The sequence below is a fragment of the Hydrogenophaga sp. genome (assembly GCF_011772445.1).
Classification (GTDB): Bacteria; Pseudomonadota; Gammaproteobacteria; order Burkholderiales; family Burkholderiaceae_C; genus Hydrogenophaga.
In genome coordinates this window covers 60733-170986 of record NZ_WVZN01000048.1, presented here as the reverse complement: position 1 = coordinate 170986, position 110254 = coordinate 60733, and the positions used below count along the sequence as shown (strand labels likewise).

The 110254-nt window shown below is 69.8% G+C and carries 108 protein-coding genes, 1 tRNA gene and 2 pseudogenes; 88 read left to right on the top strand and 23 right to left on the bottom strand.

Annotation, left to right across the window (positions count from 1 at the left end; genetic code table 11):
• Positions 1–51: 51 nt before the first annotated feature.
• Positions 52–1317 carry a CaiB/BaiF CoA-transferase family protein gene (locus tag GTO19_RS21825; protein WP_291024923.1) on the bottom strand — a complete coding sequence of 422 codons (1266 nt, stop codon included), beginning with the start codon at positions 1315–1317 and terminating at the stop codon, positions 52–54.
• A 488-nt stretch (positions 1318–1805) separates the two neighbouring features.
• On the opposite strand from GTO19_RS21825, the gene GTO19_RS21820 reads away from it, so the two are divergent.
• Genes GTO19_RS21820 through ptsP form a run of 4 tightly spaced genes read left to right on the top strand, consistent with a single transcriptional unit; the run spans position 1806 to position 5541 of the window.
• On the top strand, positions 1806–3086 hold the full coding sequence (locus GTO19_RS21820) for an MFS transporter (RefSeq protein WP_291024921.1): 1281 nt from the start codon (positions 1806–1808) through the stop codon (positions 3084–3086).
• Positions 3083–3529 carry a PTS fructose transporter subunit IIA gene (locus GTO19_RS21815; RefSeq protein ID WP_291024919.1) on the top strand — a complete coding sequence of 149 codons (447 nt, stop codon included), beginning with the start codon at positions 3083–3085 and terminating at the stop codon, positions 3527–3529. Before GTO19_RS21820 ends, GTO19_RS21815 begins: the two co-directional genes overlap by 4 nt.
• Positions 3498–3767, top strand: a complete 270-nt coding sequence (locus tag GTO19_RS21810; protein ID WP_291024917.1) for an HPr family phosphocarrier protein — start codon at positions 3498–3500, stop codon at positions 3765–3767. Before GTO19_RS21815 ends, GTO19_RS21810 begins: the two co-directional genes overlap by 32 nt.
• 28 nt (positions 3768–3795) lie before the next feature.
• A complete protein-coding gene (gene ptsP / locus GTO19_RS21805) occupies positions 3796–5541 on the top strand; it encodes a phosphoenolpyruvate--protein phosphotransferase (protein WP_291024915.1) in 1746 nt (581 codons plus the stop codon).
• Between the two features lies 1 nt (position 5542).
• Here the strand turns inward: ptsP and GTO19_RS21800 are convergent, their stop codons facing one another.
• From GTO19_RS21800 to GTO19_RS21790, 3 genes are all read right to left on the bottom strand, one after another.
• Positions 5543–6385: a DMT family transporter gene (locus GTO19_RS21800; protein ID WP_291024913.1), complete on the bottom strand. Its 843-nt coding sequence runs from the start codon at positions 6383–6385 to the stop codon at positions 5543–5545.
• A gap of 71 nt (positions 6386–6456) precedes the next feature.
• Positions 6457–7146, bottom strand: coding sequence for an AraC family transcriptional regulator (locus GTO19_RS21795; protein ID WP_291024911.1), 690 nt, complete (start codon positions 7144–7146; stop codon positions 6457–6459).
• A 10-nt stretch (positions 7147–7156) separates the two neighbouring features.
• Entirely contained in the window at positions 7157–7891 is a 735-nt protein-coding gene (locus GTO19_RS21790; protein WP_291024909.1) for a GntR family transcriptional regulator, read from the bottom strand.
• Positions 7892–8164: 273 nt separating this feature from the next.
• On the opposite strand from GTO19_RS21790, the gene GTO19_RS21785 reads away from it, so the two are divergent.
• From GTO19_RS21785 to GTO19_RS21750, 8 genes are all read left to right on the top strand, one after another.
• A complete protein-coding gene (locus GTO19_RS21785) occupies positions 8165–9424 on the top strand; it encodes an FAD-dependent oxidoreductase (protein WP_291024907.1) in 1260 nt (419 codons plus the stop codon).
• A 43-nt stretch (positions 9425–9467) separates the two neighbouring features.
• Positions 9468–10661: an ABC transporter substrate-binding protein gene (locus GTO19_RS21780; protein ID WP_291024905.1), complete on the top strand. Its 1194-nt coding sequence runs from the start codon at positions 9468–9470 to the stop codon at positions 10659–10661.
• 7 nt (positions 10662–10668) lie between these two features.
• Positions 10669–11529, top strand: coding sequence for a branched-chain amino acid ABC transporter permease (locus GTO19_RS21775; protein ID WP_291024903.1), 861 nt, complete (start codon positions 10669–10671; stop codon positions 11527–11529).
• Positions 11526–12494 (top strand): branched-chain amino acid ABC transporter permease, encoded by a 969-nt coding sequence (locus tag GTO19_RS21770; RefSeq protein WP_291024901.1) that lies wholly within the window; start codon positions 11526–11528, stop codon positions 12492–12494. Before GTO19_RS21775 ends, GTO19_RS21770 begins: the two co-directional genes overlap by 4 nt.
• On the top strand, positions 12491–13282 hold the full coding sequence (locus GTO19_RS21765; RefSeq protein WP_291024899.1) for an ABC transporter ATP-binding protein: 792 nt from the start codon (positions 12491–12493) through the stop codon (positions 13280–13282). The genes GTO19_RS21770 and GTO19_RS21765 overlap by 4 nt, the downstream gene beginning before the upstream one ends.
• The gene (locus GTO19_RS21760) at positions 13275–13991 is read left to right on the top strand and encodes an ABC transporter ATP-binding protein (RefSeq protein WP_291024897.1); all 717 of its coding nucleotides are present in this window, start codon (positions 13275–13277) and stop codon (positions 13989–13991) included. The genes GTO19_RS21765 and GTO19_RS21760 overlap by 8 nt, the downstream gene beginning before the upstream one ends.
• Positions 13992–14057: 66 nt before the next feature.
• Entirely contained in the window at positions 14058–15224 is a 1167-nt protein-coding gene (locus tag GTO19_RS21755; protein WP_291024895.1) for an ABC transporter substrate-binding protein, read from the top strand.
• A complete protein-coding gene (locus tag GTO19_RS21750; RefSeq protein WP_291024893.1) occupies positions 15224–16579 on the top strand; it encodes an amidase family protein in 1356 nt (451 codons plus the stop codon). The genes GTO19_RS21755 and GTO19_RS21750 overlap by 1 nt, the downstream gene beginning before the upstream one ends.
• A 30-nt stretch (positions 16580–16609) precedes the next feature.
• Here GTO19_RS21750 and lipA read toward each other — a convergent pair whose 3' ends face one another.
• The 4 genes from lipA to GTO19_RS21730 are packed head-to-tail and all read right to left on the bottom strand — an operon-like array spanning position 16610 to position 19479.
• Positions 16610–17590: a lipoyl synthase gene (gene lipA / locus GTO19_RS21745; protein WP_291024891.1), complete on the bottom strand. Its 981-nt coding sequence runs from the start codon at positions 17588–17590 to the stop codon at positions 16610–16612.
• Positions 17591–17612: 22 nt separating this feature from the next.
• Positions 17613–18305: a lipoyl(octanoyl) transferase LipB gene (lipB, locus tag GTO19_RS21740; protein ID WP_291024889.1), complete on the bottom strand. Its 693-nt coding sequence runs from the start codon at positions 18303–18305 to the stop codon at positions 17613–17615.
• A gap of 4 nt (positions 18306–18309) precedes the next feature.
• Positions 18310–18594 carry a DUF493 family protein gene (locus GTO19_RS21735; RefSeq protein ID WP_291024887.1) on the bottom strand — a complete coding sequence of 95 codons (285 nt, stop codon included), beginning with the start codon at positions 18592–18594 and terminating at the stop codon, positions 18310–18312.
• 9 nt (positions 18595–18603) lie between these two features.
• Positions 18604–19479 carry a D-amino acid aminotransferase gene (locus GTO19_RS21730; RefSeq protein WP_291024885.1) on the bottom strand — a complete coding sequence of 292 codons (876 nt, stop codon included), beginning with the start codon at positions 19477–19479 and terminating at the stop codon, positions 18604–18606.
• A 168-nt stretch (positions 19480–19647) separates the two neighbouring features.
• On the opposite strand from GTO19_RS21730, the gene GTO19_RS21725 reads away from it, so the two are divergent.
• The 10 genes from GTO19_RS21725 (at position 19648) to GTO19_RS21680 (ending at position 27558) form a co-directional block, all read left to right on the top strand.
• Positions 19648–20127, top strand: coding sequence for an ATP synthase subunit I (locus GTO19_RS21725; RefSeq protein ID WP_291024883.1), 480 nt, complete (start codon positions 19648–19650; stop codon positions 20125–20127).
• A 24-nt stretch (positions 20128–20151) separates the two neighbouring features.
• Positions 20152–20997, top strand: coding sequence for a F0F1 ATP synthase subunit A (gene atpB, locus GTO19_RS21720; protein ID WP_291024881.1), 846 nt, complete (start codon positions 20152–20154; stop codon positions 20995–20997).
• Positions 20998–21074: 77 nt separating this feature from the next.
• Positions 21075–21320 carry a F0F1 ATP synthase subunit C gene (gene atpE / locus GTO19_RS21715; RefSeq protein ID WP_009519254.1) on the top strand — a complete coding sequence of 82 codons (246 nt, stop codon included), beginning with the start codon at positions 21075–21077 and terminating at the stop codon, positions 21318–21320.
• 126 nt (positions 21321–21446) lie between these two features.
• Positions 21447–21917: a F0F1 ATP synthase subunit B gene (locus GTO19_RS21710; protein WP_291024874.1), complete on the top strand. Its 471-nt coding sequence runs from the start codon at positions 21447–21449 to the stop codon at positions 21915–21917.
• Positions 21918–21940: 23 nt separating this feature from the next.
• A complete protein-coding gene (locus GTO19_RS21705) occupies positions 21941–22471 on the top strand; it encodes a F0F1 ATP synthase subunit delta (RefSeq protein ID WP_291024871.1) in 531 nt (176 codons plus the stop codon).
• A gap of 52 nt (positions 22472–22523) precedes the next feature.
• Positions 22524–24080, top strand: coding sequence for a F0F1 ATP synthase subunit alpha (gene atpA / locus GTO19_RS21700; protein WP_291024869.1), 1557 nt, complete (start codon positions 22524–22526; stop codon positions 24078–24080).
• A 27-nt stretch (positions 24081–24107) separates the two neighbouring features.
• Complete coding sequence (gene atpG, locus GTO19_RS21695; RefSeq protein WP_291024867.1) at positions 24108–24974, top strand: F0F1 ATP synthase subunit gamma; 867 nt, start codon at positions 24108–24110, stop codon at positions 24972–24974.
• A 44-nt stretch (positions 24975–25018) separates the two neighbouring features.
• Positions 25019–26431 (top strand): F0F1 ATP synthase subunit beta, encoded by a 1413-nt coding sequence (atpD, locus tag GTO19_RS21690; protein WP_291024865.1) that lies wholly within the window; start codon positions 25019–25021, stop codon positions 26429–26431.
• A 24-nt stretch (positions 26432–26455) separates the two neighbouring features.
• The gene (locus GTO19_RS21685; RefSeq protein ID WP_291024863.1) at positions 26456–26872 is read left to right on the top strand and encodes a F0F1 ATP synthase subunit epsilon; all 417 of its coding nucleotides are present in this window, start codon (positions 26456–26458) and stop codon (positions 26870–26872) included.
• A gap of 116 nt (positions 26873–26988) precedes the next feature.
• The gene (locus GTO19_RS21680) at positions 26989–27558 is read left to right on the top strand and encodes a cyclic nucleotide-binding domain-containing protein (RefSeq protein ID WP_291024860.1); all 570 of its coding nucleotides are present in this window, start codon (positions 26989–26991) and stop codon (positions 27556–27558) included.
• Positions 27559–27585: 27 nt separating this feature from the next.
• Here the strand turns inward: GTO19_RS21680 and GTO19_RS21675 are convergent, their stop codons facing one another.
• From GTO19_RS21675 to GTO19_RS21665, 3 genes are read right to left on the bottom strand one after another with little or no spacing between them, the layout of a single operon-like run.
• Positions 27586–28113, bottom strand: a complete 528-nt coding sequence (locus tag GTO19_RS21675; RefSeq protein ID WP_291024858.1) for a TPM domain-containing protein — start codon at positions 28111–28113, stop codon at positions 27586–27588.
• A 10-nt stretch (positions 28114–28123) separates the two neighbouring features.
• A complete protein-coding gene (locus tag GTO19_RS21670; protein ID WP_291024856.1) occupies positions 28124–29029 on the bottom strand; it encodes a TPM domain-containing protein in 906 nt (301 codons plus the stop codon).
• A 2-nt stretch (positions 29030–29031) separates the two neighbouring features.
• Positions 29032–29631, bottom strand: a complete 600-nt coding sequence (locus GTO19_RS21665; protein ID WP_291024853.1) for a LemA family protein — start codon at positions 29629–29631, stop codon at positions 29032–29034.
• Between the two features lie 71 nt (positions 29632–29702).
• Here GTO19_RS21665 and GTO19_RS21660 point away from each other — a divergent pair, with 71 nt between their 5' ends.
• From GTO19_RS21660 to GTO19_RS21650, 3 genes are read left to right on the top strand one after another with little or no spacing between them, the layout of a single operon-like run.
• Positions 29703–30140, top strand: a complete 438-nt coding sequence (locus GTO19_RS21660; protein WP_291024851.1) for a nuclear transport factor 2 family protein — start codon at positions 29703–29705, stop codon at positions 30138–30140.
• Between the two features lie 40 nt (positions 30141–30180).
• A complete protein-coding gene (locus GTO19_RS21655; protein WP_291024933.1) occupies positions 30181–31164 on the top strand; it encodes an alpha/beta fold hydrolase in 984 nt (327 codons plus the stop codon).
• 9 nt (positions 31165–31173) lie between these two features.
• On the top strand, positions 31174–31704 hold the full coding sequence (locus tag GTO19_RS21650; protein ID WP_291024849.1) for a DUF2946 family protein: 531 nt from the start codon (positions 31174–31176) through the stop codon (positions 31702–31704).
• 47 nt (positions 31705–31751) lie between these two features.
• Here GTO19_RS21650 and GTO19_RS21645 read toward each other — a convergent pair whose 3' ends face one another.
• A complete protein-coding gene (locus GTO19_RS21645; protein ID WP_291024846.1) occupies positions 31752–32594 on the bottom strand; it encodes a c-type cytochrome in 843 nt (280 codons plus the stop codon).
• Positions 32595–32737: 143 nt separating this feature from the next.
• On the opposite strand from GTO19_RS21645, the gene GTO19_RS21640 reads away from it, so the two are divergent.
• Positions 32738–32813, top strand: a tRNA-Arg gene (locus GTO19_RS21640).
• Positions 32814–32927: 114 nt separating this feature from the next.
• Here the strand turns inward: GTO19_RS21640 and GTO19_RS21635 are convergent.
• The gene (locus GTO19_RS21635; RefSeq protein WP_291024843.1) at positions 32928–33359 is read right to left on the bottom strand and encodes a hypothetical protein; all 432 of its coding nucleotides are present in this window, start codon (positions 33357–33359) and stop codon (positions 32928–32930) included.
• A gap of 199 nt (positions 33360–33558) precedes the next feature.
• On the bottom strand, positions 33559–34779 hold the full coding sequence (locus tag GTO19_RS21630; RefSeq protein WP_291024841.1) for an MFS transporter: 1221 nt from the start codon (positions 34777–34779) through the stop codon (positions 33559–33561).
• Positions 34780–34900: 121 nt separating this feature from the next.
• On the opposite strand from GTO19_RS21630, the gene GTO19_RS21625 reads away from it, so the two are divergent.
• From GTO19_RS21625 to GTO19_RS21570, 12 genes are all read left to right on the top strand, one after another.
• A complete protein-coding gene (locus GTO19_RS21625; protein ID WP_291024839.1) occupies positions 34901–35518 on the top strand; it encodes a TetR/AcrR family transcriptional regulator in 618 nt (205 codons plus the stop codon).
• Positions 35519–35575: 57 nt separating this feature from the next.
• Positions 35576–36043: an SRPBCC family protein gene (locus GTO19_RS21620; protein ID WP_291024835.1), complete on the top strand. Its 468-nt coding sequence runs from the start codon at positions 35576–35578 to the stop codon at positions 36041–36043.
• On the top strand, positions 36033–36380 hold the full coding sequence (locus GTO19_RS21615; RefSeq protein WP_291024833.1) for a helix-turn-helix transcriptional regulator: 348 nt from the start codon (positions 36033–36035) through the stop codon (positions 36378–36380). Before GTO19_RS21620 ends, GTO19_RS21615 begins: the two co-directional genes overlap by 11 nt.
• A 168-nt stretch (positions 36381–36548) precedes the next feature.
• Positions 36549–37856, top strand: a complete 1308-nt coding sequence (locus GTO19_RS21610) for a sugar ABC transporter substrate-binding protein (protein WP_291024831.1) — start codon at positions 36549–36551, stop codon at positions 37854–37856.
• A 33-nt stretch (positions 37857–37889) separates the two neighbouring features.
• Positions 37890–38747 (top strand): carbohydrate ABC transporter permease, encoded by an 858-nt coding sequence (locus GTO19_RS21605; RefSeq protein WP_291024828.1) that lies wholly within the window; start codon positions 37890–37892, stop codon positions 38745–38747.
• Between the two features lie 2 nt (positions 38748–38749).
• Positions 38750–39571, top strand: a complete 822-nt coding sequence (locus GTO19_RS21600) for a carbohydrate ABC transporter permease (protein ID WP_291024825.1) — start codon at positions 38750–38752, stop codon at positions 39569–39571.
• Positions 39572–39588: 17 nt separating this feature from the next.
• Entirely contained in the window at positions 39589–40635 is a 1047-nt protein-coding gene (locus GTO19_RS21595) for an ABC transporter ATP-binding protein (RefSeq protein WP_291024823.1), read from the top strand.
• A 56-nt stretch (positions 40636–40691) separates the two neighbouring features.
• Entirely contained in the window at positions 40692–42083 is a 1392-nt protein-coding gene (gene dalD / locus GTO19_RS21590) for a D-arabinitol 4-dehydrogenase (RefSeq protein WP_291024930.1), read from the top strand.
• A 22-nt stretch (positions 42084–42105) separates the two neighbouring features.
• On the top strand, positions 42106–43041 hold the full coding sequence (locus tag GTO19_RS21585) for an AraC family transcriptional regulator (RefSeq protein WP_291024821.1): 936 nt from the start codon (positions 42106–42108) through the stop codon (positions 43039–43041).
• 33 nt (positions 43042–43074) lie between these two features.
• Complete coding sequence (locus GTO19_RS21580) at positions 43075–44004, top strand: carbohydrate kinase (protein WP_291024819.1); 930 nt, start codon at positions 43075–43077, stop codon at positions 44002–44004.
• Positions 44005–44111: 107 nt separating this feature from the next.
• Positions 44112–44870 (top strand): NAD(P)H-dependent oxidoreductase, encoded by a 759-nt coding sequence (locus GTO19_RS21575; protein WP_291024817.1) that lies wholly within the window; start codon positions 44112–44114, stop codon positions 44868–44870.
• Positions 44867–45754 (top strand): acyl-CoA thioesterase II, encoded by an 888-nt coding sequence (locus GTO19_RS21570; protein ID WP_291024814.1) that lies wholly within the window; start codon positions 44867–44869, stop codon positions 45752–45754. Before GTO19_RS21575 ends, GTO19_RS21570 begins: the two co-directional genes overlap by 4 nt.
• A 14-nt stretch (positions 45755–45768) precedes the next feature.
• Here the strand turns inward: GTO19_RS21570 and GTO19_RS21565 are convergent.
• From GTO19_RS21565 to GTO19_RS21550, 4 genes and pseudogenes are all read right to left on the bottom strand, one after another.
• Positions 45769–46573: pseudogene (locus tag GTO19_RS21565) on the bottom strand (electron transfer flavoprotein subunit alpha/FixB family protein).
• 12 nt (positions 46574–46585) lie between these two features.
• Positions 46586–47273 (bottom strand): annotated as a pseudogene (locus GTO19_RS21560) (electron transfer flavoprotein subunit beta/FixA family protein).
• A complete protein-coding gene (locus GTO19_RS21555) occupies positions 47270–48115 on the bottom strand; it encodes a CoA ester lyase (RefSeq protein ID WP_291024812.1) in 846 nt (281 codons plus the stop codon). The pseudogene GTO19_RS21560 and the gene GTO19_RS21555 overlap by 4 nt, the downstream one beginning before the upstream one ends.
• The gene (locus GTO19_RS21550) at positions 48115–48435 is read right to left on the bottom strand and encodes a 2Fe-2S iron-sulfur cluster-binding protein (RefSeq protein WP_291024809.1); all 321 of its coding nucleotides are present in this window, start codon (positions 48433–48435) and stop codon (positions 48115–48117) included. The genes GTO19_RS21555 and GTO19_RS21550 overlap by 1 nt, the downstream gene beginning before the upstream one ends.
• A 124-nt stretch (positions 48436–48559) precedes the next feature.
• Between GTO19_RS21550 and GTO19_RS21545 the strand changes: the two genes are divergently transcribed.
• The 21 genes from GTO19_RS21545 (at position 48560) to GTO19_RS21445 (ending at position 71695) form a co-directional block, all read left to right on the top strand.
• On the top strand, positions 48560–49849 hold the full coding sequence (locus GTO19_RS21545) for an aromatic ring-hydroxylating dioxygenase subunit alpha (RefSeq protein ID WP_291024806.1): 1290 nt from the start codon (positions 48560–48562) through the stop codon (positions 49847–49849).
• Positions 49849–50340, top strand: coding sequence for an aromatic-ring-hydroxylating dioxygenase subunit beta (locus GTO19_RS21540; RefSeq protein ID WP_291024804.1), 492 nt, complete (start codon positions 49849–49851; stop codon positions 50338–50340). Before GTO19_RS21545 ends, GTO19_RS21540 begins: the two co-directional genes overlap by 1 nt.
• Before the next feature lie 22 nt (positions 50341–50362).
• Positions 50363–51187, top strand: coding sequence for an enoyl-CoA hydratase-related protein (locus tag GTO19_RS21535; protein WP_291024802.1), 825 nt, complete (start codon positions 50363–50365; stop codon positions 51185–51187).
• Positions 51188–51928 carry an SDR family oxidoreductase gene (locus GTO19_RS21530; protein WP_291024799.1) on the top strand — a complete coding sequence of 247 codons (741 nt, stop codon included), beginning with the start codon at positions 51188–51190 and terminating at the stop codon, positions 51926–51928.
• The gene (locus GTO19_RS21525) at positions 51925–52845 is read left to right on the top strand and encodes an alpha/beta hydrolase (protein ID WP_291024796.1); all 921 of its coding nucleotides are present in this window, start codon (positions 51925–51927) and stop codon (positions 52843–52845) included. Before GTO19_RS21530 ends, GTO19_RS21525 begins: the two co-directional genes overlap by 4 nt.
• Positions 52842–54305 carry a 3-oxoacyl-[acyl-carrier-protein] synthase III C-terminal domain-containing protein gene (locus tag GTO19_RS21520; RefSeq protein WP_291024793.1) on the top strand — a complete coding sequence of 488 codons (1464 nt, stop codon included), beginning with the start codon at positions 52842–52844 and terminating at the stop codon, positions 54303–54305. The genes GTO19_RS21525 and GTO19_RS21520 overlap by 4 nt, the downstream gene beginning before the upstream one ends.
• 10 nt (positions 54306–54315) lie before the next feature.
• Positions 54316–55518: an acetyl-CoA acetyltransferase gene (locus GTO19_RS21515; protein ID WP_291024791.1), complete on the top strand. Its 1203-nt coding sequence runs from the start codon at positions 54316–54318 to the stop codon at positions 55516–55518.
• 2 nt (positions 55519–55520) lie between these two features.
• Positions 55521–56315 (top strand): enoyl-CoA hydratase-related protein, encoded by a 795-nt coding sequence (locus GTO19_RS21510; protein WP_291024788.1) that lies wholly within the window; start codon positions 55521–55523, stop codon positions 56313–56315.
• A complete protein-coding gene (locus GTO19_RS21505; RefSeq protein WP_291024786.1) occupies positions 56312–57112 on the top strand; it encodes an enoyl-CoA hydratase-related protein in 801 nt (266 codons plus the stop codon). Before GTO19_RS21510 ends, GTO19_RS21505 begins: the two co-directional genes overlap by 4 nt.
• A gap of 24 nt (positions 57113–57136) precedes the next feature.
• Entirely contained in the window at positions 57137–58654 is a 1518-nt protein-coding gene (locus GTO19_RS21500; RefSeq protein ID WP_291024783.1) for a 3-hydroxyacyl-CoA dehydrogenase, read from the top strand.
• A complete protein-coding gene (locus GTO19_RS21495; RefSeq protein ID WP_291024781.1) occupies positions 58651–59505 on the top strand; it encodes a MaoC family dehydratase N-terminal domain-containing protein in 855 nt (284 codons plus the stop codon). Before GTO19_RS21500 ends, GTO19_RS21495 begins: the two co-directional genes overlap by 4 nt.
• A 36-nt stretch (positions 59506–59541) precedes the next feature.
• Positions 59542–60858 (top strand): FAD-dependent oxidoreductase, encoded by a 1317-nt coding sequence (locus GTO19_RS21490; RefSeq protein ID WP_291024778.1) that lies wholly within the window; start codon positions 59542–59544, stop codon positions 60856–60858.
• A gap of 20 nt (positions 60859–60878) precedes the next feature.
• A complete protein-coding gene (locus GTO19_RS21485) occupies positions 60879–62549 on the top strand; it encodes an acyl-CoA dehydrogenase family protein (protein WP_291025882.1) in 1671 nt (556 codons plus the stop codon).
• A 1-nt stretch (position 62550) separates the two neighbouring features.
• On the top strand, positions 62551–63774 hold the full coding sequence (locus GTO19_RS21480) for a CoA transferase (protein ID WP_291024772.1): 1224 nt from the start codon (positions 62551–62553) through the stop codon (positions 63772–63774).
• Between the two features lie 788 nt (positions 63775–64562).
• Positions 64563–65603 carry a TRAP transporter substrate-binding protein gene (locus GTO19_RS21475; protein ID WP_291024770.1) on the top strand — a complete coding sequence of 347 codons (1041 nt, stop codon included), beginning with the start codon at positions 64563–64565 and terminating at the stop codon, positions 65601–65603.
• A 3-nt stretch (positions 65604–65606) separates the two neighbouring features.
• On the top strand, positions 65607–66098 hold the full coding sequence (locus GTO19_RS21470) for a TRAP transporter small permease (protein WP_291024767.1): 492 nt from the start codon (positions 65607–65609) through the stop codon (positions 66096–66098).
• A gap of 1 nt (position 66099) precedes the next feature.
• The gene (locus tag GTO19_RS21465) at positions 66100–67407 is read left to right on the top strand and encodes a TRAP transporter large permease (protein WP_291024765.1); all 1308 of its coding nucleotides are present in this window, start codon (positions 66100–66102) and stop codon (positions 67405–67407) included.
• On the top strand, positions 67404–68480 hold the full coding sequence (locus tag GTO19_RS21460; protein ID WP_291024762.1) for a phosphotransferase family protein: 1077 nt from the start codon (positions 67404–67406) through the stop codon (positions 68478–68480). Before GTO19_RS21465 ends, GTO19_RS21460 begins: the two co-directional genes overlap by 4 nt.
• A 61-nt stretch (positions 68481–68541) precedes the next feature.
• Positions 68542–68997: a hypothetical protein gene (locus GTO19_RS21455; RefSeq protein ID WP_291024759.1), complete on the top strand. Its 456-nt coding sequence runs from the start codon at positions 68542–68544 to the stop codon at positions 68995–68997.
• Between the two features lie 5 nt (positions 68998–69002).
• Positions 69003–70118, top strand: a complete 1116-nt coding sequence (locus GTO19_RS21450; protein WP_291024757.1) for a hypothetical protein — start codon at positions 69003–69005, stop codon at positions 70116–70118.
• Positions 70119–70141: 23 nt separating this feature from the next.
• Positions 70142–71695, top strand: coding sequence for a long-chain fatty acid--CoA ligase (locus tag GTO19_RS21445; protein WP_291024755.1), 1554 nt, complete (start codon positions 70142–70144; stop codon positions 71693–71695).
• 377 nt (positions 71696–72072) lie between these two features.
• On the opposite strand, the gene GTO19_RS21440 is transcribed toward GTO19_RS21445, so the two are convergent.
• Positions 72073–72690, bottom strand: coding sequence for a TetR/AcrR family transcriptional regulator (locus tag GTO19_RS21440; RefSeq protein WP_291024752.1), 618 nt, complete (start codon positions 72688–72690; stop codon positions 72073–72075).
• Between the two features lie 94 nt (positions 72691–72784).
• Between GTO19_RS21440 and GTO19_RS21435 the strand changes: the two genes are divergently transcribed.
• The 7 genes from GTO19_RS21435 (at position 72785) to GTO19_RS21405 (ending at position 80782) form a co-directional block, all read left to right on the top strand.
• Positions 72785–74050 carry an FAD-dependent oxidoreductase gene (locus GTO19_RS21435; protein WP_291024749.1) on the top strand — a complete coding sequence of 422 codons (1266 nt, stop codon included), beginning with the start codon at positions 72785–72787 and terminating at the stop codon, positions 74048–74050.
• Between the two features lie 131 nt (positions 74051–74181).
• On the top strand, positions 74182–75012 hold the full coding sequence (locus tag GTO19_RS21430) for an ABC transporter ATP-binding protein (RefSeq protein ID WP_291024746.1): 831 nt from the start codon (positions 74182–74184) through the stop codon (positions 75010–75012).
• A complete protein-coding gene (locus tag GTO19_RS21425) occupies positions 75009–75800 on the top strand; it encodes an ABC transporter ATP-binding protein (protein WP_291024744.1) in 792 nt (263 codons plus the stop codon). Before GTO19_RS21430 ends, GTO19_RS21425 begins: the two co-directional genes overlap by 4 nt.
• Positions 75793–77658 carry a long-chain fatty acid--CoA ligase gene (locus tag GTO19_RS21420; RefSeq protein ID WP_291024741.1) on the top strand — a complete coding sequence of 622 codons (1866 nt, stop codon included), beginning with the start codon at positions 75793–75795 and terminating at the stop codon, positions 77656–77658. Before GTO19_RS21425 ends, GTO19_RS21420 begins: the two co-directional genes overlap by 8 nt.
• Positions 77655–78527 carry a branched-chain amino acid ABC transporter permease gene (locus GTO19_RS21415; protein WP_291024738.1) on the top strand — a complete coding sequence of 291 codons (873 nt, stop codon included), beginning with the start codon at positions 77655–77657 and terminating at the stop codon, positions 78525–78527. The genes GTO19_RS21420 and GTO19_RS21415 overlap by 4 nt, the downstream gene beginning before the upstream one ends.
• A gap of 1 nt (position 78528) precedes the next feature.
• A complete protein-coding gene (locus tag GTO19_RS21410; protein ID WP_291024736.1) occupies positions 78529–79575 on the top strand; it encodes a branched-chain amino acid ABC transporter permease in 1047 nt (348 codons plus the stop codon).
• Positions 79576–79624: 49 nt separating this feature from the next.
• Positions 79625–80782, top strand: coding sequence for an ABC transporter substrate-binding protein (locus GTO19_RS21405; protein ID WP_291024734.1), 1158 nt, complete (start codon positions 79625–79627; stop codon positions 80780–80782).
• A gap of 204 nt (positions 80783–80986) precedes the next feature.
• Here GTO19_RS21405 and GTO19_RS21400 read toward each other — a convergent pair whose 3' ends face one another.
• Positions 80987–81580: a TetR/AcrR family transcriptional regulator gene (locus GTO19_RS21400; RefSeq protein WP_291024732.1), complete on the bottom strand. Its 594-nt coding sequence runs from the start codon at positions 81578–81580 to the stop codon at positions 80987–80989.
• Positions 81581–81732: 152 nt separating this feature from the next.
• Here GTO19_RS21400 and GTO19_RS21395 point away from each other — a divergent pair, with 152 nt between their 5' ends.
• From GTO19_RS21395 to GTO19_RS21380, 4 genes are read left to right on the top strand one after another with little or no spacing between them, the layout of a single operon-like run.
• Positions 81733–82896 carry an acyl-CoA dehydrogenase family protein gene (locus GTO19_RS21395; protein WP_291024720.1) on the top strand — a complete coding sequence of 388 codons (1164 nt, stop codon included), beginning with the start codon at positions 81733–81735 and terminating at the stop codon, positions 82894–82896.
• A 5-nt stretch (positions 82897–82901) separates the two neighbouring features.
• On the top strand, positions 82902–84071 hold the full coding sequence (locus tag GTO19_RS21390) for a CaiB/BaiF CoA-transferase family protein (RefSeq protein ID WP_291024718.1): 1170 nt from the start codon (positions 82902–82904) through the stop codon (positions 84069–84071).
• The gene (locus GTO19_RS21385; RefSeq protein ID WP_291024715.1) at positions 84068–84607 is read left to right on the top strand and encodes a DUF2889 domain-containing protein; all 540 of its coding nucleotides are present in this window, start codon (positions 84068–84070) and stop codon (positions 84605–84607) included. The genes GTO19_RS21390 and GTO19_RS21385 overlap by 4 nt, the downstream gene beginning before the upstream one ends.
• Before the next feature lie 56 nt (positions 84608–84663).
• Positions 84664–85473: an enoyl-CoA hydratase-related protein gene (locus GTO19_RS21380; RefSeq protein WP_291024713.1), complete on the top strand. Its 810-nt coding sequence runs from the start codon at positions 84664–84666 to the stop codon at positions 85471–85473.
• 28 nt (positions 85474–85501) lie between these two features.
• On the opposite strand, the gene GTO19_RS21375 is transcribed toward GTO19_RS21380, so the two are convergent.
• Positions 85502–86500, bottom strand: a complete 999-nt coding sequence (locus GTO19_RS21375; protein ID WP_291024711.1) for a sodium-dependent bicarbonate transport family permease — start codon at positions 86498–86500, stop codon at positions 85502–85504.
• Between the two features lie 87 nt (positions 86501–86587).
• Here GTO19_RS21375 and GTO19_RS21370 point away from each other — a divergent pair, with 87 nt between their 5' ends.
• The 11 genes from GTO19_RS21370 (at position 86588) to GTO19_RS21320 (ending at position 102330) form a co-directional block, all read left to right on the top strand.
• A complete protein-coding gene (locus GTO19_RS21370; protein WP_291024708.1) occupies positions 86588–87475 on the top strand; it encodes a LysR family transcriptional regulator in 888 nt (295 codons plus the stop codon).
• Between the two features lie 139 nt (positions 87476–87614).
• Complete coding sequence (locus GTO19_RS21365; protein WP_291024706.1) at positions 87615–88829, top strand: efflux RND transporter periplasmic adaptor subunit; 1215 nt, start codon at positions 87615–87617, stop codon at positions 88827–88829.
• Between the two features lie 14 nt (positions 88830–88843).
• Positions 88844–91969, top strand: coding sequence for an efflux RND transporter permease subunit (locus GTO19_RS21360; RefSeq protein ID WP_291024704.1), 3126 nt, complete (start codon positions 88844–88846; stop codon positions 91967–91969).
• A 5-nt stretch (positions 91970–91974) separates the two neighbouring features.
• Positions 91975–95118 carry an efflux RND transporter permease subunit gene (locus tag GTO19_RS21355; protein ID WP_291024702.1) on the top strand — a complete coding sequence of 1048 codons (3144 nt, stop codon included), beginning with the start codon at positions 91975–91977 and terminating at the stop codon, positions 95116–95118.
• Positions 95119–95122: 4 nt separating this feature from the next.
• A complete protein-coding gene (locus tag GTO19_RS21350; RefSeq protein ID WP_291024700.1) occupies positions 95123–96544 on the top strand; it encodes an efflux transporter outer membrane subunit in 1422 nt (473 codons plus the stop codon).
• A gap of 19 nt (positions 96545–96563) precedes the next feature.
• On the top strand, positions 96564–97517 hold the full coding sequence (locus GTO19_RS21345) for a LysR substrate-binding domain-containing protein (protein WP_291024697.1): 954 nt from the start codon (positions 96564–96566) through the stop codon (positions 97515–97517).
• A 100-nt stretch (positions 97518–97617) separates the two neighbouring features.
• Positions 97618–99033 carry an FAD-dependent tricarballylate dehydrogenase TcuA gene (gene tcuA, locus GTO19_RS21340; RefSeq protein ID WP_291024694.1) on the top strand — a complete coding sequence of 472 codons (1416 nt, stop codon included), beginning with the start codon at positions 97618–97620 and terminating at the stop codon, positions 99031–99033.
• Positions 99020–100195 (top strand): tricarballylate utilization 4Fe-4S protein TcuB, encoded by a 1176-nt coding sequence (gene tcuB / locus GTO19_RS21335; protein ID WP_291024691.1) that lies wholly within the window; start codon positions 99020–99022, stop codon positions 100193–100195. The genes tcuA and tcuB overlap by 14 nt, the downstream gene beginning before the upstream one ends.
• 167 nt (positions 100196–100362) lie before the next feature.
• Positions 100363–101331, top strand: a complete 969-nt coding sequence (locus tag GTO19_RS21330) for an AraC family transcriptional regulator (protein ID WP_291024689.1) — start codon at positions 100363–100365, stop codon at positions 101329–101331.
• A 118-nt stretch (positions 101332–101449) separates the two neighbouring features.
• On the top strand, positions 101450–101947 hold the full coding sequence (locus tag GTO19_RS21325; RefSeq protein WP_291024688.1) for a carboxymuconolactone decarboxylase family protein: 498 nt from the start codon (positions 101450–101452) through the stop codon (positions 101945–101947).
• A complete protein-coding gene (locus GTO19_RS21320; RefSeq protein ID WP_291024686.1) occupies positions 101944–102330 on the top strand; it encodes an Atu4866 domain-containing protein in 387 nt (128 codons plus the stop codon). Before GTO19_RS21325 ends, GTO19_RS21320 begins: the two co-directional genes overlap by 4 nt.
• A gap of 44 nt (positions 102331–102374) precedes the next feature.
• Here the strand turns inward: GTO19_RS21320 and GTO19_RS21315 are convergent, their stop codons facing one another.
• Positions 102375–102803, bottom strand: a complete 429-nt coding sequence (locus tag GTO19_RS21315; RefSeq protein ID WP_291024684.1) for a hypothetical protein — start codon at positions 102801–102803, stop codon at positions 102375–102377.
• Positions 102804–103026: 223 nt separating this feature from the next.
• Between GTO19_RS21315 and GTO19_RS21310 the strand changes: the two genes are divergently transcribed.
• Together GTO19_RS21310 and GTO19_RS21305 are read left to right on the top strand one after the other, a co-directional pair.
• On the top strand, positions 103027–104694 hold the full coding sequence (locus GTO19_RS21310; protein ID WP_291024682.1) for a hypothetical protein: 1668 nt from the start codon (positions 103027–103029) through the stop codon (positions 104692–104694).
• Positions 104661–105455: an autotransporter outer membrane beta-barrel domain-containing protein gene (locus GTO19_RS21305; RefSeq protein WP_291024680.1), complete on the top strand. Its 795-nt coding sequence runs from the start codon at positions 104661–104663 to the stop codon at positions 105453–105455. The genes GTO19_RS21310 and GTO19_RS21305 overlap by 34 nt, the downstream gene beginning before the upstream one ends.
• A 45-nt stretch (positions 105456–105500) precedes the next feature.
• On the opposite strand, the gene GTO19_RS21300 is transcribed toward GTO19_RS21305, so the two are convergent.
• Positions 105501–106319, bottom strand: a complete 819-nt coding sequence (locus GTO19_RS21300) for an IclR family transcriptional regulator C-terminal domain-containing protein (RefSeq protein ID WP_291024678.1) — start codon at positions 106317–106319, stop codon at positions 105501–105503.
• A gap of 109 nt (positions 106320–106428) precedes the next feature.
• Here GTO19_RS21300 and GTO19_RS21295 point away from each other — a divergent pair, with 109 nt between their 5' ends.
• The 5 genes from GTO19_RS21295 to GTO19_RS21275 form a co-directional block, all read left to right on the top strand.
• Entirely contained in the window at positions 106429–107421 is a 993-nt protein-coding gene (locus GTO19_RS21295; protein WP_291024676.1) for a tripartite tricarboxylate transporter substrate binding protein, read from the top strand.
• 8 nt (positions 107422–107429) lie between these two features.
• Complete coding sequence (locus GTO19_RS21290; RefSeq protein ID WP_291024674.1) at positions 107430–108665, top strand: aromatic ring-hydroxylating dioxygenase subunit alpha; 1236 nt, start codon at positions 107430–107432, stop codon at positions 108663–108665.
• Positions 108662–109126 (top strand): nuclear transport factor 2 family protein, encoded by a 465-nt coding sequence (locus GTO19_RS21285; RefSeq protein ID WP_291024672.1) that lies wholly within the window; start codon positions 108662–108664, stop codon positions 109124–109126. Before GTO19_RS21290 ends, GTO19_RS21285 begins: the two co-directional genes overlap by 4 nt.
• Positions 109127–109142: 16 nt before the next feature.
• Positions 109143–110096 carry a 4-hydroxythreonine-4-phosphate dehydrogenase PdxA gene (locus GTO19_RS21280; RefSeq protein ID WP_291024670.1) on the top strand — a complete coding sequence of 318 codons (954 nt, stop codon included), beginning with the start codon at positions 109143–109145 and terminating at the stop codon, positions 110094–110096.
• 19 nt (positions 110097–110115) lie between these two features.
• The coding region (locus GTO19_RS21275; protein WP_291024928.1) for a 2Fe-2S iron-sulfur cluster-binding protein at positions 110116–110254 on the top strand (139 nt) is incomplete at its 3' end.

The following is a 110254-nucleotide window of genomic DNA, read 5'->3' as shown; positions in this document are numbered from 1 at the left end:
GCCGCGCGCAGGGACTTGGGGGTGGGCAGGGGTTGGTAGGCCATATCGGGTTCAGATCGCGCCGCTGGCACGGAGTTGCGCGAGCCGCGCGGCGTCCGCGCCCAGCCACTCGGCCAGCACCTCGTCGGTGTGCTCGCCCATCAGGGGCGGGGGGCGGTCGTTGCGCACGGGGGTGGCGCTCATCTTGATGGGGCTGGCCACCAGGTCCACTGCGTCGGCCAGCGGGTGGTGCCAGGTGTGGACCATGCCTCGTTCGCGCACCTGCGGGTCGGCGAAGACCTCGGCCAGGTCGTTGATGGGGCCGCAAGGTACCTTGGCGGCCTCCAGCGCGGCCAGCCAGTCGGCCTTGCCGCGTGTCTTCATCACGGCCTCGAGCATCGGCACCAGCACGCCGCGGTGGCGCACGCGGTTCTGGTTGCGCGCGAAGCGCTCGTCACTGGCCAGCTCGGGACGGCCGGCCACCTCGCAGAACTTGGTGAACTGGCCGTCGTTGCCCACCGCCAGGATGATGTGCTGGGCATGGCCGTCGGCGTCCGGCGCCACCTCGAAGACCTGGTAGGGCACGATGTTGGCGTGCGCGTTCCCCGCGCGCCCCGGCACCTTGCCGTCCTCCCGCCCGCGCACCAGGTAGTTGGCGCCCAGGTTGGCCAGCATCGCCACCTGGGTGTCCAGCAGGGCCATGTCGATGTGCTGGCCTTCGCCGGTGCGCTCGGCGTGGCGCAGCGCGGCCTGGATGGCCACCGTCGAGTACAGCCCGGTGAACAGATCGGCCACCGCCACGCCCACCTTTTGCGGTCCGCCGCCGGGCAGATCGTCGCGTTCACCGGTGAGGCTCATCAGGCCGCCCATGCCCTGCACCGCGTAGTCGTAACCGGCGCGGTCCTTGTAGGGACCGGTCTGTCCGAAGCCGGTGATGGAGCAATACACCAGGCGCGGGTTGATCGCGCGCAGCGCAGCGAAGTCCAGGCCGTAGCGCGCCATGTCACCCACCTTGTAGTTCTCCACGAACACGTCGGCCTTGGCGGCCAGCTCGCGGATCAGCGCCTGGCCCTCGGGCCGCGACAGGTCGCAGGTGATGGAGCGCTTGTTGCGGTTGGCGCCCAGGTAGTAGGCCGCCTCGGCGGTGTCCTGGCCGTCGCGCCCGCGCAGAAAGGGCGGGCCCCAGCCGCGCGTGTCGTCGCCCCCGGGGTGGTTCGGCCCGCGCGGGCGCTCCACCTTCACCACGTCGGCGCCCAGGTCGGCCAGGGTCTGGGTGCACCAGGGGCCGGCGAGCACCCGGGAGCAGTCGAGGATGCGGATACCATCCAGTGCATTCATCCGTGCATTGTGNNNNGCTCGCCCACCTTCAACTGGCGCACCGTGCGCGCCGACGGCGCGCCCGTGCAGGCGCTCATGCCCTGCAAGCCCGACCGCGCCGAGCGTGAGGTGCCGCTGGGCGCCCTGAATGCCACGCTGCACATGCTGAGCTGCGACACCGGCGGCCTGACCTTCGCCGTGGCCTGGCTCGAGGCCGGCGACGCCGCGCGCGCAGCGCTCGCGCTCGACGCCTGGCGCCGCGCCACACTGGTGGCCGTACACGCCGACCCGGCCCTCGCCGACGACCCCGCCGCGTCATGGCCCGCCGCCGTGCCCGGCACCGATCGCGCCCTGGGCCTGCAGGCCGACGGGCGCGATCCCCGCGGCGAGCCCGTCACCGTGCGCGCACTGCACGCCGCGCAGGGCGGCCGACTCGTGCACGCGGCGATCTATGGCCGCGCCATCGACCCCGAACTCGCCTCGACTTTCTTCGAGGGCCTGCGACTGCCATGACGGATCACCCTCACCCACCTCAGGACAAGGGCCTGCTGAGCCCGCGCCTGGCGGTAACGGTCTTCCTCGTCTTCGCCGGCACCTACTTCCTGTCGGCCCTGGTGCGCGCCATCACCGCCACGCTGTCGCCCACGCTCAGCGCCGAGCTCTCGCTGACGCCGGGCGACCTCGGTCTGCTCGCGGGCGGCTATTTCTTCGGCTTCGCGCTCACGCAGCTGCCCATGGGCCGCTGGCTGGACCGGCACGGCCCCAAGCGCGTCGTGCTCGCCTTTCTGGCCATGGCGGTGGCGGGCTGCGCGGCCTTCGCGCTGGCGAGCAGCTTTGGCGGCCTGCTGTTCGCGCGCGTGCTCACCGGCATGGGGCTCAGCGCCTGCCTCATGGCGCCACTCACGGGCTTTCGCCGCTGGCTCCGGCCCTCGGTCCAACTGCGCGCCAACTCGTGGATGCTGATGACCGGCTCCATGGGCATGGTGGCGTCCACGCTGCCGGTGCAGTGGCTGCTGCCGGTGATGGGTTGGCGCGGCCTGTTCTGGGCACTGGCCGGGCTCTTCGTGCTGGCGATCGCGGTGCTGGCCTGGTCGGTGCCCGCCTGGTCGCGCGAGGCGCACGCCGCGGCACCCGCCGAGGGCGCGGCCGGCAGTGGCTACGCGCACATCTGGCGCCACCCCTATTTCCGCACCATGGTGCCGGTGGGCTTCGTCAACTACGGCGGCATGGTCGCGGTGCAGGCGCTGTGGGCCGGCCCGTGGATGGTGAACGTGGCGGGCTACACGCCCGGACAGGCCGCCACCGGCCTGTTCGCCATCAACCTGAGCATGCTGCTGGCTTTCTGGACCTGGGGCGTGGTGAACCCGCACCTGGCGCGCCGTGGCATCCGGCCCGAGTCCCTCATCGGCTGGGGCCTGCCCCTCAGCCTCGCCGTGATCGTTTCCATCGCCTGGCTCGGCCCTCGAGCAGGCTGGGGACTGTGGGCGCTCTTCTGTGTCGGCTCCACCTTCGTCTCGCTGTCGCAGCCCGCCGTGGCGCTGGCGCTGCCGCCTCAGGCCGCGGGCCGTGCGCTGTCGGCCTACAACCTGGTCATCTTCGGCGGCGTGTTCGTCCTGCAATGGGGCATCGGCCTGGCCATCGACGCGCTGAGCGTCTTCGGCTGGAGCGAGCCCGACCGCTACCGCGGCGCGGTGGGCCTGTTCGCCCTGTGCTGCGTGGCGGCCTACGCGGTCTTCTGGCGCGGCTGGCGCCGGATCGAGCGGGACCGCGCCGCTACACTGCGCGCATGAACGGCATCCTGCTGATCGCGCACGCACCGCTGGCCTCTGCCTTGCGGCAGTGCGTGCTGCATGTGTTCCCTGACGCGCAGGACGCGGTGGTGGCGCTGGACGTGCAACCCAACGTACCGCCCGAGGAAACGCTGGCGCAGGCACGCGCACTCATGGCCCAGATGGCTCGGCCGCAGACGCTGGTCGTCACCGACGTGTTCGGCGCCACGCCCTGCAACGTGGCCCAGCGCCTGGTCGACGGCGTGCGCAGCAAGCTCGTCTGCGGCGTCAACCTGCCCATGCTCCTGCGCACCGTGAGCTACCGCCACGAGTCGCTCGACGCCCTGATCTCGCGCGCCATCATCGGCGCCACGCAGGGCGTGATGCAGGTTGCCGTCACCGCTCCGCAAAACCAGGCCCGACGATCCACGCATGATCAAGACCACCGCGACCATCAGCAATAAGCTGGGCCTGCATGCCCGCGCTTCGGCCAAGCTCACCAAGCTGGCCGGCTCCTTCATCAGCGACGTGTGGATGCAGCGTGGCGAGCGACGCGTCAACGCCAAGAGCATCATGGGCGTGATGATGCTGGCCGCCGGCCTGGGCAGCACGGTGGACATCGAGACCGACGGCAGCGACGAGCGCGCCGCGATGGACGCGCTGCTCGCCCTCATCAACGACAAATTCGGCGAAGGCGAATGATGCCCCCACGCGCGCGCGGAGCGCCAGCATGACATTCAGCGTTCACGGTCTGGCGGTGTCCCGAGGCGTGGCCATCGGGCGGGCCGTGATCGTCGCCTCCAGCCGCGTGGACGTGGCGCACCGGCTGGTGGCGCCGCACGAGATCGAGGGCGAGATCGAGCGCCTGCGCCAGGCGCGCAAGTCGGTGGCCGAGGAGATCCTGCGTGTGCAGCAGGGCCTCGTCGGCCTGGGACAGGTCGACGCGCACCCCGAGCTGGCCGCGCTGCTCGACGTGCACCTCATGCTGCTGCAGGACGAGCAGCTCACCGACGGCGTGAAGCACTGGGTGCAAGACCGCCACTACAACGCCGAGTGGGCGCTGACCACGCAACTGGAGGTCATCTCGCGCCAGTTCGACGAGATGGAAGACCTCTACCTGCGCGAGCGCAAGGCCGACCTCGAGCAGGTGGTCGACCGCATGCTGCGCGCGATGCGCGGCCAGGCCGCGCCCATCGCGGCGCCCGCCGTCGCGGCCGAACGGGCGAGCAAGGACGAGCCGCTGGTGCTGATCGCGCACGACCTGTCGCCGGCCGACATGCTGCAGTTCAAGCAGAGCGTGTTCGCCGGCTTCGTCACCGACGTGGGCGGCAAGACCAGCCACACCGCCATCGTGGCGCGCAGCATGGACATTCCCGCCGTGGTGGGCGCGCGTTCGGCCAGCCACCTCATCCGCCAGGACGACTGGGTGGTGATCGATGGCGACGCCGGCGTGGTGGTGGTCGACCCGTCGCCCATCGTGCTGGCCGAGTACGGCTACAAGCAGCGCCAGGGCGAGGTCGAGCGCGAGAAGCTCTCGCGCCTGAAGAACACGCCGGCGGTCACGCTCGACGGAGAGAAGATCGAGCTGCTGGCCAATATCGAGCAGCCCGACGACGCGGCCGCCGCGCTCAAGGCCGGCGCCGCTGGCGTGGGTCTGTTCCGAAGCGAGTTCCTGTTCATGGGGCGCAACGGACAGTTGCCCGACGAGGAAGAGCAGTACCAGGCCTACCGCCGCGCCGTTGAAGGCATGCAGGGCCTGCCGGTCACCATCCGCACCGTGGACGTGGGGGCCGACAAGCCGCTGGACCGCAGCGTGGCGCGCCTGGACGACCACCTCAACCCGGCCCTGGGCCTGCGCGCCATCCGCTGGAGCCTGGCCGATCCGGGCATGTTCCTCGCCCAGTTGCGCGCCATCCTGCGCGCGGCCGCGCACGGGCCGGTGAACCTGCTCATCCCCATGCTGGCGCACGCGAGCGAGATCCGCCAGACCCTGGCGCTGGTGGACCGCGCGCGCGAACAGCTCGAGGCGGCCGGTGTGCCGCACGGATCGGTGAAGCTCGGCGCCATGATCGAAGTGCCGGCCGCCGCGCTCACCATTCCCCTGTTCCTGCGCCACTTCGACTTCCTGTCGATCGGCACCAACGACCTGATCCAGTACACCCTGGCCATCGACCGGGCCGACGAGGCCGTGTCCCACCTGTACGACCCCTTGCACCCGGCGGTGCTGCAACTGGTGGCCGCCACCATCGCGCAGGCGCGCGCCCAGGGCAAGGGCGTGAGCGTGTGCGGCGAGATGGCGGGCGACGTCACCATGACGCGCCTGCTGCTGGGCCTGGGGCTGCGCAGCTTTTCCATGCACCCCTCGCGCATCCTCGCGGTCAAGCAGCAGATCCTGCGCAGCGACACCGTCAAGCTCGCCAACTGGGCCAAGACCGTGCTGGCGGCCGATGACCCGGCCGCGCTGCTGGTGGACTGAGTCAGCGCGTGCGGGCGGCCAGCACCGCGGCGCCCACGATCATGGCCGCGGCCACCAGCACCGAGGCGCTGGGCCACTCGCCGCGCACCGCCAGCAGCGTGAAGGTCGACAGCAGCGGCGTCAGGAAGCTCAGCACGCCGATCTGGCGCGGGTCGCCGCGCTTGAGCGCCGCGTCCCACAGGAAGAAGGCGCCCCCCAGCGGGCCCAGGCCGAGCAGCGCGATCAGCCAGCCGTCCCGCAGGGACAAGGCCACCGATGGCTCCAACAAGGCATGGCACAGCAGCGCCAGCGCGCCCGAGGCGGCCGCGAAGCCCCCGATGGCCGCGGTGGGAAAGGCCATGACGCGCTTGGTGAGCAGGGAATACGTGGCCCAGATGAAGGCCGAGCCCAGCGCCGGCAGGTAGCCCCAGGCCCAGGTGACCCCGGTGCCGCCGTCTGCGCGGCCCAGGATGGCGAGCGCAGCGCCCGCGAAGCCGATCAGTGCCGCGATCACGTGGCGTGCGGTCAGCGTCACGCCCGGCAGCAGCAGCGGCGCCAGCACCACGATACCCAGTGGCCACAGGTAATTGACCAGGTTGGCCTGCACGGGCGGCGCATGGCGCAGCGCGATGAACAGCAGAAAGTGAAAGCCGAACAGGCCATAGACGCCCAGAGCCAGCGTGCCCGCCGGCACGCGCCAACGCCGCAGGTCGAAGCGCGAAAGTGGCAGCGCGATCAGGCTGCCCACCAGCAGGCCCAGGCCGGTGAGCAGAAAGGGCGGCACGTGCGACAGGGCCACGCCCAGCGCGGCGAGCGAAGCCCACAGCGCGATCGCGCCCAGGGCCAGCAGGTTGGCGGTACTCATCCGCCGATCATCGCGCGCGTCACCATCGCACGGCGCGGGTCCGTCGTCGCGGGGCGCGGGTCACGCGCGGTTCAGGCCCGCCGGCGCAGCGCGGCCGTCAGCGCCGAGGGTGAGCGGTAGCCGCTGCGCCGCGCTGCCTCTGCCACCGGCAGGCCCTGCGCGCGCAGCCGGCGCGCCTGGTCGAGTTGCAGCCCGCGCAACCACTGCTGGGTGCTCACACCGAACGCCTCGCGGCAGCGTGCCGCGAATTGCGCCGGACTGAGGTGCACACGCGCCGCCAGTTCGGCCACTTCCACGCGCTCCTCGGTCCAGCGTCCACTGGCCCAATCGGCGAGCGCCGCCCAGTCGATCTCACGGCGCGCGCGCCGGGGTGCGGCGGGCGCGGGCAGCCAGCTTTCCAGCAGCAGCGCCGGGCCCATGGTCTGGGTCCGGGGGAGGCCGCGCGAGCAGGCCTCGGCAAGGTAGCTGGCGAGCGCCAGCGTGGCCGGCGTCGGCGCGGTGCCGGCCAGGGCCCAGGCGCTGTCGTGGCTGTCCAGCACCAGGCAGCGCGCGCCCTGGCGCGACTCGAAATCGTGGCGTTCGCCCGGCGGCACCACGCAGCCCTGGCCAGCGCCGATGCGACACCCGCGTCCCGCCACTTCGAGCTCGAGCGCACCTTCCAGCCCCACCAGGACCTGGAAGTGCCCGTGGTCGTGGCTGCCGCGCGAGGCGCCGTAGGTGCGCACGCTCAAGGGGCCATTGGGGTGCGCGATGCGGCCCACGGTGGTGCCCTCAGGCCTTGTTCTTGCCTGCCACCAGGCGCATGCCCGGCATCAGGCGCGCGGCCAGTTCGGGCCGCTCCAGCGCGTAGTCCAGGTTCATGCGCGCAATCTCCACGTGCTCCTCGCCCAGCGCCTGGGCGCGCGAGCCCTGGCCGCGCTCGATGGCCTGCACCATGGCGTGGTGCGTGCGCTGGGCCAGGCGCATCCACTGCTGGCCTTCCTCCATGGACGACTGCATGGGCAGCATGGAACTGGGCGAAGCGAAGGGCATGGCGTCCAGCATGTCCATGATCCGGCGCAGCACCGAGTTGCCGCAGCCGTCCATGATGAGTTGATGGAAGCGGTCGTTGGCCTCCACATAGGCCGTGTAGTCGTCCAGCTCCATGGTCGGCTTGTTCACCGTCTGATCGCCTTGCTCCAGGCACTCGTGCAGTTCACGCAGCAGCTGGCGCGGCGCGCCTTCCTCGGCCAGCAGGCGCGCGGCGAAACCCTCGATCAGGCCACGCACGCGGATCGCGTCGGCGATCTGCTGCGAGGTGAAGCGGCGCATCTGGTAGCCGCCGCCGGGTGACGGTTCGATCAGCCCCTCGTGCTCCAGGCTGGCCAGGGCCAGGCGCACCGGCGTGCGCGAGGCGCCCAGCTTTTCCGCCAGCGGGATTTCGGCCAGGCGTTCACCGGGCACGAACTCGCCTTTGAGGATCAGGTCGCGCAGCTGGATCAGCACGCGGGATTGTTGGGAGTCCATGCGGTTGAACGAGGGATGGGGGCGAGGAATTCTAGGAGAGCAGGCCGCGGGTGCACGCCGCGCCCGCCGATTGGCATGCAAACTGCATGCAAGCCACTCATGAACAGACCTGCTGACCAGAAACTGCACCAAATTGGCGCCGGCAATGTGCGGGTTAACCCTTTGTTTTGAATAGATTCTGCCCAGTCAACTCGCCATCTGTCCAATTGTGTTGGTTTGATGAATTCAATTGCATACAATGCGGCGCCTCATGACACCCCGAGGAGCTCAGCCATGACCCGCACCGGAATCAAAGCCCCCCTGGTCATCGTCGGCGCCTCCTACGCCGGTCTGCAACTCGCCAGCAGCGCGCGTGAGCTGGGCTTCGAGGAGGACATCGTCATCGTTGGCGACGAGCCGCACCCGCCCTACCAGCGCCCGCCCCTGTCCAAGGGCTTGCTGACGGGCAAGGCCACGGTGGACCAGCTCTGGCTGCGCTCGCCCGAGTTCTATGCGCAGAAGCGCATCGAGCTGTGCCTGGGCCGCCGCGTCACCGCCCTGGACCCCGGCGCGCGGCGCCTCACGCTGGACGACGGCACCGTGCTGGAGCACGGCTGGCTGGCGTTGACCACCGGCGCCCGAGCCCGCGCCCTGCCGCTGCCCGGCGCCGATCTGGACGGCGTGCTGCCCCTGCGCACCCTGGACGATGCCCTGCGCGTGGCCGAGGCCGCCGCGTCGGCGCGCTCGGTCTGCGTCATCGGGGGCGGCTTCATCGGCCTCGAGGTGGCCGCCGCGCTGCGCGCCCGCGGCACCGAGGTGAGCGTGGTCGAGACCCAATCGCGTCTGCTCGCGCGCAGCATGCCGGCGCTGATGTCGGCCTTTGTCGAGAGCGCGCACCGCCAGCGCGGCGTGCAGGTGCTCACCGGGCGCGGTGTGCGCGGACTCGTCGGTGCCCATGGCCGCGTGGCGGCCGTGGAACTCGCCGACGGGCAGCGCATTGACTGCGATCTCGTGGTGTTGGGGATCGGCGTATGGCCCAACATCGAACTTGCCCGCGACGCCGGCCTCGCCGTGGACAACGGCATCGTGACCGACCCGCTGGGCCGCACCTCGGCAGAGCGCGTGCTGGCCGCGGGGGATGTGGCGGCCGTGGCGTCCGCGCCCGGCGCGCCGCGCGTGCGGCACGAATCCATCCAGGCCGCCACCGATGGCGCGCGCGCCGCTGCCAGCCTGATGGTGGACAAGCCCAGGCCCAACACCGCCGTGCCCTGGTTCTGGAGCGACCAGTTCGAACTGAAGTTCCAGATGGCCGGCGTGGCGCAGGCCGATGACCAGGCCGTGGTCCGCGGCGAGCCCGACAGCGGGCGCTTCAGCGTCTTCTACCTGCGCGACGGCGCCGTCGCCGCCGCACACAGCGTCAACCGCCCCGGCGAGCACCTGCTCAGCCGCCAGCTCATCGCGGCCGGCGCGCGCCTCGCGCCCGAAACCCTGGCCGATCCCGACAGCGACCTCAAGGCCGCCCTGGCGGCGTTGGCGGTGCCGGCCGCCGCCTGAGCAAGCGACGTTCCCTTCCTTCCATGTCCCACGGAGCCACCCGATGACCTTCACCAAACGACAAGCCATCGCCGCACTCGGCCTGGCCGGCCTCGGCGCCTTCGGCGCGCTGGGCGCCGCGCAGGCCGCCGAGCCGCTGCGCATCGGCCTCATCGCCACCTACTCCGGCCCCTACGCCGACTACGGCCGCCAGTTCGACGCCGGCGTCGCGCTCTTCCTGAAGGAGCGCCAGGGCCAGATCGCCGGCCGCCCGGTGGAGATCGTCAAGAAGGACACCGCCGGCCCCGCGCCCGACGCGGCCAAGCGCTTCGCGCAGGAACTGGTGGTGCGCGACAAGGTGAGCTTCATCACCGGCCTGGACTTCAGCCCCAACGCCTACGCGGTGGCGCCCATCGCCACCCAGGCCAGGTTGCCGGTCATCGTGGCCAACGCCTCGTCCTCGGCCATCACCACCAGCTCGCCCTACATCGCGCGCGTGTCGTTCACGGTGCAGCAGGTGTCCGACCCGATGGCCCGCTGGCTGGTGAAGAACGGTGTGAACAGCGTCTACACCGTGGTGGCCGACTACGCCTCGGGCGTGGACGCCGAAACCGCGTTCAAGAAGGCCTTCACCGCCGCGGGCGGAAAGATCGCCGGCGAACTGCGCACGCCGATGAACAACCCCGACTTCTCGGCCTACGTGCAGCGCATCAAGGACGCCAAGCCGCAGGCGGTGTTCTTCTTCTTCCCTTCGGGCGTCATGCCGCCCGCCTTCCTCAAGGTCTGGAAGGAGCGCGGCATGGAAGCCGCCGGCATCAAGCTCTTCGCCACCGGCGAAGCCACGGACGACAGCTACCTGGACGCCACCGGCGACGTGGCCCTGGGCCTGGTCACCAGCCACCACTACTCCTACGCCCACCCCTCGGCCAAGAACCAGAAGTTCGTGAAGGACTTCGAGGCGCAGTTCGGCAAGGCCATGCGCCCCAGCTACTTCGCCGTCTCGGCCTACGACGCGCTGTCCGCCATCGAGGCCGCCCTGGCCAAGACCAAGGGCGACACCAGCGGCGAGAAAGTGATGGAAGCCCTCAAGGGCCTGCAATTCGAGAGCCCGCGCGGCCCGGTGGAGATCGACGCCGCCACGCGCGACATCGTGCAGACCGTCTACATCCGCAAGACCGAGCGCGTGAACGGCCAGCTCGTCAACGTGGAGTTCGACCGGTTCGAGCGCGTGAAGGATCCGGCCAAGGCCGCTCCCTGACTCCCCCATGGCGATCGTGCTTTTCGACGGAGTGGCCTACGGCATGCTCCTGTTCCTCATCGCGGTGGGCCTGTCCATCACGATGGGACTGATGAACTTCGTGAACCTGGCCCACGGCAGCTTCGCCATGGTGGGCGGGTACGCCGCGGCGGTGCTGATGAGCCGCTACGGCCTGGGCTTCTACCCGGCGCTTGGCGCGGCCTTCGTGGCCGCGGCCCTGGTGGGCGCGCTGTTCGAGTGCCTGCTCTACCGCCGGCTCTACAAGGCGCACCCGCTCGACCAGGTGCTGCTGTCCATCGGCATCGTGTTCGTGTCGGTGGCGTCCTTCACCTTCTTCTTCGGGCCCACCATGCAGCCCTTCACGCTGCCCGAGTCGCTCGATGGCCGGCTCTCGCTGCTCGGCCTGGAGGTCAGCCGCTACCGCCTGTTCCTCATCGTCTGCGGCCTGGTGGTGCTGGCGGCGCTGCTGCTGGGCCTGGGCCGCACGCGCTACGGCGCCATGGTGCGCGCCGCGGTGGACAACCAGCGCGTGGCGGCCGGCACCGGCATCCAGGTGCAGCGCCTGTTCTTCCTCACCTTTTCGCTGGGCTGCGGCCTGGCGGGCCTGGGTGGCGCGCTCAGCCTGGGCATGCTGGGGCTGGAGCCCAGCTTCCCGCTGAAGTACCTCGTGTACTTCCTCATCGTGGTCTGCGTCGGCGGCGCCGGCACCATCACCGGCCCCTTCGTGGCTGCGCTGCTGGTGGGCATCGTCGACATGGCGGGCAAGTACTACCTGCCCGAAGCGGGCGCCTTCCTCATCTACGTGGTCATGATCGTGATGCTGCTCGCGCGACCGAACGGGATCATCCCCCGAAAGGGCCTGGCATGACGCCCATCACCCTCACGCCCGCGCACACGCGCATTGCCGAGGCGCTCTTCTGGCTCGGCCTGGCCTCGTGCTACGTCCTCCTGCCCGAGCACCTGAGCCTGATGAGCCAGATCCTCATCTTCGGCCTGTTCGCCGTGTCGCTGGACATGGCGCTGGGCTACGCCGGCATCCTGACCGTGGGCCACGCCGCCTTCTTCGGCGCCGGCGCCTACGCGGCCGGCCTGCTGGCCAAACACGGCTGGGGCGAGCCCTTCTCGGGCGTGCTGATGGCGCTGGCGGTGTGCGTGCTGCTGGGCTATCTGCTCAGCGCCCTGGTGGTGCGCGGCACCGACCTGGCGCGGCTGATGATCACCATCGGCGTGTGCATGCTGCTGGCCGAGCTGGCCAACCGGCTCTCGGGCATCACCGGCGGCACCGACGGCCTGCAGGGCATGGTGGTCGAGCCGCTGTTCGGCCGCTTCGAGTTCGACCTCTTCGGCCAGACCGCCTTCCTCTACGCCTTCGCCATGGTGTTGCTGGTGTTCCTGGGCGTGCGGCTGATCCTGAAGTCGCCCTTCGGCCTCACGCTGCGCGGCATCCACGACAGCCGCAAGCGCATGCTGGCCATCGGCTCGCCGGTGGACGCGCGCCTGCGCCTGGCCTATGCGCTGTCGGCCGGCGTGGCCGGCATCGCAGGCGCCCTGCTCGCGCAGACCACGCAGTTCGTCGGCATCGAGTCGATCGGCTTCAACCGCTCGGCCGAGATCCTGATCATCCTGGTGCTGGGCGGCACGGGGCGCCTGTACGGTGGCCTCGTCGGCGCCATCGTCTACATGCTGGTACACGACTGGTTCGCCGACATGAACCCGCAGTACTGGCAGTTCTGGCTGGGCATCTTCCTCATCGCCGCGGTGCTGCTGGGCCGCGGCGGCATCATGGGCGCGCTCTCGCGCCTGTTCAGGACGCAAGAGGAGGCCGCGCGATGAGCACCGCTGCCCTGCAGACCCACGGACTGGGCATTTCCTTCGGCGCCTTCCACGCTGTCAGCGGCGTGAGCCTCTCGCTGGAGCCCGGCGCGCGCCAGGCCCTCATCGGCCCCAACGGCGCCGGCAAGACCACGCTGATCAACCTGCTCACGGGCATCTACAAGCCCTCGGCCGGGCGCGTGCTCATGAACGGCGAGGACGTGACCGCGCTGTCGGCCGACCGGCGCGCGCGCCGCGGCCTGGCCCGCACCTTCCAGATCAATACGCTGTTCCCCAGCCTCACGCCGCTGAGCTCGGTGGTGCTAGCGATCAGCGAGCGCGAAGGCCTGGGTGCCGTGTGGTGGCGCCCGCTCAAGCGCCACACCGCCGTCTACCACGAGGCGCACGAGCTGCTGGCCCGTCTGAAACTGAGCGCCCTGGCCAACGTGCCCGTGGCCGAGCTGCCCTACGGCAAGCAGCGCCTGCTGGAGATCGCGCTGGCCATGGCCGCGAAGCCGCGCATCCTGCTGCTCGACGAGCCCGCCGCCGGCGTGCCCGAGGACGAGAGTGGCGAGCTCTTCGAGGTCATCGATGCGCTGCCGGCGGACATCAGCGTCCTCTTCATCGAACACGACATGAAACTGGTTTTCCGCTTCGCGCGCCGCATCTCGGTGCTGGTCACCGGGCAGGTGCTCACCGAGGGCACGCCGGCCGAGATCGGCCGCGACCCGCGCGTGCGCGAGGTCTACCTGGGCCAGGCGCACACGCAGGCCGTGCAGGCGATTCCCGCGGAGGTGGCGCATGGCTGAGCTGCTGGCGTTCGACGGCGTGGTGGCCGGCTACGGCAACGCCGTCGTGTTGCACGAACTGGGCTTCGCGCTGGAGGAGGGCCAGAGCCTGGCCGTGCTGGGCCGCAACGGCGTGGGCAAGACCTCGCTGCTGGAAACCCTGATGGGCAACACCCGCGTGATGCGCGGTGCCGTGCGCTGGGCCGGGCAGGACATCACGCGCTGGCCCGCGCACCGGCGCGCCGCCGCCGGCCTGGGCTGGGTGCCGCAGGAGCGTGAGGTCTTTCCCTCGCTCACGGTGGAGGAGAACCTCACCGTCATCGCGCGCAAGGGGCCCTGGAACCTGCAGCGCGTGTACGAGCTGTTCCCGCGCCTGCGCGAACGTCGCGGCAACTACGGCAACCAGCTCTCGGGCGGCGAGCAGCAGATGCTGGCCATCGGCCGCGCGCTGATGACCAACCCGCGCCTGCTGCTGCTCGACGAGCCGATGGAGGGCCTGGCCCCCATCGTCGTGGAAGAGCTCGCGGTCTCGATCCGCCGGCTCTGCGAGCAGGAGGGCCTGGCCTCCATCGTGGTCGAGCAGCACCCCGTGCTGGCGCTGGAGATGACGCACCAGGCCATCGTGCTGGAGCGAGGCACCGTGGTGCACGCCGGGCCGAGCGCGGCGCTGGCGGACGACGCGGGCTTGCTCGAAGGCCTGCTGGGTGTCGGCATCGCCGAGACCGCCTGATTCCCCGGATCCCCTCCCGGGCGCCCCCGCGCACCCGGTGTTCAACCCCTCGATAGGAAACCCGACATGCCGTTCCCCTTCAAGCAAGTCCTTGGCGGCGCATTGGCCGCACTGAGCCTGGCCGCTTCGCCCTTCGCCTTCGCGCAGGACGTCGTGCGCGTCGGCGTCATCGCCGAGATGTCCGGCCCCTTCGCCGAATTCGGCAAGCAGATGCAGGCCGGCATCCAGGCCTACCAGAAGATGCACGGCGACAGCGTGGCCGGCAAGCGCGTGGAGGTGGTGATCAAGGACGTGGGCGGGCCCAACCCCGACGCGGCCAAGCGCATCGCCACCGAACTCGTGGTGCGCGAGAAGGTGAACGTGCTCGCGGGCTTCGGCTTCACGCCGAACGCGCTGGCCGTGGCGCCCATCGCCACCCAGGCCAAGGTGCCCATGATCGTGATGAACGCGGCCGCCGGCGGGCTCACCGCCAAGTCGCCGTACATGGTGCGCACGTCGTTCCACTATCCCGAGACCGTGCCGCCGATCGCGCAGTGGGCCATCAGGCAGGGCGCGAAGAAGGCCTACGTGATCGTGGCCGACTACTCGCCGGGCCACGACGCCGAGGCCGCCTTCATCGCCGCCTTCAAGAAGGCCGGCGGCGAGATCGTGGGCAATGTGCGCACGCCGCTGATGACGCTGGACTTCGCGCCCTACATCCAGCGCGTGAAGGACGCCAAGCCCGACGTGCTGTTCTCCTTCGTCAACGGCGGCGACGTCGCGCCGGCCTTCATCAAGGAGTTCCGCGACAAGGGCCTGGACGCGGCGGGCATCAAGCTCATCGGCACCGGCGACATCGTCGACGAAGCCTTGGTCGAAGCCATCGGCGAGCGCGGCGTGGGCATCACCACCGTGTACCCCTATTCCATGCACCACAAGTCCGATCTGAACGAACGCTTCGTGCGCGAGTTCAAGGCGCAGCGCGACCCGAAGTCGCGCCCCACCATCATGGGCGTGGCGGCCTACGACGGCATGGCCGCGCTGTACGCGGCCCTGGCCAAGACCGGTGGCAAGGCCGACGGGCCCACGCTGATCGCCGCGCTCGCCGGCCTGAAGATCGACAGCCCGCGCGGCAGCCTCACCATCGACAAGGACACGCGCGACGTGGTGCACGACCAGTACATCCGCCGCTTCGAAAAGCAGGGCGACACGTTCTACAACGTCGAGTTCGAAACCTTCAAGGCGCAGCCCTGATGGCCGGCGACGCCCTGTCACTGGACATTGCCGGGCTCACGGCGGCCTATCGCGACGGTCGGCTGCATCCCTCGGCGGTGGTGGAGCAGCTCTTCGCCGCCATCGCAGCCGACACGCGCGGCCTCAACGCCTTCTGCCTGCTCGACCGCGCGGCGGCCGAGCGCGAGGCCGAGGCCTCGGGCCGGCGATGGCGTGAAGGGCGCCCGCTGTCGGTGCTGGACGGCGTGCCCGTGTCCATCAAGGACCTGGTGAACGTGGCGGGCTGGCCCACGCGGCGCGGCTCGCTCGGCGGCAGCGAGGAGCCCGTGCCGCAGGACGCGCCCGGCGTGACGCCACTGCGCGCGGGGGGCGCGGTGCTGTTCGGCAAAACCACCACCACCGAATTCGGCTGGACCGTGGGTTCGTCGAACCCGCAGGCCGGCACCACGCGCAACCCCGCGGCGCCGGGGCGTGAGGTGGGCGGCTCCAGCAGCGGTGCGGCCGCGCAGGTGGCGGCCGCCTGGGGGCCGCTGGCCCTGGGCAGCGACGCCGGGGGCTCGGTGCGCCTGCCGGCGTCGTGGACTGGCACCGTGGGCTTCAAGCCCAGCTTTGGCGCCATTCCGCTCGCGCCGGCCAGCGCCTTCGCCGAGTTTGCGCACCTGGGCACGTTCACGCGATCGGTGGCGGATGCGGCTTTGGCCATGCAGGTGCTGTCGCGGGCCGATGCGCGCGACCCCTCGTCACTGTTCGTGCGCGGCGAGGCGCCTGCCGATCGGCCGCTGCGCATCGCATGGGCCCTCTCGCTCGGTTCGTCGCGGGCCGTGCAACCGGATGTGGCCGGGGCTGTGCGGGCGCTGGTGCGGCGCCTGGCCGACGCGGGGCACACGGTGATCGACTGGCCCGAGTCCACGAACGACCGCGCCGAGGACATGTGGCGCGTGTGGACCTCGCGCATCCACGAGTCCTTTGTCGACTGGAGCGACACGCAGCGCGCGCGACTGTCGCCGGGCCTGCAGGCGGCGTACGAGCAGGGCGCCACGCAATCGGCGGCCGAGCTGGCGCGTGCCCGCGCGCGGCTGCGCGCCATGGCGGACGCGCTGGCGCAGCGCTTCACCGACATCGACCTGCTGGTCACGCCCAGCACGCCGGGCGCCGCGCCGCCATTGGGCGAGGTGGGCGGTGGCGCCTGGTTCGAGGCCGTGGGCGGCTTCACCTACCCGTTCAATCTCTCGCAGCAGCCGGCGCTGAGCCTGCCGCTGGGCACCGACGCCGAGGGCGCGCCGTTCGGCGTGCAACTGGTGGGGCCGCGCTTTCACGACGCGGCGGTGCTGAGGGCCGGCGCGCGCGTCGAGGCGCTGCTGGCGCAGGGCCGCTGAGCGGCGCCGCGGCGGGCCGGGGCCGGCCGCTCAGCCCCGGTCGGCCTGCGCCGGCTCGGCCATCGCCTCCAGCACGCCGTGCGCCTGCTGGTCGGCGTGGTAGCTGCTGCGCACCATGGCGCCCACCGCGGCGTGGGTGAAGCCCATCTCGTAGGCCTTGGCCTCGAACATCTTGAAGGTGTCCGGGTGCACGTACCGGCGCACCGGCAGGTGGTGGGTGCTGGGCGAGAGGTACTGGCCGATGGTGAGCATGTCGATGTGGTGGTCGCGCATGTCCTGCATCACCTGCAGGATCTCTTCATCGGTCTCGCCCAGGCCGACCATGATGCCGCTCTTGGTGGGCACGTGCGGGAACAAGGCCTTGAACTTCTTGAGCAGGTTCAGGCTGAAGGCGTAGTCGGAGCCCGGGCGCGCTTCCTTGTACAGGCGCGGCGCGGTTTCCAGGTTGTGGTTCATCACGTCCGGCGGCGCGGCCTTCAGGATCTCCAGCGCACGGTCGTCGCGGCCGCGGAAGTCGGGCACCAGCACCTCGATGGTGGTCTCGGGCGAGCGTTCGCGGATCTGGCGGATGCACTCCACGAAATGGCCCGCGCCGCCGTCGCGCAGGTCGTCGCGGTCCACGCTGGTGATCACCACGTACTTGAGCTTGAGCTGGGCGATGGTCTTGGCCAGGTTCACCGGCTCGTCCGCATCCAGCGGGTCGGGGCGGCCATGGCCCACGTCGCAGAACGGGCAGCGGCGCGTGCACTTGTCGCCCATGATCATGAAGGTGGCCGTGCCCTTGCCGAAGCACTCGCCGATGTTGGGGCAGCTCGCTTCTTCGCACACCGTCACCAGCTTGTTGCTGCGCAGGATGTCCTTGATCTCGTAGAAGCGGGTGCTGGGGCTGCCCGCCTTCACGCGAATCCACTCCGGCTTCTTGAGCGTCTCGGCCGGCACGATCTTGATGGGGATGCGCGCGGTCTTGGCCTGGCTCTTCTGCTTGACGGTGGGGTCGTAGGTGGTGCTCATGGCGGTGGGGGCGGTGACGGGCTCAGGGGGCGAGCAGTGCGCCGAGCTTCTGGCTCAGGACCGGGGCCGCGTCGTCCCAGGTGACGGGGACGCCGATTGTAGAAAGGTCCACCGTTTCAAGCCCGGCGTAGCCGCACGGGTTGATACGCTGGAAGGGTTGCAGGTCCATGGCCACGTTCAGCGCCACGCCGTGGTAGGTGCAATGGCGGCTCACCTTGATGCCCAGCGCGGCGATCTTGCCCAGGCCTGTGAAGTCGGGCGAGGGTGGCGGGCTGCCGGGCTCGCGCCGCGCCGGTGCCTGCGGCAGGCGCGCGTGGCCGCGTGGGTCGTCCAGTCGCACATAGATGCCGGGGGCGCCGGCCACTCGGTGGCCGGTCACGCCGAAGTGGTCCAGCGTGCGGATCACCGCTTCCTCGATGCGGTAAACGTACTCCTTGACGAAGTAGCCCGCGCGCTGCAGGTCCATCAGTGGATAGGCCACCACCTGGCCAGGCCCGTGGTACGTGACCTGGCCGCCGCGGTTGGTGGGCACGACCTCGATGTCGCCGGGGGCGAGCAGGTGGTCCTGTTGGCCCGCCAGGCCTTGCGTGAACACGGGTAGGTGCTCGCAGATCCAGAGCTCGTCGGGCGTGCCGGTCGTGCGCGCGGCCGTGAAGGCCTGCATGGCCTCGTAGGTGGGGCGGTAGGCGACACGGCCCAGCGCGCGGATGTCCATGGCGTCAGAGAACCACTTTGACCATGGGATGCGTGGTCAGCGTGCGGTACACCTCGTCGAGCTGCTCGCGGCTGGTGACGAACACGGCGACGGTCAGGCCCATGTAGTTGCCGGCCTTGCTCGGGCGGCGCTCCAGCGTGGTGGCGTCGAAGGAGGGATCGAAGTTGCGCACGATCTCCACGATGGCCTCGGCGAAGCCCTCGACGTTCTCTCCCATCACCTTGATCGGGAAATGCGTGGGGTAGGTGATGAGCGACTGCTCGGGCGGGATCTCGGGTGGCGTGTCCATGGCGGGGTCTCAGGTGGATTGCTCGGCCACGGCGCGCTGGTAGGCCGCCAGCAGGCGTGCGCCCACGGGTCCGGGCTGGCCGTTGCCCACGGGGCGGCCGTCGAGCGTGGTGATCGGCAGCACCTCCTTGGTGGCCGAGGACAGCAGCAGCTCGTCGGCCGCGAGCACCTCGTCGCGCGAGACGCGGCGCAGCTCGAAGGGGATGCCGTTGTCGCGGCAGATCGATTCGATCAGGCCGTAGCGGATGCCCTCCAGCACCAGGTGGTCCTTGGGCGGACCCATCACGGTGCCGTTTTTCACCACCCAGACGTTGCTGGCCGCGGCTTCGCTCAGGAAGCCCTCGCGGAACATCACGGTCTCCAGCGCACCGGCGTCAGCGCTGATCTGGCGCGCGAACACCGCGCCCAGCAGGCTGGTGCTCTTGATGTGCGCCTTCTGCCAGCGAAAGTCGTCGGCCGTCACGCAGGCCACGCCGCGCGCGCGCTGCTCGGCCGTGGGCAGCTTCATCTCGCCGGCCATCACGAACACCGTGGGCGTCAGGTCGGGGATCATCACGTGGTCGCGTGGCGCCACGCCGCGCGTCACCTGCAGGTAAATCAACTGGTTCGCCACGCCCGCGGCCTGGCGGTCGGCGATCAGGCGGCGCGCGATCGCCAGCCATTGCTCGCGCGTGTGCGGGTTGGCGATGCGCAGCTCGCGCAGCGAGCGGTCCAGCCGGTCCATGTGCTCGGTGAAGCGGAAGACGCGCCCGCCGTAGGCCGGCAGCACCTCGTAGACGCCGTCACCGAAGATGAAGCCGCGGTCGAGCACGCTGATGCGCGCGTCGCGCAGGGGGCTGTACTCACCATTCAGGAAGCACAGCGAATCGGGCAGGGGAGGGTTCATGTCGGGATTATCCGGCCGGGTGTTTTCGCCCGCGTGCGACCGCCCCCGAGCCTTGACTGGCCCATCGGGTTTCTACGTATAATCAATGGCTTTGCGAACCTGACCGGTCCGTCATTCCTGCGTCATTTGCCTTGTCGACCCATGCTGCCAGCCAAGCCGACACCGCCCTTGAACGATGACGATCCAGATGGGGCGCAAGAACCCGAATTCAAGCCGTTGACGCGCGATGAAGCGCGGCAGTGGCGCGCCAACCAGCCGGGGTTTTCGCTCTGGCGGTTGGTGGGGGTGCAGTGGCTGGTGGGGCTGCTCGCCGCCGCGGTTGCCGCCTTGCTCACGCAGTCGGTCGCCGTCGCGGTGTCGGTCCTGTACGGCGCGGCAACGGTGGCGATTCCCTCGGCCCTCATGGCCTACGGATTGAGCTCCAGCGCCTTGTCCCGACTCGCGTCGGGCTTTGCGCAGGCCGCGCTGGTCGGTTTCCTGTTCTGGGAGGGCGTGAAGGTCCTGCTGTCGGTGGCCCTCCTGGCTGCGGCGGTCTGGATCCTGCCCGAGCCGAACTGGATCGGGCTGCTGATCGGGCTGGTGTTGGTTCTCAAGGTCTACTGGTTCGGGGCGCTGCTCCAGGCCCGCAGGCCGGTCACAAACGGTTGACGCTCCGCGTTTTGGTGCACACGAATGGCTGCTGAAGGCACTCTGACCCCTGGCGAATACATCCGCCACCACCTGGTTCACCTGACGAACCACAAGCAGTCGTCCATCGTCGATTTCTCCGTGATCAATGTGGACTCGGTGGTCGTCAGCAGCGTGCTGGGCCTGCTCATGTGCGTCGTGCTGTGGCTGGCCGCGCGCAAGTCCACCGCCGGCGTCCCGGGCCGTTTCCAGGCTGCCGTCGAGATCCTGGTGGAAATGGTGGACAACCAGGCCAAGGCCGTGATCCACAACGCCACCAGCCGCAAGCTCATCGCTCCTCTCGCCCTGGCCGTGTTCGTCTGGATCTTCCTGATGAACTTCATGGACATGATTCCGGTCGATCTGCTGCCCCAGATCTGGCANNTCAAGGACTACCTGCGCGTCGTGCCCACGGCCGACCTGTCCACCACCCTGGGCCTGTCCGTCTCCGTTCTGCTGCTTTGCCTGTTCTACAACATCAAGATCAAAGGCCTGGGCGGCTGGGCGCACGAATTGGTGTCCGCGCCCTTCGGCACCAGCAAGAACCCCCTGTGGGCGCTGTTGCTGGGCGTGGTCAACTTCCTGATGCAAATGATCGAGTTCGTGGCGAAGACCGTTTCGCACGGCATGCGGTTGTTTGGCAACATGTTCGCGGGTGAGCTGGTGTTCATGCTGATCGCGCTGCTGGGTGCCTATGCCACCCTCTCGCTCGGCGGTGGACTCTTCTTCGTCGGACACCTGATCGCCGGCACGGTGTGGACCTTGTTCCACATCCTGGTCATCACCTTGCAGGCGTTCATCTTCATGATGCTGGCCCTCATCTACCTGGGGCAGGCGCATGACGCTCACTGACGCGGCCGTCCTGGACGCGCTCGGGTAATTTCGTTCCTTTTCTCAATCAACAAACTTCCATCTCAACAGGAGTCAACATGGAAAACGTTCTGGGTCTCGTCGCGCTGGCTTGCGGCCTCATCGTCGGTCTGGGCGCCATTGGCGCTTCCATCGGTATCGCGCTGATGGGCGGCAAGTTCCTCGAGTCCTCGGCCCGTCAGCCCGAGCTGATGAACGACCTGCAGACCAAGATGTTCATTCTGGCCGGCCTGATCGACGCGGCCTTCCTGATCGGCGTGGCCATCGCCCTGCTGTTCGCCTTTGCCAACCCCTTCACCCTGTAATCGGTTGGTCGGTGCCCGCGCGGGTGCGGTCAACGTGGTGAGCGGACGCGTGCTCCGCCACCATGCCCAGCCGTCCGCCGGGTCGCCGGTGTGTTTCCCCCATAGTCCCCACAGAAAGGCGTTGCGATGAACATCAATGCAACCCTCTTTGCGCAGGCCATCGTCTTCGCGATCCTGATCTGGTTCACGATGAAGTTCATCTGGCCGCCGATCGCAAAGGCACTCGATGAGCGCGCGCTGAAGATTTCCGAAGGCCTCGCCGCCGCCGAAAAGGCCAAGACCGAACTCGCCGTCGCGAACAAGCGCGTCGAGGCCGAGCTCAGCCAGTCGCGCAACGAATCGGCCACCCGTCTGGCCGATGCCGAGCGCCGTGCCCAGGCCCTGATCGAAGAAGCCAAGGCCCGGGCCAACGACGAGGCCGCCAAGATCGTCGCCGCAGCCCGCCAGGAAGCCGAGCAGCAAGTGATCAAGGCCCGAGAGGCCTTGCGCGAGCAGGTGGCCGCGCTGGCCGTCAAGGGCGCCGAGCAGATCCTGCGCAAGGAAGTCAACGCCGGCGTTCACGCCGACCTGCTCAACCGCCTCAAGACCGAGCTCTGATCGAGCGCACAGGAACGACGACCATGGCCGAAATCGCCACCATTGCCCGTCCCTATGCGGAAGCGCTGTTCCAGGCGTGCGGCCAGGATGCCGCCGGTACGGCGCTCTGGCTCGACGGGCTGGCCGCCGTGGCTGCCGATGCGCAGCTGCTGCAGTACGCCGACAGCCCCAAGGTCACGCCGCAACAGGTGTTCGACCTGATCGCTGGCGTGCTCAAGAACCCGCTGCCGACCGCCGGCCAGAACTTCCTGCGCACGGTCATCGACAATGGCCGTCTGGCTGCCCTGCCCGAGATCGCTGCCCAATTCCGCGCGCTCAAGAACGCCCGGCAGGGCTCGTTCGACGCCACGGTCTACAGCGCGTTCGCCATCGAGCCGTCGGCACTCGCCGACCTGTCGGCCGTGCTGGAGAAGCGTTTTGCCCGCAAGCTCAACCTGCAGGTTCAACTGCAGCCCGAGCTCATCGGGGGCATCCGCGTGGTGGTGGGTGACGAGGTGCTGGACACCTCCGTCAAGGCCCGCCTGGAACAGATGAAAGTGGCCCTCACGGCCTGATGGCCCTGACCCGCCCGCGCCGCATACCAATCAACGAAAGAAGGAAAGAGTCATGCAACTCAATCCCGCCGAAATCTCCGAACTGATCAAGTCGCGCATCGAAGGTCTGGCCGCCAGCGCCGACGTGCGCAACCAGGGCACCGTGGTGTCGGTCACCGACGGCATCGTGCGCGTGCACGGCCTGTCCGACGTGATGCAGGGCGAAATGCTGGAATTCCCGGCCAACAAGGACGGCGTGCCTTCCTTCGGTCTGGCGCTCAACCTCGAGCGCGACTCCGTCGGCGCCGTGGTGCTGGGCGAGTACGAACACATCTCGGAAGGCGACACCGTCAAGTGCACGGGCCGCATCCTGGAAGTGCCCGTGGGCCCCGAGCTCGTGGGCCGCGTGGTGAACGCCCTCGGCCAGCCCATCGACGGCAAGGGCCCGGTCAACGCCAAGATGACCGACGTGATCGAGAAGGTCGCCCCGGGCGTGATCGCGCGTCAGTCGGTTGACCAGCCGGTGCAGACCGGCCTGAAGTCGATCGACTCGATGGTGCCCATCGGCCGCGGCCAGCGCGAGCTGATCATCGGCGACCGCCAGACCGGCAAGACCGCCGTCGCGATCGACACGATCATCAACCAGAAGGGTCAGAACGTGATCTGCATCTACGTCGCCATCGGCCAGAAGGCGTCGTCGATCAAGAACGTGGTGCGTGCCCTGGAGCAGGCGGGCGCGATGGACTACACCATCGTCGTCGCGGCCTCGGCCTCCGAATCGGCCGCCATGCAGTACCTCGCGCCCTACTCGGGCTGCACCATGGGCGAGTACTTCCGCGACCGCGGCCAGCACGCCCTGATCGTGTACGACGACCTGTCCAAGCAGGCCGTGGCCTACCGCCAGGTCTCGCTGCTGCTGCGCCGCCCGCCGGGCCGCGAGGCCTACCCGGGCGACGTGTTCTACCTGCACAGCCGCCTGCTCGAGCGCGCCGCGCGTGTCAACGCCGACTACGTCGAAGCCTTCACCAAGGGTGAAGTCAAGGGCAAGACCGGCTCGCTGACCGCACTGCCCATCATCGAAACGCAAGCCGGCGACGTGTCGGCCTTCGTGCCGACCAACGTGATTTCGATCACCGACGGCCAGATCTTCCTGGAGACCGGTCTGTTCAACGCCGGCATCCGTCCCGCCATCAACGCGGGTATCTCGGTGTCTCGCGTGGGTGGTGCGGCCCAGACCAAGCTGATCAAAGGCCTGTCCGGCGGTATCCGTACCGACCTGGCGCAGTACCGCGAACTCGCGGCCTTCGCCCAGTTCGCGTCCGACCTCGACGAAGCCACCCGCAAGCAGCTCGACCGCGGCGCCCGCGTCACCGAACTGCTCAAGCAGGCCCAGTACAGCCCGCAGTCCATCAGCCTGATGGCTTCCTCGCTGTTCGCCGTCAACAAGGGCTTCCTTGACGACGTGGACGTGAAGAAGGTGCTGGCCTTCGAATCGGGCATGCATGCCTTCCTGAAGGACAAACACGCCGCGCTGCTGAGCAAGCTGCAGAACGACAAGGCCATGGACAAGGACGCCGAAGCCCAGCTGTCGGCCGCCATCGCCGAGTTCAAGAAGACCGGCACGTACTGATCGCCCCAGGGCCAACCAGGAGCAGCGATGGCAGCAGGCAAGGAAATCCGCGGCAAGATCAAATCGGTGGAAAACACCAAGAAGATCACCAAGGCCATGGAGATGGTCGCCGCCTCCAAGATGCGCAAGGCGCAGGACCGCATGCGCGCGGCCCGGCCTTACGCCGAGAAGGTGCGCCAGATTGCGGGCAACCTGAGCAAGGCGAACCCGGAGTACACGCATCCCTTCATGGAGGCGAATGACGGCAAGACCGCCGGCTTCGTCGTCGTGACCACCGACAAGGGCCTCTGTGGTGGTCTCAACACCAACGTGTTGCGCGCCGCCACCAACGAGTTCAAGGCCTTGCAGGCCAGTGGCACCGGCATCGAGGTCGTGGCCATCGGCAACAAGGGACTGGGCTTCATGAACCGCGTCGGCGCCAAGGTGGCGTCCAGCGTGGTCGGCCTGGGTGACACGCCCCACCTCGAGAAACTCATCGGTCCCGTGAAGGTGCTGCTCGACGCGTACACCGAAGGTCGCGTCAAGAGCGTTCACCTGGTCTACACCCGCTTCATCAACACGATGAAGCAGGAGGCCGTGGTGCAGCAACTTCTGCCCCTGACGGCCGAAAACCTGCAGGAAGGCGCGGGCGGCCGCGACTGGGACTACATCTACGAACCCGACGCGGCCACCGTCATCGACGAGCTGCTGCTGCGCTACGTGGAAGCCCAGGTCTATCAGGCTGTGGCCGAGAACATGGCGTCCGAGCAGTCCGCGCGCATGGTGGCCATGAAGGCCGCGACCGACAACGCGGGCAACGTGATCAGCGAACTCAAGCTCGTCTACAACAAGACCCGCCAGGCCGGCATCACCAAAGAGCTGTCCGAGATCGTCGCCGGCGCCGCTGCCGTCTAAGGTCCGCGCCCCTCCGAATCCAGAGAAAACAGAAGGTAAACATCATGTCTCAAGTGCAAGGCAAGATCGTCCAGTGCATCGGCGCCGTCGTGGACGTGGAATTCCCGCGCGACCAGATGCCCCGCGTGTACGACGCGCTGAAGATGGAGGGCTCGGCCCTCACGCTGGAAGTCCAGCAGCAGCTCGGTGACGGCGTGGTGCGCACCATCGCCCTGGGCTCCTCCGACGGCCTGCGCCGCGGCATGCTGGTGAGCAACACCAATGCCCCCATTACCGTCCCCGTGGGCAAGGCCACGCTGGGCCGCATCATGGACGTGCTGGGCAACCCCATCGACGAGCGCGGCCCGGTCGACCAGGCCCTCACCGCCTCCATTCACCGCAAAGCCCCGGCCTACGACGAGCTGTCTCCCTCGCAGGAACTGCTCGAGACCGGCATCAAGGTGATCGACCTGATCTGCCCCTTCGCCAAAGGCGGCAAGGTGGGTCTGTTCGGTGGCGCCGGCGTGGGCAAGACCGTGAACATGATGGAGCTCATCAACAACATCGCCAAGGCGCACTCGGGTCTGTCCGTGTTCGCCGGCGTGGGGGAGCGCACCCGCGAGGGCAACGACTTCTATCACGAGATGGCCGACTCCGGCGTCGTGAAGCTGGACAACCTGGCCGAGTCGAAAGTGGCCATGGTGTACGGCCAGATGAACGAGCCCCCGGGCAACCGCCTGCGCGTCGCCCTGACCGGTCTGACCATGGCCGAATCGTTCCGCGACGAAGGCCGTGACGTGCTGTTCTTCGTGGACAACATCTACCGCTACACGCTGGCCGGTACCGAAGTGTCCGCTCTGCTGGGCCGCATGCCCTCCGCCGTGGGCTACCAGCCGACGCTGGCCGAAGAAATGGGCCGCCTGCAGGAGCGCATCACCTCCACCAAGGTCGGCTCGATCACCTCGATCCAGGCCGTGTACGTGCCCGCGGACGACCTGACCGACCCTTCGCCCGCCACGACCTTCGCTCACTTGGACTCCACCGTGGTGTTGAGCCGTGACATCGCGGCGCTGGGCATCTACCCCGCCGTGGACCCGCTGGATTCCACCAGCCGCCAGCTCGACCCGCTGGTCGTGGGCGAGGAGCACTACAGCACCGCCCGCGCCGTGCAGGGCACCCTGCAGCGCTACAAGGAACTGCGCGACATCATCGCCATCCTGGGCATGGACGAACTGTCCCCCGAGGACAAGCTGGCCGTGGCCCGCGCCCGCAAGATCCAGCGTTTCCTGTCGCAGCCCTTCCACGTGGCCGAGGTGTTCACCGGTTCGCCCGGCAAGTACGTGCCGCTGGCCGAAACCATCCGCGGCTTCAAGGTGATCATCGCGGGCGAATGCGACCACCTGCCCGAGCAGGCCTTCTACATGGTCGGCACCATCGACGAGGCCGTCGAGAAGGCCAAGAAGCTGGCGGCGGGCTGATCGGCGCCTGCCTGAGGACACGACATGAGCACCATCCACGTCGACGTGGTCAGCGCCGAGGAGTCCATCTTCTCGGGCGAGGCCAAATTCGTCGCCCTCCCGGGCGAGGCGGGTGAGCTCGGCATCCTGCCCGGCCACATCCCCCTGATCACCCGCATCAAGCCGGGTGCCGTGCGCATCGAGAAAGCCGATGGCGGCGAAGAGTTCGTCTTCGTGGCCGGCGGCATCCTCGAGGTGCAGCCCGACGCCATCACCGTCCTGTCCGACACCGCCATCCGCGGCAAGGACCTGGACGAGGCCAAGGCCACCACGGCGCGCCAGCAGGCCGAAGAGGCGGTGAAGAACGCCAAGAGCGACATCGACCTGGCCAAGGCCACGTCGGAACTGGCGGTCATGGCCGCCCAGATCGCGGCGCTGCGCAAGTTCCGCCAGAAAAAGTGAAGGACAGCCTTCCTGCACAAGAGACCGGCCCCGCGCCGGTCTTTTTTTGCGGGGCCGGCTGTTCAGCTTGCAAGGGCCTCACTATCATGGCCGCGTAACCAGCGCCCCTTTGCTGCATGTCATCGCTCTTCGACAGTCCGGAACTTGCCCCTGAAGAAGTCGCCGCCCGGCTGCTGGTCACGCCGACGGCGCTGGCCGATCTCACCATGGTGGATGCGATGAAGGTGGTCGGCTACATGCGGCCCAAGCTCATCAAGGCCGGTACCGTGATCATTCACGAAGGCGAGGTCCGCGGCAACGACTACATGCTGCTCGTGCTGGAAGGGGACATCGCCGTGGAAAGCGATCTGCCCGGTCTTCACGAGAGCATGGTGGTCAACGTCATGGGCCCGGGGCACTTGCTCGGCGAAATGGGCGTGCTCGACGGCGCACCACGATCGGCGACCTGCACGGCCAACACCGACATCGCGGCCGCCGTGCTGTCGCGCACTGCGCTGATGCGCCTGCTCAAGGACGACCCCCGGTTGGGCTCTCGCCTGCTGCTGGCCATTTCCAAGCGCCTGGCCGATCGTTTGCGCGATACCACGCGCAAGCTCAAGACCTTCGCTCAGATGAACAAGGCCTTGCAGCAGGAGCTGCAGGTCGTCATGAACAACCGCACCGGCCTGACCCAGCGACGCGGTTGAGCGCGTTGAGAACGCCCTGACGAGCGCTCACACGCGCAACACGGCGTCGGGCAATTCGTTCTCGCCAGGCGCGGCGTTGCCCGAGGGGAAATGCTGCACGAGCAGTGCCGACACCTCCTCCAGGGCCTGCGTCAATCCGTCCTCGAATCCACCCGCGCGCAATTGCGTGCCCAACCGGTCGACAATCGCCTGCCAGGTCCCGGGCGCCACCTGGCGCGCGAGGGCGCGATCGGCGACGAATTCGATCGCGTGCTCGGCGAGCAGCAGGTAGATGAGCACGCCGTTGTTGTGCTCGGTGTCCCACAAGCGCAGGCGGCCGAACCACGCGAGGGCGCGATCGCGCACGACGGCGGGCAGTGGCTCGTCGGTCCCGATGCGCAGCAGGTAGCTGGTGGGCAGCGCCGCCTCCACCACCAGCCGCACTTCCCCGGTATGGCGCGATTCGCTGGCCGTGATGCGCCGCGCGAGTCGTTCGGCCATGTCGTCCGGCACGGCGCGCGCGCTGTCGTGCCGGTCCATCCAGCGGTGTCGGAGCAGGCGCCACCAGCGGTTCATGCCACGGCCCTCACCAACTGCCGGAGGCGCCGCCGCCCCCGAAGTTTCCACCCCCACCGGAGCTGAAACCGCCGCCGCCGAAGCCGCCGCGCCCGCCGCCGCCCCAACCACCACCACCGCCCCAGCCGCCGCCCCAGTGATCGCCCCGGCCGCGGGACGAGGGCGCCGGCACGGGCATGAACCGCGCCAGCACCGCCACGAGCATGCCCAGCACCGCCGCGCCGGCCGATACCCAGAGCACCGAGGTGAGCAGCCAGGCGATCACCCCCGTGGCCGCGCCCGTGAGCGGAATGCCCAGGCCGCGACCAAAGGCGCGGCGCATGAACCCGGCGACCATGGGCACGGCGAACAGCAGGAACACCAGCGCGTCTGTCCAGGCGCCCGCGCCGCGCCCCGATGAGGGCTTCGGAGACGGCAAGGGCAGGGCCTCGCCGCGCACGGCCGCCATGATCTGCGTGAGCCCGGCGTCGATGCCGCCAGCGAAGTCGCCTTGGCGCAGCGAGGGAGCCACCGCCTGGTCGAGGATGCGGCGCGCCAGCAGGTCGGGGATCGCACCTTCGAGCGTCTTGGCCGGCGCGATGCGCATGCGCCGGTCGTCCTTGGCGATCACGAACAGCAGGCCGTCACCCACGTCGGGACGGCCGATCTTCCAGGCATCTCCCAGGCGCTGGGTGTAGTCGGCGATGTCCTCGGGTGCCGTGCTGGCCACCATCACCACCACGATCTGCGTGCCGCGCTCCCGCTCGAAGCCCGCCAGTCGCTCCTCGAGGCGCTGCAGCGTGGCGGCATCGAGGGTGCCGGTGGAGTCCATGACCCGGGCGCGCAGCTCGGGCACCGGCTGCAGGCCCTGAGCCCAGGCAAGCGCCGCCGCCAGCCCGAAGGCCAGCGACAGCAGCGTGCGCAGGGCAAACGCCATCGTCAGGGTTTCTGTGTGCCGAAATCCACCTTGGGCGGCTGGCTGATCGCGGCCTCGTCGGCCACGCTGAAGTTGGCCTTGGGTTGGTAGCCGAACACCATGGCCGTGAGGTTGCTGGGGAAGCTGCGCGCCAGCACGTTGTAGGCCTGCACCGCCTGGATGTAGCGGTTGCGCGCCACGGCGATGCGATTCTCGGTGCCTTCGAGTTGCACGCGCAGATCGGAGAACCCCTGGTTGGCCTTGAGGTTCGGGTACTGCTCCACCACCACCATCAGACGGCTGAGCGCACTGCCCAATTCACCCTGTGCCGCCTGGAATTTCTGCATCGCGGCCGGGTCGTTGAGCAATTCGGGCGTGGCCTGTATCGACGTGGCCTTGGCGCGCGCGTTGACCACCGCCTCCAGCGTGCCGCGCTCGAAGTTGGCCTCGCCTTGCACGGTCGCCACGATGTTCGGGATCAGGTCGGCGCGGCGCTGGTACTGGTTCAGCACCTCGGCCCAGGCCGAGCGGCTCTCCTCGTCAAGGCGCTGGAAATCGTTGTAGCCGCAGCCGCCCAGCACGGCGGTGACGCAGATCAGCAGAAGCGAAAGCAGTCGACGCATGGGACCTCCTGGGGGCAACCGGTTCGCGGGCACTATACCCCGCGCCCGTGGCGCGGCGGCACAATGCGCGCATGCGAAAACCCAAGCTGCCACCGGGCACGCCGGATGACACCGAGGCCGCGTTCTACGACGCCCTGCAGCACGCCGACATCGAGCGCCTCATGGCCTGCTGGGCCGACGAGGAGGACATCGTCTGCGTGCACCCCGGTGGCCCCCGCCTGATCGGGCACGAGGCGATTCGATCCACCTTCGAAGCCATGTTCGCCAACGGCGCGGTGATGGCCACCCCCGAGAAGCTGCACCGCCACGACGACGGCCACTGTGCCGTGCACAGCCTGGTCGAGCGCGTGGCCGTGCTCACCGACGACGGGCCGCAGCACGCCTACGTGCTGGCCACCAACGTCTACATCAAGACCGCACAGGGTTGGCGCCTGGTGGCGCACCACGCGAGCCCGGGCACCCGTGTCGAGCCGCCCGAGCTGTCCAGCCAGAAGCCCCTCTTGCATTGAGCCGTCGCCCGCGTTGAAGCACGAACCGCGCACCGACCTGTTGGCCTACCGGGCGCCTTGGTGGCTGCCCGGCGGACACGCGCAAACCATCTGGCCCGCGCTGCTCGCACGCCGGCATTTCGGGCCAGCGCCGCAGTGGCGGCGCGAGCGCTGGATTGCGCCCGATGGCGACTTCATCGACGTCGACCGCGCCAGCCACGCGGCGCACGGGCAGGCGCCCCGCCTGGTGCTGTTCCACGGCCTCGAGGGCTCCTCAGCCAGCCAGTACGCCGTGGCTTTCGCCGACTTCGCCGCCGAGCGTGGGCTGGCCTACGCCGTGCCGCACTTTCGTGGCTGCTCGGGCGAGATGAACCGCGCGCCGCGCGCCTACCACTCGGGCGATTTCGAAGAGATCGACTGGATCCTGCGCCGCTTCGCTGCCGCCGAACCTCAGCGCCCCTTGATCGCCGTGGGCGTGTCACTGGGTGGCAATGCGCTCTTGCGCTGGGCAGGTGAATCGGGGGACGCCGCCGCCGGCGTGGTGAAGGCCGTGGCCGCCGTCTGCTCCCCCCTGGACCTTGCCGCGGGTGGGCACGCCATCGGCCGTGGCCTGAACCGGCAGATCTACACGCGCATGTTCCTGCGCAGCATGAAACCCAAGGCCCTGGGCAAGCTCGCTCAGCACCCCGGCTTGTTCAACGCCGAGGCCCTGCGCGCCGCACGCGATCTCCACGCCTTCGACGACATCTTCACCGCGCCCTTGCACGGCTTTCGCGACGCCGAGGACTACTGGGCGCGGGCCTCGGCCAAGCCCCACCTCGCGCGCATCCGCGTGCCCGCGCTCGCGGTCAACGCGCTCAATGATCCCTTCGTGCCCGCTGACTCGCTGCCGCATCCGCGCGAGGTGGGTGCGCGCGTCACGCTGTGGCAGCCCGCGCACGGCGGCCACGTGGGTTTTGCCGCCTCGCTGGGCATGTGGGGATTGCCCGGCCACGTGCGCACCATGCCCGAGGCGGTGGGACACTGGTTGCTCGCCCACACCTGAACCCATCGCATGGACGACATCGTCAAGGCCGCGCTCGCCAAATGGCCCAACGTGCCGCACTGCCACGGCTGGCTGGGGCTTGACGCGCGCGGCCAGTGGTACATGCGCGATGACCGGGCGCAAGCCGCCGGCCCCTTCGCGCGCAGCAAGGGTTCGCTGCTGCGGCACGACAAGCTCATCGCCTTCATCCACCGCAACTACGCGGCCGACGAGCGCGGCCAGTGGTTCTTCCAGAACGGTCCGCAGCGCGTCTATGTGGAGCTGGAAAACACGCCCTGGGTGTGGCGACTGCAGCCCGACGGCTCGGTGCAGGCGCACGATGGTGAACCGGTGACGGTGCGTGAATCTCTGCTTGACGAAGAAGGCCGGCTTTACCTGGACACCGAGCGCGGCGTCGGCCTGGTGCACACGGCCGACATGGCGCTGGCAGCCGACGCGGTGGAGGCGGGGCGCTGGCAACCGACGGCGGTGCGCGCGGACGACTTGCCCACGCGCTTCGGCTTCGTGCGNNCGGCTTCGTGCGCAGCCCCGAGGCCATGAAAAAAGCCGGTCAGTGACCGGCTTTTGTTCGAGAGCGTTGCGCGCGATTACTTGGCGCGATCGATCAGGTACTGCACGGCGGCCTTGATCTCGGCGTCCGACGCGGACATCGCGCCACCCTTGGGCGGCATGGCGCCCTTGCCCTTGATCGCGCTGGCGGTGAGCGCTTCCACGCCCTGGGCGATGCGGGGTGCCCAGGCGGCCTTGTCGCCCGTCTTGGGCGCGCCAGCCACGCCAGCGGCATGGCACACGGTGCAGGCTTGCTTGTAGAGGGCTTCGCCGTTGGCGGCGACCGCAGCGGCCGGGGCCGGCGCGGGAGCCGCTGCGGGGGCTGCTGCCACCGGGGCTGCGGGAGCGGCGGCCGGCGCGGGCGCCGGCGCGGCCTCGGCTTGCGGGGCGGGCGCCGCCATTTGCGGCTCCGCGAACTTGGCACCGGCGGCGTTGGCCATGTGCACCACGGCGCGGCCGATCTCGGCGTCGCGGAAGGCGCCGCCGCCTTGCGGACCCATGGCGCCCTTGCCCTTGAGGGCGGAATTCAGCAGCGATTCGTAGCCGGTGGCGATGCGCGCGGCCCAGGCGCCGGCGTCACCGAACTTGGGCGCACCCGCCAGGCCGGCGTCGTGGCAGGCCGCGCACTGGGCCTTGTACACGGTGGCACCGGCTTCGAGCGGGCGGTTGGCGTCGCGGATCTCCACGGAGCCGACCTTCTCGATGCGCTGGGCGACCGCGAGTTCGGTGTCGACTGCGCCGGCGCCCGGCTTGTTGGCCGAGGTCACGAAGTACACCAGGCCGATGATGATGAACACGGGGACCACGAAGGCAAAGAGCGACGTCCACAACAACTGGGCGGGCGTCTTGATGGGGCCGGTATGGGATTCGTGGTCGCTCATGGAGTCCTCAGGGGGGTGGCAAGCGGGCCTTTCGGGCCTTCTGGCAGTGCGCGCCGGGCGTCGGCGGACAGCCCGCGATTATATCTAGCGCCCATGGCGGCCCCGGGCGATCCCGAGCAAGCCGCTAGAATGCGTGGCTCTGCGCGGCTGTAGCTCAGTGGATAGAGTATCGGCCTCCGAAGCCGAGGGTCGTGGGTTCGATCCCCGCCAGCCGCGCCAGGTCTTTCAACGACGTCATCGCCAGGTTCGGCCGAAGCCGGCGTCGACCGTGCCACCCCCTTCATGCAAACAACAACGGGCGCCGCAGCGCCCGTCGTGTCAGTCTGTCTCGCCTCAATAGCGTGGCACGGCCTGCTCATCCACGCGGGCCAGTTGCGTATCCATCACCGCGCGCTCGGCGGCCAGCTGCATCTGCTGGACCTGCGCCGGCGTCGGCTCGGGGTAGCTCTCGCCTTGTGCCACCAGGCCCATTCGGTAGGCCTCGGCGGCTTCCGCCTGGACGTAGTCCCGCCGCAGGAAGCTTCGCGCCTCATGCCGTTGCGCTTCAGGCGCCGTGGCTTCGCCGCGTTCGATCAGGCCGGCGGCTTCCGCGCCGATCACGGGGCTTTGCACCTGCATGCGCGTGTCGTGCGGCGCGGTGTCGGCGAGATGCGGCAGGGCGATGGTGTCTTGAACGGTCTGGTTCGCATACTGCGCGGCACTCAGGCCGGCGGTGGCGCCCATGACCAGGGCGATGGGCAGCAGCAGGTAGCGATTGGCTTTCATCGTGTACTCCTTGGCAGCAAGCATTGAATGGCCCTCCCGGGCACCGGCTTGTGATCGCCGGCTGCAGGGCCAGTCTGCCGATGGGGCCGGCGCCTTGCTGTAGGACAGGGCGCCGTCGCCAGATCAGTCACCGGGCCGCGCCGATCCACCGCGTCGACCGATGCGCCGGGCTGCAGCGGTTCGGCGCGCACCGGACAAGTCAGGCCTGTGCGGCCGACAGGTCGGAGCGCGCCGCGCCGCCGCCCGCCAGCGTGCGCTGCCCCAGGGCCACGGTGAGCCAGGCCGCCGCGCTGGCCACCACCGACACCCAGAAACCGTTCTGCGCGCCGAAGGTGTCCACCACCCAGCCCGCCACGAAGGCGCCCAGGGCCATGCCGATGCCGATGCCCGTCATCACCCAGGTCACGCCCTCGGTCAGCATCGAGGCCGGCACGCGCCGCTCGATCAGACCGAACGCGGTGATGAAGGTGGGCGAGATCGCCACGCCGCTGAGGAACACGGCGGCCGCGAGCAGCGCGACGGAGGAACCGGCCACCAGCAGCGGCAGCGACGTCAGCGCCAGCACGCTCAGCGCGATCAGCAACTGGCGCTGCAGAGGCATGCTGGGGTTGACGGCCCCAAGGACCAGGCCCAGCACGAAGGAGCCGAGCGCATAGACGCCGATCACCACGCTGGCGCCACCGGGCTGGCCCAGCTCCTTGGTGATGGCGATCGAGCTCACCTCGGCCGTGGCGAAGATGGCGCCCACGAAGATGAGGGCCAGCGTGACGATCTGTACGGGGCGCAAGCCGATCGCCGAGCCCGTGGGGCCGTCGGCCTGCGGCGCCCGCACCGGCGGCTCCGTGCCGCGCTGCGCCAGGAAGGCCGCCGATCCCACCACCAGAAAGAGCGTGGAGGCCAGCATGCCGGCCTCGGGAAACCAGGCCGCCGCCAGGCCGACCGACAGCGAGGCGCCCGTGATGTAGAGCAGTTCGTCGGCCGAGGACTCGAAAGCGAAGGCGGTGTTCAGCTCGGGCCGGTCGCGGAACAGCTCGCTCCAGCGCGCGCGCACCATCGCCGACATGCTGGGCAGGGTGGCCGCGCCCAGGGCCGTGGCGAACAAGGTCCAGGCCGGCCAGGCCAGGTGGCTTGCCAGGATCAGCAGCAGGAAGGCCAGCGCCGACACGGCGGTGGCAGGTGCCGCCACGCGGGTCTGGCCGTAGCGGTCGACGAGGCGCGAGATCTGCGGAGCCAGGAAGGCGTTGCCGATGCCGTAGGTGGCCGCGACCGCGCCCGCCAGCCAGTACTCGCCCAGGGTCTGCGACAGCATGGCAACGATGCCGATGGGCGCCATGGCCAGTGGCAGCCGCCCGACGAAGGCGGCCGCGGAGAAGCCCTTGGCGCCGGGCTCGCTGAAGATCTTTGCGTAGGGATTGGGCACGGGGGGCGCTCCTTGAAGTGAGGGGGACAGTGCAATAAAATACGTGTCGTATGTATGTTATTGACCTGCACTTCGTATGTCAATTCACGTACGTTCTGTATGTATTTGATTGGAGCCGCCCATGCGCCGAGCCCGCCAGGACATGATCGCCGAGACCCGCGCCAAGCTGATCGCCGCCGGCCGCCAGGCCTTCGGCACCTTGGGCTACGCCCAGGCGTCCATGGACGACTTCACTTCGGCCGCGGGGCTCACCCGTGGCGCGCTGTACCACCACTTCGGCGACAAGAAAGGCCTGCTGCAGGCCGTCGTGGACGAGATCGACGCCGAGATGTCGGCGCGCCTGAAGGCCATCGCGGCCCGGGCGCCGAACCGCTGGCAGGCGGTGGTGGACGAGTGGATCGCCTACGTCGAGATGGCGCTGGAGCCGGAGATCCAGCGCATCCTGTTCCGCGACGCCCCGGCCGTGCTGGGCGACCAGTCGCAATGCCCCAGTGCCAAGAGTTGCATCGAAGGCCTGACGGCCAGTCTGGCCGCGCTCAAGGAGGAGGGCCTGCTCATCGACGCCGACCCGGAAGCGTTGGCGCGGCTCATCAACGGAGCGAGCACCCACGCCGCCACCTGGATCGCCGGCTCGAGTGACCCCGAGGCCACCTCGAAAAAAGCGGTGGCGGGTTTCCGCCAACTGCTCGATGGCCTGCTGCGCCAGCCGCCCAAGGGAAACAGTGAAGTAAAGACTTGACTTTTTGGGTGAGGCCGATAAAGTGAAGCATCCACTTCACCAAAGGAGCCCCTCGCCATGGACCAAGCCACCATCCACCACCACACCTTCGTCATCGACCGCCGCTACGCCCACCCGCCCGAGAAGGTGTTCTCGGGCTTTGCCGATGCGAAGAAGAAGCGTCGCTGGATGGGCGGCGACGAGGACGGCTGGACCATCGAGAAGTTCGACATGAACTTCGAGGTGGGCGGCCAGGAGAGCTGGCGCTTCCGCTACCAGGGCGGCCCCTTGATGGGCAACGAGGTGCGCTACCTCGACATCCTCCCCGGCCGGCGCATCGTCATCGCCTACACCATGGACACCGAAGGCAAGCGCTTCTCGTCTTCCCAGCAGACCATCGAACTGCTTCCCGACGCCGGTGGCACGCGCCTGATCCTCACCGAGCAGATCGCCTTCCTCGACGGCAGCGACAACCCGCAGTCTCGCGAACACGGCACGCGCGAGCTGCTCGACGCGCTGGACAAGGAGCTCGGCCTTGCTCGCTGAACCACAGGCGCCGCCGGCCCTGGCCGACCGCGTCTTCCGCGCCCTGGGCGACCCGACGCGGCGCGCCATGCTCGAACGCCTCAGCGAGGGGCCGGCCGCGGCCAAGCAATTGCAGGAGCTGCTGGGCATCACGCTCACGGCTGTCATCCAGCACGTCGGCGTCCTGGAAGACAGCGGCCTGGTGCGCAGCGAAAAGGTCGGCCGCACACGCACCTGCAGCCTGCGCAGCGAAGGCCTTGCCGTGGCGGCCGACTGGATTGCGCAGCGCCGCGCGCTGTGGGAGCGGCGGCTGGACCGGCTGGGCGAGGTGCTGGACGAAGACGACGGTGCGCCCTGATCCCCAAACTTTGCGCCGATTCCTAGGGTAAATCCCGAACCACCAGCGCAAGAGAGTACGGACTGAGCCGCATTCCGTACCGATGGCGACAGGCAGCTTGCACAGAATCCCGTTCACGGCCTTCACGGGTCGCCGTCCCGCTGTCGACGAGATGAACTGGAGACAAACGTGAACCTTCGCACCGCTTCCCTCCTGGCGGCCGCCCTGCTCAGCGCAGGCGCCGCGCACGCCAACACCGAGCTCGTGATCGCCACCGTGAACAACGGCCACATGATCGAGATGCAGAAGCTCGGCAAGCATTTCGAGGCCGCCAACCCCGGCGTCACGCTCAAGTGGGTGACCCTGGAGGAAGGCGTGCTGCGCCAGCGCGTCACCACCGACATCGCGACCAAGGGTGGCCAGTTCGACATCATGACCATCGGCTTGTACGAGGCCCCGATCTGGTCGAAGAAGGGCTGGCTCAAGCCCATCGCCACCGACGCCGCCTACGACGTGGACGACCTGCTGCCCGCCATCCGCAGCGGCCTGTCGCACGAAGGCAAGCTCTACGCCGCGCCCTTCTACGCCGAAAGCTCCATGCTCATGTACCGCAAGGACCTGGCCGACAAGGCCGGCGTGCAGATGCCCGAGCAGCCCACCTGGGCGCAGGTGAAGGACTTCGCCGCCAAGGCGCACGATCCCAAGGCCGGCGTGTACGGCATGTGCCTGCGTGGCAAGCCCGGCTGGGGCGACAACATGGCCCTGCTCACCACCATGGTCAACACCCACGGCGGCCAGTGGTTCGACATGCAGTGGAAGCCGCAGATCGACAGCAAGCCGTGGAAGGACGCCATCACTTTCTACGTCGACCTGATGAAGCAGTACGGCCCGCCCGGCGCCTCGGCCAACAGCTTCAACGAGAACCTGGCGCTCTTCAACGAAGGCAAGTGCGCCATGTGGGTGGACGCCACCATCGCCGCCTCCTTCATCAGCGACCCCAAGCAGTCCAAGGTGGCCGACAAGGTGGCCTTCGCGCAGGCGCCGGTGGCCACCACGCCCAAGGGCGCGAACTGGCTGTGGTCGTGGAACCTGGCCATCCCCGCCAGCTCCACCAAGGACGCGGCCGCGCAGGCCTTCATCAAGTGGGCCACTTCCAAGGACTACATCAACCTCGTGGCCAAGGAGCAGGGCTGGGCCATGGTGCCCACGGGCACACGCAAGTCCACCTACGCCAACCCCGAGTTCCAGAAGGTCGCCAAGTTCGCGGCCGCCGAGAAGAAGGCCATCGACTCGGCCAATCCCAACGACAGCACGCTGCCCAAATCGCCCTACGTGGGCGTGCAGTACGCGGCCATTCCGGAGTTCCAGGCCATCGGTGTGGCGGTGGGCCAGCAGATGAGCGCGGCGCTGTCGGGCAAGGTCACGGTGGACCAGGCGCTGAAGACCGGCCAGACCATGGCCGAGCGCGAGATGAAAAAGGCCGGCTACTACAAGTAAGCGCGCGCCCTTCGCCCGGACTCGGATCGCTACATGAACCGGCTGCTTCCCCGGGGGCTGATGGCCCCGGCGGTGATCGCACTCCTGCTCTGGATGCTCGTGCCGCTGCTGATGACCGTCTGGTTCTCGCTGGTCAACTACAACCTCATGCAGCCGGGGCAGCACGGCTTCGCCGGGCTCGCCAACTACGAGTACTTCATCACCGACCCCGACTTCTGGCCCGCCGTGGCGAACACCCTGCTGCTCATCGGCAGCGTGATCGGCATCACCGTGGTGCTGGGGGTGCTGCTCGCGCTGCTGGTGAACGATCCCTTCCCGGGACGCGGCATCGTGCGCGTGCTGCTCATCTCGCCGTTCTTCGTCATGCCCGCGGTCAACGCGCTGCTGTGGAAGCACATGATGATGAACCCCATCTATGGCGTGCTGGCCAATGTGTGGAAGTTCTTCGGTCTTGCGCCGGTGGACTGGCTCACCGACGTGCCGCTGTTCTCGGTCATCGTGATGGTGGCCTGGCAGTGGCTGCCCTTCGCCTGCCTGATCTTCATCACCTCGCTGCAGTCGCTCGACCGCGAGCAGATGGAGGCCGCGCGCATGGACGGCGCCAGCGCGGTGCAGCGCTTCTGGTACCTCACGCTGCCGCACCTGGCGCGGCCCATGGCCGTGGTGATCATGATCGAGATGATCTTCCTGCTCAGCGTGTTCGCCGAGATCGCCATCACCACCGCCGGCGGCCCGGGCAACGAGAGCACCAACCTCACCTACCTGATCTTCAAGCAGTCGCTGATGAACTTCGACGTCGGCGTGGCCTCGGCCGGCGCGCTGTTCGCGGTGGTGCTGGCCAACGTCGTCGCGGTCTTTCTCATCCGCATCATCGGCAAGAACCTGGACTGAGCATGCCACCCAATCCCTGGCTCACCACCTTGCGAACCGCCGGCGCCTGGCTTGCGGCCTTGCTGCTGTTCTTTCCCTTGGGCTGGCTGTTCCTCACGGCCTTCAAGACCGAGCTGCAGGCCATCGCCGTGCCGCCGCTGTTCGTGTTCGAACCCACGCTGGAGAATTTCGGCGAGGTGCAGAGCCGCAGCGACTACCTGCTCTACGCGCGCAACTCGCTCATCACCAGCGTCGCCTCCACCGCCATCGGCCTGATCATCGCCGCGCCCGCCGCGTACTCCATGGCCTTCTTCCGCACCAGGCGCACGCGCGACATCCTGATGTGGATGCTCTCCACCAAGATGATGCCGGCCGTGGGCGCGCTGCTGCCGATCTACGTGCTCGCGCAGACCGCGGGCCTGCTCGATTCGCTGTCCGCGCTGACGGTCGTGTTCACGCTGTCCAACCTGCCCATCATGGTGTGGATGCTCTACAGCAGCTACAAGGACATTCCCAACGAAATCCTGGAAGCCGCGCGCATGGACGGCGCGAACCTGTGGACCGAGTTCCGCCACGTCGTGCTGCCCTTGTCCGTCGGCGGCCTGGCCTCCACGGGCCTGCTGTGCCTGGTGCTGGCCTGGAACGAGTCGTTCTGGGCGCTCAACCTCACATCGGCCAAGGCCGGCACGCTGGCCACGCTCATCGCCTCCTATTCCAGCCCCGAAGGCCTGTTCTGGGCCCAGCTCTCCGCCGCATCGCTCATGGCCATCGCGCCCATCGTGGTGTTCGGCTGGTTCAGCCAGAAGCAGCTCGTGCAGGGCCTCACCTTCGGCGCCGTCAAGTGATCCCCGGGACGACCGACATGGCCTACCTCCAGCTCAAGAACATCCACAAGCGCTTCGACGAGGTGCACGTCATCCGCGGCGTGGACCTGGACATCCGCCAGGGCGAGTTCATCGTCTTCGTCGGCCCCTCGGGCTGCGGCAAGTCCACCATGCTGCGCCTCATCGCCGGGCTGGAACACATCAGCAGCGGCGGCCTCGTGCTCGATGGCCGCGACATCACGCACATGCCTTCGGGCCAGCGCGATCTCGCCATGGTGTTCCAGAGCTACGCGCTCTACCCGCACATGAGCGTGTACGACAACATGTCCTTCGCGCTCAAGCTCGCCAAGGTGCCGAAGGACGAAATCCGCCGCAAGGTGGAACACGCGGCCGAGCAGCTCAAGCTCACGCCCTATCTGCAGCGCACGCCGCGCGAGCTGTCGGGCGGGCAGCGCCAGCGCGTGGCCATCGGCCGCGCCATCGTGCGCGAGCCCAAGGTGTTCCTGTTCGACGAACCGCTGTCCAACCTCGACGCGGCCTTGCGCGGCAATACGCGCGTCGAGATCCACAAGCTGCACGTCGAGCTCGGTGCCACCTCCATCTACGTCACGCACGATCAAGTGGAGGCCATGACACTGGCCGACCGCGTCGTCGTCTTCAAGGACGGCGTGATCGAGCAGGTCGGCACGCCGCTGGAGCTGTACGACCGGCCCGCCAACCGCTTCGTCGCGCAGTTCATCGGCATGCCCTCGATGAACCTGGTGGCCGCCGGCGCCATTCCCGCGTTCTCGGCGCACAGCGGCGGGCGCCTGCCGGCCGATGGCTTTCTCGGCGTGCGGCCCGAGGGGCTTCGGGTTCACGGCGCCGACGGCGCGGGCGAGCCCGGCCGGGTCGAGCTCATCGAGGCGCTGGGCGCCGACACGCTGATCCACGTCGAGGTGGCTGGCGTTGCGCTGATCGCGCGCCAGAACGAGCGCACGCCGCTGCGCGTGGGCAACGCGGTCCGCGTCGAACTGGACGCCACGCAACTGCACCTCTTCGACGCGCAGGGGCAGGCCATCGCCCACCCCGAGACCGTTTCCTGAACCGCCGCACCGTGACCGACTCCGCGACCCTGCCGCCTCCCGACGCCCGCTTCGTGCTGCTGCACCTCGGCCTGGGCGCCTTCCACCGTGCGCACCAGGCGGCCTACCTGCAGCGCCTCATCGAACGCGGCGACCCGCACTGGTCCATCGCCGGCGGCAACCTGCGCGACGACGCGCCCGAGGTGATCGAGGCCTTGCGCCGCCAGGGCGGTGCCTACACGCTGGAGACCGTCTCGCCCGATGGCGAGTACCGGTACGAGCGCATCACCGCCATCCGCGAGGTGCTGCCCTACGAACCCGGCCTCGCGCCCCTCATCGCGCGCGGTGCCGACCCCGCCACCCGCATCGTCTCCTTCACCGTCACCGAGGCCGGCTATTACCTCGACGATCAGGGCCGTCTGGACTGGCGCAGCCCCGAGCTGAGCGCCGACCTGCAGCGCGCGCGCCGGGGCGAGGCCGGCGCCACGCTCTACGGCGCGCTGTGCGCCCTGCTGCGTGCCCGCCGCGCGGCCGGCGCCGGGCCCGTCACCCTGCTCAACTGCGACAACCTGCGCCACAACGGCGAGCGTGTGCGCGCCGGCCTGCTGCAGTTCATCGACCGCGTGGGCGACACCGGCCTCGCGGCCTGGGTGCGCGAACAAACCAGCTGCCCCAACGCCATGGTCGACCGCATCACCCCCCGGCCGCCACCCGAGCTGCGCGCGCGCGTGCGCGCCGCCACCGGCCGGGACGACGCCGCGCCCGTCACCGCCGAGCGCTTCATCCAATGGGTGATCGAAGACGACTTCGTCGCCGGCCGCCCCGCCTGGGAGACCGTGGGCGTGCAGATGGTGGTCTCCGTTGCCCCGTACGAGGAAGCCAAGATCCGCATCCTGAACGCCAGCCACAGCTGCATTGCCTGGGCCGGCACCCTGGCCGGCCTGCAATTCATTCACGAGGGCACGCGCACGCCGGCCATCCGGCAGATGGCCTTCGACTACGTCACCGACGACGTCATTCCCTGTCTCTCGCCACCCGGCGCGCCCGGCCCCGTGGACCTGCCGGCCTACCGCGACGAGGTGCTCGCGCGCTTCGCCAACCCCGCCATCCGCGACACCAACCAACGCGTGGCCATGGACGGCTTCGCCAAGATCCCCGGTTTCATTGCCCCCACGGTGCGCGAGCGTCTGGCGCGGGGCGAGTCCATCGACAGCGTGGCCCTGCTGCCCGCGCTGTTCCTGGCTTTCCTGCAGCGCTGGCACCGTGGGCAGTTGGCCTACACCTACCAGGACCAAGGCATGGACCCCGCCGCGGCGCACGCCATCTGCGGTGCCGATGACCCGGTGGACGCCCTGTGCGCGAACACCACGTTGTGGGGCGACATCGCCGGCCACGCCCGCCTGCGGGACGCCGTGCGCCGCGCCGGCGCGCGGGTGGCGGCACTGAGCCCACCGGTGGTAAGTTCCTGACCCGGTCCTGCCCGACTCCGCCATGCCCGTACGGCCCGCTTCCACGCCCCGTCAGCTCCGCCCCGAGCTGGAGAACGAGTACGCCCGCTCGCCCGAGCTCGGCTACGAGCCCCCCGACGAAGCCGGCTTCCTGCGCTGCCTCTCGCACGGCTTTCCCACGCCACTGGCGCGCTGGCACTACCACGACGAATACGAGCTGCACCTCATCACCGCCACCTCGGGCAAGGTTTTCGTGGGCGACTGGATCGGTCCCTTCCAGCCCGGCCAGCTCGTGCTCACCGGCCCGCGCCTGCCGCACAACTGGGTCAGCCTGGATTTGCCCCAGGGCGGCGTGGCCCTGCGTGACCTCGTCATCCAGTTTCCGCACGAGCCGCTCGCGCGCGCGAGCGAGACCATCCCCGAACTGGCCGAGGTGTTGCCGCTGCTGGAGCGCGCGCGCCACGGCATCGAGTTCTTCGGCCTGTCCGGCGCGGCCGAGGCGCACTGGCACCGCGTCAAGGGCGCCCGCGGCCTGCGCCGCTTCACCGCCTTCTGCGAGTTCATGGCGGATCTGGCCGCCTGCACCGACTACCGGCTGCTCTCCAGCGTGAAGCTGCAGAGCGACGAGGCCGCCGCCGAACTCGACCAGATCGACGCCGTGGTCAGCCGCATCACCGACCACCTGTCCGAGCAGCACTCGGCCGCCGCGCTGGCGACCGAGCTGGGCATGAGCGAAAGCCGCTTCAGCCGCTTCTTTCGCCGCGCCACGGGCAACACCTTCACCGACTTCGTCAACCGCGTGCGCATCAGCCGCGCCTGCCAGTTGCTCATGGACACCGACCAGCAGATCACCCACATCTGCTATGAGGTGGGCTACAACAACGTGGCCAACTTCAACCGCCGCTTCCTCGAGATCAAGGGCATGACGCCATCGGAGTTCCGCCGCCAGTCGCTCACGCGCTTTCGCGGCGCGCACTGAACCATCCGCCTCGGCCCGGACCTCGGAGATCCCATGTTCCTCGTGTGTGGAGAAGCCCTGTTCGACGTGTTCGCCGTGGCGCGCACGCCCACCGGCCTCAGCCTGGACGCGCGCGTCGGCGGTTCGCCGTTCAACCTCGCGGTCGGCCTCGCCCGGCTCGCGCAGCCCGTGTCGCTGCTCACCACCGTGTCGAACGGCTTCCTGGGCGAACGCCTCATGCAGGCGCTGCGCGAGGAGGGCGTCGGCACGCACACCGCGCAACGCAGCGACGCACCCACCACGCTCAGCCTCGTCGGCACCGACGCGGCGGGCGTGCCCTCTTATGCGTTCTATGGCGACGGCGGCGCGGACCGTTGGCTGGCGCCCGAGGCCGTGGTGGACCTGCCCGACGCCACGCACGCCATCTGTCTCGGCTCCTACACCACCGTCGTGGGTGAAACGGCCCACTCGTTGCGCGCGCTCGTCGAACGTCACCGCCACCGCGCGCTCATCGCCTACGACCCCAACGTCCGCCTGAACGTGCAGCCCGACGCCGCGGTGTGGCGCGAGCAGTTGCGCTGGATGCTCCCGCGCGCCGACCTGCTCAAGGTGAGCGAGGAAGATCTCGCCTTGATCGATGGCCGCGCGCCCCAGGCCTTTGCGCACGAGGCGCTGGCCAGCGGCGTGTCGCTGGTCGTGGTCACGCGCGGCGCGTACGGCGCCGTCGCCTGGACGGCGCGGCACCACGCCGAGGTGCCGGCGCCGGCGGTGGACGTGGTCGACACCGTGGGCGCGGGCGACACCTTTCAGGCCGCGCTGCTCACCTGGCTGGCCGAGCGCGGTGCCCTCGGGCGGGAAGCCCTGGGGGATCTGTCAGCGCCAACGCTGCACAGCGCGCTGGGTTTCGCCACCCAGGCCGCCGCCATCACCTGTGGCCGGCGCGGCGCTGATCTGCCGCGGCGGGCCGAACTGCCGGCGACTTGACGGCGGGCCGCTGGCGGTGCTGGCACCGGGCGCGGGAATCGGTTGATAATAAACCGACGTGCCGGACTAATTATTCACCCCTCATGCCGGCGCGGGAGGCCGCCCGCATGAAGACCCTGATCGTCTACGCCCACCCCGAGCCGCGCTCCTTCAATCGCGCCCTGCTCGACACCTCGCTGCACGTGCTGAAGGAAGCAGGCCACGCCGTCGAGCTCTCCGACCTTTACGCCATGGGCTTCAACCCCGTGGCCAACGCGGCCGACTTCACCGAGCGGCGCTTCCCCGACCAACTGCAGTACGACCGCGAACAGAAGCAGGCCTCCCAGCGCCAGGGGTTCAGCGACGACATCCAGAGCGAAATCGACAAGCTCCTGCGCTGCGAGCTGCTGATCCTGCAGTTTCCGCTCTGGTGGTTCTCCGTGCCCGCCATCATGAAAGGCTGGATCGACCGCGTGTTCGCCAACGGCACGGTGTACGGCGCGGGCGGCAAGCGCTTCGACCAGGGCGGGCTCAAAGGCCGCAAGGCCATGCTGTCGTTCACCACCGGTTGCTTTCCCGAGATGATGGAAAGCGACGGCCTGCTCGGCCAGCGCGACGTGATCCTCTGGCACCTGCACCACGGCACTTTCGGCTACAGCGGCCTGCAGGTGCTGCAGCCCTTCGTGGGCTGGTCCATCCAGTACAGCGACGCGGCTCAGCGCCACGCGCTCCTCGAGGCCTACGCGGCGCGGCTGCGCGGCATCGCGCATGAAGACAGCATGCCCGCGCACACCCTGGCCGAGTTCGGACCCGACTGGCGTCTGAAGCCCGGCATCGAACCGCGCACCGTGGGGCACCGCAGGCCCGACGCGCAGGAGACGCGATGAGCACCGCCGAGATCGAGCCGGCAGAAGGCCTCACCCTGGCCGACCGCCTGAGCCTGAAGCCCGCCGGCCCCGGCCGCTGGCGCAGCCTGCACGGCGACGCCAACCAGAACGGCCGCTCCTATGGTGGCCAATTGCTGGGCCAGGCCCTGCGCGCCGCGCTGATGGAAGCGCCCGAAGGCCGCCCGCCGACCATGATGCAGTTCCTCTTCCTGCAAGGCGCCATGCCGGACCAGCCGATCGTCTTCGACGTGAAGCGGCTGCAGGACGGCAAGCGCTTCACCTCGCTGCACGTGCGCGGCGCGCAGGGCGAACGCACCGTGCTCGACGCGCAGGTGAGCTGCGCGCTGCCACTGCCCGGCCTCACTCATGCCGAGGTGTCGTCGGCGCCGCCCGGCGAACGGCCCGAGTCGCTGCCCACACTCGACGAGGTGCCCACGGTGCTGCGCGACCAACTCGCCCTCATGGGCGGCTACGGGCGCGACTGCAACGCCGCCATCGACTTCCGCATCCCCGAGCCCTTGCGCCAGCTGGACGGCGCCACGGCCCGACCGGATTTCCGCTATTGGATGAAGGTGCCACAGGCACTGCCCGACGATTCGCGCCTGCACGCCGCCGCCTTCGCCTACCTGTCTGACTGGTGGCTCAACTTCTGCATCCTCGCGCCGCACCTGATGCGCGCCGGCGAGCGCGGCATGTACATCTCCAGCCTCAACCACGCGCTGTGGCTGCATGCGCCGCCGCGATCGGACCGCTGGCTGCACGTGCGCGCAAGCTGCGCACACGCCGCGCATGGGCGTGGCCTGGCGATGGCGCAGTACCACGACGAGGGTGGCCGCCACATCGCCACCGCCACGCAGGACTGCCTGGTGACCTACACGGACTGAACCCCGGCCGAACCTCAGAGCGCCTTGACCAGCTCGGGCACGGCCTCGAACAGATCGGCCTCCAGCCCGTAGTCGGCCACGCTGAAGATGGGCGCTTCCGGGTCCTTGTTGATCGCCACGATCACCTTGGAGTCCTTCATGCCCGCCAGGTGCTGGATGGCGCCCGAGATGCCCGCGGCGATGTAGAGCTGCGGCGCCACGATCTTGCCCGTCTGGCCCACCTGCAGGTCGTTGGGCGCGTAGCCCGCGTCCACCGCCGCGCGGCTGGCGCCGATGGCCGCGCCCAGCTTGTCCGCCAGCGGCGTGATCACCTCGTTGAACTTCTCGCTGCTGCCCAGGGCGCGGCCACCGCTGACGATGATCTTGGCCGCCGTGAGTTCGGGCCGGTCGCTCTTGGCGATCTCCGCGCCCACGAAGGCGCTCTTGCCCGAGTCCGCCACGGCNNCGCTCGAAGGTGTCCGGGCTCACGACCTTGGTGATGTCGCTCAGTTGCGCCACATCGAGCAGCGCGGCCACGCGCGGCGCCACGTTCTTGCCCGCGGCGGTGGCGGGGAACAGGATGTGGCTGTAGGCCGGGGCCAGCTCCACCACCTGCGCGGCCACGTTCTCGGCCAGGCCGTGTTCGAAGCCGGCGGCCTCGGCGTGGATCACCTTGGCCACGCCCGCGATCCGGGCCGCGGCCTTGGCGGCTTCGGCGGCGTTGTGCCCCGCCACGAGCACGTGCACATCCCCGCCGCAAGCGGCAGCGGCGGTCACGGTGTTGAGGGTGGCGCCCTTGATGGCGGCGTTGTCGTGTTCGGCAATAACCAGTGCAGTCATGTCAGTTCTTCCTCAGATCACCTTGGCTTCGGTCTTGAGCTTGGACACGAGGGTGGCCACGTCGGGCACCTTCTGGCCCGCCTTGCGCTTGGGCGGCTCCTCGACCTTGATCGTCTTCACGCGCGGCTTCACATCCACGCCCAGGTCCTCGGGCTTGAGCGTCTCCAGCGGCTTCTTCTTGGCCTTCATGATGTTGGGCAGCGTGACGTAGCGCGGCTCGTTCAGGCGCAGGTCGGTGGTGATGACGGCNNCCCTCGATCTCGACCTTGGAAGCAAAGGTCGCCTGCGGCAGGCCGGCGAGCGCGGCCAGCATCTGGCCGGTCTGGTTGCAGTCGTCGTCGATGGCCTGCTTGCCCAGGATGATCAGGCCGGGCTGTTCCTTGTCCACCAGGGCCTTGAGCAACTTGGCCACGGCCAGGGGCTGCAGCTCCTCGGTGGTCTCCACCAGGATGGCGCGGTCCGCGCCAATCGCCATGGCCGTGCGCAGGGTCTCCTGGCACTGGGTGACGCCGCAGGAGACGGCGATCACTTCGGTGACCACGCCCTTCTCCTTCAGGCGCACCGCCTCTTCCACCGCGATCTCGTCGAACGGGTTCATCGACATCTTCACGTTGGCGATGTCGACGCCGCTGCCATCGCTCTTCACGCGAACCTTGACGTTGTAGTCGACCACGCGTTTGACGGGGACGAGAACCTTCATGCCTTCTCCTGTTGGTTGATGTCTTGAGCGAAGCGGCGCGCGCGCGCCAGCACCGGGGCGTCCACCATGGCGCCCTCGAAACGGAAGGCGCCGTCGCCTTGCGTGGCGGCCGCTTGCAGCACGCGCAGCGCCCAGGCGCGTTGTCCGTCGCTGGGCCCCAGGGCCGCGTTGACCGTGGCGACCTGCGCCGGGTGGATGCAGAGCTTGCCGCCAAAGCCGAAGCGCCGCGCGCGTCGCGCATCGGCGTTCAGGCGCTCGTTGTCCTGCAGCGCGGTGGTCACGCCGTCCACGGGCGGTGCGATGCCCGCGCGGCGCGAGGCCACGACGAAGGCGAAGCGCACGGGCGCGAGCTCGGCCTCGTCGGCGTCGCAGGCCATGCCCAGGTCGGCCTGGAAATCCAGGTGGCCGAAGGCCAGGCGCATCACGCCGGGCACGCGCGCGATGGCGTCGATCTGCGCGAGCCCCTCGGCCGATTCGATGAGTGGCAGCCAGCGCCGCGCGGGAAACGCCGCGAACAGGCGCACCAGGTCGGCGGGCGCTTCCACCTTGGCCGGCATCAACGCGCCCAGGCCCTGCAGTTCGCCGAGCAGGGCCGCGTCCTCCGCGTGCCAGGGTGTGGGCGATGCGTTGATCCGCAGCATCAGGCGCGCACGAACCTCCGCGTCCAGTGTGGGCCACAGCCGCGCCAGCGCCTCGCGCGCATCGCCCTTGCGCCCGGGCGCCACCGCGTCCTCCAGGTCGAGGACCAGCGCATGCGCGCCGCTGGCCAGCGCCTTGGGCAGGCGATCGAGCCGGTCGGCGGGCAGAAAGAGGAAGCTGCGGGCGAGGGCGATGCCGGTCATCACACCTGCTCGTCGGGCAGCTGCACGCGCAAGCCGTCGAGCGCGGCCTGCAGGCGGATCTGACAGCACAGGCGGCTGTTGTCGCGCAGGTCGGGCACGCCTTCGAGCATGAAGACCTCGGTCTCCGAGCGCGGAGGCAATTGCGCGGCGAAGGCCGGGTCCACGTAGCCGTGGCAGGTGGCGCAGCTGCACACGCCACCACAGTCGCCCAGGATGCCCGGCACGCCGTGGTCGATGGCGATCTGCATCAGGCTGCGGCCTTCGGGCGCCTCGACGGCGTGCTCGCTGCCGTGGGGATCGATGAAAACAACGGTGGGCATGGGTGTTCTGTCCTCGGTAAAAACCCCGAGAAAGGGGTTTGACATAGTCCGTCTCGTCGGACTATTATTCCACCAACCGACGCACCGGACAACACGCATTCCATCCCCACCGGAGGATCTTCAATTGGACAACTGCGCCCCCGTGATTCCCATCGCCCGCGCGCCCGCCGTGGCGCCGCGTTGGGACCAGCTCGTGCACGAGGAGCGCGTGCACGGCTCGCTCTACACCGACCCCGCCATCTACCAAGCCGAACTGGAAAAGATCTGGTTCCGCACCTGGGTGTACGTCGGCCATGAGAGCGAGGTGCCGAACGCCAACGACTTCGTCATGAAGTCCATCGGCCCAGAGCCGGTGATCATGACGCGCGACCGCCACGGCAGCATCCACCTGCTGCACAACCGCTGCCCGCACCGTGGCAACCGCGTGTGCATGACGGAGCAGGGCAACGCGCGCTCCTTCACCTGCCCCTACCACGGCTGGACCTTCGCCAACGACGGCGCGCTCAAGGGTTGGCCCTTCCCGTCGGGCTACGAGGGCGTGGACCGCAAGGACCATGGCCTGGGCAAGGTGGCGCGCGTGGCCAGTTACCGCGGCTTCGTGTTCGGCTCCATGGCGGCCGAGGGGCCGAGCCTGGAGCAGCACCTGGGCGCGGCGATGAAGTCCATCGACGCACTGTGCGAGACCTCGCCCGAAGGTGAAATCGAGCTCACCGCCGGCTTCCTCAAGCACAAGGTCAAGGCCAACTGGAAGTTCCTGGTCGAGAACGAGACCGACGGCTACCACCCCTCGTTCGTGCACGCCTCCATCTTCGAGGTCGCGCAGAGCGGCATCGGCACGCTCTACAGCGCCGAGTCCACGGCGGTGTCGCGCGACTTCGGCAACGGCCACACCGAGAACGACCTGCGCCCCGAATTCCGCAAGCGCGACGTGCCGATGTCCTGGTTCGGCACCACAGCCGACAAGCTGCCCGATTACACCGCGAAGATGAACGCGGCCTATGGCGAGGAGAAGGCACGCAACATCATGATCGACGGCACGCCGCACATCATGATCTACCCGAACCTGTTCATCGCGGAGATCCAGATCTTCGTGATCCAGCCGCTGTCGGTGAACGAGACCGTGCAGCACGTCACCGCGCTGCAGTTCAAGGGCGCGCCTGACCTGAACCGTCGCATGCGCCAGCAGACCATGGGCTCGGTGGGCCCGGCCGGCTTCCTGCTGGCCGACGACGCCGAGATGTACGAGCGCACGCAGATGGGCGTGCAGATGCGAAAGCCCGAGTGGCTGTTCCTGGGACGCGGCAAGCACCGCGAGCGCCGCGACGCCGACGGTTTCCTGATCGGCGACAACACCGACGAGGTGCCCAGCCGCGGCATCTGGCGCCACTACCGCGCCACCATGGAGGCCGCGTGATGCCCATGACGACAGAACAACGCGCCACGCTGGAAGACGTCACGCAGTTCATCTACCGGGAAGCGCGACTGCAGGACGAGCACCGGTACGACGAATGGGAATCCCTGTGGACCGAGGACGGCGTGTACTGGGTGCCGGCCAACGGCGACGGTGGCGACCCCGAGCAGGTGATGTCCATCATCTACGACAACCGCTCGCGCATCGCCCTGCGCATCCGCCAGTACCACACCGGCAAGCGCTTCAGCCAGACACCGCAGTCGCGCCTGCGCCGGCTCATCTCCAACATCGAGGTGATGGAGGACGATGGCAGCGAGCTCAGCGTGGGCAGCAACGTGCTGATCTTCGAGAACCAGACGCGCGGCGACGTGCTCTGGGCCGCGCGCACCGAGTACCGGCTGCGCCGCGTGGACGGCGCGCTGCGCATGGCGCGCAAGAAAGTGAACCTGGTGAACAACCAGGACGCCCTGTATTCCATGGCCTTTCTGGTCTGAGGCCGGCACCCGGAGAAGAACGATGAGCCAGGAGACGACACCCGAGGTGCTGGTGGGCGAAGGCCCGGTGCGCCTGGAGCTGCACGCCGATGGCGTGGCCCACCTGCGCCTGAACCGCCCGGACGCGGCCAACGGCCTGAACGTGGAACTGCTGCGCGCGCTGCACGAGGCGGTGCTGCGCATCCATGGCGACGGCCGCGTGCGCGCCGTGCTGCTCACCGGCGAAGGCAAGCACTTCTGCGCCGGTGGCGATGTGCACACCTTCCTGTCGAAAGGCGAGGCGCTGCCCGACTACATCCGCGTGGCCACCGCCTTGCTGCAGCTCGCCACGGCCGCGCTGATCCGCCTGAACCCGCCCGTGGTGGCGGCGGTGCAGGGCTTCGCGGCCGGCGGTGGCGGCATGGGCCTGGTGTGCTCGTCCGACTTCGTGGTGGCCGGCGAGTCCACGCGCTTTCTGGCCGGTGCCACGCGCGTGGCCATGGTGCCGGACGCGGGCGTGTCGGTCACGCTGACACAACTGGTGGGCTTTCGGCGTGCGATGGAGATCCTCATGCTCAACCCGACGCTGACGGCGGCCGAGGCCAAGGAGATCGGGCTCATCACGCGCGTGGTGGCTGACGAGCAACTGATGGACGAGGCCTGGTCGCTCGCGCGCCAGCTCGCGGCGGGTGCGCCGGCCGCGCTGGCCAACACCAAGCGACTGTTGTGGAACGGCATCGGACAAAGCGTGGAAGCGGCCATGCCCGAGGAGAACCACATCCAGGCCCTGCTGTCCGGCATGGCCGACGCGCGCGAGGGCCTGTCGGCCGTGATCGAGAAACGCGCGCCGCGTTTCACGGGGCGTTGAATGGCCCATGAGCAGACCGCGCGGCGACGCGCTTTCGTCACCGGCGGCGCCAATGGCATCGGCGCGGCCATCGTGCGCCGCCTCGCGGCCGACGGGCTCCAGGTGGTGTTCGCCGACTTGCAGGTGGACGCCGCGCAGCGGCTCGTGCAAGAGACCGGTGCCACGGCGCTGGTGCTGGACGTCTGCGACTTCGAGCGCGTGCACGCCATGGTGGCGGAACACGGCCCCTTCGACGTGCTGATCAACAACGCGGGCGTGGACCAGCACGCCTTTTTCACGAACACCGGCCCGGCGGACTGGCGCCGGCTGCTCGGCGTGAACCTGGAGGCGGTGCTCAACACCACGCACGCGGTGCTGCCGTCGATGCAGGCGCAAGGCTTCGGGCGCATCGTCAACGTCGCCTCCGAAGCGGGCCGGCTCGGTTCGCGCGGCGGTTCGGTCTACGCAGCGGCCAAGGGCGGTGTCATCGCCTTCACGCGCTCCATTGCGCGCGAGAACGGCCGCAAGGGCATCACCGCCAACGTGGTGGCGCCCGGGCCTATCGACACGCCCTTGCTGCGCCAGGCCGTGGCGGATGGCGGTGACAAGCTGATGGACGCGATGACGCAGGCCACGCTCGTGGGCCGACTGGGCACGGCTGAGGAAGTGGCGGCCGTTGTGGCGTTTCTCGCGTCCGATGCCGCGAGCTACGTCACGGGTGAAGTGCTGGGTGTCTCCGGCGGCATGGGGTGCGGCGCATGACCGATCCTGTCGATACCGTCATCGCCCGCGTCAAAGCGGTCTACGGCCGCTGGCGCCGCGACACCCCCGTGGCCCAGATGCGCGCCGACTGGGACGCGCTGTTCAGCGCGACCGGCGACGCCGCCTTCGAGCCCGTCACCGCCGGTGGCGTGCCCTGCGCCTGGGTCACCGCGCCGCGTGCGCGCACCGACCGCGTGATCGTCTACTTCCATGGGGGTGGCTTCCAGGTCGGCTCGCTCGCCTCGCACCGCGAACTCATGTCGCGCCTGTCGGCCGAGGCCGGCGCGCGCGTGCTCGGTGTGGACTACCGGCTGGCGCCCGAGCACCGGCACCCCGCGCCGCTGCAGGACGCGCTGGCCGTGCTGGCGTGGTTGCGCGCCGAGGGTTACGCCGCGCCACACACCGCACTGGCCGGGGATTCGGCTGGTGGCGGCCTGGCGCTGGCCGCGTTGCTCGCGCTGCAAGGCGACGACGCCACGCCCGCCGCCGCCTTCGTGATGTCCGCCTGGACCGACCTGGCCGCCACGGGTGAGAGCTACGAGACCCGCGCCGCGAGCGACCCGATCCACCAGCGCCCCATGATCCAGGCGATGGCGCGCAACTTTCTCGGCAAGGAGGGCGACCCGCGCGACCCGCTGGCTTCGCCGCTGTACGCCAGCGACGAGCAGCTCGCGCACCTGCCCCCGCTGCTGCTGCAGGTGGGCGACCACGAGACCGTGCTGAGCGATTCCGTGGCCTTCGCCGCGCGCGTGAACGCGGCCGGCGGCCGGGCCGAGTGCCAGGCCTGGCCCGGCATGGTCCACGTGTTCCAGCAATTCCCGAACGAGCTGCCCCAGGCGCGCGACGCGCTGCGACAGGGCGGCCGATTCCTCGCGGCCGAACTCGGCCTTGTTCCCAACGGAGACCCCTCAGCATGATCGGAATCACCGCCTACGGTGGCTACGTGCCGCGCCTGCGCCTGTCGCGCCAGGCCGCCGCACAGGCCAACGCCTGGTACGCCCCGCAGTTCGCCGGCCGCAAAGGCACGCGCGCCTTCGCCAACTGGGACGAGGACAGCATCACCCTGGCCGTGGCCGCCGCGCGCGACTGCCTGGGCCCCGCGACCTCACGCGATCGGGCGACCGTGCGCGCGCTGCTGCTGGCCAGCGACACGCTGCCCTTCGCCGAGCGCCTGAACGCGGGCGTGGTGGCCGGCGCGCTCGCGCTCGACGACGGCATCGAGGCCCTCGACCTCGGGGGCACGCAGCGCGCCGCCTTGTCCGCGTTCACCCAGGCCGTGGCGCGGGTGGCGGCCGGTGGTGGCGACACGCTGGTGCTGGCCGCGGACAACCGCCGCACGCGCGCGGCCAGCGCGCAGGAACTGGAGTACGGCGACGCCGCCGCCGCGTTGCTCGTGGGCCGGGAGAACGTGCTCGCCGAGTACCTGGGCGCGGGCACCGTCACCGCCGACTTCGTGGACCACTTCCGCGCGGCAGGCGAAGACGTGGACTACCACTGGGAAGAGCGCTGGGTGCGCGACGAGGGCATCACCAGGCTGGTGCCGCGCGCGGTGAACGCCGCGCTGGCGCAAGCCGGCGTGGCCGCCAGCGAGGTGGACCACTTCATCTTCCCCACCACCTTCGCCAAGATGGATCAGCAGCTCGCCAAGGCCTGCGGCATCCGGCCCGAAGCGGTGGTGGCCAACCTCAACGACGCCGTGGGCGACAGCGGTCTGCCGCATGGCCTGCTGTTGCTGGCGCACGCGTTGGAAACCGCACGGCCCGGCCAGCGCATCGTGCTCGCGCAGTTCGGCAGCGGCGCGCAGGCGCTGGTGTTCCGCGTCACCGACGCGATCGACACCTTCAAGCCCGCGCGCGGCGTGAGCCAGTGGCTGGCGCGCGGCATCGAGGAAAAGCACTACACGCGCTTCCTCTCGTTCAAGGGTCAGCTCGCACTGGAGCGCGGCATGCGCGGCGAGGCCGACCGCAAGACCGCGCTGTCCACCGCCTGGCGCCACCACCAGGCGCTGCAGGGCCTGGTGGCGGGCCGCTGCGAGGTGACGGGCAGCGTGCACTTCCCGCCCTCGCGCCTGAGCTACGACAGCAAGCCGCTGCAGGACACGCAAAAGCCCCATCCGCTGGCCGACCGGCCCGCGCGCATCCTGAGCTGGTCGGCCGAGTACCTCTCGTGGCACCCGGCACCGCCGCACCACTACGGGCAGATCGACTTCGAGGGCGGTGGCCGCATCCTCATGGACTTCACCGACCTGGAGGTCGGCGAGGTGGAGACCGGCACGTCCATGGAGATGGTGTTCCGCATCAAGGACGTCGATGACCGCCGCGGTTTCACGCGGTACTTCTGGAAAGCCACGCCGGTGCGTGGCGCAACCAAGGCCTGAGGAGAACCACATGGCACAAGGCATCAAGGACAAGGTCGCCATCCTCGGCATGGGCTGCAGCAAGTTCGGCGAGCGCTGGGACGCCAGCCCCGAGGACCTCATGCTGGAGGCCTACAACGAGGCCATGGCCGACGCCGGCATCACGCCCGATCAGCTCGGCGCGGCCTGGTTCTCCACCCACATGGACGACGTGGGCACGGGCCGCGGCGGCACGCCCATGAGCATCGCGCTGCGCCTGCCCAACATCGGCGTGACGCGCGTGGAGAACTTCTGTGCGGGCGGCTCCGAGGCGATCCGTGCCGCGGTGTATGCGGTGGCCGCGGGCGCCTGCGACATCGCGCTCGCACTCGGCGTGGAGAAGCTCAAGGACACAGGCTACGGCGGTTTGCCCATGGCCACCGTGGGGACCTACATCCCGCAGTGGTACCCGAACGCCGTGGCGCCCGCCAACTTCGCGCAACTGGCCGCGGCCTACCAGGCCAAGCACCGCGTGGACCCGGCGCTGCTCAAACGCGCGATCGCGCACGTGTCGGTGAAGAGTCACGCCAACGGCGCCAAGAACCCGAAGGCGCACTTCCAGAAGGCCGTGAGCGAAGAGACGGTGATCCAGGCGCCCATCATCGCCGAGCCCCTGGGCCTGTTCGACTGCGCAGGCGTGTCCGACGGCGCGGCCGCAGTGATCGTGACGACGCCCGAGATCGCACGCAGCCTGGGCAAGAAGGATCTCGTGACCTTCAAGGCGCTGCAGGTGGCGGTGTCCAACGGCTGGGAGCTGCAAGGCAGCGAATGGGACGGCAGCTATGTGCACACCACGCGCATCGCGGCCAGGCGCGCTTACGAGGAGGCCGGCATCGCCGACCCGCGCGAGCAGATCAGCATGACCGAGGTGCACGACTGCTTCTCGATCACCGAGCTCGTCACCATGGAAGACCTGGGCTTGTCGGACGAGGGAGCGGGCGTGCGAGACGTGCTTGATGGCCACTTCGACGCCGACGGCCGCCTGCCCTGCCAGATCGATGGCGGCCTCAAGTGCTTCGGTCATCCCGTGGGCGCCAGCGGTATCCGCATGCTCTACGAGATCTACCTGCAGCTGCAGGGGCGCGCGGGTCCGCGCCAGCTCGCCGATCCCAAGACCGGGCTGATCCACAACCTGGGTGGCCAGCCATCGCAGAACGCGTGCTCGGTGTCGATCGTGGGGCTGGAAGGCGTCTGAACATGAGGGATCCCGTTGTTCTGCTTGACCGCCCCGCGCCGCACGTGGCGCGGCTGCGCATCAACCGGCCCGACAAGCGCAACGCGATCGACCACGCGGTTCGCCAGGGCTTCATCGATCACCTGCTCACGCTGCAGGACGACGCGCAGGTGCGCGCCCTGGTGCTCGGTGGGGTGGAATGCGTGTTCTCCGCCGGCGGCGACATCCCCAGCATGCTCGGGCTGGACGAAGCCCAGGCGCGCGAGCGCATGCGCCACATCCACGTGCTGTGTCGCCTGGTGGCCGGTGCGCGCGTGCCGGTGGTGAGCGCCATGGAAGGCGTGACGGCGGGCGCGGCGGTGGGCCTGGCGCTGCTGGGCGACCGCATCGTCATCGGGCGCGGCGCGCGCGTGCTGTTTCCCTTCCTCAAGCTGGGCCTGGCACCCGACTGGGGGCAACTGCTCACGCTGCCGCGCCGCGTGGGCCTGCCCGTGGCGCGCCGCCTGTTGAGCGATGGCGAGCCCGTGCCTGGCGAAGAGGCCTTGCGCATCGGTCTGGCCGACGTGATGTGCGAGGACGCCGAGGTGATGGACCGCGCCGTGGCGCTGGCCGGCACACTCGCGCAGTTGCCCACCGAGGCCTTCGCCCGCATGAAGCAGCGGCTGAACCAGCCCGCGGCCTCGCTCGACGACGAGCTTCAACGTGAAGAATCCGACCAGGCCGTGTGCCTGCTCGGCGAGGATTTTCAGGAAGGCTACGCGGCCTTCCGCGACAAGCGCGCCGCCGATTTCATCGGGCGGCCCGGAGCGAAACGGTGAGCGGGACCAGCGTTCAGGCCGCCGTTGCTCAAGCGCCCGTGGTGGTGTCGCGCGACGGCGCGGTCGGCGTGCTCACGCTCAACCGCCCCGAGAAGCGCAACGCGCTGGACCTCACCATGCGCGCCGCCATCGCCGCCGCCGTGCGTGAGCTGGAGGCCGATGAGACCGTGAAGGCGATCGTCGTCACCGGTGGCGACAGCGTGTTCGCGGCCGGTGCGGACCTGAACCTGCTGGTCGACAAGGGCGCGCAGGACGTGGCCGGCATCGACCTCGGCCAGTACTGGGCGCCGCTGGCGAACGCGCGCAAGCCCGTGGTGGCGGCGGTCAGCGGCTTCGCGCTCGGCGCGGGCTGCGAGCTCGCGCTCATGTGCGACTTCATCGTGGCCGATGCCAGTGCGCGCCTGGGCCAGCCGGAGCTGGCCGTGGGCATCATGCCCGGCGCGGGTGGCACGCAGCGCCTGGTGCGCTCCGTGGGCAAGCAGGTGGCCAGCCTCATGCTGATGACGGCCGAGCCGCTCACCGGCGAGCGCGCCTTCCAGTTGGGCCTGGTGGCCGAACTCGCGCCCGAGGGGCAGGCGCTGGCGCGCGCGCTGGAACTCGCGCGCAAGGCCGCGCGGATGCCGCCGAAAGCCATTGAGGCCACCAAGCGCGTGCTGCGCCAGGGCGCCGATCTGCCGCTGGACGCCGCGCTCGCGCTGGAGAACCGCGAGTTCCTGCTGCTCTTCGACACCGAGGACAAGACCGAGGGCATGCGCGCCTTCCTCGACAAGCGCAAACCGCAATTCAACGGCCGCTGAGCGCGGCACGCCAGAACACGATCCATGGCAACTGCACATCTCACCACCATCGGCGTCGTCGGCGCCGGCACCATGGGCCGCGGCATCGTGCAGCTCTTCGCGCAGGCCGGCCACACGGTGGTCTGCCACGACGCGCAACCGGGCGCCGCCGCGAAGGCCGTCGAGTACGTGGACGGCATGTTCGCGCGCGCGGTCGAGAAGGGGCGCATGACGGCCAACGAGCACGACAGCGCAAGGAGCCGCTTGACGGCCTGCGACAGCCTCGCCGATCTCGCGGGCTGCGAACTGGTCATCGAAGCCATCGTCGAAGACCTGGAGGTCAAGCGCGCGCTGTTCCGCGAACTCGAAAGCCTGCTCGGTGACCACGCGATCCTCGCCAGCAACACCTCCTCGCTCACCGTGGCGGAGATCGCGGCCGCCTGCCGGCGGCCCGAGCGCGTGGCGGGCCTGCACTTCTTCAACCCCGTGCCGCTGATGAAGGTGGCCGAAGTCATCGCCGCCGTGCGCACCGCGCCCGCCGTGGTGCGGCGATTGAGCGAACTCACGGAAGGTGCGGGCCACCGCGCCGTGGTGACGGCCGACCAGCCGGGCTTTCTCATCAACCACGCGGGGCGCGGCCTCTACACCGAAGGCCTGCGCATCGTCGAGGAACAGGTGGCCACGCCCGCCGATGTGGACGATGTGCTGCGAGAGGCCCTGGGTTTTCGCATGGGGCCTTTCGAGCTGCTGGACCTCACGGGCCTGGACGTGTCCTCGCGCGTGATGGCCTCGATCTACGAGCAGTTCCAGCAGGAGCCGCGTTTCCGTCCTTCGTCCCTGTTGCCGCCGCGCGTGGCCGCCGGCCTGTTCGGCCGCAAGAGCGGCGAGGGCTGGTACCGCTACGTCGACGGGCAACAGCAACGTCCGCCTGCGCGGGCCGTGCCTGCTTTGCCCGAGGCGCTGGCGGTGTGGGTGGACCCTGCCGCGAGCGGCGCTGCCGGACTGCGTGAACTCGCGATCGCGGCCGGCGTGCGCCTCGTCGACGAGGCATCCAACGCGGACCTGAACCTCGTGATGCCCTGGGGCAACGACGCCACCAGCACCGCGATCTCGCTGGGTCTGGACGCCACGCGCTGCGTCGCCGTGGACCCCTTGCCGCCACTCGCGCTGCGCCGCACGCTCATGCTCACGGCCGTCACCTCGCCCGCCGCGCGCGACGCCGCGCACGCGCTGCTGGCGAAGGACGGCACCGCGGTGACCCTCATCAACGACAGCCCCGGGTTCATCGCCCAGCGCGTGATCGCCACCATCGTCAACATCGCCGCCAACATCGCGCAGCGCGGCATCGCCAGCGTGGCCGATCTGGAAGACGCGGTGCGCCTGGGCCTGGGTTACCCGCAAGGCCCGCTGGGCTGGGGTGACCGGCTCGGCGCCGGCCGCCTGCTGGAGATCCTGCGCGCGCAACTCGCCGCCACCGGTGATCCCCGTTACCGCCCCAGTGCCTGGCTCGTGCGCCGTGTGGCGCTGGGGCTGCCGATCACCACACCGGAGGCCCTGCGATGAGTGCCACGCCCGTTGACCTGGCGCACCTGCAACAGTGGGTGGGCCGCAGCGAATCGCGCGAGCAGCACCTCGACCCCTTCCCGGCGCGTGCGCTCGCGGGGCTGCTCGACCGCGAGCAGGCGCACGGCGATGGCGACGCCTTGCCGCTGCCCTGGCACTGGCTCTACTTCCTCGACGCGCCCAGCCGCGAAGGCACCGGCGCGGACGGCCACCCGAAACGCGGTGGCTTTCTGCCGCCCGTGCCGCTGCCGCGCCGCATGTGGGCCGCGGGCGAACTCACGCTGCACGAGCCATTGCGCCTGGGCCGCGCGGCGCGCAAGACCTCCACCGTGCGCAGCGTGGAACTCAAGCAGGGCAAGGCCGGCGCGCTGGTCTTCGTCACCGTCGCGCACGAGCTGGAGCAGGATGGCCGGCCCCGCATCAGCGAGCTGCAACACATCGTCTTTCGCGAAGCGCCCGCCGCGCCCGCGCCACTGCCACCCGGCGAACCCGCGCCCACCGACGCCACCTGGCGGCGCGCGCTGAGGCCCGATGCGGTGATGCTGTTCCGCTTCTCCGCGCTCACCTACAACGGCCACCGCATCCACTACGACCGCGACTACGCCACGCGCGAGGAGTTCTACCCCGCGCTGGTGGTGCAGGGCCCGCTGCTGGCCACGCTGCTGCTGGACCTGGCCGCGCGCGAACGGCCCGGGTCGCAAGCCGCGCACTTCAGCTTCCGCGCGCAGCGCCCCGCCTTCGACACCGACGAGCTTCACCTCAACGGCCGCCTGAACGCCGACGGTGCCGCGCTCTGGACCAGCGACGCCCAAGGCTTCATCGGCATGAACGCCACGCTGCGCTGGCGCTGACCCCAACCCACACGAACATCCCCAGGAGACAGACAGATGACCCACCCCCACTACGACGCCGTCGTGATCGGCGCCGGTGCCGGCGGCATGAGTGCGGCGGCCCACCTCGTGGCCGCGGGCCGCCGGGTGCTGCTCGTGGAGTCGCAGGACCGCCTCGGCGGCCGCGCCTCCAGCGAAGAGATCGATGGCTTCATCGTCAACCGCGGCGCCATCGCCATCGAGCGCGGCAGCGGCTTCGAGCAGACCTTCGAGCTGCTGGGCGTGCCGCTGGACGTGCGCGAGCCCCAGCCCGCCACCGTCTTCCGCATCGACGGCAAGATCATCGACCCCAGCAAGGGCGGTGGCTGGAACCTCATCCTCGGCGGGCTGACCAAGGCGGCCGCGAAGATCGGCGCGAGCTTCGGCGACGTGCGCAAGGGCAACGCGGACCTGCCGGAGGAAACGCTGTCCACCGAGGACTGGCTGAAGAAGTTCACGAAGAACGCCACCGTGCACCGCCTGTTCCGCAACTTCTGCGCGGCCATCTGGGCCGCCAACGCGGATGAATTGCCCGCGCGCGCCTTCCTCACCTACTTCGCCTTCAAGGGCGCCTTCAAGCGCTTCGGCTTCTGCCCGCGCGGCACCATCGGCCTGTGGAACGACCTGGGCGCCGGCATCCGCGCCAGGGGCGGCGAGATCTGGCTCGACGCGCCGGTGAGCAAGATCCACGTGGAAGGCGGCCGGGCGACGGGCGTGGACGTGGTGCGCAAGGGGGTGACGCAACGCATCGATGCCAGCGTGGTGATCAGCAACGTCGGGCCGAGTGCCACGATCCGGCTGGCCGGCGAACAGGCCATGGGCGAGGCCTACGTGGCGAAGGCGCGCCAGGTGCTGCGCCCTGCCGCCAACATCGTGGTCAACTTCGCCACGCAGCAGCGCCTGATCGATCAGCCCGGCCTCATCACCTTCGCCAACACCGAGCGCCTGTGCAACCTGGGCGAACTCACGGCGATGTGCCCCGAAATGGCGCCGCCCGGCTGGTACCTGTACGTGGCCTACGTGGTGCCCAAGCCCGCGCTGGGCGATTTCGACGAGAAGGCCGAGACCGAACTCGGCCTGCAGGACCTGCGCAACGAGTTTCCCGGCTTCGCCGATGCGAAGATTCTCTCCATCCGCGTGATGCGCGACGAATGGCCCGCCCAGCGCTCCTGCGCCGGCTACGACCTGCCGCAGGAAACGCCCTTGCCCAACCTCTGGAACGTGGGCGATGCGGTAAAAGACTACGGCGGCGGTGGCACGCAGGCCTGCGTGGACACGGGGCGCGAGGCGGCCCACAAGGCGCTGGGCGTGCTCGGCGTGGGCAAGGTGGCTTGATGTCCGACATGGCAGAACCGATGCAACAACAACTCGCCAACGCGTCCGCCGTTCTGGCGCGCGTGCGCTCCCTCTTCGACGCCGGCGTGCTGGCACTGGCACAGCGCTGCCAGGACGGCGGGCGGCTGAACGCCCGGCGCCTGGACGAGCAGCAGGTGGCCAGCTTCGAGATGGCCTGGGCCGGCGCCGAATTGCTGGCCGCCGAGACCGCCATCGCGGCCCTCACGCCCGCCAGCGCGCCGCTGGACGCGCGCCTCGCGCTGGTGTTCACGGTGGAGGCGGTGGTGGCCCTGCTCGACCGGCTGGACGTGATGCTGGCCGAGTCCGGCCAGGACCCGGCCGCGGTGGACGCGCTGCGGGCCCTGCCCGAGTGGCGCGCCTTGCGCCAGGCCGCCGGTGGCAGCGACGCCTTGCAGGCCGCCGGGCGTGGCGTGATCGACGCGCAGGGCGTCGTGGGCGAGGTGGCGCTGGACGAGCAGCACGCGCTGGCGCAGGACGCCTTCCGCCGCTTTGCCCAGGAGGTGGTGGCGCCGCAGGCGGAAGCCATCCACCGCCACGACCTCACCGTGCCCGAATCCCTGCTGCAGCCCATGCGCGAGATGGGCGTGTTCGGCCTCGCGATTCCCGAGGCGCACGGCGGCAGCGCACCGAACGACCACGAGGACACCCTGCTCATGGTGGTGGTGACCGAGGCCCTGTCGGAGGGCTCGCTCGCGGCCGCCGGCAGCCTGATCACGCGCCCCGAGATCCTCACGAAGGCGCTGCTGGCGGGTGGCACCGACGAACAGAAGCACCACTGGCTGCCCCGCCTGGCCGCGGGCGACCCGCTGTGCGCCATCGCCATGACCGAGCCCGACTGCGGCTCCGACCTCGCGGCCTGCCAGCTCAAGGGCACGCGCGTGCCCGGCGGGTGGTTGCTCAACGGGGCCAAGACCTGGTGCACCTTCGCCGGCAAGGCGGGCGTGCTGATGGTGGTGACCCGCACCGACCCCGACCGCTCGCTGGGGCACAAGGGCCTGTCGGTGCTGCTGGCCGAGAAGCCCGCGTTCGACACGCACCAGTTCGAGGTGGTGCAGGACGGCGGCGGCAAGCTCAGCGGCCGCGCCATCCCCACCATCGGCTACCGCGGCATGCATTCCTTCGACCTGTCCTTCCAGGACTACTTCGTGCCCGACGCCAACGTGGTCGGTGGCGAGGCCGGCCTGGGCAAGGGCTTCTACTACACGCTCGCCGGCATGGTGGGTGGGCGCATGCAGACCTCGGCCCGCGCCTGCGGCGTGATGCGCGCGGCCCTGCGCGCCGCCGTGCGCTACACGCAGGACCGCAAGGTCTTCGGCGCGCCGCTGGCCGACTTCGCGCTCACGCAGGCCAAGATCGCGCGCATGGGCGCGCGGCTCGCGGCCTGCCGGCGCCTGGCGTACACGGTGGCGGGCATCGTCGATGGCGGCAACGGCCGCATGGAGGCCAGCCTGGTGAAGCTGCTGGCCTGCCGCTCGGCCGAACTCGTCACGCGCGAGGCGCTGCAACTGCACGGCGGCATGGGCTACGCGGAAGAGACGCCGGTGAGCCGCTACTTCGTCGATGCGCGCGTGCTCTCGATCTTCGAAGGCGCGGAGGAGACACTCGCGCTCAAGGTGGTGGCGCGCAGCCTGATGGAACGCGCGCTCGGCATCGCATCGGCGGGAGCTTGAGATGACGCAGCAAGAGGGCATCCTGAGCGGCCTGCGCGTGGTGGAGGCCGCCGCCTTCGTGGCGGCGCCGCTCGGCGGCATGACGCTGGCGCAGATGGGCGCCGACGTGATCCGCATCGACGCGCTGGGCGGCGGGCTCGATTACCGCCGCTGGCCCGTCACGCAGGACAACACCAGCCTGTTCTGGTGCGGCCTGAACAAGGCCAAGCGCTCGGTGGCGCTCGACCTGGCTTCGCCCGAAGGCCGCGAGCTCGCCATGGCCATCGCCTGCGCGCCGGGCGAGGACGCGGGCCTGTTCCTCACCAACTTCCCGCCGCGCGGCTGGCTCGACCATGAGCAGCTCAAGGCGAAGCGGCCCGACCTGATCCAGCTGACGCTCATGGGCGATCGCCACGGCGGCTCGGCCGTGGACTACACCGTCAACGCGCGCCTGGGCCTGCCGTACATGACCGGACCCGTGGACGGCGAGGGCGCTGTCAACCACGTGCTGCCCGCGTGGGACCTGATCACCGGCCAGATGGTGGCCGTGGGCCTGCTCGCCGCCGAGCGCCACCGCCGCCGCACCGGCCAGGGGCAGCACGTGAAGCTGGCGCTGGAGGACGTGGCGCTGGCGGTGATGCAGCACCTGGGCTTCATCGCCGAGGCGCAACAGGGCCAGCCGCGAGAGCGGCACGGCAACGCGCTGTTCGGTGCTTTCGGGCGCGACTTCGTCACGCAGGACGGCGAGCGTGTGATGGTGGTGGGCCTCACGCTCAAGCAGTGGCGCTCGATCGTGGAGGCCACCGGGCTTGGCGCGGAGATCGACGCACTTGGCGCGCGCTTGGGCGTGGACCTGTCGCGTGAGGGTGAGCGCTTCAAGGCGCGCGCCGAACTCGCCGCATTGATCGGCCCCTGGATCGCTGCGCGGCCTTTCAGCGACGTGGCGCAGGCTTTCGACCGGCACGGCGTCTGCTGGAGCCGTTACCAGACCATCGCCGAGCTCGCGAACGATGCCGAGTGCTCGCCGGCCAACCCGATGTTCCGCACCGTGCAACAGCCCGGCGTTGGCGACATGCTCGCCGCCGGCATTCCGCTGGACTTCGGCGCCGTGCCGCGCGTGCCGGCGCAGGCCGCGCCGCGGTTGGGCGAGCACACCGAAGAAGTGCTCACGCAACTCCTCGGCATCGACGCCGCGCAGTTCGGTCGTCTGCACGACCGGGGTGTGGTCCGTGTGGCCGAGGGCTGATGCGAGGTGAGCGCATGGTCCATTCCGGATGTGGCGGGTTTCAGGTGCAGCGGGTGGGCGGGCCGAGGGCCCGGGGTACGGTGCAGCGGGCTTCACTGCGCTGCCCCTCGCTGCGCGAGGGGTTTGCTGCGGTGCTCGGGTGAGCGGCCCGGCGGCATAACTCACTGCGCGCGCTTCGCGCGCTCCGTTCAGACAGATGCCGCCAATCAGTTCACGAAGCGCGCTTCGCGCGCGGGCCACTCACCCTGCGCTCCTCGCCAGCGCACAGGCGCCCGCCGCACCGTACCCCGGGCCCTCGGCTGGCGAACAGGGTTGGCACGCGAGAGCGGAAATCCCTCTTTTCTTCCTTCTTGGCGAGCCCAGGTGTCACTTGTCAGGGGCGGGCACCGGGCCGTGGCGGCGCCTGTGCGGTGCCGAGAAGCGCAGGGCGGGTGGCCGCGCGCGCAGCGCGCTTCGTCATCTGATTTGCGGCATCTGTTTGAGCGGAGCTGGCGAAGCCAGCGCAGCGAGTTATGCCGCAGACCACCCGACCGAGCATCGCAGGGGAGTCCTCGCGCAGCGAGGACCACCGCAGTGAAGCCGCCACGGCCCTGTGCCCGCCCCTGACGCGCCAACCCACCCTGCGAAAAGCCTTCTGTCCGACCCACAGGGGAAACCCCAAGTAACACGGTCAATCAAGCCCTTCTCATATACCGTCCCGTCGGACTATTATTGACGCCGTGCAGCGCAGGCGCGTTCTGCGCGGTCCGTCAGCCCCTGTCACCCCCCACAACCCTAGGAGACAAGCCATGATTTCCCGCACCCGCCGCCTCGTCGGCGCCCTGGCGCTGATCGGCGCCTTCGCGGCCGCCGCCCCCGCGTCCGCTCAGACCACCACACTGAAGTACTCCAACTGGTTGCCCGTGGGCCAGGCCATGCGCATGGAAGTCATCGAGCCCTGGATCGCCGAGGTGGAGAAGGTCACCGCCGGCCGAGTGAAGATCGACACCCTGCCCAAGGTGGTGGGTACGCTGCCCGCGCAGTTCGACGTGGCGCGCGACGGTCAGGCCGACCTGGTGGTCTTCATCCCCGGCTACACGCCCAACCGCTTCGACGTTCTCGAAGCGCTGCAGATGCCCTTCGTCAGCGACAACCCCGAGGTGCTCGCGCCCATCGCCGACCGCTTCTTCCGCAAGAACCTCGCGCAGTACGGTGAATTCAAGGGCGTGCACCCGCTGTCCGTCTACGTGGTGTCGCCGGGCCAGCTGTTCAACAACAAGCGCGCCCTGCGCAGCATCGCCGACTTCAAGGGCTTGAAGTTCCGCAGCCCGCAGCCGAGCGCCACGCAGGCGCTCACCTTGCTGGGCGCCGTGCCGGTGAGCAAGCCCGTGAGCGAGACCTACGAGCTGATGTCCTCCGGCGTGCTCGACGGCACCCTGATGCCGCCCGAGTCCATCCCGGCCTTCAAGCTCAACGACCTGGTGTCGCACGCCACCATCGTGCCCGGCGCCATCTACAACACCGTGCTGGTGCTGGGCATCAACGAGGACAAGTGGAAGTCCATCAGCGCCGCCGACCGCGAGGCCATCACCAAGATCAGCGGCGACGCCTTCGCCGCGAAGATCGGCGCGGCCTACGCCAAGGGCGACCGCGCCGCTTTCGACGGCCTGCGCAAGGCCGGCAAGAGCGTGGAGACCGCGCCCGCGCCCCTGGTCGAGGAAATGAAGAAGCTGCTCGCGCCGGTCGAGAAAGACTGGATCGAAAAGGCGAAGAAGAAGGGCGTGGCCGACCCGCAGAAGCTGCTGGACGAACTGCGCGCCGAGGTGGCCTCCGCCTCGCGCGGGAAGTAAGGCATGGCGCACGCACGGGAAGGCAGGATCGAACGGGCACTGACGGCCGTGGGCACGTTGAGCCTGCTGGCGCTGATGCTCATCGTGTTCATCGACGTGGCCGGCCGCAACCTCTTCAACAGCCCGCTGCTGTGGGGCACGGAGGTGATGGAGGTGCTGCTGGGCCTGATGGTGTTCGTGTTCTATCCCGTGATCGCGCGCCGCCACGGCCACATCGTGGTGGACCTGGTGCCGGTGCCGCGCGCGCTGCGCGGCTTCCAGCGCCTGCTGGCGGGTGCCGTCGGCGCGGCGCTGTTCGGTGTCATCGCCTGGACCTGCGGCCGCCAGGCCCTGCGCTCGGCCGACTATGGCGATGCCTCTGCCATTCTCGGCATCCCCACGGCCTGGGTGCTGTGGGGCATGGCCTTGCTCGCGTGCCTGAGCGCGCTCATCTTCCTGGCGCAGGCGCTGGGGGCCTGGGGCCGCGAGACCGTGCTGGCAGAGGAGGCGCGCTGACATGCTCTCCGTCACCCTGGGATTTCTCATCGCCTTCGCACTGATCTTTTTGCAGGTGCCCATCGCCACCGCCCTCGGCCTGGTCGGCTTCGGCGGCGTGGTGCTGCTCAACGGCTGGACGCCCGCGCTCAGCATGGCCGCCACCATCACGCGCGACAGCACGCTCGTGTACACGCTGATCGTGCTGCCGCTCTTCGTGCTCATGGGCAACCTGGTCGCGGGCGCCGGCATCTCCGGCGACCTGTTCCGCGCCGCGCAGGCCCTGATCGGCCGCCGCCGCGGGGGCGTGGCCATGGCCACCGTCGCGGCCTGCGGCGCCTTCGGCGCCATCTGCGGCTCCAGCGTGGCCACGGCGGCCACCATGGGCAAGGTCGCCATCCCCGAGATGCGCCGCCTGGGCTACGGCGACAGGCTCGCCTCCGCCGCCGTGGCGGCGGGCGGCACGCTGGGCATCCTGATCCCGCCCTCGGTGATCATGGTCGTCTACGGCGTGGCCACGCAGACGCACATCGGCAAGCTGTTCGCGGCCGGCATCGTGCCGGGGCTGATCGCCATGGCCGGCTACCTGCTGGCCGTGCGCTACATGGTCTGGCGCGACCCGGCTCAGGCGCCCGTGCACACCGAGGGCGTGAAGATGGACGTGCGCCGCCTGGTGCGCACGCTGTGGCCGGTGGCCGCCATCTTCGCCATCGTCATGGGTGGCATCTACGGCGGCCTGTTCACCTCGGTCGAGGCCTCGGGCATCGGCGCGGCGGCCGCGCTGCTGTTCGCGCTCACGCGGCACAACCTCACGCTGGCGCAGATCCGCCAGATCTTCGCGGACAGCGCCAGCACCTCGGCCATGATGTTCGCCATCATCCTGGGCGCGGCCCTGTTCGGCGAGTTCGTCAACATCACCGGTGTGCACGAAGGCCTGCTGGCCATGGTGCAGGGCAGCGGCCTATCGCCCTTCGGTGTCATCCTGGTCATGATCGCGATCTACCTGGTGCTCGGCTGCGTTCTCGAAAGCCTGTCCATGATCCTGCTCACCGTGCCGATCTTCTTTCCCATCGTCACCGCGCTCGGCTACGACCCCGTGTGGTTCGGCATCCTGATCGTGGTGGTGGTGGAAATCGGCCTCATCACGCCGCCCATCGGCGTCAACCTGTTCGTGATCCGGTCCGTGACGCCGGACATGGCCATGGGCTCGGTGGTGCGCGGCGTGCTGCCCTTCATCACGGCCGACCTGCTGCGCGTGCTGCTGATCGCATCGGTCCCCGCGCTCAGCCTGTGGCTGCCCAACCTTCTCTTCAAGAGCACCGGCGGATGAACGCACCCAGCCTGGACCTGTCGGCGGACACCCTGAGCCGCCGGCTCGGTCCTTTTCTCTCCCGGGCGCTGCAGCGCCCACTGCGCCTGGACGGCTGGCGCCGTTTTCCCGCGGGTTTTTCGTGGATCACCCTGGGCCTCCGCGCCACGCCCGACGGTGGCGGCGAGGCGCTCGATCTGATCCTGCGCATCGGCGATCCGCGGGGCCTGCTCGCGCCCTACCGGGCCGAGCCCGAGTTCCGCGCGCTGCAGGCCTTGCAGGGCCTCGCCGCCTTGCCGGTGCCCCGCGTCTTCGCGTTCAGCGACGACCCCTCGGTCATCGGCGCGCCGTTCCTCGTCACCGGCCGCGTGGACGGTGACACACCCATGCCCTGGAAGGGCGCGGCCGAGGCGCGCGGCGAAGCGCACAACGCCAGCCTCGCGCAGGACTTCACCGACGGCCTGGCCACGCTGCATCGCGTGGACTGGCAAGCCACGCCCCTGAAGCGCCTGTGGGGCGATGTCGACGCCGCCACCGTGGCGCGCGAGCAGACCCTGTACTGGTGGCGCCACGCCGGCTTCGCCGACGACGCCTCGCGCGCGCCGCCGCAGATGCACCACGCCATGCGCTGGCTGCTGCGCCACGCGCCCACCGCGCCGCGCGTGGTCATCGTGCATGGCGACTACCGCGTGGGCAACTTCCTGCAGCAGGACGGCCGCATCACCGCCGTGCTCGACTGGGAGCTCGTGCACCCCGGCGACCCGCACGAGGACCTGGCCTGGGCCGCGCTGCGCGTGTTCTCCGGCGGCACCGGCCGCGTCGGCGGCATCATGGCCCGCGAGGCCTTCACCGAGCGCTACGCGCGCCAGGCCGGCTTCACGCCCGACCCGCTGGCCTGGCGCTACTACGAGGTGCTGGGCCTGTACAAGAGCGCGTCCATGCTGCTGAGCGCCGCGCAACGCGTGGAGAGCGGCCGCGCGCAGGACGTTCGCATGGCCTCCATGGGCTTTCAGGTCGCGTCCACCCTGCTCGAACTCAACCGCCTGATGGCCGAAGCCGCCAACAAGGCGCGCGGCGTGGAGTTGGCTTCATGAGCGCCGCCGGGCCGTTCCCAAGGCGCTCAGCCCCGCAGCGCGCAGCGCGGAGGGAATTCGAATGAACACCGACCTCGCCCGATTGATCGAGGCCCTGCGCCGCACGCTCAACGACGCGGTGGCGCCAGAGCTCGGCAGCGACTTCGCGCGCGGCCAGCTCGCCGCCGTGCACGACATCCTCGGCAAGCTCGCCGGCATGACCGTGTGGGACCCGAGCGCCTTGCAGGCCCAGGCCCGCGCGCTGGTCGATGGCAACCAGCGCTTCGCCGAGCGCGCGGCGCGCGCCGGTGTGGCGCTGCCGGCCGGTGTCGACGCCACGGATCTGGATGCCGCCCAGGCGCGCACGCGCGAGCTCACCGACTGGCTCGACGAACAAGGCCCTTCGCTGTCGCCCGAGCTCGCGGCCGAACTCGACGCCATCCTGCGCCAGGCCCTGCGCGATCAACTGCGCGTCGAACGCCAGCGCATTCCGCTCACCGACTTCAGCGCCATGACGGCCGCTGCCCCCAAGGACTGATCTTCATGCTGACTCCCCAGGACGACCTGCCCGGCCATCAGACGCCCGGCACCTTCGCGCAGGCCGGCAACGGCGATCCGCGCTTCACCGAGCGCTGGTGGTACACCGCGCACCCCGTCGACGGCCGTCCGCTGCTGTTGGACATCGGCTTCGGCTACTACCCCAACCGCGGAGTGATGGACGCCTTCGCGGGCGTGACCGTGGGTCGCACGCAATACAACTTCCGCGCCTCGCGCCAGCTCGGCACGAACCCGCTGGACCTGGCCGTCGGACCGCTGCGCCTGGACATCTCGCCCGCGCAGGGCGTGCACCGCCTGCAACTGAAGGACAACGCCTCGGGCCTGTTCTTCGAGCTGCAGTTCGAGGCCTGCCTGCCCGCCGCGCAGGAGAAGCAGAGCCGCCGCGTGCGCGACGGCGTGGTGGAGGAAGACCTCGCGCGCGTCACGCAGTTCGGCCGCTGGCGTGGCTGGCTGCAAGTCAATGGTGAGCGGCATGCGCTGGAGCCCGCCACCTGGTGGGGACAGCGCGACCGGTCCTGGGGTGTGCGTTCCGAGATGCGCACCGACTGGGCCGCGCCGCCCATGCAGACGCACAAGAAGTTCTTCTGGACCTGGTCCATGCTGCAGACCGAGTCCCTGGGCGTGTGCCTGTTCCTGAAGGAGCGAGAGCCAGGCAAACCCTTCTACCTGTCCGGCGCGGAGTTCCAGCGCCAGGCGGACGGGCGCGTGGTGGAGCGCGAGATCACCGGCGTCGACCATGAGCTGCAGTGGGCCGATGACGCCTTGGGCCAAACCCTGGCGGGCGGTGAGCTGCGCCTGCGCTTCGACCACGGCGCGCCGCGCGTGCTGCGGCTGGAGCCGTTGCCCACGCGCTTCTACCTCAAGGGTGGCCTCTACGGCGGCTTCGGCGGCTGGAACCATGGCGACGACAAGGGCGCCTACGCCGAAGGGCACGACGCCTGGAACCTGGACGACGCGCTCACGCGCGAGCGCGCCCGCACGCTGGGCGACCACGTGCTGCGCGTGCACACCGACGGTGAAAGCGGCATCGGCATCAGCGAATACGGCGTGGCCGCGGGGTACCCGAAGTACCCTGGGCCGCAGAAACATCCCGCGCTATAAGGCCGAGAGCAGGAGACAGGAACATGCAGCTCACTCAGGCGCTCACGCGGGCGGTGCAGACGCGCCACCGATTTCCCGCGACCATCTACCAGAACCGCCAACGCAGTTGGCAGGAAGTGGGCGAGCGCGTGCCGCGCCTGGCCGCCGGCCTGCGCGCCCTGGGCCTGCAGCCGGGTGATCGCCTCGCGGTGCTGGCCTTCAACAGCGACAACTACATCGAGCTCTTCTTCGCCGCCGCCTGGGCCAAGCTCGTCATCGTGCCGCTGAACACGCGCTGGGCCATTCCCGAGAACGTCTACAGCCTGAACGACGCCGCTTGCGCCGGCCTGGTGGTGGACGATGGCTTCGCGCCGCAAGTGCCGCAACTGCTCAAGGGGCACCCCATGGCGCACGTGCTGCACATGGGCGACCAGCCCACGCCCGCCGGCATGCACGGTGTCGAGGCGCTGATCGCGCAGACACCGCCCATGGCCGACGAATGCGGCCGCGACGACGAGCTCTGCGGCATCTACTACACGGGCGGCACCACCGGCCACCCCAAGGGTGTGATGCTCTCGCACAAGAACTTCATCGCAGCGTCGATCAACTGGATCGCCACGCTGCACTTCTCGGACCAGACCCGCTACATGCACTCGGCGGGTTTGTTCCACCTGGCCGGCGCGTCCCCGGCCTTCGCGCTCACGCTGGCCGGTGGCACGCACGTGTGCCTGCCCAAGTTCGACGCGGTGCTGGCCTTCGAGGCCATCCAGACGCACCGGGTCAACTACGTGCTGTTCGTGCCGACCATGATCAACATGATGTTGAACCACCCGGACTTCGGCCGTTACGACCTCAGCAGCGTGCGCTACTGCGAGTACGGCGCCTCGCCCATCCCCGACGCTGTGCTGGCCGCTGCCATCGACAAGCTGCCGAGCTGGGAGTTCATCCAGGGCTACGGCATGACCGAGACCGCCGCGTTGACGGTGAGCCTGCCCTGGCGCTACCACTTCGATGGCGAGCACGGCCCGCACAAGCGGCACGCCGCCGGCCGCGCCGCCTACGGCGTGGACGTGAAGATCGTGGACCCCGACGGGAACGAGGTGCCGCGTGGCACGCCGGGCGAGATCGCGGTGCGGGGCGCGCAGGTGATGCTGGGCTACTGGAACAAGCCGGAGGCCACGGCCGCGGCCATCCGCAACGGCTGGATGCACACGGGCGACGGTGCCTGGATGGACGAGGACGGTTTCATCACCATCGTCGATCGCGTGAAGGACATGATCATCAGCGGTGGCGAGAACATCTACTCGCGCGAGGTGGAGAACGCGGTGCACGCGCACCCGGCGGTGCGAGAGTGCGCGGTGATCGGCGTGCCGGACGAGAAATGGGGCGAGGCGGTGATGGCCGTCGTCGCGTTGAAGGACGGCCAGCGTGTGAGCGAGCAGGAGATCATCGATCACTGCCACACGCTCATCGCGAACTACAAATGCCCGCGCCGCGTGGAGTTTCGCGACGCGCTGCCGCTGTCGGGGGCGGGGAAGATCATGAAGAACGTGCTGCGGGAGCCTTACTGGAAGGGGAAGGGGCGAGGGGTGAACTGATCTGTCTTGCGTTTGTGGTTTTGTCTTTTTTGGCGCGACCATGGTTGGCGCGTCAGGGGCGGGCACAGGGCCGTGGCGGCTTCACTGCGGTGGTCCTCGCTGCGCGAGGACTCCCCTGCGATGCTCGGTCAGGTGGCCTGCGGCATAACTCGCTGCGCGCGCGTTGCGCGCTCCGCTCAAACAGATGCCGCAAATCAGATGACGAAGCGCGCTGCGCGCGCGGCCACCCGCCCTGCGCTTCTCGGCACCGCACAGGCGCCGCCACGGCCCGGTGCCCGCCCCTTACAAGTGACACCTGGGCTCGCAAACAAAAGAATCGGACTTCCTCTCTGGCCCGCCCACCCGCTGCACTTGAAGCACTTGAAGCGCCAACTCCCTCACCTCGCCAAAGATGAACTCAAGTCCTCGGCCTTGAACCCGTGCACGAACAGGTGCGAAATGCGAGCCGCCAGCTCCTTCGGCCCGATGTCCCCCGACGGCCGGTACCAGCTGAAGGTCCAGATCATCATGCCGAAGAGCAGCAGCGCGTAGGGCTTGCGCACGCGCGCCGTCTTCATCAGGCCGGGGTTGATCTCCTCCAGCAGGCCGTTGAGCAGCTCCGTCATGCTGCTCTCCAGCGAACGGATCGTCTTCAGCTCCGCGCGCGGCAGGTACTTCAGGTCGTTCATCAGGATGATGTGCTCGTCGCGCTCACGCGCCGCGCCCTGCATGAAGCTCTCCACGAACTGCTGGAAACGCGCCTCGGCCGGCAGCCGCTGCTCCACGATGCGCGCCAGATCCGCCGCCTGGCGCGTGATGTGGTCGTGCACGATGGCGTAGAGCAACTCTTCCTTGCTGGGAAAGTAGTGGTAGATGTGCGACTTGGAGGTGCCGCAGGCCTTGGCCACGTCCTGCATGGTCGCCTGGTCGAAGCCCTTGCGCGCGATCAGCGCGGCCGCCTTGTCCAGGATGGTGGCCTTCTTGTCCTCGTAATCGTCCGCCCTTGTCCTCGTCATCGGTTTCTCCTTGCGTTCAGGTCCAAAGCTGCTTATATTTAGACCGACGAGTCGGACTATATATTGACCAGGATCAAACCTTCTCAGGGTAAGCATGGAGACTTCGGACCAACACCTGCTGATCGTCGGCGCGGGCCACGCGGGCAGCGAGCTCGCCGTGTCGGCGCGCCAGAACGGCTGGGCCGGGCGCATCACGCTGCTGGGCGAGGAGCCCGCGCTGCCCTACCACCGGCCACCCCTGTCCAAGGCCTGGCTGGCGGGCAAGGTCGATGTCGACGGCCTGCTGCTGCGTCCGCGCAGCGCGTACGAATCGGCCCGCGTGGCGCTGGTGAGCGGCGCGCGCATGGAGGCCATCGACCGCGCGAACCGGCGCATCGCGCTGGCCGACGGCACTTCCATGGCCTACGACAAGCTCGCGCTGTGCACGGGTGGCCGCCCCCGGCCCCTGTCCTGCGCCGGGCTGGCGCCGGGCGCGCGTCCGCGCAACCTGCACCACCTGCGCACCATGGCCGACGCCGAGGGCATCCGCGCGCAGCTGACCCCTGGCGCGCGCGTGCTCATCATCGGCGGCGGCTACGTGGGCCTGGAGGTCGCGGCCTCCGCGCGTGGCCTGGGCGCCGAGGTCACGCTGCTCGAGCTGCAGGACCGTGTGCTCGCGCGGGTGGCGGGGCCGGAGGTGTCGGCCTTCTATGAGCGCGTGCACCGAGCGGCTGGCGTGGACCTGCGCACCGGTGCGGAGGTCGCCTCGGTCGAGGTGAGCGGAGACGCGATCCGCGCCGTCGTCTGCCGCGACGGCACGCGCCTGCCGGTGGACCTCGTGGTCGCCGGCCTGGGCATGCTGGTCAACGTCGAGGCCGCGCGCGCCGCGGGCATCGCGGAAGAGGGCGGCATCCCCGTGGACGAGCTCTCGCGCACGCGCGACCCGCACATCGTGGCCGCCGGCGATTGCACGCTGCAGTTCAACAGCCTCTATGGACGCGAGCTGCGCATCGAGTCGGTGCCGAACGCGCTGGAGCAGGCGCGCGCGGCGGGCTCATGGTTGGGCGGCAAGCCCAGGCCCCACCGCGCCGTGCCCTGGTTCTGGTCCGATCAGTACGCGCTCAAGCTGCAAATGGCGGGCCTGTCGCAAGGGTACGAACGCTGCGTGCTGCGCGGCGACCCGGCCACGCAGTCCTTCAGCGCCTTCTACGTCGCGGGCGATCGGCTGCTGGCCATGGACGCGATCAACCGGCCCGCCGACTTCATGCTGGCCAAGCGCGCGCTGGCCCAGGTCTGCACGTTGGACGTGGAGCGCCTGGCCGACGAAGCCGTGCCGCTGAAAGAACTGCTGCAGACCGCACCGGTGGCGTCCGCCATCTAGGGAAATCCCCAGGGAATCGACCGGAACGAAGCACCATAATCCGCCTCAATTAAAGACCGACGCGACGGACTAATTATCAGGAGATGACCACCCGCGGCGCAGCGATGCGCGAGGGTGGAACAGAGACACCCATGACAGCCACCACCGCCGCCAGCGCAGCACCCGTGCCCGCGCTGGCCATCCACAACATCCAGGTCGTCTACGGCGGCGCCATCGAGGCCGTGCGCGACGTCTCGCTCGAGGTGCGCCCGGGCCAGATCGTGGCCCTGCTGGGCTCCAACGGCGCGGGCAAGTCCACCGTGCTCAAGGCCGTCTCGGGCGTGCTCGACGCCGAGGACGGCGTGATCGAGAAGGGCAGCATCCTGCTCAACGGCCGCGCGGTCGAGAAGGACCCCGCACCCGCCATCGTGCGGCAAGGCATGGTGCAGGTGCCCGAGGGGCGGCGCCTGTTCCAGACGCTCACGGTCGAAGAGAACCTGATCACCGGGGCGCACCTGCAGAGCGCCGCGAAGCTGGCGCAGGCGCGCGACTTCGTCTTCAGCCTGTTCCCGCGCCTGGCCGCCCTGCGCCAGACCACGGCGGGCTACCTGTCGGGTGGCGAGCAGCAGATGGTGGCCATCGGCCGCGCACTGATGAGCCAGCCGAAGATCCTGGTGCTCGACGAGCCCTCGCTGGGCCTGGCGCCGCTGGTGGTGAGCGAAATCTTCCGCTGCATCCAGACCCTGCGCGAAACCACGGGCCTGACCATCCTGCTCGTCGAGCAGAACGCCAGCCGCGCGCTGGCCATCGCCGACTACGCCTACATCATGGAAAACGGCCGGGTGGTGATGGACGGCACCAGCGAGCAACTGCGCCGCAATGCCGACGTGCGCGAGTTCTACCTGGGACTGAGCTCACAGCCCGGCCGCACCAGCATGAAAGACGTGAAGCACTACAAGCGCCGCAAGAGGTGGCTGTCATGAGCCTTGCCGCGCAAACCCCCGTGCTCGAGGCCACCCGCATCTCCAAGCGCTTCGGCGGCGTCAAGGCCGTCAACGACGTGAGCCTGAAGGTCATGCCGGGCGAGATCGTGAGCCTCATCGGCCCCAACGGCGCCGGCAAGACCACGACCTTCAACCTGGTGAGCGGCGTGCTGCCGCCCAGCGACGGCACGATCCGCTTCGCGGGCCGCGACACCGCGGGCCTCAAGTCGCACCAGTTCGCGCGTCTGGGCATCGGCCGCACCTTCCAGAACCTCGCGTTGTTCCGCCACGGCACGGTGGTGGAGAACCTGCTGGTGGGCCGGCACATCCACTTCCGCTACCCGGTGTGGGAATCGCTGGTGCATTGGGGGCGCTCGCGCCGCGAGGAAATCGCCGCGCGCGAGAAGGTCGAGCAGGTCATCGAGTTCCTGGAGATCGAGGAACTGCGCGACAAGCCCGTGAGCCAGCTCGCCTACGGTCAGCAGAAGCGCGTGGAACTCGGCCGCGCCCTGGCCTGCGAGCCCAGACTGCTGCTGCTCGACGAGATCGTCGCGGGCATGAACCGGGAAGAGAAGGAAGACATCGCGCGCTTCACGCTCGACATCCGCGACGAGTTCGGCATCGCGGTGCTCATGATCGAACACGACATGCAGGTGGTGATGGACCTGTCCGACCGCGTCTACGTGCTGGACTTCGGCTGCCTGATCGCCGAAGGCACGCCGGCCGAGGTGGCCACCAACCCCGCCGTGCTGGCGGCGTACCTGGGTGAGGAGGGTGCCCATGCTTGAGCACGACTCCCTGCTGCGCGGCGAAGGCACGCTGCCCGGCCTGTTGCGCCACCGCGCCAAGGAGCGCGGGAACCAGGTGGCGCTGCGCGAAAAGGTGCAAGGCATCTGGCGCGGCCGCACCTGGGCCGACTACTACCGCGACGCGCGCCGCACCGCGCTGGGCCTGATGAAGCTCGGCCTGCGGCGCGGCGACCGCATCGTCATCGCGGCCGAGGACATCCCCGCGTGGTTCTACGCCGACCTGGGCGCCCAGATGCTGGGCGTGCAGGTGGTGGGCATCTACCCGACCAACCCCTGGGCCGAGGTGCTCTACATCGCGGGCCACTGCCAGGCCAAGGTGGCCATCACCGGCGACCAGGAGCAGACCGACAAGGTGCTCGACGCGATGAAGGAGGGCGCGGGCCTGCCGCACCTGCAGCACATCTTCTGCGTCGACATGAAGGGGCTGCGCCGCTACGCACCGGGACTGCCGCACAGCTTCGAGCACCTGATGGCCCTGGGCGACCAGCTCGCGCAGGAAGACCCTCTGGCCGAGCAACGCCTGGACCACAGCATCGATTCGCTGGTGCCCGACGACGTGAACATCCTCGTCTACACCTCGGGCACCACCGGCCCGCCCAAGGGCGCGATGCTCACGCACCGCAACTTCATCTTCGCCGCCTACTCCTACGCCGCCGCGCGCGACATGGTGGGCAAGCGCTTCGAGTCGGTCTGCTACCTGCCGCTGTGCCACGTGGCCGAGCGCGGCTACTCGACCGTGCTGCACCTGCTCACCGGCGGCACGGTGAACTTCGCGGAATCCATCGACACGGTCTCGGCCAACATCCGCGAGATCGCGCCCACCTTTTTCCTCGGCGTGCCGCGCATCTGGGAAAAGCTGCAGCAGCACTTCGAGTTCCGCATGAAGGACAGCGGGCGCGTGCAGCGCTGGCTGTACCGCGTGGGCATGAAGCGCGGGCGCGCGCTGTCGGACCGGCGGGCCGAACACGGGCGTCTGGTGAACCTCGTTGACCGGATCGAGTTCGGCGTCTGGTATGGCCTGCTGTTTCGCAACATGCAGCGCCACATGGGCCTGAACCGCACGCACACGCGCATGTGCGGCGGCGCCTCGGTGTCGCCCGAGACCCTGAAGTTCTTCGACATCATCGGCCTGCCCGTGGGTCAGGGCTATGGCCTCACCGAGGCGGGCGGCCTGGCCTTCGTTCAGGTGCCGGGGCGGCCCTTCGTGTCCGGCAGTTGCGGACCCGCGATGCCAGGCGTGGAGTGGAAGCTCGGCGAGGACGGCGAAGTCTTCGTGCGCTCGCCCGGCGTGTTCCAGGGCTACCTGTTCGACGACAAGGGCACGAAGGACATCCTGGCCGCCGACGGCTGGCTGGCCAGCGGCGACATCGTCGAGGTGCGCGCGCAAGACGAGATCGCCGTGGTCGACCGCAAGAAAGCCATCATCATCACCAGCGGCGGCAAGAACATCGCGCCATCGGAGATCGAGAACGCGCTCAAGGACAGCCCCTTCGTGCGCGAGGCCATCGTCGTCGGCGAGGGCCGCAAGTTCCTTGGTGGCCTGATCCAGATCGACTTCGACAGCGTGGGCCGCTGGGCCGCCGAGCGCGACCTGCAGTACACCACCTTCAAGTCGCTCACGCAGATGGGCGAGGTGATCGAGCTCATCCAGCAGGTGGTGGACGAGGTGAACTCGAAGTTCGCCCGCGTCGAGAACATCCGCAAGTTCGTGCTCCTGGAAAAGGAGCTCGACCACGACGACGGCGAGCTCACGGCCACGCAGAAGGTGCGCCGCGGCCTCATCAACAAGAAGTTCGCGCGCGAGCTCGAACAGATCTACGGCGGCGGAGCCTCATGAACTACTTCATCGAACTGGTCGTCTCCGGGCTGGCCATCGGCGCGATCTATGGCCTGGTGGCCATGAGTTTCGCCGTCATCTTCAAGGCCACCGGCATCGTCAACTTCGCCCAGGGCGAGATGGGCATGCTCACGGCTTACACCTCCTGGTCCATCGCCACCGCGCTCGGCACCGACGCGGTCTCCACCATCCTGGTGTCGGTGGCTGTGGGTGCGGCCCTGGGGCTGGTCTGCGAGCGCCTGATCATGCGCCCCATGCTCGGCGAGCCTGTGCTCTCGGTGGTGCTGGTGACGGTGGGCCTGGCCGTGGTGCTGCGCGCCCTGGTCACGCTGATCTGGGGCGCCGCGCCGCACAAGTTCGCGGTCGAAGGCGCCGACACCATCGTGGACCTGGGCGGCATCGGCCTGCGCGCAGGGCAGATCACGGTGATCGTGGTGTTGCTGATCGCCATCGCGGGCTTCTGGTTCTTCCTGCGCCACAGCCGCTTCGGCGTGGCCATGCGCGCCGTGGCGTCCGACGAAAAGACCGCGCGCCTGATGGGCGTATCCACCGCGCGCGTGCAGGCCGTGGCCTGGGCTTCGGCCTCGGGCCTGGCGGGTCTGGCGGGCGCTTTCTTCGCGGTCATCTACGGCCTGGCGCCCACCATCTACGAGATCGGCCTCAAGGCCTTCCCCGCCACCGTGCTGGGCGGCTTCGACTCGGTGCTGGGCTCGGCCTTCAGCGGCCTGTTCATCGGCGTGCTGGAGAACCTGGTGGGCGGCTACCTGCCCAGCACGCTCAAGGAAATCGCGGGCTTCCTGCTGATCCTGGTGGTGCTCATGGTGCGGCCCTTCGGGCTGTTCGGCGAAAAGCGGATCGAGAGGGTCTGAGATGCGCAGCGGTTATTTCAAGCAAGGCTATGGCGAGCTGGTGGTCCTGACGGACTCGCCGGCGGTGAAGGGGTGGACGGCGGCGCTGCTGCTGGTGATGGCGCTCGCGCCCTTCGTGCTCGGCAACTTCCTGCTCTCGCACCTCACCATCATCCTGTTCACCACCGTGGGCGCGCTGGGCCTGATGGTGTTGACCGGTTTCACAGGGCTGATTTCGCTCGGCCACGTGGGCTTCCTCATGCTCGGCGGCTACGCCTACGCCATCGCGGTCACGCGCTGGGGCCTGCCCCCCGAGATCGCGCTGGTGCTGTCGGCCGTGCTGCCCGCCCTGTTCGGTCTCATCGTGGGTATTCCCTCGCTGCGCCTGCACGGCCTGTACCTGGCCATCACCACGCTGGCCTTCGCGCACATCGTGAGCGCGGCCATCCTGGCCGGCGGCGAGCTCACCGGCGGCGGCAGCGGCATCATGGTCGAGCGGCCGGTGGTGCTGGGCATGGACCTGTCCAGCGACCGCGCCTTCTACTGGTTCTGTCTGGCCGTGTGCGCGTTGACCGTGTTGCTGGTGCTGAACCTGCGCCGGTCCTACGTGGGCCGCGCGCTGGTGGCCGTGCGCGACAACGACATCGCCGCGCGCACCATGGGCATCAGCCTGGTGCACTACAAGCTGCTGGCCTTCCTCATCAGCGCCGCGCTCACCGGCCTGGCCGGCGGGCTCATGGCCATCTACATGAGCTTCGTCTCGGTCGAGGGCTATCCCTTCCTGCTCAGCATCGAGGCCCTGGCCATCGTCATCGTGGGCGGCATCGGCTCGGTGCTGGGCGCCGTGCTCGGCACGGTGTTCATCGTCACCTTGCCCGAGGTGTTCGCGAGCCTGATGTCCTTCCTCGGCGGGCGCCTGGCCGAGACCATGACCACCAGCGCGCACGAGGTCAAGACCATCCTCTACGGGATCGCGATCATCGCCTTCCTGCGCTTCGACCCGCGCGGCCTGCGCGGCATCTGGCACGACCTGCGCCACACCTGGGTGCACTGGCCACTGCGCTATTGATTCCCCCCGACGGCTTCGGCCACAGACCCACCAACAGGAGACAGACAGCATGAACCGCAGACTCACCGCCCTTGCCCTCGGCCTGCTGGCCGCCGGCGCCACCTTCAACGCCGCCGCGCAGCAGCAAGGCGTCAGCGACACGGAGATCGTGATCGGCGACATCCTGCCGCTCACCGGCCCGCCGGCGCTGCTGGGCGTGGCGCACAACCTCGGCGTGAAGGCCGCCGTGGCCGAGGCCAACGCGGCCGGCGGCATCCACGGCCGCAAGCTGCGCCTCATCTCGGAAGACGACGGCTACGTGCCCTCGCGCACCATCCAGGGCGTGCGCAAGCTCATCAACAGCGACAAGATCTTCGCCTTCACCTCCATCTCGGGCACCGCGCAGGCGCAGGCCGCCATGCCGCTGATCAAGCAGACCGGCATTCCGGCGATGGCGCCGATCACCACCTACGAAGGCCTGTACCAGCCCACCATCAAGAACGTGTTCGCCGTGGGTTACGACATGCGAGAAGCGGTCTATGAGCTGGTGTCCAAGATGGCGGAGCGCTACCCGAACAAGAAGTGGGCCGTGATCTCGCAGGACGACGACTACGGCCAGAACGTGCGCGACGGCTTCGAGCGCGCGGCCAAGGAGAAGAAGCTGCAGGTCGTCTCCAGCCAGATCTACAAGAAGGGCCAGTCGGACTTCTCCTCGGAGATCCTGAAGGTCAAGCAGGCGGGCGCGGAGGCGCTGATGGCCGGTGGCGTGCTGGGCGAGAACGTCACCATGACCAAGGAGCTGGAGCGCATCGGCCACAAGATCCCGGTGGGCGTGACCTACGTGTCGCGGGTGCCGGCCAGCGCCAAGATGATGGGCAGCGCCGGCGAGACGGTTTACACGGTGGACTACGTCTATCTGGAAAGCTCACCCGAGGCCAAGGGCTTCATGGACAAGCTGGAGAAGCACCTGTCGGCCGAGGAGCGTGCGCGGGTGAACCGCTACACCTTCACGGGCTATTCGGCGGCGCGGGCGCTGTTCGCGGCGATGGACAAGTGCGGCAAGGCGCTGACCTGGGATTGCACCAACGCCGAGCTGGCCAAGCTGAAGAACCTGGAGACGGGGGCGATGACGCCGATCAGCTTCGCGGCGGACGACCACCTGGCGGCGCCGAAGCTCTTTCTGTTGAAGGCGGATCCGGCAGCTACCACCTACAAGCTGGTGCAGTGAGTGTTCGGGGTTTGTCTGCAAGGGGGCCTACGGGCCCCTTTTCTTTTTCCGCCGCCCAACCGCCACTTCAGCTCGCGGGTGATGGGTGCTTCACGCAGGGACATAAAGGAGGAGGACCGGCGCAGCCGGTCCGGGGGACAGTCCCGGAGTGGAGCGCCCATCGGCCGCGAGCGTGCGCGAGGTGCAACGAGAGAAATCCCCAACTCAAGCCTTCTCGGCCAGAAACCCCTTGAGGAACAACCGAGAGAGCCGATCGCAAAGCTCCTGGGGCTTCACCTCCCCCGAGGGCTTGTACCAGAAGTCCGTCCAGTTCAGCATGCCCAGCAGCATCATGGTGTAGGGCTTGTAGACCGCTTCCGGCAGGTCCGGGTTGAGCTCGTGCAGCAGCCGCGCCACCAGTTCGGTGAGCTGGCGCTGCAGGTTGATCAACGGCGTCTGCTTGGCCTTGGGCAGAAACTTCACGTCGTTCATGGCCACCATGTGCCGCCGCCGCGACTGCGCCGACTTCTGCGTGTACGCCTCCACCACCATCTGCAGCCGCTCGCGCCCGCTGGCCTTGCTCGCCAGCGCCTCCTCCATCGCACCGATCAGCCGCTGCAGGTGCTCCTGCAGCATCGCGAACAGCAGGTCGTCCTTGGTCGGGAAGTAGTGGTACAGCATCGACTTCGTCGCGCCGCAGGCCTTGGCCACGTCCTGCATTTTGGCGGCCGGGTAGCCTTCCTTGGCGAAGATGGCCGCCGCCGCGTCCATGATGGCCTGGGCCTTGGTTTCGTAGTCGTCGGAACGGATGCGCGGCATGTGTCCTCTCCTCTGGGCAGGCTTCTCAAGGGGCGGCGAAGTGTAGCAAGGCGCCTTGCGGGACTCGGTTTTCGCCCATAAAATAAACCGACACGCCGGACTATGAATAAGCAAGGTCCCGCATTCCTTGGCCCGCCTCAACGCCGCAGCACATGACCGAATTCGAATTCCTCGAACCCGACTTCCTCGATGAGGACCTGCGCATGGTGCGCGACCAGGTGCGCCGCTTCTCGAAGGAGCGCATCGTGCCCTTCGCCGACGCCTGGGAGGCTTCGGGCGAGATCCCGCGTTCCCTGTTCCGCGAGCTGGGCGAACTGGGCTTTCTCGGCATGCGCCACCCGGTGGAATACGGCGGCGGCGGCCTGGGGGCGCTGGCTTCGGTGGTGCTGGGCGAAGAACTCGCGCGCTCGGGCTACGGCGGCGTGGCCTCGGCGCTCACCGTGCACAGCGACATGTCGATCAGCCACATCGCGCACCGTGGCTCGCACGAGCAGAAGCAGAAGTACCTGCCCGAGGCCTGCGCCGGTCGCAAGGTGGGCGCGGTCTGCGTGACCGAGCCCGGGGCCGGTTCCGACGTGGCGGGCCTGCGCACGCGCGCCGAGCGCACAGCCGACGGCGGCTGGCTCATCAACGGCTCCAAGACCTTCATCACCAACGGCGTGCACGGCGACATCTACATCGTGGCCGCGCGCACCGACCCCGAGGCCAAGGGCAGCCGCGGCATCTCGCTGTTCATCGTGGACAAGGACAAGCCGGGCCTGAAGATCACGCGCCAGTTCGAGAAGCACGGCTGGCGCTCGTCCGACACGGCCGAGCTGTTCTTCGACGACCTCAAGCTGCCGGCCGACGCGCTGCTGGGCGAGGAGGGCAAGGGCTTCTATTACATCGTCAGCACCTTCCAGAACGAGCGCCTGGTGGTGGGCGCGCTGGTCTCGGGCACCTGCGCGCGCGCCATCGAACTCACGGTGGACTACGTGCGCCAGCGGCAGGCCTTCGGCAAATCGCTGTGGGACCAGCAGGTGGTGCGCAACAAGCTGGCCTGGATGGCGTCCAAGGCGGCGGCCGTGCGCGCGCTCACCTACCAGTGCGCGCAGATGATCGACGAGGGCAAGGACACGGTGCGCGAGGTCTCCATGCTCAAGGCCTTCGGCGCCGAGACGTTGCAGGAGGTGGTGCACACCTGCCTGCAACTGCACGGCGGCACGGGCTTCATCATCGGCACGCCGGTGGAGCGCATGGCGCGCGACGCGCGCATCCTCACCATCGGCGGCGGCGCCACCGAGGTGATGCTGGAAGAAGTCGCCAAGCGCATGTGACCGCCATGCCCGGGCCGCTTTCCCACCTCACCGTCATCGAACTCGCGGGCATCGGCCCCGGGCCCTTCGCCTGCATGCTGCTGGCCGACCTGGGCGCCACCGTCATCCGGGTGGACCGCCTGCCCGGCCCGCCCTCGCGCGGCGGCCTGGAAGACCTGATGCGCAACGACGGCATCGTGGACCGCGGCCGCCGCTCCATCGCGGTGAACATGAAGGACCCGCGCGGCGTCGAGGCGGTGCTCAAGCTGGTCAAAGGCGCCGACGTGCTCATCGAGGGCTTTCGCCCCGGTGTGGCCGAAAAGCTCGGCCTGGGGCCCGAGGCCTGCCACGCGCGCAACCCGCGCCTGGTCTACGGCCGCATGACGGGCTGGGGCCAGAGCGGTCCGCTCGCCCAGGCGGCCGGCCACGACCTCAACTACATCGCGCTCAGCGGCGCGCTGCACGCCATGGGCCCGGCCGACCGGCCGCCCGCGCCACCGCTCAACCTGGTGGGCGACTACGGTGGCGGCGGGATGCTGCTGGTGGTGGGCGTGCTGGCCGCGCAGGCCGAGGCGCAGCGATCGGGCCAGGGCCAGGTGGTGGACGCCGCCATGACCGATGGCGCGGCCCTGCTGATGGCCGCGCAGTACGGGCTGATGGCCAAGGGTTTCTGGCAGGACCGGCGCGAGAGCAACTTCCTCGACGGCGCGGCCCACTTCTACGGCACCTACGAATGCGCCGATGGCCGCTTCGTGTCCATCGGCGCCATCGAGCCGCAGTTCTACCAACAACTGCTGGCGCTGTGCGGCATCGACGACCCGGGCTTCCAGAAGCAGTGGGACAGCGGCGAATGGCCCATGCTGCGCAGCCAGCTCGAGGCCCTGTTCCGCACCCGCACGCGCGACGAGTGGTGCGCGCTGCTCGAAGGCACCGACGTGTGCTTCGCGCCGGTGCTGTCGATGAAGGAAGCGCCCCATCACCCGCACAACCTGGCGCGCGGCACCTTCGTGCAGGCCGACGGCGCGGTGCAGCCCGCGCCCGCGCCGCGCTTCGACCGCACGCCCACGCAACTGCCGCCGCGCGCGCCCGCGGTGGGCGCGCACACGCGCGCGTTGCTGGCTCAGGCGGGGTACGCCAGCGACGGCATCGACGCCCTGTGCGCGGCCGGCGTGGTGCACGCGGCGCCATCGCCATGAACGAGCGCCGCCCCCTGCACCTGCGCCGCATCCACTGCGAGGCCTTCGAGCGCCCCGACGGCCTGATCGACCTCGACGGTCTGCTCATCGACACCAAGCCCGTGCCGCTGCAACTCGTCAACCGCGAGGTGCCGGCGGGTGAGGCCATCCACCAGATGCGCGTGCGCCTGACCATCGACCGCGAACGCACCATCGTCGACGCCCGCGCGTCCAGCGACCACACGCCCTACCCGGACTGCCGCGAGGTCGAGTCCGCCTACCGCCAGCTCGTGGGCCTGCGCATCGAGCCGGGCTTCACCATGGCCGTGAAGCGCCTGTTCCGCGGCACGGCCGGCTGCACCCACATGACCGAGTTGCTGCCCACCCTGGCCAGCGCCGCCTTCCAGGTGCTGTGGGCCGACGGCAACTTCGGCGGTGCCGACGAGGCCGGCAACCCCGCCCGCACCACGCCGCTGGGCGGCTGCCACGCGCTGCGCCTGGACGGCGCGGTGGTGCGCACCTACTTCAGTGAACACGCCCGGGAGCCGAAGCCATGAGCGCCGCCCGGCCGCCCGAAGGCGCTCGCGCCGCAGCCGCAGGCGGAGGTACCCCATTGCACCCGGCCGTCCAGTTCGAGCAGTGCGATGGCATCGCCACGCTCACGCTCAACGAAGGCGATCGCCTCAACCCCCTGACGCCTGCGCTGCAACAGGGCGTGCTGGAGGCGCTGCGCCGCGTGCGCGAGGACAGGGCCATCCGTGCCCTCATCCTCACCGCCGCTGGCCGCGCCTTCTGCGTCGGCGCCGACCTGGCCGACTTCAGCGAGCGCGCCAAGGACCCCTCGCGCGGCTCGCTGGGCACGCAGGTGGGTCACATGCTCGACGAGACCGGCAACCCCATGGTCGCGGAGTTGCGCTCGCTGCCGGTGCCCGTGGTGTGCGCGGTCAACGGCGTGGCCGCGGGAGGCGGCGTGGGCCTGGCCCTGGCGGCCGACGTGGTGATCGCCGCGCGCTCGGCCTACTTCTACCTGCCCTTCGTGCCCGCCCTGGGCGCCGTGCCCGACATGGGCGCGAGCTGGGCCCTGCCGCGCGCCGTGGGACGTGCCCGCGCCCTGGGCCTGGCCCTGCTGGGCGACAAGCTGGACGCGCCGCGCGCCGCCGACTGGGGCCTGGTGTGGGCCTGTGTGGACGACGGCGCGCTGGCGCAGGAGGCGCTGGCCCTGGCCACGCGCCTGGCCGCCATGCCCGCGCACGCCATCGCCGAGGCGCGCGCGCTGTTCGCGGCCAGCGAACGCAACAACCTGGCGCAGCAGCTCGCGCTGGAGCGCGAGCGCCAGGCGCAGTTGATCGACGGCGAGGCCTTCGCCGAGGGCATGCGCGCCTTCATCGAGCGGCGCCCGCCGGTGTTTCGCGGGCGGGGTTGAGCGACGGGCAGCGCCTGCGAATGCGCCCTCAGAGCGCGCCGGCCATCCAGGTGTAGAGCGGGATGCCCAGCAGGATGTTGAACGGAAAGGTCAGGCCCAGCGACAGGCCCAGGTAGAGCGAAGGACTGGCCTCGGGCACGGCGTGCCGCAGCACCGCCGGCACCACGATGTAGGACGCGCTCGCGCTCAGAACCATCAGCAGGGCCGTGTCGGCGGTGGACAGGCCGAGCAGCCTCGCCAGGCCCAGGGCGATCAGGGCATGCACCAGTGGCCCGAGCACCGCGTAGGCCAGCAGCACCGGCGAGGCGCGCCGCGCGGCGCCGACGTTGCGCGCCACCAGAAGGCCCATGTCCAGCAGGAAGAAGGCCAGCAGCCCCTTGAACAGATCGCCCGCAAACGGCTGCATCACCGCCTTGCCGGCCTCGCCGCTGAGGCAGCCCACCACGAGAGAGCCCAGCAGCAGGAGCTGCGCACCGCCGGTGAAGGACTCCCGCAGGATGCCGCCCAGCGACGCGCCACCGGCCACCGGCATGCCCGACAGCGCGGCCTGCCCGGCGCCCACCACCAGCACCGGCCGCGCGGCCTGGCGCGCCGCATTGGCCAGCAGCACGGCCATCAGGATGGCCGGCGTCTCCATCAGCACCATGGCCACCGTCATGTGGGCGCCCGGGCTCATACCCTGGTTCTCGAGGTACTGCGTGGCCGCGACGAAGCTGACCGCGCTGACCGAGCCATAGGCCGCGGCGACGGCGGCGGCATCGAAGCGCGAGACGTGCCGCCGCAGGAAGGCGTAGCCCAGCGCGGGCACCAGAAAGGCCATGAACAGGGCAGCACCCAGGCCGCTGAGCATGGCCGGCGAGAGCCCGGACTCGGCGAGTGCGAAGCCACCCTTGAGGCCCAGCGCCATCAGCAGGTAGAGCGACAGGAATTTGCCGATGGCGGGCGGAATCTCCAGGTCGGAGCGCAGCGCGCCGGCGAGCACACCGAAGACGAAGAACAGGATGGCGGGGTCGAGCAGGCTGGTCATGGACAACTCCAGGTTCGGCCCGATGCTAGGCAAGACAAGGTGTTCCGTAAAATCGATTTGTTTGGAGTGACATATAGAGAAAAGTCTATGAACGTGAGCTTTCGGCAGTTGCGCCTGTTCCTGGCCCTGCAGGAGACCGGCAGCGTGAGCGGTGCCGCGCGGGCCATGCATGTGACCCAGCCCACCGCGTCCATGCAACTGCGCGAGATCGCCGACAGCGTGGGCCTGCCGCTGTATGAGGTGATCGGCCGCAAGGTGCACCTCACGCCCGCCGGGCTCGAGCTGGCGCAGACCGCGCGCGCCATGGCGCGCGAATGGGAGAACTTCGAGCAGCAGGTGGCCGCCACCCAGGGCCTGGCGCGCGGTCACCTGAAGGTCTCGGTGGTGAGCACCGCCAAGTACTTCGTGCCGCGCCAGCTCGGCCGCTTCTGCCACAAGCACCCGGCCATCGACGTCGCGCTGGAGGTGCTCAACCGCGACGGCGTGGTGCAGCGCATGCGCGAGAACCTCGATGACCTCTACATCATGTCCATGCCGCCCGCCGACCTCGCGGTCGAAGGCGAGGTGTTCATGGCCAACCCCCTGGTCGTCATCGCGGCGTCGCGTCACCCGCTCGCCCGCACGCAGGGCCTCACGCTGCGCGGGCTGGCCGATCAGCGCTTCATCCTGCGCGAACGCGGCTCGGGCACGCGCATGGCGGTCGACCGGTACCTGCGCGCCCAGCGTTTCGTGCCGGACGTGCGCATGGAGCTGGGCAGCAACGAGGCCATCAAGGAGGCAGTGGCCGGCGGGCTCGGCCTGGGCATGATCTCCCAGCACGCGCTGCACGGGCACGCGCGCGAGCACGGTGTGGTGGTCCTGGACGTGCAGGGCTTTCCCATCGCGTCGCAGTGGAGCATCGTCCACCTCGCGGGCAAGCGCCTGTCGCCGATCGCCCTGGCCTTTCGCGATCACCTGCTCAGCCAGCCGGGCTGAGGCCGCCGGCGCGGCGGGCGCGGCCGCGGGTCTTTCATGCGGCCGCAGTTGCGAGTGGCTATCATTTGCCGAGACATCCCCAGCGCGCCCGCGGCGCCTTGCGTGCACCGCGCGGTGCGCGCCCTCCAAGCACCCTCCCATGCCCGACCCCGATCGATCGCCCGCGTCCCCGTCTCACCGTCCCTGGGCGCGCGGCCTGCTGTGGCTGGGCCTGCTGCTCGTCGTCGGCGTGGCGGCCTGGTGGTTTCTCTTGCGCCCGCCGCAGACGCCGCCACCCATGCCCAACCAGTGGCGCGGCCCGGTGGCCGTGCGCGTGGAGCCCGCCCGCACCGAGGACTTCACCGTGCAGGTGCGTGCCGTGGGCACCGTGGCGCCCTACAACACCGTGGTCGTGCGCAGCCGAGTGGATGGTCAACTGGCGCGCGTGCTGGTGCGCGAAGGCCAGCGCGTCGCGCGCGGCCAGTTGCTCGCCGAGATCGACCCCGAGCCGCTGCGCGTGGCGCTGGCCCAGGCCCAGGGGCAGCAGCAGCAGAACCTGGCCCAGTTGCGCAACGCCGAGAGCGAGCTGGCGCGCTACGAACAACTCTTCACGCGCGACGCCATCGCCCGCCAGCAGCTCGACCGCCAGGCCGCGCTGGTGCAGCAGTTGCGCGGCACCCTCAAGGCCGACCAGGCGCAGGTGGACAACGCAAAGCTGCAGCTCTCCTACACGCGCATCGAGGCGCCCATTGCCGGCCGCGTGGGCCTGCGCCGGGTGGACGCCGGCAACCTCATTGGCGCCAACGACGCCAACGGCCTGTTCACGCTCACGCAGACCCAGCCCGTGGCCGTGCTCTTCAGCGTGCCCGAGCCGCAGGTGGCGGATGTGCGCGCCGCGCACGCCGAGAAGACCCCGCCCGTGGTCGAGGCCTGGGACCGCGACAACCGCCAGCGCATGGCCACCGGCCGACTCGACACGCTGGACAACCAGATCGACGCCGCCACCGCCACGCTGCGCCTGAAGGCCCGCTTCGAGAACGCCGACGACGCGCTCTTTCCCAACCAGTTCGTCAACGTGCGCCTGGCGCTGCGCGAGCTGCCCGGCGCCGTCACCATCCCCACCGACGCCGTGCAGCACGGCTCGCGCGGCAGCTACGTCTACGTGATCGCCGACAACAAGGCCCGCGTGCGCGATCTGGTGCTCGGCCCGGCCAGCGGCGGGCGCACCGTGGTGCTCAAAGGCCTGGCGGCGGGCGAGCCCGTGGTGCTGGAAGGCCTGGATCGCCTGGAGGACGGCCGCGCGGTGAACGTGGTGCAAGCCACGGAGCTGCCCGCCAACTCGCCCCTGGCGCCGGACGCAGCGGCACCCCGTTGAGGGAGGCTCAGGCCATGTCCGCCGCGCCCTCCCTCTCGCGCCCCTTCATCCTGCGGCCGGTGGCCACCTCGCTGCTGATGCTGGCGGTGCTGATTGCCGGCCTGCTGGCCTGGCGCCAGTTGCCGGTGTCGGCGCTGCCGCAGGTGGACTACCCGGTCATCCAGGTCTTCACCTTCCAGCCCGGCGCCAGCCCCGAGGTCACCGCGCGCACCGTCACCGCGCCGCTGGAGCGCCGGCTCGGCCAGATCCCCGGTCTGGCGCAGATGTCGTCCACCAGCTCGGGCGGCGCCTCGGTCATCACCATGAAGTTCGCGCTCGAGGTGGACCTGGGCGTGGCCGAGCAGGACGTGCAGGCCGCGCTGCAAAGCGCCAACAGCCTGCTGCCGTCCGACCTGCCGGCCCCGCCCATCTACCGCAAGGTGAACCCGGCCGACGTGCCCATCCTCACGCTGGCCATCAGCTCCGAGACCCTGCCGCTGCCGCGCGTGGTGGACCTGGTGGACACGCGCATGGCCGGCCAGCTCTCGCGCCTGCCCGGCGTGGGCCTGGTCAGCCTGGCGGGCGGGCAGCGCCCGGCCATCCGCGTGCAGGCCAACAGCCGCGCGCTGGCGGCCAATGGGCTCACGCTGGAGGAGCTGCGCACGGCCATCGCTGCCGCCAACAACAACCAGCCCAAGGGCAGCTTCGATGGCGAGCTGCGCAGCACCATGCTGGACGCCAACGACCAGTTGCGTTCGGTGGCCGAGTACCGCCGCCTCATCGTGGCCTGGCGCGACGGCGCGCCCTTGCGCCTGGGCGACGTGGCGACGGTGGCCGAAGGCGCCGAGGACCGCTTCCTCGCCGCCTGGGCCGGCATGGCCTGCGCCGAAGGGCAGAGCGCCCATTGCGGCCTCGCGCCCGCCGTGCTGCTCAACATCCAGCGCCAGCCCGGTGCCAACGTCATCGCCGTGGCCGACCAGGTGCGCGCGCTGTTGCCGCAGCTCACGGCGACGCTGCCGGCCACGGTGAAGGTTCAGGTGGTGTCCGACCGCACCGAGAGCATCCGCGCCTCGGTGCGCGACGTGCAGAAAGAGCTGCTGTTCGCCATCGCCCTGGTGGTGCTGGTCACCTTCGTCTTCCTGCGCACACCGGCGGCCACGCTCATTCCCAGCGTGGCCGTGCCGCTCTCGCTGGTGGGCACCTTCGCGGCCATGCTGCTGATGGGCTACTCGCTCAACAACCTCAGCCTCATGGCGCTCACCATCGCCACCGGCTTCGTGGTGGACGACGCCATCGTCATGCTGGAGAACATCGCGCGCCACCGCGAGGAAGGCGCGGGCCGCATGGAGGCCGCGCTCAAGGGCGCCAGCGAGATCGGCTTCACCCTGGTTTCGCTCACCGTCTCGCTGGTGGCGGTGCTGATCCCGCTGCTGTTCATGGCCGACGTGGTGGGCCGCCTGTTCCACGAGTTCGCGGTCACGCTCGCCGTGGCCATCGCCATCTCGCTGGTGGTCTCGCTCACGCTCACGCCCATGATGGCCGCGCGCATGCTGCCGCGGCCACCCGCACACGGCAAGCAGCGCGACTGGTTGAGTGGAACGATCGAGCGCTACGGCCGCTGGCTCGACTGGGTGCTGGCGCGCCAGCCGCTGGCGCTGCTGGCCATGGCGGCCACGCTGCTGCTCACCGGCCTGCTCTACCTGGCGGTGCCCAAGGGCTTCTTCCCGGTGCAGGACGCGGGCGCCATCCAGGTCGTCACCGAGGCGCCGCAGAGCGTGTCCTTCGGCGCCATGGCCGAGCGCCAACAGGCCCTGGCCACGGCCCTGCTGGACGAGGCCCCGGTGCACAGCATCGCCTCCTACATCGGCGTGGACGGCAGCAACGCCACGCTCAACAGCGGGCGCATGCTCATCACGCTGGCGCCGCACGCGCAGCGCTCGGTCTCGGCGGGCGAGCTCATCGACCGCCTGCGCGACAAGGCGCGCGGCGTGGACGGCATCCAGGCCTGGTTCCAGCCCGTGCAGGAGCTGGGCCTGGAAGACCGCATCAGCCGCACGCAGTACCAGTTCACGCTCAGCTCGCCGGACAGTGCCTTGCTGGCCGAGTGGAGCGATCGCCTGCTGCAGGCCTTGCAGCAACGCCCCGAGCTGGCCGACGTGGCCGGCAACCTGCAGCGCGAGGGCCTGCAGGCCTACCTGGAGGTGGACCGCGACGCCGCCGCCCGCCTGGGCCTGCGCATGAGCGACATCGCCTCCGCGCTGCAGAGCGCCTTCGGTCAGCGCCAGGTCAGCACCCTGTTCACGCACGCCAGCCAGTACCGCGTGGTGCTGGAAAGCGACGACGCCGCGCGCGGCGGCCTGCAGGCGCTGGAGGGGGTGTTCGTGCGCCCGGCCAATGGCGGGGCCGACGCCGCCCCCGTGCCGCTGTCGGCTGTGGCGCGCGCGGTGGAGCGGCGCGCGCCGCTGGCCATCGAGCACCAGGGCCAGTTTCCCGCCGCCACGCTGTCGTTCAACCTCGCGCCCGGGCATTCGCTGGGCGAGGCCGTGGCCGCCATCGAAGCCGTGCAGCAGCAGATCGAACTGCCCCTGGCTGTGGAGCTGGCCTTCCAGGGCGCGGCCGAGGGCTTCCGCAGCTCGCTCGCGAACACGCTGTGGCTGATCCTCGCCGCCGTGGTGGTGATGTACCTGGTGCTGGGCATGCTCTACGAGAGCGCGGTGCACCCGCTCACCATCCTGTCCACACTGCCCTCGGCCACCGTGGGCGCGCTGGCCGCGCTGCTGCTGGCGGGCCGCCCGCTGGACATGATCGCGGTGATCGGCATCGTGCTGCTCATCGGCCTGGTGAAGAAGAACGGGATCATGATGGTCGACTTCGCGCTCGATGCGCAGCGGCGTCTGGGCCTGAGCCCGCGCGAGGCCATCCACCGCGCCGCGCTGCTGCGCTTCCGCCCCATCCTCATGACCACGCTGGCCGCGCTGTTCGGCGCCGTGCCGCTGATGCTGGCCAGCGGATCGGGCGCCGAGCTGCGCCAGCCCCTCGGCATCGTCATGGTGGGCGGGCTGATCCTGAGCCAGGTGCTCACGCTGTTCACCACACCGGTGGTCTACCTGGCCTTCGACCGGCTGGGACGCGGCCGCGCCGGGCGCACAACGGACGCCTGAACGCCATGCACGCGCTGGCCCGCTTCTTCATCCGCCGCCCCGTGGGTTGCGTGATGCTGGCCGTCGCCATCGTGCTCACCGGCCTGCTGGCCCTGCGCCTGCTGCCGGTGGCGCCGCTGCCGCGCGTGGACTTCCCCGTCATCGTGGTGCGCGCCAGCCTCCCCGGCGCCAGCCCCGAGAGCATGGCGTCCACCGTGGCCGCGCCGCTGGAACGCTCGCTCGGCAGCATCGCCGGCGTCACCAGCATCCGCTCCAGCAGCAACCAGGGCAGCACCAACGTCACCCTGCAGTTCGACCTGAGCCGCGACATCGACGAGGCCGCGCGCGAGGTGCAGGCCGCCATCAACGCCGTGCGCGGGCAACTGCCCTCGGGCATGACGGGCAACCCCACGTTCGTGAAGGTGAACCCATCGCAGGCGCCCATCATGGCGCTGGCCCTGTCCTCCCCGCGCCTGCCGTCCTCGGCGCTGTACGACAACGCGTCCACCGTGCTGGCGCAGAAGCTCGCACAGGTGGCGGGCGTGGGCGAGGTCACGGTCGACGGCTCGTCGCTGCCGGCGGTGCGCGTGCAACTGCAGCCGCAGGCCCTGGCGCACCGCGGCATGTCGCTCGACGACGTGCGCCGCGCCATCGCCGACGCCAACGCCTGGCGGCCCGTGGGCCTGGTGGAGCGCGACGCGCAGCGCTGGCAGATCGCCTTGCCCGATCCGCTGCGCACGGCGGCGGATTTTTCGACGCTGGTGGTGCGCAACGAGGGCGGCGCCCTGGTGCGCCTGGCCGACGTGGCCGAGGTCACCGATTCGGTGGAGAACCGCTACACCGCCGGCTACCACAACCACCGCCCGGCCGTGGTGCTGCTGGTGAGCCGGCGGCCCGGCGCCAACATCGTGCAGACCATCGACGCCATCCACGCGCAACTGCCGCAGTTGCGCGCCCTGCTGCCGGCCGACACGGAGCTGAGCGTGGTGATGGACCGCTCGCCCGGCATCCGCGCCACGCTGCGCGAGGGGCGCTTCACCCTCATCCTGAGCTGCGTGCTGGTGATGGCCGTGGTCTGGGCCTTCCTGGGCAGCCTGCGCACCGCGCTCATTCCCGCGCTGGCGCTGCCGGTCTCGCTGGTGGGCGCGCTGGCGGCCATGTGGTGGCTGGGCTTCTCGCTCAACAACCTGTCGGTGATGGCGCTGATCGTGGCCGCCGGCCTGGTGGTGGACGACGCCATCGTGGTGCTGGAGAATATCCAGCGCCACATCGAGCGCGCGCGCGCCGCCATGGCCGCGGCCGGGCAGCGCGAGGTGGGCCGGCGCACCGTGTGGCGCGCCGCCTTCGCGGGCGCGGGCGAGGTGGGCTTCACCCTGCTCGCCATGAACCTGGCGCTCATCGTCGTCTTCGTCTCCACGCTGTTCATGGGCGGCGTCGTGGAGCGCCTGTTCCGCGAGTTCTCGCTCACGCTGGTGGCGGCCATGCTCATCTCGCTGGCGGTGTCGGTCACGCTCACGCCCGCGCTGTGCGCGCACGGCCTGCCGGCCGGCCCGCGCACGCGCGCCCCGGGGCCCGTGGCGCGCCTCATCGCCACCGCCTTGGCCGACGTGCAGGCCGGCTACGCGCGCAGCCTGGCCTTCGCGCTGCGCCACCACTGGCTCACGCTGCTGCTGCTGGCGGGCACCGTGGCGCTCAACGTCTGGCTCTACGTGGCCATTCCCAAAGGCATGCTGCCGCAGCAGGACACGGGGCAGCTCAGCGGCTTCGTGCGCGGCGACGACGGCTTCTCCTTCCAGGGCATGCAGCCCAAGGTGGAGGCCTACCGCCGCCTGCTGGTGGCCGACCCGGCGGTGGCCGACGTCACCGGCGTGAGCGGTGGGCGCACCGGCACCAGCAATTCCTGGTTCCGCATCCGCCTGAAGCCGCTGGCCGAGCGCGGCGAATCCGCTGACGCGGTGGTCGCGCGCCTGCGCCGCGCCGCGCCACCCATCGCCGGCGGCATCCTGTTCGTTTCGGTCGACCAGGACATCCGCCTCTCCGCGGGCGGCGGCGATGGCGAGTACGTCTTCGTCATGCGCTCCGATTCCCTGGCCGAACTGCGCCGCTGGACCAAGCCCGTGGGCGAGGCCTTGCGCGCGCTGCCCGAACTGGCCGACGTGGACTTCGGCGTCGGCGAGGACGCGCAGCAGGTGGTGCTGCAGGTGGACCGCGAGGCCGCGCGCCGCCTGGGCGTCAGCATGGACACCGTCACCAGCGCGCTCAACAACGCCTTCTCGCAGCGCCAGGTGGCCACGCTGTACGACGCGCTGAACCAGTACCGCGTGGTGATGGAGGCCGACCCGCGCGGCAACAGCGAACCCAGCGCGCTGGAAACCGTGCAACTGCTCAACAGCGCGGGCGAGCGCGTGCCGCTCACCGCCATCGCCACGTGGCAGTACGGCCTCACGCGCGACCGCGTGCAGCACGACGCGCAGTTCGCCTCCGCCAACATCAGCTACGGCCTGGCGCCGGGCGTGAGCCTGCAGCAGGCGCAGCAGGCCATCGAGCGCGCCGTCAATGGCCTGCTGCTGCCCACCAGCATCTCCACCGGTGACCGCGCGGGCGACCCCAACAGCCTGCAGGCCACACTCAAGCGCCAGCCCTGGCTCATCCTGGCCGTGCTGGTCACGGTCTACCTGGTGCTGGGCATGCTCTATGAGAGCCTGCTGCACCCGCTCACCATCCTGTCCACGCTGCCTTCGGCCGGCGTGGGCGCGCTGCTGGCGCTGCGCGTGTCCAACACCGAGTTCAGTCTCATCGCGCTGCTGGGCCTGTTCCTGCTCATCGGCGTGGTGATGAAGAACGCCATCCTGATGATCGACTTCGCGCTGGCCGCCCAGCGCCAGCGCGGCCTGCTGCCGCGCGAGGCCATCCACGAAGCCGCGCTGCGCCGCCTGCGTCCCATCCTCATGACCAACCTGGCCGCGCTGCTGGGCGCCGTGCCGCTGGTGATGGGCCTGGGCGAAGGCTCGGAGCTGCGGCGCCCGCTGGGCATCGCCATCATCGGCGGGCTCGCGGTGAGCCAGTTGCTCACGCTCTACACCACGCCCGTGGTCTACCTGATGCTGGAGCGCCTGCGCGCGCGCCTGAGCCCTTCCGCCGCGCGCACGCCCGCCGCCACGCCCGCCTGACACCATGTCCCAGTTGCACCCGTTCGGCCCCTTGCCACGCCGCCTCACGCTTGCGGCACTGCCGCTGCTGCTGGCCGCCTGCGCCAGTGGCACGCGCGAGCCGCCCGCGCCGCGCGTCGAGCTGCCCGCCGGTTTCCAGTACGCCTCGGCGGAAACCACCGCCCCGGCCACGCCCATCGACCCCGACTGGTGGCGCGCCTACGGCGACCCCGAACTCGACGCCCTGCTGCGCCGCGTGGCCGAGGCCAACCCCGAACTCGCGCAGGCCGAGGCGCGTTGGCGCCAGGCGCTGTCGCAGGTGGACGCGGCGCGCGCACTCGCGCTGCCGCAGCTGGGCGCGGGTGGCGGCGTCACGCGCAGCGGTGGTGGCACCACCAGCAGCGGCGCCAGCGCCGGCACGCGCCGCCTCTACGACGCCGGCCTGGACCTGTCGTGGACGCCCGACCTCTGGGGCCGCGCCGCGCGCGAGCGCGAGGCCGCCGCGGCCGGCGCCGACGCCCAGGCCGCGCTGCTCGACGCCGGGCGCCTGGCCCTGCAACTGGCCGCCGCGCAAGGCTACGTGCGCCTGCGCGCGCTCGACGCCCACCTGGCGCTGCAGGCCGAGGCCGACGTGGCCTACGCGCGCTCGCTGCAGATCACGCGCCTGCAATACGAGGCCGGCCTCGTCGCGCGCGCCGACGTCATCCAGGCCGAGACGCAGCTGCAGTCGCTGCGCACGCAGGCCTTCACCATCACGCGCCAGCGCGCGCTGGAGGCCAATGCGCTCGCGCTGCTGGCCGGCACCACGCCCTCGGACTTGCCCATCGCCGTGCGCGAAGGCGCCTTGCCCGCGGTGCCTTCCGTGCCCGCCGCGCTGCCCGTCGACCTGCTGCGCCGCCGCCCCGACCTGGCCGCTGCCGAGCGCCAACTCGCCGCCGCACACGCGCGCCTTGGCATCGCGCAGAGGGCCTGGCTCCCGGATCTCTCGCTCTCGGCCAGCGTCGGCTGGCAGGCGTCGAGCTTCGCGCGCCTGTTCGACACACCCTCGCGCGTGTGGTCGCTGGGCCCGCGCCTGGCGGCCACGCTGTTCGATGGCGGCGCGCGCCGCGCCAATGAGGCCCTGTTCACCGCCGCCTACGACGAGCAGGCCGCGGCCTGGCGCGCGGGTGTTCTCGCCGCCGTGCGCGAGACCGAGGACGCGCTCGCGCAACTGGGCACGCTCGCGGAACAAGAGCGCCAGCAAGCGCGCCTGGTGGAACTGGCCAACGAGAACGAGCGCGTGGTCGGCTACCGCTACGAGGCCGGCGAGATCAGCTTCCTGGAGGTGGCGACAGCGCAGAACCTCGCGCTGTCGGCGCGCCGCGCCGCGCTGGACGTGCGGGCCGAGCGGCTGGCGGCGAGCATGGCGCTGGTGGCGGCGCTGGGGGGCGGCTGGCAGGCCCCCTGATCGCAATGCAAGGCACGCCATGGAACTGAGACAACTTCGCTACTTCGTCCGCATCGTCGAGCTCGGCTCCATGAGCCGCGCCGCCGCCGAGCTCGACATGGTCCAGTCCGCGCTGAGCCAGCAGATCAGCCGGCTGGAAAGCGAGCTCAGCACGCGACTGCTGCAGCGCACGCCGCGCGGCGTGCTGCCCACCGAGGCCGGGATGGCCTTCTTCCGTGAAGCCAAGCTCACCCTGCGCCACGCGGAGCAGGCCGCGCGCGCCGCACAGGCCGCGCGCCTCTCGGGCTCGGTCAGCGTGGGTCTGGCGCCCACCACCGCCGCTGTGCTGGGCCTGCCGCTGATGCAGGCCATGCGCGAGCGCTACCCCGACGTGCGCCTGCACCTGGTGGAGGGCATGTCCGGCCACCTCGCGGCCCAACTCAAGGCGCGCGAGCTCGACCTCGCCGTGCTGTTCGACCCGCACGCCGGGCAGGGCGCGCCCACGCCCGGCGACCGCCTCCTGGACCGCCAACCCCTGTTCACCGAAGACATCTTCCTGATCACACAGGCCAGGCGCCGCCAGCGCAAACGCCTGACGCTCGCCGACCTCGGCGATGAGCCCCTGATCCTGCCCACGCACCCTCACGGCCTGCGCCTCACGCTGGACGCGGCCTTCCAGCGCGCGGGCATCCGGCCCCAGGTGGTGATGGAAGTGGACTCGCTCTCCATGGTGATGGCCGCGGTGGACGCCGGCCTGGGCAGCAGCCTGCAGCCCTACGCGGCGGTGCACGGCTTCCCCGACGCGCAGCAGCGCTTCCGCCTGTCCCTCATCGACGACGCCCAGGTGCGGCGCACCAACCTGTTGTGCAGCCTGAGCGAGGACGAACTGTCGCCCGCTGCCCTGGCCACGCGCGTGGTGGTGGTGGACTGCGCCAAGCGCCTCATCGAGGGCGGTGGCTGGCCCGGCACCCGGCTCTGGGTTCACGAAAACTGATACCCCCATGCCTTGAGCCCGCTTCCCGGCGAAGCGGCGGCTGCCTAGAGTGCGGCCATCGCCGGCGGAAGGCCGCTGGTGGCTTTCCCACGAGGCTGGTTTGGATCCCGATGTATTGGTCATCGGCGGCGGCAACGCCGCCCTGTGCGCCGCGCTCATGGCGCGCGAAGCCGGCGCCAGCGTGCTGCTGCTCGAAGCCGCACCACGCGCCTGGCGCGGCGGCAACTCCGCCCACACCCGCAACCTGCGCTGCATGCACGACGCGCCGCAGGACGTGCTGGTCGACGCCTACCCCGAAGAGGAGTACTGGCAGGACCTGCTCAAGGTCACCGGCGGCATCACCAACGAACACCTCGCGCGCCTCACCATCCGGGCGTCGTCCACCTGCCGCGACTGGATGCGACGCCACGGCGTGCACTTCCAGCCGCCGCTCTCTGGCGCCTTGCACGTGGCACGCACCAACGCCTTCTTCATGGGCGGCGGCAAGGCGCTCGTCAACGCCTACTACCGCAGCGCCGAACGCCTGGGCGTGCGGGTGCGCTACGAAGCGCGGGTGGAGCGCCTCGAGCTGAAGGACGGCCGCTTTGTCGCCGCGCTGCTGCGCAACGGCGAGCGCATCTCCGCGCGCGCCTGCGTGCTCGCGGCCGGGGGCTTCGAATCCAACCGCGACTGGTTGCGCGAGGCCTGGGGCCGGAACGAACGCGGCGAATGGCCGGCCGACAACTTCCTCATCCGCGGCACCGCCTTCAACCAGGGCGTGCTGCTCAAGCACCTCATCGACGACCACCAGGCCGACCGCATCGGCGACCCCACGCAGGCGCACATGGTCGCCATCGACGCGCGTGCGCCGCTCTACGACGGCGGCATCTGCACGCGCATCGACTGCGTGTCGCTCGGCGTGGTGGTGAACCGCGAGGCGCGCCGCTTCTACGACGAAGGCGAGGACTTCTGGCCCAAGCGCTACGCCATCTGGGGCCGCCTCGTGGCGCAACAACCCGGGCAGATCGCCTGGTCGATCATCGACAGCAAGGCCATCGGGCGCTTCATGCCGCCGGTGTTTCGCGGTGTGAAAGCACACAGCCTGCCCGAACTGGCTCGCCAGATCGGCCTGGACGAAGCCACCTTCATGCAGACCCTGAACGACTACAACGCCGCCTGCCGCGTGGGCCACTTCGACCACACCGCGCTCGACGACTGCCACACCGAGGGCGTGGCGCCCGCCAAGACGCACTGGGCCCGCCCCATCGACACGGGGCCCTTCTTCGCCTACGCGCTGCGGCCCGGCGTCACCTTCACTTATCTGGGCTTGAAGACCGACGACACCGCCGCCGTGCGCTTCAACGATCAGCCCAGCGACAACCTCTTCGTGGCCGGCGAGATGATGGCCGGCAACGTGCTCGGCAAGGGCTACACGGCGGGGGTGGGCATGTCCATCGGCACCGCCTTCGGGCGCATCGCGGGCACCCGGGCCGCTGCTGCTGCGTTGAAGCTGGGGGCGCAACATGCAGGCGCTTGAAGCCCTCGCGCGTGACGCGCGCGCCCTGGCCCAGGGCGACCCGGTGCCGGCGACGAGCGCAGAGGCCGAGGTCGCGCGCCAACTGCAGATCTGCAACGCCTGCCGCTATTGCGAAGGCTTCTGTGCCGTCTTCCCCGCGATGACGCGGCGCCTGGAGTTCCCCAAGGCCGACGTGCACTTCCTCGCCAACCTGTGCCACAACTGCGGCGCCTGCCTGCACGCCTGCCAGTACGCGCCGCCGCACGACTTCGCCGTCAACATCCCGCAGGCCATGCCCCAGGTGCGCGGCCAGACGTATGCCGACTACGCCTGGCCGCCCGCGCTTGGCAAGCTCTACCGGCGCAACGGTCTGGTGCTGTCGGTGGCGCTGGCCATCGGCCTCGCGCTGTTCCTGCTGCTGGCCGCGGCCACGCAAGGTTCGCTGTGGGCCGACGCGCCGCGCGGCGACTTCTACCGCGTGTTCCCCCACAACTTGCTCGTGTCCCTCTTCCTGCCCGTGTTCGCCTTCGTGGTGTTCGCGCTGGGCATGGGCGTGCGCCGCTTCTGGCGTGAGATCAAACCCGTGACCGGTGGTGTGGACGTGCAGGCCCCCGCCGCCGCCGAGGCCACGCACGACGTGCTGCGCCTGAAGTACCTGGACGGCGGCCACGGCGAGGGCTGTCACAACGAGGACGACGCCTACACCCTCTCGCGGCGGCGCTTCCATCACCTCACCTTCTACGGCTTCCTGCTGTGCTTCGCGGCCACGAGCGTGGGCACGCTGTACCACTACCTCTTCGGCTGGGTCGCGCCGTACGACTTTCCGAGCCTGCCCAAACTGCTCGGCGGCACGGGCGGGCTCATGCTGTTGGCGGGCACGGCCGGCCTGTGGTGCCTGAACCGTCGGCGCAACCCCTCGCACGGCGACCTGGCGCAAAAGCCCATGGACCTGGGTTTCATCGCGCTGCTCTTCCTCACCAGCCTGACGGGCCTGCTGCTGTGGTGGGGGCGTGGAACGCCCGCGATGACGGTGCTGCTGTGCGCGCACCTGGGCGCGGTGATGGCGCTGTTCGCGACGCTGCCCTACGGCAAGTTCGCGCATGGGGTGTTCCGCACGGCGGCGCTGCTGCGGCACGCGGTGGAGAAGCGGCTGCCGAACCCGGTGGGGCTGGGGGCGGATTGAACGGGTACCGATGAGTGCGGGCCGGGCGTGGTCCCGTGCTTCACGCTCGCTTCCCTGCCTTCGACGCTGTTGCCGCACCCCCTTGCGCTTGCCTGATCCTCTTCACCTCTTGCCCGATCCTGGTTCACGCGGTCGACGCCTGCGTGCGCTCCCCTTAGAGTCGCGCCATGGCCAAGATCGACCGCTCCCCCGATGCACCGGCATTCGCCATGACCGCCGACATCGCCCCTAGCATCGCCGCCATGCGCCCGGTGGTGGAACGGCATGCCACGCACGACGGCTTCTTTCCCACGCCCGTGCCGGGCCTGCAGCTCATCCGCGCCAGCGCGCCCAGCGAACCGCTCAGCGTGATGTACCGCCCCTCGCTGTGCCTGCTGCTGGCCGGTCGCAAGCGCGTGTTCCTGAGCGACCAGGTCACCGAGTACGGTGAGCACTGCCACCTCGTCGTCTCGCAGGACCTGCCCCTCCTCGGCCAGGTCATCGAGGCCACGGCGGAAGACCCCTACCTCTGCCTGCACCTGCGCATCGAACAGGCGGAAGTCAGCCAGATGGTGCTGGACCACGGCCTGCCGCGCGAGCCGGTCGGGACCGGCGCGCCCGCCGCGCGCGGCCTGTACACCGAGCCGTCCACGCTGCCCCTGGTCGACGCTTTGCTGCGACTCGTGCAGTTGCTTGACACGCCCGGCGACGTGGCCGCGCTCGCGCCCTTGATCCGCCGCGAGATCCTGTACCGGCTGCTGTCCTCCCCCAACGGCTGGCGCATCGCGCGCACCGCCCAGGCGGACTCCGGCGACCAGCGCATCGCGCGTGTCATCGCCATCATGCGCGCGCGTTTTCGGGAGCCGCTCGGTGTGCCCGAGCTGGCCGACATCGCGCACCTGAGCCCCTCTGCCCTGCACCAGCACTTCAAGGCAGTGACCTCGCTCACGCCGCTGCAGTACCTGAAGCAACTGCGCCTGCAGGAGGCGCGCCGCCTGCTCGTCACCGCCGACATGGACGCCGCCTCCGTCGCCTTCGACATTGGCTACGAAAGCCCCTCGCAGTTCAGCCGCGAGTACGCGCGCCAGTTCGGCGAGCCCCCGCGGCGCGACAAGCAGCGCCTGATCGAAGCAGGCGCCTCGCGCTGGTTGTCATGACGCCAGTGCGCGCAGCGCGCACAAACGGGCAAGCGCTCACGGGTTTTGGGCAAGCCATCGGGCGCGTGGGCTCCTAGAGTGGGTGGCTTCAACAGCCACCTTTGAAGGAGCCCACTCGATGAACACCTCGATCACCTGGCGCGGACTGGGTCTGGCCCTCGCGGGCAGCGCCGCGCTGGCGGCCAGCGCGCACGCCAACCCCACGTCGCCCCCAACCGAGAACAGCGCCCGCTACGAGCGCGGCCTTCAGGTGCTGCGCGAGCTCAACAACGGCCAGTCCCAACCCGTGTTCGAGGCCATGCGCCAGGAATTTCCTTTCCTCGCCGAGAGCACGGCTTCGTATGCGCTGGGCGACGTCTGGGGCCGCACCGTGCTCGACCCCAAAACCCGGCAGCTGGCCGCCTCGGCCGCGTTTGCGGCACTGGGCCTGCGCGGCTTCTTCAAGACCCACGCCGGCTACGCGCTCAATCTGGGCGCCACGCCCGACGAGCTCAAGGAAATCGCCTACCTGATCACCGTTCCGGCCGGCTTCCCGCGCGCCATCGAAGCCTCGCAGACCCTGCAGGAACTTTTCAAGGAGCGCGGCCTGGCCACGGCACCCGCGGGCCGGCCATGAGCCGCGCGCGCGTGCGGCTGGCGTTGTCCTTCTTCGTCACGCTGCCCCTCTTCATCCTCTTGCCCTCTCTGCCCATGGCCCAACCACTGCCTCCAGCCATTCAGGTCCCCGGACAACCCGGTCCTGACGACCACGACGACCCCGCGCGCCATCCCTGGCTCGGCCTGTGGGCCACGGACGACGGATACATCCGCCACGAACTGCTGCCCAATGGCCGCTACGACGAAGAGCGGGGCGGAAGGAAGAGCGCGTACCGGGGGCGCTACTGGGTGCGCGGCGACCGCATCTGGTACGTGGACGACACGGGCTTCACGGCGGATGGGCGCTTCGTGGACGGGGTGTTCCACCACGGGGGCTACGTGTTTCGGCGGGTGGCGCGGTAGGGGACGGCGGCAGCCGGGCGCCGAACCCGCTCGGCCCAAGCCGGTCAATCCCGACAGTAGCCTTCCCCCGCGCGCACCGTCAGACAGTCCTTCTTCCCGGCCAGCCACTTCATGCCCGTCTGTTCGCCGTTGCTGGCGCGCAGGGCTTCGCGCTTGCCGTCGCGCTCGAACTCGATCGTGTCACCCCGGGACCTGCCCACGAAAGTGCGCGGCCCGTCCAGGTTGCGGACGGTGACCTCGTAGTGGCCGCTGCCGCCGGTGATGCGGACGAAGGTGCCCTCGGGGCCGTTCCACTGGCCGATCCATTGGTCGGTGGCAGGTGCTGGTGAGGGCGCCGGCGGCGTGGGGGACGGCTCGGGGGAGGCGGTGGGCGCGGGTGACGCCGTGGGGGCGGTGTCCCGGTCCCCACAGGCCGCGAGCGCCAGGGCCAGTGCAAGGCTCGCCGTCAGGTGCCAGGGCGATGAGGTGTTCATGGGGGCAGTGTGCCGTGGTGTCCGTCCGATGAGAAGCACCAGCCGTTGAGGCCGCAACTCGCTCCGTTGATTGCGCCCGCGCCCGGGTCTCGCGACCGCCCCCCCTAGACTGCCGCGCTTCGAGTGGCACAGCGCTTCTATGCTTGCTGTAGTGCTATTGTTTTCATAGGGAGGCGATCGAATGAACCGGTGTCATGGAACGGGATGGAATGCGGCTTTGGTCATGGCGGGCCTGGCCGCCAGCGGCGTGGCGCAAGCGGCCGACTTCACAGCCGCCAACGAGGCCGAGCTGATCACCGCGATCAACCAGGCCAACGCCAGCGCAGACCCGAGTTCCACGATCACCCTGACCGCCAACTTCACGGTCACGGGGGTGCTGCCGCCGATCCGCGGCAACGTGGCGGTCAATCCGGCCGGCAGCAACACGGCGGTGGAATCTGTCGGCGGGGCCGCGCTGACGTTCGAGGGCGGCGCGAGCTACGGAACCCTCGGCAATCTGCAGGTCGGCAACGCGGCGGGCACCACCGGGGCACTGACCGTGCAGGGTGCGGGCAGCGCCGTGCGGACCGTGTCGCTTCTGGGCAGCGCCGGGCAGGTCAACATCAGCGTGCTCGACGGCGGGCTGCTGACCGCAACGGGCCCGAGCGGCGTGCGGCTGGGAGGCACGTCGCCGACGGTGTCGGGCGGTGGTGTGGCGAACGTGCGCGTCAGCGGCGCTGGTTCGGCCTTCACCTCCGGCGTCGGCTTCGTCCACCAGCGCGGCACCCTGGAGGTGTCCAACGGCGGCACCGTCGAGGGCCGGGCGGCGGTCCATCTCGGGTCCATGCCGGGTGGCTTCACCGGGGTGGTGACCGGAGCCGGCTCGCGCCTGGCCTCCACCATCGCCACCATCAACCTCGGTGCCTCCGGCACGGCGACGCTGACCGTGACCGACGGGGCCCTGATCTCGGCCAACAGCGGCAACTCCGCCGTCAACCTGGCCGCCAACGCCGGCGGCTCCGCCGTGCTGAACATCGGTGGTGCCGCCGGCGCCGCCGCCGCGGCGCCGGGCACCGTTCTCGCCTCGGTCGTCAACGGCGGTCTCGGCACGGCGGTGCTCAACTTCAACCACAACGCCAGCGCCTACGGTTTCGCGCCCGCCATCACCGGCAGCACCAGCGTGAACCACGTCGGCAGCGGCGTGACGACGCTCACCGGTGCCAGCACCTACGGCGGCGCGACGAACATCACCGGCGGCACGCTGCGCGCGGGCGCGGTCAACGTGTTCAGCGCGGCATCGGCGCACACGGTCGGCGCTTCGGGCACGCTGGACGCCGGCGCTTTCAACCAGACCCTGAGCGCGCTGAACAACGCCGGCACGGTGTCGCTGGCGAGCGGCACGCTCACGGTGACGGGCGCCTACGTGGGCAATGGCGGCACCTTGCAGTTGGGCGGTGGCCGCCTGGTGCTCGATGGCGCGGGCGCCAGCGCCTCCGGCAACACGCTGCTGCGCATCACCCACTTCGATGCCCTGGGCGCCGAGACCACGGGCGACGGCATCGAGGTGATCACCGCCACCGGCGGGGCCACCACCACCGCGCAAACCACCAGGGACGCGTTCCGTCTGGCCAACGGCGTGGTGGGCGGTGGCGCCTACCAGTACCGCCTGGTCGCGGCCGACGCCAACGGCGCGGGCGAGAACTGGTACCTGCGCTCCGAGGGCTACCGCGCCGAGGTGGCGCTCTACGCGGTGGTGCCCGAGCAGTTCCGCGCGCTCGACATCGCCATGCTGGCCAACCGCCAGCAGCGCATGGGCGAGTTGCGCACCGCCATCGACGCGACGGCCGCGAGCGCCAGGCCTGGGGCCGCGTCTTCAGCGTGGACCGCGACATCGCCCAACAGGGCACCGTGAGCCCCACGAGCAACGGGCGCCTGAACGGCTTCCAGACCGGCACCGACCTGTGGGCCCACGCGAACTGGCGCGCCGGTCTCTACCTGGGCCAGCTCGAGGGCGACATGGCCGTGCGCGGCCAGGAAAGCGGTGCCGCAAATTACTCGTCGGGACGCAACGACCTGCGCAGCCAGTACCTGGGCGGCTACGCCACCTGGCAGCGCGACAGCCTGAGCCTGGACGCCGTGCTGCAACTGGGCCGCCACCGCTACACCGCCACGCCCGCCGAGGGCGAGTCCAGCGCGGGCAAGGGCGACAGCCTGATGGCCTCGCTGGAAGCGGTCCAGGGTTTCGCGCTCTCGCCGCGCTGGCAGATCGAACCGTCGGTGCAGGTGGCCTACCAGCACCTGAGCCTGGACGACACCGGCCTGAGCGGCGCCACGGTGCAGCAGGACACCGACGGCAGCTGGATCGTGCGCGCTGGCGTGCGCGTGAAGGGTCTGTTCAACGCCGGCCCGGGCGCCCTGCGCCCTTACGCCAGCTTCAACCTCTACAAGCGCAGCAACAGCACCGACGTGACGCGCTTCGCGGGCGGCGTGGGCGGCACGGACATCAGCAGCCGCACCGGTGGCAACAGCAGCGAATTGAGCCTGGGCGCGAGCTGGCAGCTCAGCCCGCGCACCAGCCTGTACGGCGAACTGAGCCAGCTCTGGGAACTGGGCGGGGACGCGCGCACGGACAGCGGCATCAGCGGCGGGGTGGGGGTGCGGGTGCTCTGGTAAACGCGCGGGGGCGCGTGGGCCTCTTGGTGGTGTGGGACGCGCGCTCTACAGCAACGCCGGGAACTTCTGCTTCGCGCGCTCCAGCTCCGGCAGCAGCTTCTCCAGGATGGTGGGCACGTCCATGCGGCTCGTGGCCACCGACAGGCTCATCGCCGCGATGGTGCGGCCGCGGCGATCGAGGATGGGCACCGCGATCGAGCGCAGGCCGATTTCCAGTTCCTGGTCGCACAGCGCGTAGCCCTGGCGCTGTGCCAGGTCCACCTGCTGCATCACCTTGGGCAGGCTGGTGATGGTCTTGACCGTGAGCGCGGGCCGGCCCATGCGGTTGAGCATGAAGCGCACCCAGTCGCGCGGCTGCCCGCCCAGCAGCACGCGGCCCGTGGCGCTGGCGTAGGCCGGCAGCCGCGCGCCCACGCCCAGCCCCACCGACAGGCTGCGTCGGTGCGTGGCGCGCGCAACGAAGACCGAGTCCTGCGAATCGAGCACCGCGATGGAGGCCGATTCCTTCGTGCGCTCGGCGGTGGTCTCCAGGATGGGCTGGGCCAGGCGCGTGAGCGCGTCCGACACGACGAAGGCCGAGCCCAGGCGCAAGGCGCGCGCGGCCAGTTGGAACTGGCGGCCGTCCTGCGTGGCGTAGCCCAGGTGGCACAGCGTGTGCAGCGAGCGGCGCACCGAGGCCTTGGTGTGACCCGTGACCTCGGCGAGCTGCGTGAGCGTGGCCGCACCGCGCAACTGACCGAAGGCCTCGATGATGGCCAGACCCTTCTCCAGCGCCATCACGTAGTCGCGCTCGGCGCGTTCGGCTGTGCCGTTCGTCACGTCCTGTTCGGTGATGCTGGGGAAAGTCTTGTTGGAAGTTCGCATAGCGCACATTTTGTGCGAATTCGTTGATGTGAATCAAGCACGCACCTAGACTGCGCCGCCGTGCCGGTGATTGGCCGACACGTTCCGACCACCCACGCAGAGGATTGACATGAACTCCCCACGATTCACACGACGCGCCCTTGCGGCGGCGTCGATCGCCGCCGGCCTGTGTGCCGCGCTGCCCCTGAGCGCCGTCGCCCAGTCGGGCGAATCGCCCAAGCTGCTTCGCCTGGTGGTGCCCTTCCCCGCGGGCGGCACCGCCGACGTGCTGCCGCGCGTGCTGGCCGAGAAGATGCGCGACGCTTACCCCGCCGGCATCGTGGTGGAGAACCGCACCGGCGCGGGCGGCAACATCGGTGGCGAGTTCGTGGCGCGCGCCGACGCCGACGGCAGCACCTTGCTGGTCTCGCCGCCCGGCCCGATCGCCATCAACCACCACCTCTACAAGACCATGCCGTTCGACCCCACCAAGTGGGTGCCGGTGACGGTGGTGGCCACGGTGCCCAACGTGCTGGGCGTGTCCAACCGCGTGCCGGCGAACAACCTCGCGGAGTTCATCGCCTACCTCAAGGCCAACCCCGACAAGGTGACTTACGCCTCGCAGGGCAACGGCTCCACCTCGCACCTCACGGCCAACCTGTTCATGCAGATCACCGGCACGCGCATGGTGCACATCCCCTACCGGGGAACGGCGCCCGCGCTCACCGACCTGGTCGGTGGCCAGGTGGACGTGTTCTTCGACAACATCGCCTCCTCGGCGCAATACCACCAGAGCAAGCGCATCAAGGTGCTGGCCGTGGCGGACGAGCGCCGCTCGAAGGCGCTGCCCGAGGTGCCGACCTTCGCCGAACTGAAGCTGCCCGACATGCAGGCCGTGACCTTCTTCAGCGTGGTCGCGCCGGCAGGCACGCCCGAGGCGGTGGCGGTGCAGATCCAGAAGCACTTCGCCGCTGCCATGGCCCTGCCCGACGTGCGCGAGAAGTTTGCCGCGCAAGGCGCCGAGCCGGGCGGCCAGACGCCGAAGCAGACGGGCGCCTTCATCAAGGCCGAGTCCGACAAATGGGCCCGCGTGATCAAGTCCGCCAACGTGACGCTCGAGTGACCGCCGACATGTCAGACGTGCAAGCCATTCACTGGGCCGACCGGCTCACCCGCGTGCCCTACGCGGTGTACGCGGACGACGAGGTCCACGCGCAGGAGCAGGAGCGCGTGTTCCGCGGCGCCACCTGGAACTACCTGTGCCTGGAAGCCGAGCTGCCCGAGGACGGCAGCTACCGCACCACCTTCGTGGGCGAGACGCCCGTGGTGGTGGTGCGCGACGCCGACGGCGAGGTGTACGCCTTCGAGAACCGCTGCGCGCACCGCGGCTCGCTGATCGCGCTGGAGAAATCGGGCAAGGCCGAAAGCTTCCAGTGCGTGTACCACGCCTGGAGCTACAACCGCCAGGGCGAGCTCACCGGCGTGGCCTTCGAGAAGGGCGTGAAGGGCCAGGGCGGCATGCCGCCGGACTTCTGCAAGGAAGAACACGGCCCGCGCAAGCTGCGCGTGGCCGTGTACTGCGGCCTGGTGTTCGGCAGCTTCAGCGACGACGTGCCGCCGATCGAGGAGTACCTGGGCGAGGACATCTGCGCGCGCATCGAGCGCGTGCTGCACAAGCCGGTGAAGGTCATCGGCCGCTTCACCCAGGCCCTGCCCAACGACTGGAAGCTCTACGTGGAGAACGTGCGCGACAGCTACCACGCGAGCCTGCTGCACCTGTTCTTCACCACCTTCGAGCTCAACCGCCTTTCGCAGAAGGGCGGCGTGATCGTGGACGAATCGGGCGGCAACCACGTCAGCTACTCGATGATCGACCCCGCGGCCAAAGACGAGTCGTACAAGGAGCAGGGCCTGCGCTCCGACCACGACCGCTACCGCCTGAAGGACCCGAGCGTGCTCGCGGGCTTCGACGAGTGGCCCGATGGCATCACGCTGCAGATCCTCTCGGTGTTTCCAGGCTTCGTGCTGCAGCAGATCCAGAACTGCCTGGCCGTGCGCCAGGTCGTTACCAAGGGCAAGGACCGCAGCGAGTTGCACTGGGTCTACCTGGGCTTCGAGGACGACACGCCCGAGCAACTGCGCGTGCGCCTGAAGCAATGCAACCTGGTGGGCCCGGCGGGCTTCATCTCCATGGAAGACGGCGCGGTGGGCGGCTTCGTGCAGCGCGGCATCGCCGGCGCGCGCGACCAGCAGGCCGTGGTGGCCATGGGCGGCGACGTGGTGGCCTCGGGCGAAGGCCGGGCCACCGAAACTTCGGTGCGTGGCTTCTGGAAGGCCTACCGCCAGCACATGGGGGTGGCGGCGTGATCGATCTGCTGAGCCTTGTGGCCTTTCACGCGGCCTACGCCGAGACCATCGACAGCGACCGCCTGGAGCAGTGGCCCGACTTCTTCGCGCCCGACGCGCACTACCGCATCACGCACGTGGAGAACGAGCAGCAGGGCCTGCCGGCCGGCATCGTCTGGGCCGACTCGCGCGCCATGCTGGAAGACCGCGTGGCCGCGCTGCGCGAGGCCAACATCTACGAGCGCCAGCGCTACCGCCACCTGCTGGGCGTGCCGCTGCTGGAAGCGGCCGACGAGCACACGGCGCGTGCCAGCACGCCCTTCATGGTGGCGCGCATCATGGCGCACGGCGAGACGCAGCTCTTCGCCACCGGTGTGTACCGCGACCGCTTCGTGCGGGTGGAGGGCAGGCTGCTGTTGGCCGAGCGCGTGGTGGTGTGCGACAGCACCGTCACCGACACGCTGATGGCGCTGCCGCTGTGAGCGCCCGGAGCGAGCGATGACATCGCGTGTGGCCCTGAGCCTGGGTGACCCGAACGGCGTCGGCCCGGAGATCGTGCTGAAGGCGCTGGCCGAACTGGCGCCGCAGGAACGCGAACGCCTCGTGGTCTACGGGCCGGACGAGGTGTTGCGCGCCACCGCGCAGGCCCTGGGCCTGCAGCACCTGCTGGTCGGCCTGGCGCAGGTGCACGTGGGTGGCCTGCCCGCCGGGGCGCACCAGCCCGGCCGCATCGACGCGGCGGCCGGCCGCAGCGCCGTGGCCAGCGCGAGCGCTGCCATCGAGGCCTGCCGCGCGGGCGAGGTGCAGGCCGTGGTGGCCGGGCCGCACCACGAGACCGCCATCGCGCAGGCGGGCATCCGCTTCAGCGGCTACCCCAGCCTCGTCGCGTCGGTGTGCGGGCAGAGCGAGGACGAGGTCTTCCTGCTGCTCATCGGCGGTGGCTTGCGCATCGTGCACGCCACATTGCACGAAAGCGTGGAGCGTGCGCTGTCGCGCCTGAACCCGGCGCTGGTGGTGGCCGCCGCGCAGGCCGGCGTGCGCGCCTGCCAACGCCTGGGCATCGCCGAGCCGCGCGTGGCGCTGTTCGGCTTGAACCCGCACGCGTCCGAGGGCGAGCTGTTCGGCCCGCACGACGCGCGCTGCACCGTGCCTGCGGCGCGCGCGCTGCGCGAGCAGGGCCTGGACGTGGGCGAACCGCAAGGCGCCGACGTGCTGCTGGCCGACCACGCGCGACGCCCGCACGACCTGTACGTGGCCATGTTCCACGACCAGGGCCACATCCCCATCAAGCTGCTCGCCCCGCAGGGCGCCAGCGCCCTGTCCATCGGCGCCGAGGTGCTGCTGGCCAGCACCGGCCACGGCAGCGCGATGGACATCGCCGGCACCGGCCAGGCGCGGCCCGACGCGCTGCTGCGCAGCCTGCGCCTGGTGCTGGGCCCAACGCCGGCCTGAACCCGCTTTCCTTCTTCGCATGACCCACCAGATCCACATCGCCGGCACCGACGTGTCCTTTCCCTGCGAGCCCGCGGACACCGTGCTCGACGCGGCACTGAAGGCCGGCATCGAGATGCCCTACTCCTGCCGCAAGGGCGTGTGCGGCAACTGCGCCG

Coding starts and splice junctions, on each gene's coding strand:
- GTO19_RS21620 (WP_291024835.1), top strand. CDS start 35,576: ATGGACCAAGCCACCATCCACCACCACACCTTCGTCATCGACCGCCGC.
- GTO19_RS21825 (WP_291024923.1), bottom strand. CDS start 1,317: ATGAATGCACTGGATGGTATCCGCATCCTCGACTGCTCCCGGGTGCTC.
- GTO19_RS21585 (WP_291024821.1), top strand. CDS start 42,106: ATGCCCGTACGGCCCGCTTCCACGCCCCGTCAGCTCCGCCCCGAGCTG.
- GTO19_RS21535 (WP_291024802.1), top strand. CDS start 50,363: ATGAGCCAGGAGACGACACCCGAGGTGCTGGTGGGCGAAGGCCCGGTG.
- GTO19_RS21785 (WP_291024907.1), top strand. CDS start 8,165: ATGACCCGCACCGGAATCAAAGCCCCCCTGGTCATCGTCGGCGCCTCC.
- GTO19_RS21735 (WP_291024887.1), bottom strand. CDS start 18,594: ATGGACACGCCACCCGAGATCCCGCCCGAGCAGTCGCTCATCACCTAC.
- atpE (WP_009519254.1), top strand. CDS start 21,075: ATGGAAAACGTTCTGGGTCTCGTCGCGCTGGCTTGCGGCCTCATCGTC.
- GTO19_RS21355 (WP_291024702.1), top strand. CDS start 91,975: ATGCACGCGCTGGCCCGCTTCTTCATCCGCCGCCCCGTGGGTTGCGTG.
- GTO19_RS21575 (WP_291024817.1), top strand. CDS start 44,112: ATGAAGACCCTGATCGTCTACGCCCACCCCGAGCCGCGCTCCTTCAAT.
- GTO19_RS21490 (WP_291024778.1), top strand. CDS start 59,542: ATGACCCACCCCCACTACGACGCCGTCGTGATCGGCGCCGGTGCCGGC.
- GTO19_RS21365 (WP_291024706.1), top strand. CDS start 87,615: ATGCCCGACCCCGATCGATCGCCCGCGTCCCCGTCTCACCGTCCCTGG.
- GTO19_RS21525 (WP_291024796.1), top strand. CDS start 51,925: ATGACCGATCCTGTCGATACCGTCATCGCCCGCGTCAAAGCGGTCTAC.
- GTO19_RS21765 (WP_291024899.1), top strand. CDS start 12,491: ATGAGCACCGCTGCCCTGCAGACCCACGGACTGGGCATTTCCTTCGGC.
- GTO19_RS21675 (WP_291024858.1), bottom strand. CDS start 28,113: ATGAACCGCTGGTGGCGCCTGCTCCGACACCGCTGGATGGACCGGCAC.
- atpA (WP_291024869.1), top strand. CDS start 22,524: ATGCAACTCAATCCCGCCGAAATCTCCGAACTGATCAAGTCGCGCATC.
- GTO19_RS21800 (WP_291024913.1), bottom strand. CDS start 6,385: ATGAGTACCGCCAACCTGCTGGCCCTGGGCGCGATCGCGCTGTGGGCT.
- GTO19_RS21685 (WP_291024863.1), top strand. CDS start 26,456: ATGAGCACCATCCACGTCGACGTGGTCAGCGCCGAGGAGTCCATCTTC.
- GTO19_RS21290 (WP_291024674.1), top strand. CDS start 107,430: ATGTCAGACGTGCAAGCCATTCACTGGGCCGACCGGCTCACCCGCGTG.
- GTO19_RS21730 (WP_291024885.1), bottom strand. CDS start 19,479: ATGAACCCTCCCCTGCCCGATTCGCTGTGCTTCCTGAATGGTGAGTAC.
- GTO19_RS21420 (WP_291024741.1), top strand. CDS start 75,793: ATGCTTGAGCACGACTCCCTGCTGCGCGGCGAAGGCACGCTGCCCGGC.
- GTO19_RS21295 (WP_291024676.1), top strand. CDS start 106,429: ATGAACTCCCCACGATTCACACGACGCGCCCTTGCGGCGGCGTCGATC.
- GTO19_RS21350 (WP_291024700.1), top strand. CDS start 95,123: ATGTCCCAGTTGCACCCGTTCGGCCCCTTGCCACGCCGCCTCACGCTT.
- GTO19_RS21570 (WP_291024814.1), top strand. CDS start 44,867: ATGAGCACCGCCGAGATCGAGCCGGCAGAAGGCCTCACCCTGGCCGAC.
- GTO19_RS21635 (WP_291024843.1), bottom strand. CDS start 33,359: ATGAAAGCCAATCGCTACCTGCTGCTGCCCATCGCCCTGGTCATGGGC.
- GTO19_RS21405 (WP_291024734.1), top strand. CDS start 79,625: ATGAACCGCAGACTCACCGCCCTTGCCCTCGGCCTGCTGGCCGCCGGC.
- GTO19_RS21440 (WP_291024752.1), bottom strand. CDS start 72,690: ATGACGAGGACAAGGGCGGACGATTACGAGGACAAGAAGGCCACCATC.
- GTO19_RS21415 (WP_291024738.1), top strand. CDS start 77,655: ATGAACTACTTCATCGAACTGGTCGTCTCCGGGCTGGCCATCGGCGCG.
- GTO19_RS21320 (WP_291024686.1), top strand. CDS start 101,944: ATGAGCCGCGCGCGCGTGCGGCTGGCGTTGTCCTTCTTCGTCACGCTG.
- GTO19_RS21555 (WP_291024812.1), bottom strand. CDS start 48,115: ATGACCGGCATCGCCCTCGCCCGCAGCTTCCTCTTTCTGCCCGCCGAC.
- GTO19_RS21475 (WP_291024770.1), top strand. CDS start 64,563: ATGATTTCCCGCACCCGCCGCCTCGTCGGCGCCCTGGCGCTGATCGGC.
- GTO19_RS21385 (WP_291024715.1), top strand. CDS start 84,068: ATGAACGAGCGCCGCCCCCTGCACCTGCGCCGCATCCACTGCGAGGCC.
- GTO19_RS21645 (WP_291024846.1), bottom strand. CDS start 32,594: ATGAGCGACCACGAATCCCATACCGGCCCCATCAAGACGCCCGCCCAG.
- GTO19_RS21705 (WP_291024871.1), top strand. CDS start 21,941: ATGGCCGAAATCGCCACCATTGCCCGTCCCTATGCGGAAGCGCTGTTC.
- GTO19_RS21330 (WP_291024689.1), top strand. CDS start 100,363: ATGGCCAAGATCGACCGCTCCCCCGATGCACCGGCATTCGCCATGACC.
- GTO19_RS21470 (WP_291024767.1), top strand. CDS start 65,607: ATGGCGCACGCACGGGAAGGCAGGATCGAACGGGCACTGACGGCCGTG.
- GTO19_RS21540 (WP_291024804.1), top strand. CDS start 49,849: ATGCCCATGACGACAGAACAACGCGCCACGCTGGAAGACGTCACGCAG.
- GTO19_RS21300 (WP_291024678.1), bottom strand. CDS start 106,319: ATGCGAACTTCCAACAAGACTTTCCCCAGCATCACCGAACAGGACGTG.
- GTO19_RS21500 (WP_291024783.1), top strand. CDS start 57,137: ATGGCAACTGCACATCTCACCACCATCGGCGTCGTCGGCGCCGGCACC.
- lipA (WP_291024891.1), bottom strand. CDS start 17,590: ATGAGCACCACCTACGACCCCACCGTCAAGCAGAAGAGCCAGGCCAAG.
- GTO19_RS21280 (WP_291024670.1), top strand. CDS start 109,143: ATGACATCGCGTGTGGCCCTGAGCCTGGGTGACCCGAACGGCGTCGGC.
- GTO19_RS21750 (WP_291024893.1), top strand. CDS start 15,224: ATGGCCGGCGACGCCCTGTCACTGGACATTGCCGGGCTCACGGCGGCC.
- GTO19_RS21495 (WP_291024781.1), top strand. CDS start 58,651: ATGAGTGCCACGCCCGTTGACCTGGCGCACCTGCAACAGTGGGTGGGC.
- GTO19_RS21665 (WP_291024853.1), bottom strand. CDS start 29,631: ATGCGTCGACTGCTTTCGCTTCTGCTGATCTGCGTCACCGCCGTGCTG.
- GTO19_RS21670 (WP_291024856.1), bottom strand. CDS start 29,029: ATGGCGTTTGCCCTGCGCACGCTGCTGTCGCTGGCCTTCGGGCTGGCG.
- GTO19_RS21815 (WP_291024919.1), top strand. CDS start 3,083: ATGAACGGCATCCTGCTGATCGCGCACGCACCGCTGGCCTCTGCCTTG.
- GTO19_RS21480 (WP_291024772.1), top strand. CDS start 62,551: ATGACGCAGCAAGAGGGCATCCTGAGCGGCCTGCGCGTGGTGGAGGCC.
- GTO19_RS21435 (WP_291024749.1), top strand. CDS start 72,785: ATGGAGACTTCGGACCAACACCTGCTGATCGTCGGCGCGGGCCACGCG.
- GTO19_RS21760 (WP_291024897.1), top strand. CDS start 13,275: ATGGCTGAGCTGCTGGCGTTCGACGGCGTGGTGGCCGGCTACGGCAAC.
- GTO19_RS21605 (WP_291024828.1), top strand. CDS start 37,890: ATGAACCGGCTGCTTCCCCGGGGGCTGATGGCCCCGGCGGTGATCGCA.
- GTO19_RS21510 (WP_291024788.1), top strand. CDS start 55,521: ATGAGGGATCCCGTTGTTCTGCTTGACCGCCCCGCGCCGCACGTGGCG.
- GTO19_RS21820 (WP_291024921.1), top strand. CDS start 1,806: ATGACGGATCACCCTCACCCACCTCAGGACAAGGGCCTGCTGAGCCCG.
- GTO19_RS21770 (WP_291024901.1), top strand. CDS start 11,526: ATGACGCCCATCACCCTCACGCCCGCGCACACGCGCATTGCCGAGGCG.
- GTO19_RS21410 (WP_291024736.1), top strand. CDS start 78,529: ATGCGCAGCGGTTATTTCAAGCAAGGCTATGGCGAGCTGGTGGTCCTG.
- GTO19_RS21625 (WP_291024839.1), top strand. CDS start 34,901: ATGCGCCGAGCCCGCCAGGACATGATCGCCGAGACCCGCGCCAAGCTG.
- tcuB (WP_291024691.1), top strand. CDS start 99,020: ATGCAGGCGCTTGAAGCCCTCGCGCGTGACGCGCGCGCCCTGGCCCAG.
- lipB (WP_291024889.1), bottom strand. CDS start 18,305: ATGGACATCCGCGCGCTGGGCCGTGTCGCCTACCGCCCCACCTACGAG.
- GTO19_RS21325 (WP_291024688.1), top strand. CDS start 101,450: ATGAACACCTCGATCACCTGGCGCGGACTGGGTCTGGCCCTCGCGGGC.
- GTO19_RS21450 (WP_291024757.1), top strand. CDS start 69,003: ATGCTGACTCCCCAGGACGACCTGCCCGGCCATCAGACGCCCGGCACC.
- GTO19_RS21430 (WP_291024746.1), top strand. CDS start 74,182: ATGACAGCCACCACCGCCGCCAGCGCAGCACCCGTGCCCGCGCTGGCC.
- ptsP (WP_291024915.1), top strand. CDS start 3,796: ATGACATTCAGCGTTCACGGTCTGGCGGTGTCCCGAGGCGTGGCCATC.
- GTO19_RS21375 (WP_291024711.1), bottom strand. CDS start 86,500: ATGACCAGCCTGCTCGACCCCGCCATCCTGTTCTTCGTCTTCGGTGTG.
- GTO19_RS21370 (WP_291024708.1), top strand. CDS start 86,588: ATGAACGTGAGCTTTCGGCAGTTGCGCCTGTTCCTGGCCCTGCAGGAG.
- GTO19_RS21660 (WP_291024851.1), top strand. CDS start 29,703: ATGCGAAAACCCAAGCTGCCACCGGGCACGCCGGATGACACCGAGGCC.
- GTO19_RS21810 (WP_291024917.1), top strand. CDS start 3,498: ATGATCAAGACCACCGCGACCATCAGCAATAAGCTGGGCCTGCATGCC.
- GTO19_RS21485 (WP_291025882.1), top strand. CDS start 60,879: ATGCAACAACAACTCGCCAACGCGTCCGCCGTTCTGGCGCGCGTGCGC.
- GTO19_RS21775 (WP_291024903.1), top strand. CDS start 10,669: ATGGCGATCGTGCTTTTCGACGGAGTGGCCTACGGCATGCTCCTGTTC.
- GTO19_RS21455 (WP_291024759.1), top strand. CDS start 68,542: ATGAACACCGACCTCGCCCGATTGATCGAGGCCCTGCGCCGCACGCTC.
- GTO19_RS21345 (WP_291024697.1), top strand. CDS start 96,564: ATGGAACTGAGACAACTTCGCTACTTCGTCCGCATCGTCGAGCTCGGC.
- GTO19_RS21390 (WP_291024718.1), top strand. CDS start 82,902: ATGCCCGGGCCGCTTTCCCACCTCACCGTCATCGAACTCGCGGGCATC.
- GTO19_RS21360 (WP_291024704.1), top strand. CDS start 88,844: ATGTCCGCCGCGCCCTCCCTCTCGCGCCCCTTCATCCTGCGGCCGGTG.
- GTO19_RS21400 (WP_291024732.1), bottom strand. CDS start 81,580: ATGCCGCGCATCCGTTCCGACGACTACGAAACCAAGGCCCAGGCCATC.
- GTO19_RS21445 (WP_291024755.1), top strand. CDS start 70,142: ATGCAGCTCACTCAGGCGCTCACGCGGGCGGTGCAGACGCGCCACCGA.
- atpG (WP_291024867.1), top strand. CDS start 24,108: ATGGCAGCAGGCAAGGAAATCCGCGGCAAGATCAAATCGGTGGAAAAC.
- GTO19_RS21580 (WP_291024819.1), top strand. CDS start 43,075: ATGTTCCTCGTGTGTGGAGAAGCCCTGTTCGACGTGTTCGCCGTGGCG.
- GTO19_RS21315 (WP_291024684.1), bottom strand. CDS start 102,803: ATGAACACCTCATCGCCCTGGCACCTGACGGCGAGCCTTGCACTGGCC.
- atpD (WP_291024865.1), top strand. CDS start 25,019: ATGTCTCAAGTGCAAGGCAAGATCGTCCAGTGCATCGGCGCCGTCGTG.
- GTO19_RS21780 (WP_291024905.1), top strand. CDS start 9,468: ATGACCTTCACCAAACGACAAGCCATCGCCGCACTCGGCCTGGCCGGC.
- GTO19_RS21515 (WP_291024791.1), top strand. CDS start 54,316: ATGGCACAAGGCATCAAGGACAAGGTCGCCATCCTCGGCATGGGCTGC.
- GTO19_RS21755 (WP_291024895.1), top strand. CDS start 14,058: ATGCCGTTCCCCTTCAAGCAAGTCCTTGGCGGCGCATTGGCCGCACTG.
- GTO19_RS21600 (WP_291024825.1), top strand. CDS start 38,750: ATGCCACCCAATCCCTGGCTCACCACCTTGCGAACCGCCGGCGCCTGG.
- GTO19_RS21310 (WP_291024682.1), top strand. CDS start 103,027: ATGGCGGGCCTGGCCGCCAGCGGCGTGGCGCAAGCGGCCGACTTCACA.
- GTO19_RS21465 (WP_291024765.1), top strand. CDS start 66,100: ATGCTCTCCGTCACCCTGGGATTTCTCATCGCCTTCGCACTGATCTTT.
- GTO19_RS21790 (WP_291024909.1), bottom strand. CDS start 7,891: ATGGACTCCCAACAATCCCGCGTGCTGATCCAGCTGCGCGACCTGATC.
- GTO19_RS21595 (WP_291024823.1), top strand. CDS start 39,589: ATGGCCTACCTCCAGCTCAAGAACATCCACAAGCGCTTCGACGAGGTG.
- GTO19_RS21710 (WP_291024874.1), top strand. CDS start 21,447: ATGAACATCAATGCAACCCTCTTTGCGCAGGCCATCGTCTTCGCGATC.
- GTO19_RS21460 (WP_291024762.1), top strand. CDS start 67,404: ATGAACGCACCCAGCCTGGACCTGTCGGCGGACACCCTGAGCCGCCGG.
- GTO19_RS21550 (WP_291024809.1), bottom strand. CDS start 48,435: ATGCCCACCGTTGTTTTCATCGATCCCCACGGCAGCGAGCACGCCGTC.
- GTO19_RS21395 (WP_291024720.1), top strand. CDS start 81,733: ATGACCGAATTCGAATTCCTCGAACCCGACTTCCTCGATGAGGACCTG.
- GTO19_RS21530 (WP_291024799.1), top strand. CDS start 51,188: ATGGCCCATGAGCAGACCGCGCGGCGACGCGCTTTCGTCACCGGCGGC.
- GTO19_RS21520 (WP_291024793.1), top strand. CDS start 52,842: ATGATCGGAATCACCGCCTACGGTGGCTACGTGCCGCGCCTGCGCCTG.
- GTO19_RS21425 (WP_291024744.1), top strand. CDS start 75,009: ATGAGCCTTGCCGCGCAAACCCCCGTGCTCGAGGCCACCCGCATCTCC.
- GTO19_RS21680 (WP_291024860.1), top strand. CDS start 26,989: ATGTCATCGCTCTTCGACAGTCCGGAACTTGCCCCTGAAGAAGTCGCC.